Raw genomic sequence first — 111,525 nt, 5'->3', positions numbered from 1 at the left:
TTGAACATAGTGCAGCTCCAGTACTTGCTAAATGGGAGCCATCACTCTCGCTACCAAACGAAGGTGGTGGCCATACACAGGTTGGTAGACCGGAGTACTGGAACCGGCGCCCCCAAGGAGGCCCTGCGCATGACCACCATATATTTCAGCGACCTGAACCAGCGTCTGCCTGCTTTGGCGTTGCGCGCCGTACTAAGGGCTACCAAACCCGATCACTGTTTTATTCAGTGACCGGAAAACGATAGAGCCCAGTCCCAAAGCGCCCAAGCCGGCGGATACTGGCGTACCTGTAGGCAATGCCGCAAGCCGCTGTAGCTTTCACCAAGTAACACCTACAGCCGTTAAACACATCCCTCAAGCAGACGCATTTGTGGCGAGGGAGCTCGTCGGAACCCCGCACCGTCGCGCTGGGCTGCGAAGCGGCCCCCCATCCGGTCGATCAGCAATGCGCCCCGGCATGCTCCACGCGATGAAACAGGCGGTTGAAATACACCAGGCTGTCGCGTGGTTCCCGTACGCCCACCTTCGTCAGCTCAACGAACATCACCGAGTGCGAGCCCACTTCCTTGCACTCGCTGATTCGCCCTTCCAGCTGCACCAGGGCATCGCGCAGCACCGGCACATCGGCGGCGCCGTCGTCCCACAGGTCCCAGGCGAAACGCTCGGCCATGGGCACTTTGGTCATGCCGGCGAAGTGGCGGGCCAGCTCTTCCTGTTCACCGCACAGCACGTTGATGCACAAGTGGCCGTTGGTGCGGAACACATCGTGGGTGGCGCTGTTGCGGTTGACGCACACCAGCACGGTGGGTGGCGAATCCGTCACCGAGCACACGGCACTGGCGGTGATGCCGCAACGACCGCCGGGGCCATTGGTGGTGATGATGTTCACCGCCGCAGGCAACTGCGCCATGGCGTTGCGAAAGTCGATTTGCTGCTGGCTCAGGTCGGCCATGTCGATGCCCCTTCCTTCAGGAGGACCGCCATTGCGCGGCCCGTAGGTGATGGAACAAGACTAAGGCCCCGCTCGCGGCGCAACCATTCTGACGATCCCCATGCCGAGGTTGGCTTTCCGCTAGTCGACTAGGTGGTTTCTTTATCGTCATGGCCGGTGACAGTGGGTATTCTGCACACTGGCTCCAAAAAAGATGAGCCGATGTGCGCCGCGCGTGCTCGCGTGCGAAAACAATAATTAGAAATTCTCGTGGCAGCCCCTGATGGAAACCCGCAAACCGATTGTTTACATCGTTGACGACGACAAAGACCTGCGCACTTCGCTGGCCTGGTTGCTGGAGTCGGTCAGCGTGCAGGCGCAGTGCTTTGCCGGCGCCGACGAGTTCCTCAACCAGTACGATCCCAAGCAGCCGGCCTGCCTGGTGCTGGATGTGCGCATGCCGGAAACCAGCGGTTTTCAGCTGCAGGAAATCCTCAACCAGCGCGGCAGCACCCTGCCGACCATCTTCGTCTCGGCCCATGGTGACATTCCGATGTCGGTGACGGCGATGAAGAACGGCGCGCTGGACTTCGTCGAGAAGCCCTACAACCCGCAGCAGATGATCGACCGCATCCAGGCGGCGCTGAAGACCGCCGTGCACGCCCAGGCCGATCAGGAGCAGCGCCGGAACCTGCAAGGCAAGCTGGCGCTGCTGACCAGTCGCGAGCGTGAAGTGTTGATGTTGGTGATCGATGGCAAGGCCAGCAAGGTGATTGCCCGGGAGCTGAACATCAGCGTGAAAACCGTCGATGTGCACCGCACCAAGATCAAGGAAAAGATGGGCGTGACCAGCATCGCCATGCTGGTGCGCGAAGTGCTGCATTTGCCGGTGGATGAGCCGGTTCGGCACTGAGGTACAACTGCCAGGCCGCCATCGCTGCGATGCGGCGACCCGACAGGCCAGCTCCCACAGGGGATACACGGGATTCGTGAACGCCAAAAACTGTGGGAGCGTGGCTTGCCCGCGATGAGGCCGGCAGATCCAACTTTGATGCTGCCTGACACACCGCCATCGCTGGCAAGCCAGCTCCCACAGGGCATTTGTGACCACAAAGAAAATGTGGGAGCGAGCCTGCTCGCGATGGGGTCGGACCATCCAACATCAATGGCGGATGTCAGTTCTGGCTATACCGCTTGCGATAAGCCCCCGGCGACACGCCGAAGCGTGATTTGAAGGCCGAGGAAAAGTAGCTGGAGTCGGAGAAACCCCAGGCGTAACACAGTGCCGACAGTTTCTGATCGACATCACTGCGACGCAGGTTTTCCGCGCAGAAGTCCAGGCGTCGGTGCTTGATGTACTGCGCCACCACCAGGCCGCGCTTGGAGAACATGCGGTACAAGCCGCGCACCGAAACCCCCACCTCGCGGGCAATCAGTTCCGGACAGAGTTCTTCGTCGCTGATGTGCTGGTCGATAAAGGCGATGATCTTGCGAAACTGCCGCTCATGGGCATCGCTGCCGCTGTCACGGGCGCTGATCCCCGGCAGCAGCAGGCTGGCCAGGGCGTCGAGTACGGCTTCGCTTTCCTGCATGTCCAGCCCTTCCTGCTGGCGGGTCTCCAGTACCAGCTTGTTGGCCATCGCGGCCAGGGGATTGTTGGCGGCGATGCGCGTGGCGCAATTGACCGCCGTGAAGTGCGAGCCGCGCTCAACCACCTGACGCGGCAGGATCAGCGACAGCTGTCGGGAGTCCTCGTTGTAGGTCATGTCGCTCGGACGGCAGGCGTCGATCAGGGCGATGTCGCCGCAGCCCAGTTGCGCGCGGTTGTCGCCCTGCTCCAGCTGCGAGCTGCCACGCATCTGGAACACTGCGTAATAGTGCCCGTCGCTGCTGAGACTGACATCCTTGCTGGTGCGATACAGGTGCACGTGCGCCATGTCGACGACGCTGAGCTTGATCGCACCGCTACGAAACTCCGCCAGCTCGCCATAAAAATCGGTGTCCAGCGCGCGGGCATCGAAGCGCCCACAGGCCTGGTTCACCTGGCTCAACCAACTTTCGAACGCCCCATTTCGCACCGCCGATGCTGTAGTCATGTCCGCAAAGCCTCACGTTTTTGTTGTTATTGCCGGCCGCTTCGTCGAGCGGCTCGGTGAACCTGTTTCGTCTTCCTGCCCTCGCCTCCCTCGAAGGTCGCCGGACGCCATTCAACAGGCTCCGGCGTCTGCTTTCCAGTGAAGAAAGCGCTTAGATGTCCAATACCAGACGAGCGGAAAGTGCCCGGGAAACACAGGCGCAAATCTGCTTGTTGGAAGCCTTTTCCTTGTTCGACAGGCAGTTGTCACGGTGCTCCGGCACGCCGTCGAGCACGTCGACGATGCAGGTGCCGCAGAGGCCTTCGCGGCACTCGGTGTCGATGTCGCAACCATGGGCCTGCAACACATCGACCAGGCTGGTATTGGCCGGTACTTGCAGTACCACGCCGGAGCTGGCCAGTTCCACTTCGAAGCTGCCGGCCGGGGCGCTGTTGGCTGCCGGGTCCGCCGCGAAGTGCTCCAGGTGAATGGCGTCATCCGCACGGCTGCGCGCCGCCACTTCCACCACTTTGTTCATGAACGGCGCCGGGCCACAGGTGTAGACATGGGCGGCATTGCCGGCGCGGTCCAGGCACTCGCTCAGCGCGGCGTCCAGATCCGCTGGTTCGACGCCATAGTGGAATTCCACGTGGTCGGCAAAATTCGTCGCCAGCAATTCGCTGAACGCCGCGTACTGCGCCGAACGGGCGAAGTAATGCAGGCGGTATGGCTGGCCGCTTTCCGCCAGCCGATAAGCCATGCTCAGCAGCGGCGTGACGCCGATTCCGGCGGCGAACAACACATGCTCGGTGGCGCCCGGGTCGAGACGGAACAGGTTGCGCGGCGCGCCCATCTCCAGCTCCATGCCCTCTTCGACCTGTTCGTGCAGCGCCAGCGAACCCCCACGCGATTGCGGCTCTTTCTTCACCGCCACCAGGTAGGCACGGCGGTCCTGCGGCGGGCTGCACAGGGAATACTGGCGGGTCACTCCGGTCGGCCCGGTCAGGTCGACGTGGGCACCCGGCTCATAGGTGTCGAGCGGCTGGCCGTCACTGCGCACGAGGCGAAAGGAACGGATATCCAGCGCTTCGTCGACGATCCTTTCGATCTTCACCTTCATCATTGGGTCACCTGAATTCTGTTGTTTTGATTTAACACTGCGGCTTGGGCCGATCCCCCCTGTAGGAGCGAGCCTGCTCCGGGCGGCGTTCCGACGATGAACCTGAGGTCGCCACGGGGTGTCCGATTTCCAGCGTCATCGTTGACGACCACGCTCGCCCCTACAGGGAGGGATTTTCCTGCTGCTTAACGCATGAACAAGCCGCCGTTGATGTCCCAGCACGCGCCGGTTACGGAGGTTGCGTGATCGGCGATCAACAGCAGGACGCTGTCGGCGATGTACGCAGGGTCGCCGAGGGTGCCGGCCGGGATCATTTTCAGGATCTGTTCCAGGCGCTCCGGGGCCACGGTTTCGCGCACCACCGGCAAGTCCAGGGGACCGGGCGAGATGCTGTTGACCGTCACCCCTTGCGGTGCCAGTTCGCGGGCGAAGACCTTGGTCAACGTCGCCACGCCACCCTTGGCCGCCGCATAGTGCGCGCCGGTGGCCGTGCCGCCGTTCTGCCCGGCGAGGCTGGCGATGTTGACGATGCGGCCAAAGCCACGCTCGGCGAAATGCGCACCGAATACCTGGCAGGCCACAAAAGTGCCGCGCAGGTTGATCGCCATCGACTCGTCGAACTCATCCGGCGTGATGTCCATCAGCGCCGCGACTTTCGACACGCCAGCGTTGTTCACCAGAATGTCGGTGCCGCCCCAACGCTCGGCGAGCAGGTCACGGGCCCGCTGAAAATCCGCCTTGCTGCGCACGTCCAGTTCGATGGCTACGGCCGTGGCGCCGCTGCCGTCCAGCTCGGCGGCCAGTTGCTGCACGCCGTCGAGGCGCACATCGGCCAGCGCGACACGATACCCCGCCCCATGCAGACGGCGGGCGATGCATTCGCCCAGTCCGCGCGAGGCACCCGTTACAAGGGCTACTCGACTCATGCTGTTGCCCTCACAAAAGGAAGCCGAGCGCGCTCAGGCTGTCGGTGGAGTTGATCAGCCGCACCACTTTGCGCTCCAGGGTCGGCACGCCATCGGTGAAACGGATACGGTGGTTCAGGTCGGCCACGAACGGTGTGTGCACGCCGCGTTTGTAGGCGTACAGCAACTGCGCCGAGTTGACTTCGACGATGTCGCCGGCCGCTTCCACCAGACGGAAACGCGAGACCGTGCGGATGGTTTTTGCCGCGTCCACCGCTGACGGCGAGTAGCCGGCGGTCAGGCGTTCGATGCGCAAGTCACGCATGCGCGCATCGTCGTAGGCGTAGTTGAGGGTCGCTTCGAAGTCCTCGGTGTCAGGGTCGATCGGCACGATGTACTTGCCGCTTTTGCTCCACAAGGTCGCCCACTCGGCATAGTTTTTGTGGTCGAGCAGTTCGGCCTCGCGCCAGATGAATTCGATGGCCTGGGCCAGCGGGCCGGAAAAACCGTTCAGGGTGTCGTGATTGCTCATTGGCTCATCATCCTTTTCCACATGTCGTAGGCACCGCGCATCCCGCCTTCGTCGGTGGCGTGGCTGACCTTGTCGCCGTTTTCAGCGGTGATTTCGCGATTGAGGCCGCGGTTGACCAGGATCGGCGCGTCGACACCGGCATACGAGCCGCGCTGCACGCGGTCCCAGGCCTCGGCATCGTCGGGGCTGCCGAAACCGAACGGGCCCTGGAAGTGTTCATGAATACGCATGCGTTCGCGGTTGGCGATTTCCGGGCCGCCGTCCATGCCGAGGGCGACATGGCGGATCTCGGTTTCCGTCACCGACACCGGGCGCAGCACGCGGAAGAACGACATCGACATCGCCACGTTGGGGAACAGGTTCAGGTTGAACCCGGCGCCGTGCAGCGAGCGCACGATGCGACGTACCTGCTCGGGCGGCAGGGTTTTCGACAGCTCCTCGGTGACGTGGGCGAAACGCTCCTGCAATTGCTCGGTGCCGTCGTCGTGATCGAGGTCGACGTGCTCCGGCACCATCACCATCACGCTGTGACCGTTGCCCAGGGAGTGGGTGACGGCTTGCTCGTCGGTCATGAACGAGAGCATTTCCGAGGTTTCTTCATCCACCGAGGACATGAACGACTTGTGCACGATCGGGAAGTGGTAGCCGTCGGTGGTGTTTTCCAGCTGGATCTTCCAGTTGCCCTTGAAGCTGAACTTGTGTTCGCCCTGGGTCTTGATCGGGTAACCGGCGCCCTGCTTCATGAACAGGTCCATCCAGTGTTTGGCGCCGCCGAGGAAGTCTTCCAGCGGTTCGATCTCGTCGTTGTAGCTGGCGAAGATCATGCCGGCGTAGCTCTCGACGCGCAGGCGAGTCAGCGGCAGTTCGGATTTTTCCAGGATGCCTTCATAACCATCCGGATACGGCAGCGCACGCAGCTTGCCGTCCAGGCCGTAGGACCAGCTGTGGTACGGGCAGGTGAAACCGGTGGCGTTGCCCTTGTGCTTCTCGCACACGGTGGCGCCGCGATGCCGGCAACGGTTTTCCAGCACGTTGATGGTGTTTTTCTTGTCGCGCACGACAATCACCGGGCGACGGCCGATGGTGGCGGCCTTGAAGTCACCGGCGTTGCGCACTTCGCTTTCGTGGGCGACCCACACCCAGGTGCGGTAGAAAATCTTCTCCAGCTCGGCTTCGAACAGCGCCGGGTCGTTGTACAGCGAGACATCGACGCGGTCGTGCTGGACCAGGTCTTCCGGGCTTTTCGTCGATGCGATCAGCCGGTATTCATGAGTGCTCATGCGGTTCTCCTCATGGCTTCTTTTTATGATTGATTGGTAGAGGCTTGCAGTTGCGCACCGAAGGCGCAGACGAGTTCGTCCTGACCTTTGCGGCCAACGATTTGCAGGCCGACTTTCAGCCCGCCGCAATCGAGTTCCACCGGCACCGTCAGCGCCGGATGGCCACTGAGGTTGAAAGGCCGTACCAGCGGCGTCATGCCGGCCACGGCCTTGCTGCCGGCGCGGGCTTCGCCGAGGGTCGGCGGCAGGGTTGGCAGCGTTGGCAACAACAGCACTGCAAAGTCTTCCAGCGCGGCGTCCACCTGTTGCGTGAAGCGCGTGCGCACGGCTTCGGCATGGGCCAGTTCTTCGCGAGTGGTGCGGCTGGCGGCCAGCAAACGGGTTTCCACATCCGCGCCGATCAGACCCTTGCCGGTGAGATGACCGAACGCGGCCCAGTTTTCAAAATTGATCACGGTCAGGCCGGCCGCGAACGCGGCTTCGAATTCGCTCAGGCGCAGGTTGCCGCGACGCCATCCGGCGCGGTCGGCGGCGGCACCGAGGCTGGCTTGCAGGTGCGGATCGCAGCCCACTTCCAGGAAAGCGACCTTTGCACTGGCGTTTGGCAAGCTCTGCGCTTCAAAGCCCGGGCAGATCACCTGCATCGCCGCGATCAGGTCGTCCATGCGCCTGGCGAACGGCCCGATGCAATCGAGGCTCGATTCCAGCGGATGCGCACCGACACGGCTGACACGACCATAAGTCGGCTTGAGCCCGGCCACCCCGCAACACGCCGCCGGCACCCGCACCGAACCACCGGTGTCGGTGCCAATGGCGATGTCCGCCTGGCCCGCCGCGACCGCTGAAGCCGAACCGCTGGAAGATCCGCCCGGCACCCGGTCAGGGGCTTGCGGGTTGATCGGCGTACCGGTCCAGTCGTTGATGCCGGTGACGCCAAAGGCCAGTTCGTGCAGGTTGGTTTTGCCGACGATCTGCCAGCCGGCTGCGAGAATGGCGTCGACCACCTCGGCGTTTTTCGTCGCGGCGGGTGCATCGGCGAACGCACGGCTGCCCGAACGGGTCGGATGGCCGGCGATGTCGATGGAATCCTTGATGGCCACGCGTTTGCCGCTGCCGCCGAGGAGGAATTCGCTGATGAACGTACTCATGCACTCAGCTCCCTGTTGAACAGTCGTTGCGTACGGAAATGCGCGATCAGCCAAACACCGTCGACACAGCGGAAATCGATGTTCAGCCGGGTGCCGAACAACTCGCTGCGGCCATCGGCGTAGGTGGAAATCTGCTGCATGATCCACTGCCCTTGCGCCGTGCCGCCGTCGACCACAATCGACTCGCTGGTGAGGTAATGCAGGTTGAGCCGGAAGTGCGCCGACGGTGGCAGGTAACCGCCGACGAATGCGGCCACGGCTTCACGACCCTGGTGCTGGCCAAACATCTGCGCGGTGGCGCTGCCAACGCCTTCCCAGATCGCATCGACCGTGAACAACCGGGCCAACTCGCTGACCTGAGTCACCGCCCTCGGCACATCGCACAGGTCCATGTAGCGCGCCATCAAGCGACGCACCGCGCTTTCCCCTTCGAGCGTCGCCAGACGCTGCAGCAAGGCCTCGTCCATGGCTTACACCCTGGCCGCGTCGGGAATGGTCAGCGGACGACCGATGCGCGCTTCGACCTTGGCGTAGCGCCACAGGCTGTATTCGCCGACCGGTGTGGTGCGGAACAGGTTGCAGGCGTCGATCACCGACTGGTGGCAGTCGACGTCGGCCATGATGTACACGGTCCAGGGCGAGGTGGTGGACGGGCCGACCATCAGGCGATCGTCATCCATGGCGCCGAGCACGGTGATGCCCGGCATCGCGCCCAGGGAGCCCATCATCTGGCTGAAGCCTTTCCACACGCTCAGGCCTTCGCCGGTGGGCAGGTCGAAAAAGTTCTGGGTGATGCCAATGCAGAAGACGACGCGCAAGGGTTCTTGAGTGGTCTGGGTCATGGGGTTTGATCCTTGAAATGGAGAGCGCTGAAAAAAGGGTTCAGATGTAGCCCGGGAACGGCGGCACGCCGAGGAACACCGAGCCGGCGCCGTCGTACAGCCCTTCACTGAGGAAGGCGTGCTGTGTCACCACCATCGAGTCGCGCAGGTAGCGTTGCAGCGGATGGCGCAGGTAAATGGCGGTGGTGCCGGCCAGGCTGTAGGCGCTTTGCACTACGTCGGCCCCGGCCTGGGAAACATGGATCGCCGACAGGCGCAGCAGGCTGGTCTGCTCGGGCGTGACCGGGTTGCCGGCCAGGATCGATTGCCAAACCTGTTCGGTGGCACCGTAAAAGAAACCGCGCGCGGCGCTGAGTTTGGCTTCGGCCTTGGCGATCTCGATGCGTACATAAGCGCGGTCGGCCAGTTTCGGAGCGCCGGTAATGCCACCGCCGCCGGCCATGCGGCTGACTTCATCGAGGGCGGCACGGGCCAGGCCCAGGTTGACCACCGCCAGTACTTGCGCGGCATAGGCAATCGATGGGTAGCGGAACAACGGCTCGTCGATGGTCGCGGCACCGCCACGGATGAAGGTCCAGCGCTCATCAATGCGCTTGTCGGTCACCCGCAGGTCATGGCTGCCGGTGCCTTTGAGGCCGACCACGTCCCAGTTCTCGACGATGTCGACCTGGTCCGGACGGAATACGGCGGTGCGCGGCTTGCCGCCTGCCGCGCCGATACCCACACCGAGCAAGTCTGCGCCCTTGCAGCCGCTGGCGAATTTCCAGGTACCGTTGACCTGCCAACCGCCCTCTACCGCCTCGGCGGGTTGCAGCGGGAACAGGCCGCCGGCGAACACCAGGTCCGGGCTGTCGGCATAGATTTCAGCCAGGGTTTCTGGTGGCAATGCGGCGAGGTAGACGCCGGCACTGCCAAAGCTGGCGACCCAGCCGGCGGAGCCGTCGGCTTCGGAGATGCGTTCGATCATTTGCAGGAACAGTGCCGGCGCCAGGGCGTCGCCGCCGTAGCATTTCGGCGTGGCGGCGCGGTAGATGCCCACCTGCTTGAAGCGCTCGATCATGTCCCTTGGCACGTGGGAGAGGCTGTCGAATTCGCTGCGACGCTGACGCACTTCTTCCAGCACCTGCGCAAAGGCAGGGCTCTCGACGATATTCTGGTCAACGCCTGGCAGAGCGTCTTGTTGCGCGACCGCTGAACGCAGCATGGGCTTTCTCCGTTTTTGCTTATTGTTGGCAGGGCGACAGCTGCTCCGTAGGAGCGAGCCTGCTCGCGATGAACCCGAGAGCACCACGGGGTGTCAGGTTTCAAGCGTCATCGTTGACGGCCATCGCGAGCAGGCTCGCTCCTACAGGGGATCGGCGTGTTCACCCTTGCATTGCGGTCCAGTGTAAAAACCCCACCCCGGCGCAACTATTGGTGCGTGCAGCCCCCCGACTAAAGAAAACCCCTAGGCCGACACCGGTTACCTCTGAGCGCATCCATGGGCGCGAGACGGTATAAAAAGCCATACTGCTGACCTCACCGATCAGAACCCTCTGCCGCCAAGGGCTGTGTGATGTATTTGCCAAAACCGAACGACTTTTATGCGCTGATCGAAGCCATGCCGCTGTGCATCATTCTTCACGATGCGCACACCAAGGAGATTCTCTGGGCCAATGCGGCCGCCCTGGCGGCGCTGGGTTTTACCCTGGAGGAACTGACCCCGCTGAAGGCGCCGGACATGACCCGCGATGCACCGAAATACCGGCGCTCGGTGGGTTTGCGCTGGCTCGAAGGCGCCGCCCGCACCGGCCAGCGCGCCATCGAGTGGTGCTATCGCTCCAAGCAAGGGGTGGAGATTCTGTCCGAGGCGGTGGCGACCCTGGTGCACCTGGAAGGTCGCGATGTGCTGATGGTGCAGTTCCGCGACATCTCCAGGGAGGACAAAGTCAAGCGCGATCTCAAGCGCTTCGAAAGCCGACTCAAAGCCTTTATGCAGGACCTGGCCGAAGGCGTGGCGGTGCTCGGGCCCGAGGGGGACATCCGCTTTCTCAGCGACTCCGCCGCGCACTTGCTCAACAGCGACGTGCACAGCTTGCTCGGCAAGAATTTCCTGGCCTGGTGCGACGACCCTTCGCGTCAGCGACTGCTGCAGCAACTGGCCAACGTCACGCCGGACAACGCGCCCTTCAGCGTGCACTATCAAGTGCAACGGCGTGACGGCGAGTGGCGCTGGCACGATGCGACCTGCCGCTTTATCGAAATCGAAGACGATCTGGTCGGCCACCTGCTGTTGTTCCGCGATGTCACCGAGCAAGTGCAGGCCGAAGAAGCACGACGGGTCAGCGAGCAAAAACTCGAGTACCTGGCGCGCTACAACGCCATGGGTGAGATGGCCGTGGCGATCGCCCATGAGTTGAGCCAACCCCTGGCCGCCACCCGCAACTTCATCGAAGGCGCGGTGATTCGCCTGGGCAAAGCCGCCGACGCCGACGAAGGCGTCGCCTGGGGCTTGCAGAGCGCGGTGCGGCAGATCGAGCATGCCTCGGTGATCATCAAGAGCGTGCGCGATTACGTGGTCAAGCTGGAGCAGAGCGAAGAGCTGATCGACCTCAACGAACTGCTGCGCGAGACCCAATATTTCATCAGCCTGCGCGCCGACCCGAGCCTGGTACGCGTGGACGTCGTGACCTCGCCCGAGCCGCTACGGGTGAGTTGCGAGAAGGTGCTGATCGGTCAGGTGATCCTCAACCTGGCTTTCAATGCGATTGAAGAGATGGCCGATCTGCCGCTGGAGCGGCGTTTGCTGCGCATCCACGCCAGCGCCGACAAGGGCATGGCGCTGGTGCGCATCGAAGACTGCGGACGCGGGATTCAGGCCCAGGCGCAGGAAAAGCTGTTCGACGGTTTCTTCTCGTCCAAGGTCAGCGGCAATGGCATTGGCCTGGCGCTGTGCAAAAACATCATCGGCCGGCACCGGGGCGACATCTGGGCGCAGAACCAGGCGCCTTGTGGCGCGGTGTTTACCTTCTCCCTCCCCCTCGCCTGACGCACAAACCCTGTAGTGAAGGGGATCGCATACCCCGGTTTTGTGGCGCGTCCGTGACACTGGCACAGATACACAAACACTTGGCAGGCAGGGCAATTCCCGGGGTTGCCGGGCGAGGCACTATTCAATCGTCAGAATCTGCCCACTCACCCGCGATCCGCGTTACCAACAATTCAGGAAGTTCCCCTTATGCGAACAAACAGGATCTCCGTACAGTCAGCGCTAGGCCTGAGCCTGCTTGTACTCGGTTTGAACAGTGCCCGTGCGGACCTGCCCGCCGACACGATCGGTCAGACCGTTTTGCCGTTCCCCGCTGAAGCACACCGGGCGTTCGTCGTCGATGTCGAGTTCGACAGCTTCGTCGCCGGCCGCATCACCGTGGTCGACCCGGACCAGAAACGCATACTGGGCATGGTGCCGACCGGTTTCGCCGCACCTTCGGCCCTGAGCCATGACGGCAAACTGATCTACAGCGCCGACATCTGGTACTCCCGTGGCACCCGGGGCACCCGCACCGACGTGCTGACGGCGTGGGACAGCTCGACCCTGTCGCCTGCCTGGGAAGTGCTGATTCCGAACAAGCGGGCCGAGTCGCTGACCCAGCGCTACGGCCTGAAGACCAGCGGCGATGACCGTTTTGTCTACGTCTACAACTTCACCCCGTCGACGTCGGTGACCGTGGTCGACACCCAGACCAAGGCCGTCGCCACGGAAATCGCGATTCCGGGTTGCGTACTCAACTACCCGATCGGCAAGCGCCGCTTCGCCTCGCTGTGCGGCGACGGCAGCCTGCAGGTGGTGACCCTCAACGACCAGGGCCAGGAAACCGCGCGCAATCGCACGCCGTTCTTCGACCCCAACGCGGAAAAACTGGTGGAGCGCGCGGTCAACGTCGGCGACACCTACTACTTCACCACCACCACCGGCACCGTGCGCGCGGTGGATTTCTCCGGCGACACGCCGAAGATCCTGCCGAGCTGGTCGCTGGTCACCGATGCCGAGAAGAAGGCCGGTTGGGCGCCGGGCGGCTGGCAGTTGATGGCGGTCGCGCCGAAGCTGAACCGTTTGTACGTGCTGATGCATGACGCCCACGAACCGATGAAGTGGGAAGACCCGAGCACCTTCATCTGGGCCTACGACCTCAAGACCCAGAAGAAGATCGCGACCCTGGAAGCACCGGCACCGGTGTGGAGCATGCAAGCCACCGGCGACGACAAACCGTTGCTGCTGGGTGCCGACGTTGAAGGCGGCTTGCAGATTTTCGATCTCAAGACCAACCAGCACACCGGCAGCATGGCAAAAGTCGCAAAAACCGCGACTCAGGTCATGAGCTACTAAGAGGTTCGGCCATGCACTCAGATCCGATCTTCATCATTGCCAGCGCCGTCGCCATCGCGGTGTTGCTGGCCAGTGCCGCGACCCACAAGGTGCGAGCGCCGGCACGCTTCGCCAGACAGTTGGCGGACTACCAACTGCTGCCCGATTCGCTGGTGCGCCCGGTCGCCCGATTGATCCCGCTGCTGGAACTGGCCATCGCCTTCGCGCTGCTGGTGCCGGTCAGCCGTGGCTGGGCCGCGTTGAACGCGGCCGGTCTGTTGGCGCTGTATGCCGCAGCCATTGGCATCAACCTGTGGCGCGGTCGTCGCGACATCGACTGTGGCTGTGCCGGCCCGGATCAGGCGCAACCGCTGCGCCCGGTCCTGCTGCTGCGCAACAGCGTGCTGGTGGTGCTGGCGCTGCTGGCCAGCGTCGCGCCGATTGCCCGCGACATGACGCTATTCGATGGTTTTGTCACGGTTGCCGCGGCGGCTGTCGCGTTGCTCATCTACGCCGCAGCCGATGGCTTGCTGGCGAATTCCCCTCTTCTGCTCAAATTGATTGGTAGGTGATCCAATGGAAGGCTTGATTGTTTCCAACGTTCTGCTCTGGGTTCTGCTGGTGGCCGTGGCGTTCGTCGTCATGGGCCTGGTTCGTCAGATTGGCGTGCTGCACGGTCGTCTGGCCCCGGCCGGTGCACTGATGGTCGACAAAGGCGTGGCCGTCAACGAAGCCGCGCCGCAAGTGACCGCCACCGACCGCAAAGGCCGCCCGGTGAACTTCGGCTATGCCGGTGAAAAATCGCAACTGTTGTTCTTCCTCTCGCCGACCTGCCCGATCTGCAAGTCGCTGCTGCCGGCGATCAAATCCATCGCCAGGGAACAGGCCGGTACCCTCGACGTGGTGTTCATCAGCGATGGCGACATGGACGCCCAGCAAGCACTGATCCGCGAACACAAGCTCGAAGACGCCACCTACGTGGTCGGCCCGGAAGTCGGCATGACTTACCAGATCGGCAAGCTGCCCTACGCTGCACTGATCGACAAGGCAGGCACCCTGCGCGCCAAAGGCCTGGTCAACTCCCGCGAGCACCTGGACAGCCTGTTCGAAGTCGAGCACCTCAAGCACGCCACTTTGCAGCAGTACCTCAATGCCCAACCTCATACCCATGATCACGACCACAGCCACGGCCATAGCCACTGATAAGGCAGGGAGACGTTTATGAAACTGCTGGATCTGTTGTTCGAGCGCTCGACTCGCCGTGTCGCCGACACCACCTCACGCCGCAAATTGCTGTCGCGCATGGGCTCGCTGATGGTGGCCGGTGCCGCCCTGCCCCTGCTGCTGCCACTGGATCGCACCAGCAAGGCACTGGCCGCCACCGACCCGAAAGCCGGCGACCCCGGTGATCCGAACAGCTGCGACTACTGGCGCTACTGCTCCATCGACGGCTTTCTGTGCAGCTGCTGCGGTGGTTCGGTGACCTCCTGCCCACCGGGTACCGAAGCCTCGCAAGTGACCTGGATCGGCACCTGCCGCAACCCGGCCGACGGCAAGGACTACATCATTTCGTACAACGACTGCTGCGGTAAGCAAAGCTGCGCCCAGTGCGCCTGTACCCGTAACGACAGTGAAGAACCGGCCTACCGCCCGTTCAACAACAACGATGTGAACTGGTGCCTGGCCGCCAAATCGCACATCTACCACTGCACCGTTTCGATCATCCGCGGCGTGGCGGTCTGACACGCGCGTTACCGCCGGTTGCCTGGCAATCGGCGGTTTTTTTGTTTTTGTCTCTGCTGTTTTTTTTTGTTAAGACCTGCCACCCGCAAAAGGTACATGTCATGCGTATGTTGCTTTCCCTGGGCCTGGCCTGCCTACTGATCACCCCGCAGGTGTATGCCCGCGCCATTCCCAACCCGGCGCAGCGTCACGCACCGGGCAACGAAGAACCGCAAAAGCCCATCGCCGAGGCCGGTTACAGCGTCGGCGTCAATTACCAGTTGCAATGTGCCGGCTGTCACTTAGGCAACGGCATGGGTTCGGCGGCCAATGACACGCCGCGCATGGCGGGCTTTGTCGGTAACTTCCTGAAAGTCCCCGGTGGCCGCGAGTTTCTGGTGCGTGTGCCGGGCATGTCGCAGTCGGCGCTGAACAATGCGCAGCTGGCGGACTTGCTCAACTGGTTGATGCGCAAAGACGGCCTGGCGGGCAAAAGCACGCCGGATGATTACCAGCCCTACAGCGCCGAAGAAGTGGCGGCGTTGCGTGCCAAAACCATGCTCAACCTGCCCGGCACCCGTGCTGAACTGATCAAGCAAATGCGTGCGCAAGGCATCGCCATTGAAGACGGCATGAACGACTGAGAACGGCTTGCAAAAACGAAAATGTTACAACGGGGGCCATGGCCCCCGCCTCCGCCGGTCATTCGACGAACGGCACCGGGCGCTGATCGCCCCGACTCTCCCCGCAAAACCCCGTCAATCCCGAGCACACGCCTTGGCGGCGGCCGGCATCGTGACTGACCGATAAGCAACGTCGACCCGCCGCCTGAACAACACGTAAATGAGTGTTAGAAAACTGCGACGATTCCGTGAAGGATTCCAGCGTACTGCTAAAGTGATACCACGCGTTGTCACATTCTGCCCCAGGTCTGCAATCGGGATGGAAGGTGGCGTACCACGAGCGGGGGATGCTTGTGATGACGCGCACGCGAACGCTCTCTAACGAGAGCAGTTTTGGTCTGAGTCGCGTTATCAGTCAGCGCGATGGGGGGCAGCAATGAGGTCTAAATATGATATTTGAGCCTAACACTAGCCGTTCCGTACTCCAGCGAAGAAGCAGCACCAGTATCGTTATTCAGGCCGGTCTCGATGGTCTCGCCGTGACCGGCGTCGCGTGGTATTTGATCAACTATCACATCGGCTACATCTCGCAGGCCTATGTCATCATGGTCCTGCTACTGCTTGGGGCCCTGGCCGTCGTCTACGACCATTATGCGATTTACCGAAGCAACGTCGGATTCGCCGTCAAAGCTTTCAAGCTGCTCAAGGCATGGACCGCCGCTTTTTGTTTTCTGGTCGCCATGGCCTTTCTAACCAAAACCAGCGAACAATATTCGCGCCTGTTGGTGGGCGAGTTGTTCGTGATTGGCTACTTCGCTCAACTGCTGTTGCACCTGGCCACCCGCGAGCTACAGAAGAAATTCCTGGCTCACCCCGCTCAACGGGAAAACGCGCTGATCATCGGCACGGGCGAGCTGGCCAACTTCCTGCACCAGAAAATCAGCAACAACCCCTGGCTGGGTGAACGGGTGGTCGGCTCCGTGCTGATCGGCGGCAGCGATGACCAAGGCAAGGACGGCTCCAAGAGCGCGCAACGCTTGACGATCCTGGGCCATATCTCCGACCTGGATGAGTTGGTCGTGCAACATTCCATTCGTACCGTGTATTTCGTGACACCGCTGGATGGTTCGCACGTGATCAAGGACGTTTACCTGAAGCTGTTCGACAAGCACATCTCCGTTAACTGGGTGCCTGATATTTTCTCGCTGCGCCTGATCAATCACAGCGTTCGGGAAATTGCCGGGATTCCCGTGCTGACGTTGTCTGAAACGCCATTGATGGGCATGCGCCTGTTCATGAAGAACCTCGAGGACAAGGTCCTGGCCTTCCTCATCCTGTTAGTGGCGGCGCCGGTACTGGCGTTGGTCGCCATTGCGATCAAGCTCGACAGTCCGGGGCCTGTGTTCTTTCGCCAGGAACGCATGGGCTGGAGTGGCGATTCCTTCCGTATCTGGAAATTCAGGAGCATGGTTGTCCATCAGCCGGATGACGGTGTCGTCAAGCAGGCTGAAAAGAACGATCCACGCAAAACCAGGGTGGGCGCCTTTATCCGCAAAACCAGCCTGGATGAGCTGCCACAGTTGTTCAACGTCTTGATGGGGGAAATGTCGCTGGTGGGTCCGCGGCCGCACGCTATTGCGCACGACGCGCAGTACTCGCCCGACATCTCGGACTACTTTGCCCGTCACAACATCAAGCCCGGCATCACAGGCCTGGCTCAGGTACGGGGCTTTCGCGGTGAAACCAGGGATATCGAGCAGATGATCCGGCGGGTTGATTCGGACATCGAATACATCAACAACTGGTCGCTGTGGCTCGACTTCACCATTCTGGCGCGCACTGTGCTGGCCTTCTCTGGCAAACATGCCTATTAGCCGGATTTGAGGACCGGGGCGATCTCGGGTTTCGGGGGCTGTTATCGATGGGCGTGGCCAGCTTTGCTGGCCAGCCTCATTAAGCGGTTGCCGGGAACAGGTCCAGGGTTCGCTCGACCTCATCGGCGTCGATACTGAAACCGTTGCCCTCTTCGGTCCCCACCACAAAACCGAAGTTCTGCTGGTCGCGATCCGTCAGGTATTTGAAAAAGCAGAGGAACCGGTTAGGCGGCTGCAAAACCAGCAGCGAACCACCCGGCTGCAGGACGTTGACGCCATGGATCAGATGACTGCCCTCGATCCCCACCACGGTTCTGGCCCCGGCGCAGGCCGCGACAATGGTCGGTACATCGGATTTGGCCGGATCGATGATGCGAAAGCCCCGGCGGTCGCGCAGGCGTTCCGCCAGTTCCAGTTCATTGCGCAATAAGCGCAACTCGCCCTTGTCACCGCGCAGAATGAACACTCCGGGGTGAGAACTGGCGTTGACGTGGGACAGCAATTTATCGCCCATTTCCCGGAAGCGCAGGTGTTTGTGGCGGTTCTGGCTGAGGTCGTCAAAGATCACCAGTTCACGGAAAAACGCATTGCGTAAACGAACCGGCTTCATCCCCAGCCAGTCCTCATAACCGGGGGCATGCAGGATGCCGTGGCGGGAGGTAGAGACCAGTTTGTCCGAGGTGGCCGTGGTCACCGGCACGCCTTCCTCGCAGGCCAATGGGTAGGTGATGCAATCATCCATCAACCAGGAGCCGAACCATTTATTGCCACCCGCCGTGCAATACAGCGCTCCACGGTCAATTTCGTTTTCCACACGAATCCTGGGCAACCATCCCGATCGCGGCGACAACCAGGATTTGGCATTGCCCTTGTAGAGCGCGCCATCAATCAACCAGGCGTCCTTGAGCAGGTAGCCACGGGTAGGTCCGTGTTCAACACGGCCGATACCTTCCATTGTGCGGCGGGGATGTTCGAAGGGATAAAAGAGGTCCCCGGCCCAACCCGTCACGCGCTCCAGCTGGTTAGGCAGGTAAAAGGCGGGTGGAGCGATGGCCGTCTCGCCCGGGGCAATTTCCCAGGACTTGACGGCGACATTTTGCAGCAACAATGAAGGCTTTCGCGTCAGTCGCGTCTTCAACATGTGTTTATAGGCAGCCAGGCTCCACTTCGCGGGACCGCCACTCGCCACTGCTTCTATATCCGACATATGAACGTCCACTCTAATGTGCTTATACAGAATTAGTGCTTATATCCGACACTTGAAGCTGTACTCGTTTAAATCCGAAATCCATTCAGGCGGATATAACGCACTCCATGATTGGGGCAGTCTTCAGATGGCTGTAGCGGCCACGCAGGGTTTCGAGCACTGACTCTTGCGGTTTGCGCGCACAGTGGAGATATATTTTGGACAGTCCACCAAAACCCATTTCACGGTAGCGGCTCGCGATCTCGTCATCACTCGGCCCGTCGGGCAGCCCTAAATGAAGGGTCAGTTTTTTACCTTCCACAGCAAACAGCGGGGTCTCCCAGAGAAATTGCGCAGCACCGGTCTTGGGCAGTCTTACAAACATATATCCGTAGTTACCCAGGGTATCGACGTCCCCGCCGCGTCTTCTTTTCCACTCAAGAAGCCCATCGTCCGGGCGCGCCAGGCAAGTGCCGATGTCGTAATAGTCAAAACCGTTTTCCAGCGCCCATTCCAGCGCCATGAATGTGGTGATCGAGTTTATTTCGCGCAGTTTCTTGGCGTCTGAATACACGGTCTCAGGGTAGCCAAAACGGATGGTGCTCCAGTAGCGCTTGCCGGCGCGGGTAATCACGCACCCCAGATGGCAGGCGACCACTTCGTCTTCGAGCAGCACCAGATCAAGGCGCCCGGCGTTTTTCGCCACCCGTCGAACCTCATGGGTTTCGATCTGAGAGGCGGCTGCGCCATGCCTGGCCTTGGCGTAGGGCTGCAGCATCTGCAGATCGGCGCTCTCGATTTCGTCGTCGTTCAACGCCTGCTGCATGCGATAGCGCAGACGGTTCTTGCGCAGGTTTCGCCGTAGTTCGGTGTTGTATCGCGCGGTGATCTCGTCGATCGATCGGCTGAGCGGCACAACGGCACTCAAATATTGAGGCACACACAATGCGCCCGGGGTCGGCATTTCACTGACCAGCACCGCCTGGCTTGACGGGTCTGAATTCAGTGGGGTATCGGAGGCAGCGGAATCGGCTCCCATGAGCACTTTCGCGAATTCGCGCTGGGCTTTCCTGCCGACATAGATGACGTGGAAGGGGCTATTTTCCCGCAGCTTGAATCTGACGATTTCCCAGCGCCAGAAACAGGCCCGACTCAATATGTCTCGTAGCCAGGAAACCGCTTTTCTTATCTCGAATCGTAAAGAAGGAGAAATTAGCTTGCGTATCAGTGCCGCTATATTTTCTTTCATTGGCTCACTTGCACACGTCGAGAAGAGGTTGAATTAGTTTGCAAGTAACGATATCTGGACTCGATATGAGGGATTGATTGCCAGCCTCCCCTGCATGGAATCATGGGTTGTCCGACAATATTTCCGGCAACAGTCCTGAAGAAGACACCCCAAAAACAGGCCATCAATTCGATATTACCCCCACAGGAGTAAAGATGCTGCGCCTGGGTTTTGCAAGGTAGATGAGACGCCACTGCCGGGTTTATATCCGCGCATTTTTGCAGCGAAGCCGATCGTTCGCACGTCAGGTCGCCGCCGCGCGCTCCCGGAAAATCAACGTGCGCAGCAGAAACATCGGGTTGCCCACCACATAGCGCGTGAACAGTCGCTTCGGCTCACTGATCAACCTGAACACCCACTCGCAACCGAGACGGCGCATCCATTGCGGGGCGCGACTCACTTTGCCGCCGAGAAAATCCAGAATCGCCCCACCGCAGACGATCAGACACGGCACGCCACTGTTCGCGAGCCTTGCGGCGACGGCTTCTTGCTTCGGCATGCCCATGCCGAGGACCACCAGCTCCGGCTGAAACTCCCGGGCCAGCGCGATATAGGCGTCCACATCGGCAAAACCGTGGTGAGCTGAAACAACGTTCACTGAATACGTCGCTTCGCAGTGCCGCACGGCATTGAGCAGATACGTCTCTTCAGTGCCCCAGAACGCCACGCGCCGCCCCTTGTAAGCGGCCAGCAGTCTGGGGATGAAATCCGTACCGTTCATGTTCAGCCCCGGCGCCAGGCCGAGTCTGCGCAAGAGAATGGCCATGCCGGAACCGTCGCGCAGCAACACGTCAGCTGCCGACAGCGAGTCGTAGTAAGCGGTGTTGGCCGCCACCAGGTTCATGGCGTGGGCGTTGACGAACCCCAACACGGTCGCCGTCTCAGGGTGGGATAAAGCATCGATCAGCGCGTGTTCGTCATCACCCTCATTGACCACCCTGAGTTTGTGGATGATCGTCTGCCATTTGTGCAGCCAGGCCAAAGTGCGCATCAGTTGTCGTCTCGCTTGGAACGTACCCATTCAACCTGGCGCTTGAGCAGAAAGCCGATGTACAGGGGGATTTTTTTCACGGCATAGAACGGCGCGTACATCAGGGCTGAAAAGGCAATGATCTGCCGACCGAATCGGCTCCACGCCAGCAGGATCGTCACACCCAACAGTGCGACCCCGGCCGATGCAATCAACGCCGGCGCCAACATTCCGGCCAGTAGAAACACCAGCCATGAGAGGACGAATGCCGCCACCAGGACCAGGGTCAACAAGGCCAGCGGCGGCACCAGCAGATCCAGGGTCATGGCCAGCAGGCTGCCGTTTCGCTTGCCGATCGATTCCATAAACAACTTTGGCGTATCGCCCAGGATGACGCCCAGATGGCCATGCTCCCAGCGCGTGCGCTGGGTCGTCAGGCCCTCTTCACTGCGCGGAAAATAACTGGTCACCCGTGCGTCGGGGCAAAACAACGGCGGCTTGCCACTGCGACAGAAATCCAGGCCCATCTTCAAATCTTCGACGATGTGGCCGCTGGCCAATTCGATCAAAGGCAGGTCGCGCCAGGCGAATGCCATTCCCGTGCCCATCAACTGACAGGGCAACCCGATCCGCGCCCAGCCTCGTGGACGCACCAGATTCTTCACACACCAGGCGAACTCGGCGATTTGCACTTTCAACCCAGAGCCCGCCGGTGCAAGCATCAGGTTCAGCGATTGGGCGGGTCGCCCGGCGTCGATGCAACAGATGGCCAACCGCTCGATAAAGCCTTCGCTCACCTGGCAGTCGGCATCGACAATGATCAGGACATCCGGCGCGGCGCCGGCCAGGTGACGTACCCCGAAGTCCAGCGCATAGCCCTTGCCACGCTGCTGCAGATTGCTGCGCTCGACCACTTCGGCGCCCGCCGCGCGCGCCAGTGCGGTCGTGTCGTCGGAGCAATTGTCCGCGACCACCAACAGGCGGTCGCCTTGCGCCAATTGCGGCAGGATGCTGTTCAAGGTCGCGACGATCACCGAGGACTCATTGTGCGCCGGCACCAGCACCGCCACCCTGGGGCGCAATCCTCTCGCCGGCGGCAGCGACCGCGCCGGCAGGCACGCCAGCAGCACCTGGACAAACAGCACCAGCACCGGCAGGACGATGAGGATCAACAGTCCACTGAACAGCCCGTTAAACAAGGTCATCATGCGTGCGCCCTGAACAAGGCAGCCAGCTTGGCCGCTTCGGTATCGATATCGTGGCGCTCCAGTACCCGCTGATAAGCCGCCTCGCCCATGCGTTGCAAGACCTCGACCGGTTGCGCCAGGCAATCGGCCAGCGCCGCCGCCAACTCGTCCACGTCGCCGGCGGGAAACAGCCAGCCGTTCTCGCCCTGATGCACCAGCTCGGGAATGCCGGCGACATAGGTCGTCAGCACGGGCCGGCGCAAGGCCATGGCTTCCATGATGACCACCGGCAAGCCCTCGGCGAAGCTGGGCAGGACCATGGCCCGCGCCGCCAGGATTTCCGCGCGCACCTGCTCGCTGCTGATCCAGCCGGTAATTCGCACCTGGGCCTGCAAACCGTACTGGGTGATCAATGCCTCGATCTGCCCGCGCATTTCGCCATCGCCCGCCAGTACCAACTCGAACGCCATGCCTTGTGCCGCGAGGATGCGGGCCGCTTCCAGCAACAGCAGCTGGCCCTTCTGCTCACACAGGCGCCCCACGCACACCAGGCGCGGCGCGGACGGCACGGCCACCGCCGGGACATTGTGGAACGCCTGCTCCAGGCCACAATGCACCACTTTCACTTTCGGCCAATGGGCATGATCCACCCAGCGAAACAGTTGGCTGCGCCCATAGGCGCTGATCGCCGCAACAAAAGCCGAACGCCGGACTTTCTCGCCCAGATGAATGAACTGTGGTTTGTCGAACTCTTCCGGGCCATGCACGGTGAAACTGTACGACGGCCCGCCGAGTGCGTTGGCCAGCATCACCACCTCGGTTGAGTTAGTGCCGAAATGCGCGTGCACATGCCCGGCGTCGGAGTCCTGTAACCAGGTGTGCAGGCGGCACGCTTCGAACAGATAGACCAGGTGGTAAGGCCAGGCACGATCGGCACGCCGGCTCATGCGTAACGCCAGCCACAGCGCTGAAAAAAAGCGTCGCGGCTCGGCACGCAGCACCTGCAGCACTGGCGATAACAGGCCTTTGACACCGTCTTGCAGTACATAACGGGTTTTATCACGTTCCGACACATCCTCGGCATCCACCAACTCGTCGGCATCCCAGCCACGCAACGCAACGCGCTGCACGACAAAGCCCTGGCGTTCCAGTGCCAGAATCTCGCGACGAATAAAGCTGTGGCTGACCTTCGGGTATTGATTGATGAAGTAAGCGATACGCATAGGGACCAAGCTTAGTTGTCGTTTCGATGGGTGGTTACTGCAGTCACTTCCACAGTAGTACAGGCGCCTTGAGCGTCAATGCGCGGCATAGCAGCCTTTCAAGACGTTATCTATTTTTGTGAAAGTGCTGTCGAGCAGCTCGTAACGCCGACGGTACATGGCGCGTTTTTTTGAAGCGATGGCATCAAGCGGCTTCCTGGATGAGGCCAGGGGGATCTCGAAAAAATCTTCGCGCCGGGAGGGAATCGCTCCATGTTCCAGCCAGATCGAATCGTAATCAGCCAACAATTCTTGAGCTTTGTGAGCACCAAAATACGGATGGCGATGGTGACGGTATCCATCCCCTACGGCATAAATTTTTTCCGCACCGATGTTCGTTGCAATGTACTTGATGACTTCTATGAGAAAGCTTCTGGGGCGCAGACCTTCGAAGTCCTTGGTCAGGTCCCGGTAAATACCCAGGGACTTCTCACTTTCAATGCCTTTGTGTATCCCTTGCACCGCACCGATGAAGATGCACAGTTCACCCTCTGCAATGCACAACGTGAAGGCGATTGAGGCGATGCGCAAATCGTCCTGAAACAGGTTCAGCACCAGTTCTCCTTCGCGCATGAACCATACAGGGCGATCCAGAACCAGCGAGCAACCCGCAGAGAAATCCGATAGATCACTCAAGACCAGACTTTCGTCTCGCCCATACAGCAGTAATTGCGGGCAGCTTTTGGTCACCACTTCGTAGTGCGAGGCCAATACGCCAAGGCGATCCCGGGAGGTCCAGCTTTTGCTGATATAGGGCCAGTGAACGACACCGAGGCAATCGCCGCCCAACCGTTCCAGACCGGTTTTGCCCAGGGCATTGGACATGCGCGATAAAAACACCTTTAACTCGGCGCGGTTCTTGATCACCAGAACCAGCATCTTGAGCTTGTTCTTCATTGCCCTGAGGGAATACCCGGCATGTAAGGAAAACATGCTTTTCAGTGCCAGCCAGTTATTCATAAAAGTCTCACTTGTATTCGATCAAAGCCGACTTTCCGGCACCGAATCTGTTCAGTAGAAACTTGACTTGCCCGAGCATCTCGGGAAATTTTCCCAGCACAAGAAAGAAAGCCAGCACCCAATTATTGCCAGACGCTCCGTCCCCCCGACGCGCCAGACGCACGACCTGCAACGGATAGACCAGCAGCAGAAGCAGCCCGGACCATCCGATCAGCAGGCTGGTGATCAAGGTCAGCAGCGGGATCAACAACCCCCAGAACCAGGCACGTCGAGACTCGCGCCGCCAATGTCGCTCCGGCGGCGCCCCATGCAGAAACGCGCCCTCGGCAAAGGCATAGCCACCGCGCAAGGTGCGCCGCCACCACTGGCCAAAGCGGGTCATGGCGGCATCGTGCAAGGTCATCTCGTCTGCCAGGCGCCAGACCTTCCAGCCCCTGGCGCGCAGTCGTACGCACAGTTCAGGCTCTTCCCCGGCGATGAGATCCGGGCGAAAACCGGACACCGCGGCAAAGGCATCGGCGCGCATCAGGGCATCGCCCCCGCAAGCCTTGGCCTCACCCACCGGCGTATCCCATTCGAGATCACACATCAGGTTGTAAATCGAACGTTGCGGAAAACGTTCACGACGCCGTCCGCACACCACTGCCACCTCGGGCTGTGCCTCCAGAAAGGCCTGTGCCCGGCTCAGCCAGCCCGCGACGACCTCGCAATCACCATCGACGAATTGCACGTATCGCACGGTGGGCAACAGACGCTTCACGCAGGCGAACCCTTCATTGCGCGCACGCGCGGCGGTAAAGGGAATCGTCATGTCCAGCTCGACCACCTCGACGCCAAGCCTTTGTGCCAACTGCACGGAACCGTCGGTTGAGCCCGAATCGACATAGACAACCTGCTGTGCCATGCCGGCCAGCGACGCCAGGCAACGCTCCAGCCGCAGGCCTTCATTGCGCCCGATCACGACCACGCCTATGCCGTTAGCCATGGCGTTCAAGTGAATTCCCTGGCTTCTGCGCTCTGCCTGGTCTTGATCGTCGCAGGCACCCCCACTGCAATCGAGTTATCCGGCACATCGGTGAGGACCACCGCATTGGCACCAATCACCACATTGTTGCCAATGCGGATATTGCCCAGCACCTTGGCGCCCGTACCGATGTCCACGTTGTTGCCGAACACCGGGGCAATCGGGTCCTTCACATTCTTCAGCCCGACGACCACGCCGTTGCGGATGCGGCAGTCATCGCCGAACTGCGCGTATCCACTGATGACGATGCCGCCAAAGTGATCGATGACGAAGTTGCGGCCGACCACGACTTCACAGGGCAATTCGATGCCCGTGATGATCTGCACAAACTTGAAGAGTACTTTGTAGATAAAGGAGAACACTTTGCGTAATGGCGCTGGCCGCACGCCGTAGCGCCAGCGGCCAAACCGGTAGACCAACATCACCCAGAATCCCTGAGCGGCCCAATCACCCGCGTATGCACGCAAGTCCGCACGTATGTTTTCGAACATGAATTGATCTACCGTGTTGGTTGGCTAGCGAGTCGGGTATCACGCAGCAGCGCCCAGGTAGCACGGGCATGCTGCCAGCACGCCCCGATGGCCGCTCGACCTCGGCCCTTCAGCAGCGCCTTGAGCGCCAGGATCAGATCCCCCAGGCTCACCAGCAACATATGCCAGGCCAGCCCGAGCAAACCGTGATGTTTGCGGAAGTACAAAAGCTCGCTTTCGATTTGCAGCTTGGGTATCTGTCGACTGGCCGCGTTGAGTGCATCGACGGATTTGGCACTTTCGCCGCCAATGTGCACCACCGTGGTATGCGGGTAATACACCACTTTCCAGCCGGCCTGTTTGACGCGTTTGCAGTGGTCAACTTCTTCGTAGTAGAGAAAGTAGCGTGGATCGAACAGGCCAACCTGATCGATGACTTCTCGACGAATCAGGTAATAGCATCCGGGCACCCAGTCGCACTCACGTACCGAGTTATGGTCCCAGGTCATGTCATCGACTTTCTTCACCCCGGGAAAAAAACGCTCAAGCCCCGTACGCGCCATGAAGACATTCAATGGCGTTGGAAAATAGCGGCAGGAGGGTTGCAAATCCCCGTCCCGGCCCACAAGGCGAACACCCAGGATTCCGCAATCCGGGTGCGCCTCCATGTATTCGAGGGTCTTGTTCAGGGTATCCGCCGCAACGAAGGCGTCGGTATTGAGCAGTAACGCGTACTTGCCCTGAAGGTGTTCAACCAATTGATTATTGGCCCGGCCAAAACCGACATTACTGTCATTGGCCACTTGCAATGCCTCTGGACAAACATTGGCCAGACACTCCAGTGAATTATCGGCAGAGGCATTGTCCACCACCAAATAACGCGTGCGATCCGCGTTATTTGATTGGCGTAACGCATTGAACATCGGCTGCAATAAAGTGGCTGTATTGTAATTAACCACCAACACATCAAGTTCGGCACTAACCATTGTGTTGTTCTTCGCCAAAGAAATACTCGGCTCGCATGGCTTGCAGCTTCGGCTCCAGCTCAGGGTCGAACAACCCGTCACGATTCTCGATCAGGCTCATCCAGGGGTACTCGGCGCAACGCTCCTTGATATTTTTCACCAGGGTTTCCATCGTGCAGATAACCCTGGCTGGATTACCCCCGACCACCATCCCGGGCGGAACGTCTCTCAGTACCACCGCGCCAGCGGCCACCACTGAGTCCGGGCCAATCGTTACGCGCGGCATGACGATCGCGCCATGACCGACAAAGGAATTGGCACGGATATCGACACCGCCGACAGAATCGAGCTTGGTTCCGTCACGCGCATTGATGACATGGACGATGCCGTCGTGGCCGAATATCGTGCAATCGGACAATCCTACGTTGTCGCCGAGTCGAAGCATCGCGGGGTCGGTGATGTTGCACCCCAGGTTGATCCAGGCCCCCTTACCGACGGAGTGCAGCCCTCCCCAGCGCCCCATATGTTGAGCCCATTCATACCCGTCCGGTTTACAAAACTTTTTATAGAGTGAAGTTCCACGCCCTGTTGTCTTGGCGTAGTGAGCGATAGCGCGTTTTAGTAGACCAATCATCCTGTCAGCCTCAATATTCAGCGATATACATCCGTGCCAGAGTTCGACGACCCTGATCTTTATTACCACTACCCTAAGCGTAGACTCCTCTTTAAGTTTCAACTCGGAAAATCGACAAACTCTCCCGTTCCGGAATACCTTCCTATCGATGGGCCCATCTCCTGATTCAGATGGTCCGCCAGCCTCAACGCCAGTTGCAGAAGCGGCATCGTCGGGTTGCAGGCGCCTCCCGTCGCAAAGACGCTGCTGCCCGCCACGTAAAGATTCTCGACCCCGAACACCTTGCAGTTTTCATCGACCACACCAAATTCAGGCGAGGCCGCCATCCGTGTGGTGCCCATGTGGTGGGCATGGGGATTGACCTTCAGCGGCAATTCGACGTCATAAACGCACTCTTCCAGTTTGACAAAGCCCAGCCCCGTATCGGCAAAACACTTGGCCACTTCGAGCCCTATGGACTTGACGGTATTTCTGTCTGCCGGGGTCAGCTCCCAGTGAACGTTTATTTTTTTCATCCCTAACGCATCCCGCTCGTCGAGCATCGAGATGCGGCTGTTGGGGTTGGGGAATTGCTCGATCAATGTACCGAGCACTCCATCCCCGGGGCAATCGAACCGGGTAATGAACTCGATCTTGTGCTCCGCCCCGATGTCACAGATGAGATTCTCGAAAAAATCCTTGATCGCCGCCGTCCGCCCATAGGCTTTCACTTCGGATACCAGCGAGGCCGTCACGTTTCCTTTACCCGACTCGTGCTCCGTCACGAAGGCATCGGTCGTGAAGTACTGCCGGGCATCCGTACCCTGCCCGTCCTTGAGGATGAAGGTGCCCATGTCCACGTTCAGATGCTCCATGAAGCATCTGCCGACAAAACCGTCCTTGCTGACGATACCGCCAGTGGCCAGGGACTCACTGTTGAGCAACTGCCTGGCATTCTCGATCGCGCCAGTGGCCAGAATGAATTGTTTGGCCCTGACTTTTTCCCGATGCATTTCGTAATCGGAGACGACTATCGTCTCGATGCGGCCGGTCTTGCTATCGAACTCAAGATCGACGCAGTTGCAGTTGATGAATACATCGAGGCCCTCGGTTTCATTGAGTTCCTTGGCATATTTCTGTGCAAATCGCGTCGGTGGGCTGAGCAGGAAGCGATCGGCTACAAAGTCGTCGCCATCCAGATTGGCATTGATCGCCTTGAATCCGGAGTGCGGTGGAAGATCGACAATGTCCATGGCCGCCTCCAGATTGCGCTCGATCTCGGAAAACGCGATGGGCCAGCCGGGCAAGTGTATGGGAGGGGCTACGGCAAAGTCCGAGCGCTCGAATGGACGGCATCGTCCGGCCCAGTGATTGGAGGTTCCGCCCAGAAAGCGCAGGCGTGTTTCCGCTGCGTAGACATCGAGGCCTGTCGACGGGCACTGGTAGAGTTCCTGCGAAACCGGTGAATACTCGTGCCCACCGCCTTCGACAAGCACGATATGCCGTCCGTTACCGGCCAGACGCAACGCCAGCGTAATGCCGGCCGGCCCGCCACCGATGATGCAGACGTCATAGTGGTCACGCAGTTCTTTTTGCGTCCGGTAATCTTTTATCATGCTTGTGTTTGCCGAAAATGATGGGCAGGCAGCACCCATCCGTTGATGACAACAAACTCGGATTTAACAGGAGAAGGCCGGGCAACGGCTTCGGAGACGTCAAACACAAGCCCTCCGAGGCTCAACAGGGCACATGCCTGGAGGAAATCTCTGCGCCCCATCACAGAGGTTTTCAAATCAGTTTCTTTCACGATTCAAAGCTCCACGACAGCCAGGTTGCGTTGGAAATTTCAACTAAACGTCAACGTCACGATTTTTGTGAGCAACCCGCATTGACTCCCCCACGGAACCGGTAATAACAGAGATAGTTCAAATCAAAGCCACTTGGCAAGGCTCGTCAACAACTCTCCGCACAAGGCCCCCACGACCAGCATGGGCAGCACGATCAGTTCACGCTTGAGATCCAGCATCCCCAGACGATAGTTGACATAGAAAACCAGGATAAGCGTAGGGAATGTGTGCAGCGCGGCACCCCAGATCGCGTATTTGACCCCGCCGATGGCCAGCAGCAAAGGCAGCAGCACCCACAGCGAGACCACCCGAATGATGTTGTCCATGGCCTGGTACTTGGTGAACCCCAGGGCAATCCAGACCTGATGAGCCAACATATAGCGCATGGTGAAAAAAGACAGTGAAAGGATCGCCATCATGTCGCCAGCCTGGGCATAACGCTCATCGTACAAGACGTGGATGAGCAGTGGACTGCCGGTCCAGAACAAGCCACAGAAAAACAGACAGAGTAGATCGAACATCATCTTGAGGCGGTAATACAGCGTCTGCAGACGTGCAGTGTCATGGGTCCTGGTGGCCTCGCTGAAGGCCGGCAATGCCACGGCCCCGAAAATCTTCTGTATGCCCAGCTGCAATGCTCCCAAAATCAGTACGGCAATGGAGTAGACCCCCAGCTCGGCAGCCGTCATGCTGCCGCCGAACCAGACGCGGTCACCGTACAAGGCCAATACGCCCAGTGCCGACGACAGCAAAATCCAGCGGCCGAAGACGACCAGTTCCTTGAGCGCATCACGCTCCCACTTCAGACGATTGGGCGGCCCCTCGAACCAGAGGTGCCCCATCGCCGTGCTGACGATCGCCGAGACCAGGCCCGCCACCACCAGTGACCAGATGGACCGGGTGAAATAACCGACGGCCAGCATCGCCAAGAGCCCGGCGAACTGCGACACGAACTCGGCGATGACCACTTTTTTCTGCTGGAAAGCGCGCACGGCCAAATCGACTTTCGTCGACTGCAAGCCAAAGATGATTGCCAGCAGACCTGTCACGGCCAGTACCAGTGGCAACTCGGGTGCGGCGTAAGTGGAATTGTTCGCCCACAGATTGAGGGCTTGAGCAAACCAGGCGACACCCGCGATCAGCAGGGTCGAGGCAAACAGGATGAGCCCGCGAACGATCTGCACGGTCCACACGGTGTTGAGAAAAACCGGGTCGTCGCCACGTGGGCTCTGGATGATGTTCTGACGCAACCCCACATCGGAAAGCAGGTGCAGAACCACGGAGACCGTGGTGGCGATCATCATGACGCCGAACATTTCCGGCATGAGCAGGCGGGCCATGATCAGGTTGCCGCCGAGGCGAAACGCTTGGGACGTTACGAGCGCCCCGATATTCCATACCCCCGCAGATATCGCTTTCTTGCGAAGACCGACTGATGGCGATGAATCGGCTAACGGCATAACATCAACCCCGGACTCAATGGCACGAAAGGTACTATAGTCGCATTTTGCCATTCGACTAGCCGTCGCTCATCAATCAGATAAGAACGACCCACCATGCCTGAGCACTTTCGCGCGTTAATCGTCATTCTGGTCCTCGCCGGCGTCGTTTTTGCCATGGCTCGCCGACCCGCCGCAGACCTGATTCCCGACCGTGATTTCACGCGTCGGCGCAATCTGTGGTTTGCCTTGACGCTACTGGCGTTCTTTTCGCACAGCTTCTGGATTTACGCCGGCGTCGCCGCGATCGTGCTGACCGTTGCCCGTAAACGCGAGCGCAATCCGGTGGCGCTTTTTTTCTTTCTGCTGTTCCTCATGCCCCCCGCCACGGTGGAGATCCCCGGCTTCGGCGTGATCAATTATTTTTTCGGCCTGAACCATGTTCGCCTCCTGGCATTGTGCGTACTGCTTCCGGCTTTTTTCGCCCTGCGCAGACGAGCAGACACGGTACCTTTCGGACGCACCTGGCCGGACAGACTGTTGGCCGCCAACATCCTGTTGACGAGCCTGCTGTACCTGCGCGAAACCACCGTCACCGATACGTTGCGGCAAACGCTGTATCTGTTCATCGAAGTTTTTTTGCCTTACTACGTGGCCAGCCGGGCACTGCGCAACCTCAGCGACTTCAAGGACGCCCTGTTCGGTTTTGTTCTGGCGGCCATGCTGCTGTCACTGATCGGCCTCTTCGAATACACCCGCAACTGGCTGCTCTACAGCGCTCTGAACGGTGCCTTGGGCGTCCCCTGGGAGATGTCCGGCTACCTGACCCGCGGTGGCTCGTTACGCGCCAGTGTCACCACCGGCCAGGCCATCGCGCTGGGCTTCGTCATCAGTGTCGCCATCGGTTTTTATCTGTACTTGCAGGAGGAAGTCCGCAGCAAACTGCAACGCAGCCTCGGCGCGCTCCTGCTCGCTGGCGGCCTGTTCGCGCCACTGTCGCGTGGTCCCTGGATCGGCACCGCGGTGATGATCGTGGCGTTCATCAGCACCGGCCGCAAAGCGTTCAAGCGCCTGATGCTGCTGGGGGCGGCCGGCATGCTTGCCCTACCCCTGCTGGCCGTGGTGCCGGGCGGGCAGAAAGTGCTTGATCTGCTGCCGTTCATTGGCACGGTGGAAGTGGAAAACATCACCTACCGGCAGCAGCTGATCGACAACGCCGTGATCGTCATCCAGCGCAACCCCTGGCTGGGGTCCTTCGATTATCGCAGCACACCGGAAATGCAGTCCCTTATCCAGGGCCAGGGCATCATCGATATCGTGAACACCTATATCGGCGTGGCGCTGTCGGTCGGCCTGATCGGGTTGGCACTTTTCGTCATGTTCTTCGTCTGCGTTCTGCACGGCATCCGCAAGGGGATGCGTTCGTTCCCCAACAAGGAAAATGAGGCACGCCGACTCGGACGTGCGCTCCTGGCAACACTGGCCGGGATCCTGATCACCATCGTGACTGTCAGCAGTATCACGGTAATCCCCGTGGTGTATTGGTCGGTGGCCGGTCTGGGCGTCGCCTATGCTCAGATGGCACGCAGGCTCAGACAGACCTCCCCAGCCGTCACAGCGAGCGCCCACCTCCAACTCCGGTAGAACCCATGGCCCCATTGTTTCGTCGTCCCCAGATACTGCTCCTGCTCCTGCTGTTTTCTGCGTTTTGGCCGTTACGTATCTGGGCTTCGGACTGGGTCGCCAGCGTCGATGAACGAAGTGGTCTGCCGATGCTGGTGCGCGGTGGCAGCCCTGCCCTTGTCAGTGCGTTGACCTTCTGGGACAAAAACTGGGCCTGGACGTATCTGGCGGGTCAGTTCAAGGTCGACGGGCCCTATCGTTATTCCCTGGCCGGGCAGAACAAAGCGCTGGATTTCGATTTGAGCGCGCAGGTCCAGAAAGAAGACGGGCAGAAACTGACCTGGAACTTTGCCGTGGACGCACACAGCCTGAAGCAGGACGTGATCGGTGGCGGCATTGTCTTCCGGTTCGACCCGGCCCTGTTCCCGGGTGAGATGGGCGAGCCTGCCTTGCTGCCCGACAATCGCGGCTGGTCCTGGGGCAACGCACAAGGGCGGCGCATCGAAATGCGTTTCGAGCCTGCGCTGGAGAGTGTGTACTTTGAACCGGGTGATAAATCTCAGATACGCGCTTTTTTCTACAAGAACTCGATCAAACCCGGTCGCCAGAATTTCACCGCCACCTTGAGTGTCTCGGGCGATGTGACGCTCGGGCCTACCGCTTCCGAGCGCTTCGGAATGGACCAGCCAAAGAACTGGCCGACAGACAAGCTCGACTGGAAAACCTCACCGGTCGACCTGTCCTTTCTCAACGCTCAGGAAAAGCCCGCGGGCAAGCGTGGCTTCGTCAAAGCCGCTGGCGAGCAACTGCTGTTCGCGGACGGCACCCCGGCGCGATTTTGGGGCACCAACCTCTCCGCCTATGCGCTGTACCGCACGCCTGACGATGCCATCAAGCTGCAAGCCAAACGCTTGTCGGCACTGGGCTTCAATCTCGTGCGACTGCATCACCATGACTCACCCTGGGTCTTCCCGAACATCTTTGGCGACGGCAACGTCATACAGGACACCCAGCAACTCAGCCCGGAATCGCTGAAGAAAATCGATTGGTGGATCAAGTGCCTCAAGGACGAAGGCATTTACGTGTGGCTCGATATGCACGTCGAGCGAGCCGTTAGCGCCAAGGACAATATCTTCGGTTTCGAGGAAATGCCGAAAAACAGTAAAAACACAGCTGATCTCAAGGGCTATGCCTTTGTGAACAGCACTATCCAGCAAGCGATGAAGCGCTTTGCCGAAAGCTACCTGACCCACGTCAACACCTATACCGGCCTCGCTTACAAAGACGATCCGGCGATCGCCGCCATACTGATCACCAACGAAAACGATGTGACTCACCACTACGGCAATGCCCTGTTGCCCGACAAAAAGGTGCCAAAGCACAACAAGGTCTACATGGCCGAGGCCGAGGCCTTTGCCCGGCAGCACAACCTGTCTGCCAGCCAGACCTGGCGCTCATGGGAGCCCGGTCCCTCCAAGCTGTTCCTCAACGACCTGGAGCAGCGTTTCAACGTAGACATGATTCAGTACCTGCGCACCCTCGGCGTGAAGGTTCCCATTGCCACGACCAGCAGCTGGGGCGGTAACGGCCTGAACTCGCTACCGGCACTGACCGCCGGCGATGTGATTGACGTCCATAGCTATGGGGGGCTTGGCCAACTGGAAAAAAATCCGCTCACCAGCGAAGGCATCGTCAACTGGATCGCCGCCGGCCAGGTCGTCGGCAAACCACTGACGGTCACCGAGTGGAACAACGAACCCTTTCCGACCCCTGACCGCCATTCGTTGCCGCTGTACATGGCGGGCACTGCCAGTCACCAGGGCTGGGATGCGCTGATGCAATATGCCTACAGTCAGGAGCCGTTGACCGGCGGCTGGATGACGGCCGACAACTGGCATGCCTACAACGATCCGGCGCTGCTGGCCACCCTGCCCGCCGCTGCCTTGCTGTATCGCCGCGGCGACGTTGCACCAGCCAGGACAACCTACGTCTTCGCACCGACGCCGGACACCCTGTTCAACCAGTCGATCACCGCGGCCAACTCGGCACTGCTGCGCACCGCCATGGAGAAAGGCAAGCTGGAAATCGCGCTGCCATCGACACCGGAGTTGCCCTGGTTGCAGCAGAGTACGATTCCAGGCGATGCCCAGGTGTTTCACGACCCCAATCAGTCGCTGCTGGACGCCAACGCGAGCGAGGCCACGACAGACACCGGCGAGCTCAAGCGCAACTGGAAACAAGGTGTCTACACCATCAATACGCCGCGCACCCAGGCCGCTACCGGCTGGATCGGCGGTAAGTCGATCGCCCTTGGCAAGATCGAGGTGAACGTGAAGACCGCCAACGCCAGTGTGGTGGTACAAAGTCTGGACGACACGCCCGTGGGCCGTTCGCAGGATCTACTGATTTCACTGGGCGCGCGTGCAGTCCCCCAGGATGACGGCAAGACACCGTTTTATGTCGAGCCCCTCGAAGGCACGCTGACCATCCAGGCACCACAGGGCTTGACCCTGTTTTCTCAAGACGCCCCAGGGCAAATCAAGAAGCTGCCCGCCACCTACGCTGATGGCCGCTATACAATCAACTTCGACGGCGTGCAGGCGTCGAACTGGCTGTTTCTGAAAAAAGGCGCCACGCCAGGCAATGTCTCAAGCTCAATGGCTCAGTAACAGTTTCCAGGAGAATGGAGATCAGGATGAAATTTTTGGTGGTGGGGGGCGCGGGCTATATCGGCTCGCACATGGTCAAGCAGCTGCTGGGCGCCGGTCATGAACTGGTGGTGGCAGACAACTTTTCAACCGGCCATCGCAGCGCGTTGACGGGCGGGAGCCTGGTCGAACTGGACATCGCCGACGCACAGGCGCTGGACGCCCTGTTTGCCGGGCACCACTTCGATGCTGTGTTTCACTTCGCGTCATTCATACAAGTGGGAGAGTCTGTCGCCGAACCGGCCAAGTACTATCAAAACAACCTCGCCGCCACCCTGACGCTCCTGCAGGCCATGGTCCGTGCCGAGGTCAAGCACTTCATTTTCTCCTCGACCGCCGCCGTCTATGGCGACCCGTTGTACGTGCCGATCGACGAACAACACCCCAAGGCCGCAATCAACCCTTATGGGCGCAGCAAGTGGATGGTGGAGCAGATGCTTGAAGATTTCGACCGCGCATACGGGCTCAAATCGGTCTGCCTGCGTTACTTCAATGCCGCTGGAGCAGACCCCGAAGGCCAGTTGGGCGAACGCCATGAACCTGAAACCCACCTGCTGCCATTGATCCTGCAAGCGGCCTCGGGCCGGCGCCCATCGATCACTGTGTTTGGCCGTGATTACGACACACCCGATGGCACCTGCATTCGCGACTACGTACACGTTGCAGATCTCGTCGCCGCTCACGCACTCGCCGTGGACTATCTTCTGGAAGGGGGTGCCAGCACGGCGTTCAACCTTGGCAATGGTCAAGGTTTCTCGGTGCAGCAAGTCATAGACACCGTACGCCAGGTCACTGGCCAGGACATCTGCGTGAGCGACGCGCCACGTCGCGCCGGAGACCCGCCACGCCTGGTGGCCGACCCACGCCGGGCCCAGGCATTACTGGGATGGCAGCCGCGGTTTGCCTCGCTTGAGCAAATAGTGACGCACGCCTGGAAGTGGGAGCAGAAGCATCCCTGGCATTGACAGCAGGCGCTGGCGATAAACGCCGAGCGCCCGAGACTGACGTTCTAGTAGTAAGAGCGGTTTTGGGGTTCGGCCTTGTTCAGCACCGTACCAATGAGGTTGGCCGAGCCCAGGTGATGCAGGCTTTCCTCGATCTCTTTCTTGCTGTTCATTCCATTGGCGACCACGAGCAGGACGCAATCGAATTTAGGCAAGACCGTGATCACATCATCGGAGCTCAACACCGGTGGCAAGTCGAAAATCACGATACGCGAGTTGTAGCGATCGCGAAGGTCGGTAATCAAATGACTGACCGCGGGCGAAGACAGCACTTCGGTGGACAGAGGGATCGGTTCCCGTGTTGGCAAGACCACAAAACGCGGCAAGGTCGGATTGACCAGCACTTCTTGCAGTTCGGCTTCATCGGCCAGCAATTCATTGAGCGACTTTTCCATCGGCAGGCCCAGGCAGGCACCCACCCTCGGTCGACGCAAATCGAAGTCCACCAGCAACGCCGTCTTGGTGGTGTGATGCGCAATACTCATCGCCAGATTGATCGCCAATACCGTTTTACCGGAGTCCGGTGTCGGCGAGGTGATGGCCAGTGTACGCCAACCATTTTCCTCCATGGCTTTGAGAACCTGCGTACGCAGCAAATCGAACGCCCCGCCCATGGCGGAGTTCTTGTTGTAGGCCACGATGCGGTGACGCTCAAGGTGGTCGGCCCGCAGCGGAACGACCTTGGTTTGCACATAACTGAGGGCATTGAGCGTGGGGGCTGGGGCAGGCTGTCCGCTCGAGGTAGTCACCAGACTCGACGAAGCCTGTGGCTCCCCTTTATCGCTCGCTGGCTTGATTATTTCCATGGCTGTATTCCTTATTCAAACCGTGCCAGAGCCTTAAACACCAGTAGGTCCAGAGGCATGTAGAACAAGTGCACGAGCACCAGAAGGACGGCGATCAGCACGACTCCACCGAGGATCAGAAGCTGGCGCCAACGCTTGCGGCGTTCAAGTTCTGCCTTGGTGTGAATATAGGGGATGGTACCCAATACGCGTTTACCCAACACGCTTGTCAGCGCCTCCACACCGCGCACGCGCTGGTTCAACATTTCCAGCAGCATCACCAGTGCGCCAGTGCCGACCGGGGCAAGCACAAAGCCCATGGCAACGACTTTTTTACGGTTGGGCCTGACCGGTTTCTCGGGCATCAACGGCGCCTCGAGAAGCACAAAACGCTCGGCCTTGTTTTCCTGCTCCAGGCTCTCGGAGATTTTCGCCCCCATTTCCTTGGTGCGGATTTCCTCGTACTTCTTGCGCGCGTTGTCATGGTCGCGCATCAGCGTGACCAGCCCGCGCTCGACTTGCGGCGTCTCAAGAATCTGCGCCTCATAGGCATTGATTTTGGCGAGGATTTCCTTCTTCTGGTCGGCCAGAGAGCTGATCCGTGCTTCCGATGCCGCGACCCGCGCCTGAGCCTTGGCAACATCCATGCTGACCGACGTCATCGCACCGCTATTCCCGCCATTGGCAGACTCGAGCGCGGCAATTTTGCGTTTGACGGCGCGCACATCAGGGTGGGCTTCCGTATACAGCGACAACAACCGGGCGTACTCCGCCTTGAGGCTGGGCAAATCCTGCTGTTGATCAGCCGCCGTACCCGACGCTCCGGGTTTGCTCGCTACGCCGGCACTGGCTGCGGAAACTTCCAGCTCGTTGAAACGCAACTCCTCGCGGGCTGCCTTGTAGTCGCGATCGACCTCTTTAAGTTCGGTCTCGGCGCGCGACAACATGTTCATGCGCAATTCCTGGTGCTCGGGCAGCGCGTTGCTGTGGGCCTGCTTGAAGTCCGCCAGGCGGTTCTCCAGGGTTTCCAGTTCAACCCTGAGCTTGTCGGCCTCCTGGGTCAGGAACTCGGTCGTCTCACTGGCTCGCTCGGTACGCTGCTTGATGTTTTCATCCAGAAACAGCCTCACCAGTTCCTTGGCGACCTCGTTCGCGACCTCCGGCTGCTTGTGTTCAAAAGCCAGGCGAAACGCGATGGTGACCTCTCCCCGCCCCTTGACGGCAGCACTGACCAGGGAAACGGTAATCGAGTTACGCATCTCATCGATTTTCTCGGTAATGCTTAGCCGACGGCTCTCCGAAGCAAAGAGATTGTATTTGTCGATGATCGCTTCCAGGTGCTCACGGGTCATCACGCGCTGGCGAATGACCTCAATGCGCTCGTCGGCAAACGTGTTGTTGTTTGCCGCCACCAGGTCGGGCGAAATCTGCTGGGACTCGACCAGGATCGTGCCGGAGGACTGATAGACGGGGGGTATGGCCATCGCCACCATGACGCTTACCGCGAATATCACAGCGATACTCACCACCACCAATACGGCATGATGCTTGATTATCGCGATGTAATCGTTAACCGACATTTCGTATTCAGAGGCCATAGTTCTCACACAGCTGAATTTCAGAGTTCGGGGTAACTATAGGTCAGGGTTAACCCCACGACGTTGGCACTGGCATCGGCAAAACCGCTTTGCAGGCGTTGCTTGTAGGTGAAGGATAGGCGCGCAACCCAAAAAGGCGAGAGATCACGACTGACCCAGGTATTGAAATTTTTAAGGGTGCTGGCTGACACTCCTGTGGTTTTTTGCCATGAGGTATCGATACCGGTACGAATCAACTCGTCGACGGAATAACTCCATGTAGCCCGCAGATTGTCACTCTCGACGAAGCCGCCATCACCGTTGGCGATCGTGCTGCGACTGGCGTCGAATGTCGTGTCAAAGCGCTCGCCGGCATAGTGCAGGTTGAATCCGCCCTGCCCCGTCGGATTGCTGTTTGTACCCGAGACCTGGTTGACGCCCGCGTACGCCGACCCTTCGAGATTTTCGGAGATCTTGAAGTTGAAACCTGCGGTGGGCGTATAGCTGTTTGAAGAGGCAACACCGGAGCCGGACGTCGGTTCGTAGCGCCTGGCGCCAAAACGCGTGAACAGCTCGAGACGATCGCTCCAGGCATAGCTCAGGCTCACTCGGTTCGACAGCTCGTCATAGCTGGTCAGGGAATTAATGTCATATCTGACGTCCGTGTATTCGGCCTCGTTGGCCAACGTCGTCCGATCGCTCAGCGCGCTACGCCAGTTGCCCCCCACCGTGGATTGCCTCTGGGTGCCGTCGGGGGCGATCACGCCGGTTTCCTGAACGGTACTGGAGAGCGTCGAACTCTCGACATAGCTCGCTGTCAGCCCGTACGCACCGGTTTCGGTGTCACGCTGCCAGCCCAACCGCAGGTTGGGGTCTTCACGATCCCGAACGACGGAGGTGTCAGATGAATGCACGACGTTCACTCCCAGACCGATGTTCAACTGATCCCGGTCGGACGTTCCCACGATCGTCGCATCAGGAGCGATGATCGTACGGGTCACGGCCTTTTTGTTGTTCCCGACGAGCAGGGGATTACTATCGTGTTCGACAGTCGTCGGCACGGCTACCGTCGATTGCCAGGTGGCCGCACAGGCCACTCCCGAATACGGCAAAATCAATAATGCCGTCGCAGCTCCAGTTGTTCGCAGCATAAGCAGGCTAAGCCCCGATACCTCACGCAAAATCAAGGCACGACCAACGTATCGCCGGCCTGAAGTTCAAAGTTGGTGGACATGTCACGCCCGGAGATCAAGTCACTGTAGTGAACGGGCAATAACTTTTGGGTAGTTCCGTTGTTTCGAATAACCTTGATGCCATCCTTATCCGCAAACTTGTCCAACCCACCCGACATGCTCAAGGCTTGCAGCACGGTGGTTGGGCCGGTCATCTGCGCTGGCCCGGGCTTTAGTACCTTGCCCTGCAAGTAGAAGAGATAGCCTTTTGGATCCTTGATGCTGACGCTGACGTCGGGATCCGGAATGTATTTGACGAGTTTGGCGGCGATGGCCGACTCGGCGGCGGCGGTCTCAAGCCCCGCCACCTGGATGCATTTCACCAGTTTGATGCAGGCCCTGCCATCGGGAAGTACGGTGACGTCTTGATCCATGTTGGCCTCGCCCCACACCGAGACATGGATGACATCCCCAGGATTGAGCAGATAAGCCGCGTTTTTTTCGTTGGCACTGGAAATGCTGGGCCAAACAGCCAGCGCGCAGAGCGCAGGTAGCATTAAACGCAACATCGGGATCCCTCCGCCTAAGTAGCCTTGTCAGGAGTTTCACACAAAAGCGGAGCTAAATCACTATCTCCCCCTTCATGCCAAAAAAAACACGAGACTGTAATCGCTTCGGGCTTGTCGTTGGTCAATTTCATTCGGCACTACCTCAGCCAGAGAAATTTTTGTTATTTTACAGTAACTTGAATCCTTGCAATCGACCCTCTAGTTAACGCGTCAAATTAATTTCATTCAGGCCACCATCAAAATCCACTTGCCTGAACACCGCCCCCAGCGCATCTATTACAACTCAACTAATCGACGCCATCCCCCGATATAAAAACAAGGAAAAACACATATCGACCAGGAAAAATATTTGTTTAAAAATCAACTGGCGCCTAAACAAACCCCAAGCACTAGTTAAACTTTCCGACGGTTGGCAACCATAATGAAACCAAATAACGCCGAAGAGAACAGCCAGGCCACTGCAGAAAGCGGGACAGCTTTCGGCTGATTGGTTATTCCCGTCAACTCGGTAACCTGGTTTTTCAGATCAACCATTACCTGATCATTGGTGGTCCCCGCCATTAATCCGTCGCAAGCAGGAACATTGACACTTTCCATAGAGCCGGAGTGATGTACGACGCTGCTGAATTTCGCCGATTGAGCGCCATCGAAGTAGACATCGGTGACCAGTGAAGGCACACCCAGGCCGTTTCCAAGCGTAAGTAGCTCGTTACCGGAAGGCTCTTCCAGCGCATTACCCGCTTGCGACCTTAATGCATCGCATGAATTGTTCATGCGATTAAATTCATTGAAAAAAGTCGACGCCTGCGCATTAAAAGCAACCGCACCATTAGCGAGCATCAGAATCAAAACGGATTTAATGACAAGTGTTGGTCGCATAGCACAGCCTCCCTGCGCAGAGGTGAATTGTTTGTTGAGTAGAGGACTTTTCTATCAGCTTAAATTGAGCGTATAAGCACATAGCCAGCACGTCAATAGCTCGTCACGATAATAAAAAAAAATAAAAATCAGTGCAGAATGGCGTCAAAATACCGACAAACCAATCAACACTGACCTGCATCAAATGCACTGTTTTCCCATTCTCAGTGGTGACTTGGGTATTAGCTTGGAACAGGAAACGCTCTCAAATAACTTTATCGTTATCTTTTCGAAAGTTAGCGCTGGTTTTGAAAACAAACTTCAAGATTTTCGACAGTTACAGCTGTCGCCATGGATCCAACTTCGATTCAAATCAGCCACTTTTTTTCAAAACCGCTACGTCCAGACAGACCAAAATCCATGCAACGCGAGCCGGTTCATGCCGCGCCTGAACACTGACATTGAGGATGGCGGAAAACCGACGCACAGATTTTCATCGGTTTAACGTTTGCCCTCCGCCTCGATGGCGGACTCACCGCTAATCTTTGCCAGTGTCTCTCAACCCTGCCCCGCTGCTCACGGAACCGCCCACGCCTACGTCAATGCCAACGGACAACCCATCCCCCGAGCCTCAATCCATCTGCAAGCCAATTACCAGCAGCGCGATCTTCATCGTTGCAACATTGGTGCCGGGCATTGAGCGTACCAGCCAGGTGCTAGCCTGGTGCGCCGACATCGCCGCCCTCACGCGTTCCGTCGGCAAACGCGTGCCTGCCGGGAATCTGTCATGTGTGTGCGGTTTTGGCTCCGAGGCCTGGGACACTTTGTTCGGCGCCCCCCGGCCTGCCTCACTTCACGGGTTTCGCGAATTTGGTCCCGAAAGCCGTCTGGCGGTGGCAACGCCCGGCGATATCCTGCTGCACATTCGCGCCGAGCAGATGGACCTGTGTTTCGAATTGGCCACGCAATTGCTCGCAGCGCTGGGCGAGGCGGTCGTGGTGGTCGATGAAGTCCAGGGTTTTCGCTACTTCGACATGCGCAGCATCATCGGCTTTGTGGATGGCACCGAAAACCCGGTCGACCGCAAGGCCATCGAATTCACCATTGTCGGCAACGAAGATCCGGCGTTTGCCGGCGGAAGCTATGTGCTGGTGCAGAAATACCTGCACAACATGACCGCGTGGAATGCCCTGTCCGTCGAGGGGCAGGAGCGGATTATCGGGCGCACGAAATTGTCCGATATCGAGCTCGACGACTCGGTCAAGCCGACCTCTTCGCACAGTGCCCTGACCACCATTACCAAGGACGGCCAGGAAGTGAAGATTTTGCGCGACAACATGCCATTCGGCCGTCCAGGCGCCGGAGAATTCGGCACTTACTTCATCGGCTTCGCGCGCTCGCCCGACCCCCTCGAACAGATGCTCGAAAACATGTTTGTCGGCAGACCCGCGGGCAACTATGACCGCTTGCTGGATTTCAGCACGGCAGTCACTGGAGGCCTGTTCTTCGCGCCATCCTCCGACCTGCTGGAAGAACTGGCCGATCGTCAGCCCTAGAACGCCGAAACCCGGCCCACGCCGACTGCGTCATTGAGCTGGCGATACGCATCCACCAGTTGCTCAAGGGTGAATGCGCGATTGCGCCCACTGGGATTGGGCAGGACCCACACCGAAGCATTACCGAAGGTCCGGGGCTGGAGGCCCCACGCAACGTCCCGTTGGCCGGATAACGCGCAATACGCCGCCTTGCCGAGAAACGCGACAAAGCGCGGCGCGTAGCGGGTGATTTTCTCCTCGAAAGCCGCAGCGGCTGCGGTGAACTCATGCATCGACAACTGATCCGCTCGCGCCGTTGGCCGTTCGACCACGGCTGTCAATCCACACTGATACTGCAGGATCGTCCGGTCGTTTTGCGCACGCAACTCCTGCGGGGTGAAACCGGCGAGATGGAGGGTGCGCCAGAAGCGATTGCCACGACCCGCAAAATGATGCCCTTGGGCGGCGGCCATCACGCCTGGATTGATCCCGCAGAAAATCACCGCAAGCTGCTCGGCCAGAATATCTTCGAGTCGTTCAGCCACCGCAGATCACACCGACCGCATTGCGTGCGAGCGCCGTCAACTCTTCGCGGGATTTGCCCGCCCGGGCACGAATCGAAATGCTGTGCAGCAGCGATGAGGCCAGTACCGCCAGGGCCGCCACGTCGACATCGCTTTTCAATTCTCCGCAATCAATGGCCAGACGCAGACGCGTTTCCAGGTCGGCATCGAGCCTGTTGATTCGATCGGAAAGAACGTTGCGTATTTCCGCGTCCTCCACCGCTTCGGTTGTCGCCGTGCCGATGGCGAAGCAGCCACGGGGCTGGCCCTCGCCCGAAAAGTAAATCGACAACTGCCCCTCATAAAGCCGCGTCAGCGCCTCGCGCAAGGGCAGCGCTGGGTCCGTCAACGCCTCATGCATGGACGCCACGGCGAACTCCCAATACTGCTCGAGCGCCTTGAGGTATATCGCGTGTTTATCACCGAAAGCCGCATACAGGCTGGGGCGATTCATGCCCGCCGCCGTGGCGATGCTATCTAGAGAAGCGCCGGAATAGCCGGTACTCCAGAACACACCAAGCGCTTGCTGCAGCGCTGTCTGCGGATCGTAGGCGCGAGGCCGGCCCCGGCCTTTGCCCTCTAGAACTTTATTTTGTGCCATGTTGTACAAAATCCTTGATTGAAGGTGAGTGCAGGGATATTCTTACACCATCGCACAAAATTAAGGAACCAAAAGTTCCTCGGTGTCAGGTTTGTTGAAGCGAGGCTCGAACCGGGTATTGCGGCGACGAAACAGCGGCAGCGGAGCCACCCTCCCCACTGCCCACCGGTTGGCTTTCTAACGGCAATTATCAACGTCAGGGCCCCAGGCGCTTCTTGCTGCCGGCCGCCCGATTCCCGGTTAAAGGTGTATTCGATCATGACTAAACAGTTCGACATCCCGGCTTCGCAAGCCATTGAACACCCAGGACCGGCCAGGAAACCGCTCAAGGAAAAATTGCGCCCTTGGCTGATGATGGGCGTGCCTGCCCTATTCGCCGTGGTGGGCTACGCCCACTACATGGCGGGTCAACCCATCGTTTCGACCGACAACGCCTACGCCCGGGTAGCGAAGTCATCGATCAATGCTCGTGTTTCCGGGCAAGTGATCGAAATCGCGGTCGAGGACAACCAGCCGGTTCACAAGGGCCAGGTGCTGTTCCGGATCGACCCCAAGCCCTTCCAGATTGCCGTCAACCGTGCCGAAGCGCAGCTGAGCGTGGCACGGCTGCGCATCGACGGGCTCAAGGCCAGCTACCGGCAACAGCAGGCTGAATTGCAATCGGCCAAAGAATCGGCGGATTTCGATCAGCGAGAGTTTGTCCGCAAGAAGGCGCTGGTGGCCTCGGAGTTCGTCTCCCGTGCCATTTACGAACGCGCCGATACCGACGTCAAAGTCGCACGCCAGCGCATTGCCTCCATCGAACAACAGATCGCCAGCACGGTTGTCGCCTTGAACGGCAACCCCAACATCGATGCCGACAGCCACCCGACCGTTCGTGAGGCCAAGGCGCAGCTCGACGAGGCGCAGCTGTACCTCTCGTATGCCACGGTGTACGCGCCGGATGATGGCATCGTCGCCAAGGTCGACGATCTCCAGGTCGGCAACTTCGTCAACAACGGTGCCCCGGCGTTTGCGCTGATCTCCGCCCACGAGATCTGGGTTGAAGCCAACTTCCGCGAAACGGAAGTCACCCACATGCGCCCCGGCCAGGAAGCGACCATCCGCATCGATACCTACCCCGATCACCTGTTCAAGGCCCACGTCACCAGCATGAGCCCTGGCGCCGGATCGGACTTCGCCCTGCTGCCGCCGGAAAATGCCACCGGTAACTGGGTCAAGGTTGTCCAGCGGGTACCGGTTCGTCTCGAGCTGGACGAAGTGAACCCCGACCTGCCGCTGTATTCCGGCACCAGCGCCACGGTCAAGGTCGACACGGGTCACAGCACGCCATGGTGGCAACCGCTTAAAGCACTGTTGACCGCAGGTAACTCCTGATGAACGCCATCGCGATTGCTACCCCGCAGGACGGTGGTGCGCGCTCGCTCAGGTTCGCCGCGTTGCTGGCGACCTATATGCAGTCGGCGAACCTGCCGTTGCCGAACTCGGCACTGCGGTTTATCCAGGGCAGCGTGTCGATGACCGACGACCAGGCCGGGTGGATATTCACCGCCTACCTCGGTGCCAGCGCCATCACCCTGCCGCTTGCGCAGTGGCTTGCCGGGCGCTTTGGCTTGAAGCTCGTGTACCAGGCCGCGATCGTTCTGTTCATCGTGGGCCTGCTGCTCGCCACGGCCGCAACCACCCCGCTGGAATTCGTCGGTGCGCGGATTGTTCAGGGCATCGCCAGCGGCGTGTTGGGGCCGCTCTCCATGGGGATTTCCCTGGAGACGCTGCCACCGGCACGGCGGCCGAAATTTGGCGCGGTGTTCACCGCCGTTGTGCTCCTGGGCATTGCCACCGGCCCGACGGTCGGCGGTTGGCTCAGCGAATATCACGGCTGGCGCTCGATGTTCTACGCCAGTGTTCCGCTGTCGGTGTTCATTTTTCTGGTGGTGGCGCTACTGCTTGCCGAAAAAAAGGCCGAGACAAAACCGCCGTATGACTTCTTCGGCTTCGGCACCTTCACCCTGAGCATGATCGGCCTGCAAATGCTCCTCGACCGGGGTGAGCGACTGGACTGGTTTGCCTCGACCGAGATCTGGATCGAAGCGATCGCTTTTGTGCTGGGGATGTACCTGTTTGTCGTGCACGTCCTGACCACAAAGGTGCATTTCATCAACAAGAGCCTGCTCAGGGACCGCAACTTCGTGCTGTCGACGGTGATCTTTTTCGCCCTTGGCTTCGTGCTGTTGTCGACCATGGCGCTGACCTCGCCGATGCTGGACGAGATCCTGGGCTATCCGCCCGTCACCACAGGCTTGATGACGCTGCCGCGCGGTGCGGGTCTAGTCGGGTCATTCATCCTGATGAGCCGTTACTCCGATCGATACGACCAACGCCTGTTCGTTGCGGCGGGCGTTGCACTGGTGGCGTACGCCAACTGGATGATGCTCGGTTATTCGCCGCTGATGGACTGGACGCCGGTGGCGATTGCCGGGGCGATCCAGGGTATCGGCCTGGGCATCTTGATGCCGTCGATCAGCAAAGTGGCGTTCAACACCCTCGACCCCAAGGTGCGTCCGGAAGGCACCGGTTTCTTCAATCTGATGCGCGCTTATGGCAGCACCCTGGGCGTTGCGGTCGTGCAGTTGTACTTCTTCAACAATACCCAGGCGATGCACATGGCGCTGGCCAGCAACCTGACTCCGTTTCGCGCCGCCGCGCATTCGCTGGTGTCGGCCCCCTTGCCGGCGCTGGCGGGGCTCAACGAAATGATCACCGGCCAGGCCGCGTTCATCGCCGTGCTCGACCAGTTCAAGATTTTGATGGTGGTGATGCTGGTGGTGAGCCCACTGGTTGTCTTTCTTCGCAAACCCGTTTCGACCAACTAGTTTTCGTGGAGTGTGCCAAATGAAATCCCGTCATCTGTTCCCAACGAAAATCAGTGCGCTGTCGACCCTGATCTTCCTGTCCGCCTGCACCGTCGGCCCTGACTTCAAATCCCCTGACGCCAGCACCTCGCAGCATTATGACCAACAAGCCGAACAGCGTCTTGGCCAGGGCGGCAACAAGCCCGGTGAACAACGCATCGAACTGGGCAAAAAAGTTGGTGGTGAGTGGTGGTCAGCCTTTCGCTCGCCAAAACTCGATCAGGTGGTGCGCCGGGCCATCGACGGCAACCTTGAACTGGTCGCCGCCGACGCGACGATCCGCCAGGCCGCCTCCTCCGTCGCCGCAGCAGAGGGTGCACTGTATCCGCAAGTCGATTTCGGTGCCCAGGCTGGCCGCGCACGGACGCACAATGCCAAGGACCCTTCGATCTCCAACTTCTATGCGATTGGCCCGCGAGTGGGCTTCGACCTCGACGTATTCGGCGGTAACAAACGCCAGGTCGAAGAACAGCAAGCCTTCACCGATCTGCAGAAGCATCGCTACGAAGCGGCCTACCTGACCCTGACCGGCGATGTCGCCAGCCAGGCGTTGCTGGTGGCCTCGGCCAACGCGCAGATGCGTGCGGTCGAGAAGCTGCTGGCCAATGACGCCAAGAACCTCGAACTGGTACGCATGGCCCACGCCAATGGCAGCACCACACAAATCGATGTGTCGCTGGCCGAAACCCGGCTCGCTCAGGACCGTACGCTGTTGCCCCCCCTCGCCCAGCAGCGCGATTCGGCGCGCCACGCACTGTCGGTCCTGACCGGCAAAGGTCCGGCTGACTGGATCGCGCCGGACTTCGATCTTGCCGAGTTCGCCTTGCCGTCCAACGTGCCCGTCAGTTTGCCTTCGGAAATGGCCCACGACCGGCCGGACATCCTGCAAGCCGAAGCCGAGCTGCACATGGCCAATGCCGCCGTTGGCGTCGCAACCGCCAACCTCTATCCCCATGTCACGCTGTCGGCAACGCTTGCTCAGGCCGCTTCCGGCAATGGCGGCGCAGCGCTCTGGGGCTTCGCCGCAGGCATCGCCGGCCCGATCTTTGATGGCGGCACGCTCAAGGCTGAACGTCAGGCGGCCATCGACGGCTACAAGGCAACGCTCGCCGGCTACCAACAGACCGTCATCACCTCGTTCGGCCAGGTCGCGGACACCTTGCAGGCCATCAACCACGACGCCGAGGAAAACCTCGCGCAGGACGACGCGCTGCGGGCAGCCGAGACCAGTTTCCGCCTGAACCAGCAAGCCTACGCACAAGGCGAGAACAGCATCCTCCAGGTGCTGGAGGCCGAGCGTGCCTATGAACAGGCGCTACTGGGCCAGATCCGGGTGAAAACCGCGCAATACCTCGACACCGTGCGTTTGTTTGTCGCGCTCGGTGGTAATTCCGTCGGCGTGTTCGATCAACGAGTGGCCTCTCGCGACGAACAGAAACCTTCGTACCAGTAGTGCAAAAGCGCACTCATGAACATTTACACGAGCGGGCTCTGGAGTAGAAACATGTCTTACGAACCCATTTTCGATGCGCTTCGCGAAACCCGATTTCCCCTGGTAAACGGTTGCGGCGACATGCCGGCCGTTGGCTTCGGTACGTTGTTCAAGGATCTGAGCGTAACCACCCAAGCGATCAAACACGCGCTGGAAACAGGCTTTCGCCATTTCGATTGCGCAGAACGCTATCGCAATGAAGAAATGGTCGGCGCGGCGTTCAAGGCGTTCCTGGAGACAGGCAAGGCCCAGCGCGAAGACCTGTTCATCACCACCAAACTGTGGAACACCAACCACCGTCCGGAGCGGGTGCTGCCGGCGTTCGAGGCGAGCTGCCGACGCCTGCAAGTCGACTACATCGACTGCTACCTCATCCATACACCCTTTGCCTTTCAACCCGGCGACGACCAGGACCCGCGAGATCCATTCGGGCATATCATTTACGACGGGGGCGTGACGCTGATAGAGACCTGGCGGGCAATGGAGCGTCTGGTGGATGAAGGCCGGTGCAAGTCCATCGGTTTGTCCGATATCACCCTGCAAGCCTTAAAAGAGATCGTGGCCCAGGCGCGGATCAAGCCCGCCGTGGTGCAAGTCGAGTCCCACCCTTATCTGCCCGAATGGGAACTGCTCGAATTCTGTCAGGCCCACGGAATTATCGTCCTGGCGTTTGCGCCATTGGGCCATGGCATGGAGCCGAACGTGCTGGAAGACGAGGTCATTACCGGCATCGCCCGGCGCTTGCAAAAGAGCCCGGCGCAAGTGGCACTGGCCTGGTCGGTGCAGCGCGGCGTCGCTTTTCTGACCACCTCTGCAACACTGAGCCATATTCGCGAGAACTTTGATATTGCGACCCTGCCCCACCGGGCCATGCATGAAATCCGTCAGGATATTACGACGCGGATACGCTTCAATTCGGTGGTGGAAACCGGCGTACCCGGATTCATCCCGCGCAAGAAGTAACACGCGACAAGGGGCGGCCTTGTGTTGGGCCGCCCCTTTTTACGATCCTGTGAGGTGAAAACGATGGATGTTTTCCAGACCATGCGCTTCTTTACCGCTGTCGCCCAGAGCGGCAGCTTTACGGCAGCGGCGCAGTTGTTGGACACCACCACGACGAACGTTTCCAAAGCGATTTCCAGCCTGGAGGCCAGGCTGCACACCCGCCTGATCAACCGCACGACCCGCCGCCTGGCGTTGACCGAAGCCGGGGTGCGCTATTTGCAGCGCTGCGAAAAAATCCTCGAAGAGATCCGTGAAGCCGAAGAGGAAGCCGGCACCGCGCAAATCGATCCCAAGGGCAGGCTGAAAATTCATGCGGTGTCAGCCATCGGCAATCACTACGTGATCGACGCCATCGCCCGGTACAGGGAAATACATCCCTCGGTCATGTTCGATCTGACCCTGACCAATCGGCTGCCGGATTTGCTCGAAGAAGGCTATGACATGTCGATTGTGTTGGCGCGCGACCTGCCCGATTCGGGATTTGTCGCTCAGCGGCTTGGCACGACCTACAGCATTCTCTGCGCATCGCCGGCCTATCTGAAGAAACGCGGAACGCCCGACTCGCCGGGTGCGCTGCATGCCCATGACTGCCTGAGAATCGTCAACACGGTGATGCCGGTTGAACACTGGGTGTTCGAGGGGCCCGAAGGCATGGAGACGATCAATACGCCGGAGTCGTCCTTTCACGTCAATACTGCGGATGCCATGACCGTCGCACTTACCGCCGGAATGGGTATCGGGGTTCAACCCATCGCCTCCGCGGTCGCCGGCCTCAGGGCGGGCACCCTGGTGCGTGTTCTGCCGGACTATCATTTTGAAGAATTGAGCCTGTTTGCCATCTACCCGTCACGAAAATTCGTGGACGCGAAAATAAAGACCTGGCTGGAGTTTCTGAAAAACCACATCCCCAACTTGTTGGCAGCCGATGAGAAGATCGCCAGCCAATCAGAGCATCGGGTTCGCTAGTGCCGTCGCAATGGAGTGTCGACCCTCCACCGTCTGCAGCCCACTCAACCGTTCGAACATCCAGTGCCCATCACTTGATACTGCAGCACGTGGCGTTGACCGCTGGAGTCCTCGTAGATCATTTGCGCCGATACCGGTCCACACTCATTGGGAATATCGGCCACGGTAATGACCTTGTGGATGTCCAGTTCCGTTGAGTAGGTGTAGCGTTCGACAGGTGTGGTCGTTGTCGGGGCTTCCCCCGCAAAGGCCGGCGCGCCAAGGCCGCCAAGAGCAAGAAAAATCGCTACTTTTGCCAGGTTCATGATGTTCACCGTCTCGTTCAAGGTTTGCTTGCTTGTACCTGGCGAACCAAGGGCTACCGACGCCGTTGGTTCACCGGGTAGAGACGATGCTAAGCGTTTACCACGCCCCTAAATAGCGGGTTTGCGGACATACACTGTTGTCGGATTGCACAGGAATGACGCCGCCGCACAGGGATAATGGCGCCTCTCAAACTCAACCTTCGAGCGTCGCCACCACCGGCAACCAGACGCACACTTCAAAACCATCCGGCCGGCCCGTCGCAGGCGAGACCAGCAGCATTCTGGCGTTGACCCCTTCGACAATGGTCCTGGCAATTGCCAGCCCCAACCCTGAGCCGCTGGCCTCGCTGTTGCCCCGCACAAATCGCTCGGTCAGGCGCTGCAACACCGGTTCCGGCACAGCCGGGCCACCATTGATCACCCGCAAGAGCGCCGATTCGGACAAGCTCACTTCGACCGGCAGATCCGCCGCGCCGTACTTCAATGCGTTCTCGATCAGGTTGCGCAACAGGACGCCGAAGGCATCCGGGTCGATGGCCGAATACATACTGGCCTGTGCCGGGAGCCGCAACTCGACCCGGCCCCCGCTGCTGTGGTTCCACTCATCGACCACATGGGCCAGCAGCGGAATCAGATCCTGCGGTGTTTCAGACAACAGCCCGCCCCCCTCGGCCTTGGCCAGTTGCATGAGTTTTTCGGAAAGCCGCACCAACTCGCGCAATGATTTTTCGATCTTCGCCGCCCTCACCCGCAGCGGGCCTTCTGGCGCTTCGTGGCGCAAGCGCTGAATCTGCGCGAGCGTCGCCGCCAGTGGCGTGCGCAGTTCATGGGCACTGTTGGCGGTAAAGCTGCGCTCGGCCTCCAGGGCCTTGCGAAAGCGCTCCAGCAAATGATTGACCGCTTCGGCCAGCGGATCGATTTCCGCTGGCAGGCGTGCCACCTTGATCGGCGACAGATCGCCGACCCCGCGAGCCTCCACGGCCCGCCGATAGGCTATTACGCTGCGCAGGCTGATACGCACAAACAACCAGATGCCCAACAGGCTGACCGGGATCAATGCCGACAGCGGCAGCAGCAGGGCAAACAAGGCTTCCCGCGCCGCTTCACGGCGATGGCCCAGGGGCTCGGCGATCTCGATGAACACCGTTTCTCGCAACGCACTGGCCCCGTACAAACGGTACTTTTCCGTGGTCGTGAAACCTTCCGCCGGGTGCTTGCTGAAGATGTCCGGGTTGGCGTCATGGGACTGCATCAGAATCTGCCCCTCACCATTGCGTACCAGGTACGTCAGGTACTCCTTGTGGGTTTTGAGCGGGGCGACATGCTGGGCATCGCGGGGCTCTTCGCGGTTGCTGATTTCCAGCACGGCCAGCGGCAGGATGCGTTGCGCGGTTTCTTCCAGGGCGCTGTCGAACGCCTCGTTCAACTCGTGCTGCACCACCAGCCATGTACCCACCGTCGCCCCCAGCCAGAGCAGGGTCATGCCCAGCGTCAGGCCGATGCCCAGACGTTTCTGCAGACTGGAAGACTTCATGCGGACATCAGCCGATAACCCATGCCGCGCACGGTTTCAATCAGGTCACGGCCGAGCTTCTTGCGCAGTCGACTGATGTAGACCTCGATGGTGTTGCTCTCGATTTCAGCGCCAAAGGCATAGAGCCGCTCTTCGAGTTGCGACTTGGACAACAGCGCACTGGGGCGCTGGACGAAGGCCTCGAACAATGCCCATTCACGCGCCGTCAGGTCCACGGTCACGCCTGCTCGCTGCACCGTGCGCGCACTGACGTCGACCTGCAGGTCGCCCAGTCTGATTTGCGGATTGGGGTTGCCGCTGTAACGCCGGGCCACCGCTGCCACACGGGCAGACAGCTCGAACAGATCGAATGGCTTGACCAGGTAGTCGTCGGCCCCGGCATTGAGACCGGCGATGCGGTCGGAGATCTGATCCTGGGCCGTCAGGATGATCACCGGGGTCACATCCCCGGCTGCGCGCTGCTGGCGCAAAAAATCCAGCCCGCGACCGTCGGGCAGCATCAGGTCGAGCAGGATCAAGTCATAAGGCGTGCTGCGCACACTGTTGCGCGCATGCTCAAGGCGCTGCACCCAGTCCACGGCGTGGCCATCGTCGGCGATCTGCTCGCGCACCGCATCCCCCAGCCCCGGCGCATCCTCGACCAATAAAACCCGCATCTGGCACCTCCTGTGATGGTTGACGTGTAGCACCTTAGTCGCCGTACCTGACGTGAATCTGAAGATTCAGCTGGTTGTCAGGATTGCACCTTAGGGTATGCCACAGACGCCGACCATGGCAGGAGACAGATCATGAAATCAGGTTTTATGGCCAGTGCCGCGCTGCTGAGTCTGTTGCTCAGTGGTTATGTGCTGGCCGACGAAGATTGCAGCGACCCGGTGTCCGACTGGCAGCCGCGCGAAACGCTGCGCCAGCAGGTTCAACAGCAATATGGCTGGAGCGTGCAGCGGATCAAGGTCGACGACGGCTGTTACGAAATCAGGGGCCTGGATCGCAAGGGCAACGCGATCGAAGCCAGTTACGCGCCGGCCTCCCTGCATTTGCGCAAGCTGGAGATCCGCTTCAAGGACGACGGCGATGCCGGAGACTACCTCGCTCGGCCCATCACCGAATGACGAGCTGCCGAGGATTAATTCCCGGGTTTCAGGTTGCTGTCAGCAATCAGGTTCAGGCTCTCGACCAGACGATCAACAGGACATTCCCATGAAAAAGATCATTGCAGCCACCTGCCTCGCCGGCGCCATTGCCCTGCCGGGCCTCGCCCAGGCCCGGGAAGTCACGCTGACTACGCAACTCAAGGACTACGGCGGCAACGACGCCTACCTGGCGATCTATGTCACCGATGCCAATGGCCAGTACCAGAAAACCCTCTGGGTCGCCGGCAAGAAGGCCAAGTACTACAAGCACCTGGGCGATTGGGCCCGCGGCAGTGGCATGAACCCGAGCGAGTTTGACGGCGTCAGCGGTGCCAGCGTCGGTAGCGGACGCACGCTCAAAGTCAGCGTTGAGCTGGCGGATAACTTGATCGATGCCGGTTACCAGATCCGGATTGACGGCGCCGTCGAAGACAAGCGTGAGTCTCGCGCCGATGTCAGTGTCCCGCTGACCTCCAAAGGCGCCGGCAAGCCGGCAGCCGGCAGTACCTACGTCCAGTCCTTTACTTACGATCTGTAGTACCCGACCCATCCGGAGGCTGAACATGCTTCGCCAGCTCCATTCGATACCCGGCCTGATCGCCGCCCTGTTGGTCATGATGCTGGCCATCAGCGGCGCCATGCTGTCGGTCGACCCGGCCCTGGAGCGACTGCATCAGGCGCCGATCGCCAGCGGTCAGCTCAACGTCGGACAACTGGCCGGGCGCGTCGCCAGCCATTTCTCCGGCGTGGAGCAGATCCAACGCAGCGCGTCCGGGACCGTGATCGTCTACTACAACCAGAACGGCCAGGCCGGCGCCGAAACGGTCGATCCCCTGACCGGCCAGGGCCTTGCGCCCTACCAGCCCTCGGCCTTTTCACGCTGGATGAAAGACCTGCACCGCTCGCTGTTCCTCGGCACGCCGGGGCACGGTGTGGCCGGTGCAGGTGCCTTGTTCATGCTGATGCTGTCGGTGTCCGGGGCACTGTTGCTGGCCCGTCGCCTGGGCGGCTGGCGTAACCTGTTGCGGCCCATACGTGGCAACTTCAGTCAGCGCTGGCATGCCGAAGTCGGGCGTCTGGTACTCGTTGGCCTGATGCTCTCGGCGCTGAGCGGTACGTTCCTGTGCGCCACCACCTTCGGTCTGATTCCGGACGGCAGCACGGTTGAACCGGCCTTCCCGGCCCATGTCAGCGCCGGTCCGGCCATGCCGGTGGCCAACTTGCCGGCCTTGCGCAACGTCGACCTCAACGACCTGCGCGAACTGGTCTACCCCAGCCCTGGCAACCCGAAGGATGTGTTTTCCCTGCGCACGGCCCAGGGGGACGGTTACGTCGATCAAGGCAACGGCGCCCTGCTGTCCTATCAAGCCCATGACTCGATGCGCGCGCTCTACGAACTGATCTACCAATGGCACACCGGGCAGGGTCTCTGGTGGCTGGGCCTGATACTCGGGGTCTGTGCCCTGAGCGTACCCCTGATGAGCGTTACCGGGATTGTGTTGTGGTGGCGCCGCCGCAAGGCTGGCCCGAACATCCGCCACAACAGCCCCGCCCATTCGGCCGACAGCGTGATTCTGGTCGGCACTGAAACCAACAGCACCTGGGGCTTTGCCAAGACCCTGCACGACACCTTGCACGCCGCCGGACACAAAGTGCACAGCGCGCCAATGAACAGTTATTCGAACAACCTGGGGCATGCCCGCCAGTTGTTCATCCTGACCGCCACCCAAGGCGACGGCGACGCACCGGCTGCAGCCTCGCAGTTTCTGACACGCCTGGCCAAGGGCGGCCTCAAGCCGGGCCTGCCGTTTGCCGTACTGGGCTTTGGTGATCGCCAATTTGCCCGGTTCTGTCAGTTCGCTCATCAGGTTGACGCGGCGATGCAGCAGGCCGGCGGCACACCGTTGCTGGCGCTGGAGACCATCAACCGCCAGTCCTCCCAGGAATTCAGCCGTTGGGGCCAGAAACTGGGCGCTGTCATGGGCCAGGAGTTGGCGCTGAATCACACCCCCGACCGGCCGCGCACCCATCAACTGGAACTGGTGGAACGCATTGCCTACGGGCAACAGGTCAACGCACCGACCCACGTTCTGCGCTTCAAGGCCGTGGGCGACCTGCCATGCTTCGAGGCCGGCGACCTGGTGGGCATCGTGCCGCCGGGAAGTGCCGAGCCACGGTTCTACTCCCTGGCCAGCAACTCGGACGACGGCGCACTGGAAATCTGTGTACGCAAACATGAAGGCGGTGTGTGTTCCGGCTTCCTCCATGAGCTGCCCGAGGGCGCTCCGATCGAAGCCTTCATCCAGCCCAATCCGCATTTTCGCCCGGCCTCGGGCAAACAGCCGGTGATCCTGATCGGCGCCGGCACCGGTATCGGGCCGTTGGCCGGTTTTATCCGCAACAACAAGGCCCGCCATCCAATGCACCTGTACTGGGGTGGACGCCACCCGGCGTCGGACTTTCTCTACGAGCCGGAGCTCAACAGCTACCTGGCGGACCGTCGCCTCACCCGCTTGCGGGCAGCGTTCTCTCAGGTTCAGGATCGCAGCTACGTGCAAGACCGGTTGATCAGCGATGCGCTGGCCTTGCGCCGCCTGATTGAAAAAGGCGCCCAGGTCCTGGTGTGTGGCAGTCGCGAGATGGCCAAAGGCGTGATGCACGCCCTGGATGAAGTATTGGCCCCCCTCAACCTGAGCGTGCTGACGCTCAAGGCACAAGGACGCTACCTTGAAGATGTCTACTGAGCTGCAACGCTACAGCCTCAACGGCGAAACCATGGGCAGCCGTTACACCGCGCTTTTCTATGCGGAGCCAGATTTGTCGACCGAGGCCATCAATCACAGCCTGGCGCGCGCCGTGAGCCGGGTGGACCAGCAAATGTCCACCTGGAAGCCAGACTCCGACCTCAATCGCCTCAATGCCGCGCCCGAACAGCAATGGGTCGCTGTCCCCAAGGAGCTGGCCACGGTGCTGTCCACGGCACTTCGCGTTGCTCAGCAATCGGGGGGAGCCTTTGATATCGCCGTCGGTGACTTGGTGCAAGCCTGGGGATTCGGCCCCGGCGAGCCGGTCGTCACGCCGCCAGCCCTCGATGCGCCGTTGCCACCGGTGCGCACCTCGGCCAGTGCCGCGCTGGAGGTGGATCCGCAACGCAATCAAGTCCGCAAACGCGCACCGCTGACCCTCGACCTGAACGGCATCGCCAAAGGCTTCGGCGTCGATGAACTGGCGCGTTGCCTCGAAGGCTGGGGCATCACCCATTACCTGGTAGGCATCGATGGCGAGATGCGCGCCCGGGGCGTCAAACCCGGGGGCCAGTCATGGGTCGTGGCGCTTGAAAAACCCAACCGGGGCGTGCGCGAAGTGATGGGCGTGATGGAGCTTGGTGACGCGGCCATCGCCACTTCGGGGGACTATCGGCACTGGGTCGATGTGGCGGGCAGGTCCTATGCTCATACCATGAATCCGGCGACCGGAGCCCCGCTAAGCAACCCGCTCGCCGCCGTCACCGTGGTTGCCAACAGCTGCATGCTCGCCGACGCCTGGGCCACGGCCCTGATGGTGCTGGGTGAAATCGAAGGCCCGCGACTAGCCCAAGAACGCGGGATGGACGCCTTGTTTGTGTTGCGCGACGGTGAGCAGTTCAAGGAAATATCGATTGTCGGCGGCAAACGGCAGGCGCAGATTGAAACGCGGTGAAGCGACGGGTCGAAGCCCTGCCCTGTGTATTGATCCCTCTCCTGACAGTGAGTCCTCCCAACGATGAAATTCATGCACCGGCATACCGAGTCCCACCGAAGTGATCGAATTGGCTGGCTTCGCGCCGCCGTGCTGGGGGCCAACGACGGGATTGTCTCCACCGCCAGCCTGCTGATCGGCGTCGCGGCCGCCAGCGCCAGCCATTCCACCCTGCTGGTGACCGGGATGGCGGGCTTGATGGCCGGTGCCATGTCGATGGCCGCCGGTGAATACATCTCCGTGCACTCCCAGGCCGATACCGAACAGGCGGACTTGTCGCGCGAACGGGCAGAACTGGCCAGCGACCCGAAGGCCGAGCACATCGAGCTCGCCAACATTTACATGCACCGTGGCGTTTCGCCGGAATTGGCCCACCAAGTGGCCGACCAGTTGATGGCCCATGATGCGTTGGGCTCTCACGCCCGAGACGAACTGGGCATCAGCGAGACCCTGACCGCCAAACCCGTGCAGGCAGCCCTGGCCTCGGCCGCCAGCTTTGTGTCGGGTGCCGCCTTGCCGCTGGCCGTGACCTTTGTCGCGCCGGAGCACAGCGTGGTCTTCTGGATAGCGCTCATGTCCCTGGTGTTTCTCGCTGCCTTGGGGGCCATTGCCGCCAGGGCTGGCGGTGCCAGGGTCTTGATCGGCGCCTGGCGTGTGACCTTTTGGGGCGCTCTGGCCATGGGGGTGACCGCACTGGTGGGGCGTTTATTCGGAGCGGTGGTCTAGTTCGTGACGCTTCATGAAAAAACGGCGCCCCCGGTCAAAGGAGGCGCCGTTTTTTTTTGGCCTTGCACTCGCCAAGGCTCTTTTTCAATTCAGACCAGCTTGAGCGTGACGTTGATGTTATTGCGCGTGGCTTTTGAATACGGGCAGTACTTGTGGCCGGTGTCCACGAGTTTCTGCGCGGTCTCGCGATCCAGTCCCGGCAGGCTGACGTTCAGCCGCGCCTGCAGAAGGTAGCCACCTTCATTGGTGCCCAGGTCGACTTCGGCATCGACGGCCACGTCCTTGGGCAGGGCAACCTTCAGTTCCTTGGCCGCGACGCCCATCGCGCCGATGAAACAGGCTGACCAGCCGGCAGCAAACAGTTGCTCCGGGTTGGTGCCACCGCCACCGGCGCCGGGAGACGAGAGCTTGATATCAAGAATGCCGTCAGCACTGCGGGAGGCGCCGTCGCGGCCACCCGTCGTGTGGGTTTTGGCGGTGTACAGCACTTTGTCGAGCTGGGTCATGATGATCTCCTGATTGAAATGTGGTTTATGCACTTTCAGTTGAATCAGAAAACGGCCGTCAGGCCTGATGCCAGGCATTCAATATAGACGGCACTGGAAAACGAGACATCCGATCCGACAGAAGCCACCTCCCTCTCATTTACGTGCCAGCTTGTACTTCACGCAGTCGTTGTAAAAACTCTGGCGCACCGCCTCGGGTTTGATCCGGGTGGGACTGTCGTAGGTTTGCTCGGTGATGCCCATGGCCATCATGCGCATCCACGACTTGGAAAACTTGTACGTATGGATCTTTTGCCGCGCGGCATACAGCGAAACACCTGCCAATTTGAGTTCCTGGGCTCTTGCCGCCGTACCCGCGCCCCAACTGCACATGTAACGATCATTGGGCATCAGCTCCCTGGCCTGGGCAGTCACTGCAAGACCTGCAACGCCGAACGAAATCAGCGCGATCCGAATATTGCGCATTTACACTCCACCTAACCGCCTGAAAATAAAGCGATTCTGGCGACCGGCGTAACACTTGGGGGCCAGCATAATGCCTTTTCTGCAACGCACCGCGCTGACGCCCTGACGGGCCGGGCGTCGCCGGTGACATTGATCGACTGTGTTCGAGCTGACGCGCCTATCGCCAACGCGAACGCGCCCCCCTGCAACCGTTCAGAACCCTATGGGCAAACCCGATCCGGTCGCTCTATGATTGAGCCCCATGACCACCTCTGCTCCGATCCGCCAACCCTGCCCGCCCGGCGTCTGCGACTGCGGGCGCGACCCGTTGCTGGAAACACCGGGAGCGGACGTGCGCATCCTCTTTCTGACCCGCACGGAAGAGAAACGCCTGATCGACCGCCTGGAAAACCTGCAGAGCCTGACTGACCTGGAGCACATGAAACGACGGATGTTCGAGCAATTGGGCATTCGCGTGGACATCGCCCCGGGTTTCAACGAAGTGCGCACCATGCGCGGTATCGGCATCCAGGTTGGCGAACTGCCGGGACTGTGCCGCAAGACCCGCGCCTCGATCCCGACGGCGATTCGCCGCGCCATGGAAAAACGCCCGGAAATCGCCTACGAGCTGCTCAACGCCAATGACCTGTTGCGGGACACATGATGAACCCCGTTCTCGAATTCCCCCTCACCGACGAGATACTCACCGAGTTCGCGCTGGCGATTGGCACCGACCTGCAGGGCTATCGCAATCACGTCTATCGGGTACTGAATTTCTATTGCGCGATCAGCGACCTTCAAGGCCTGCCGTGCGACGCGGTGCAGATCGCGGCAGCGTTTCATGACCTGGGTATCTGGACCGATAACACCCTCGATTACCTGCCGCCCTCGATTCGCCTTGCCAGTGAATACCTGGACACCAAACAACGGCCAGACCTGAAAGAACACGTGAGTGCGCTGATTCTCGAACACCACAAGGTGCGCCCCTATCGGTGGGCGCATGCGACAACGGTCGAGCCTTTCCGCCAGGCCGACCTGATTGATGTATCCCTCGGCCGGGTCCGTTTCGGCCTGCCACGAGCGCTCATCAAAACCGTGCAATCGACCTTTCCCGATCACGGGTTTCACGCGATGCTGATCAAGCGCTCTGCCCGCCAGTTCCTCCGCTCTCCGTGGCGTCCGCTGCCCATGTTTCGTTGGTGAAACAGGCGTTCAGCCCTGCCCTTGAACAGTCCCCCGAAACAGGATCGACGGTCGTACGCGAAACGCTGCCCACTGCTATGCCTTCACATGGGAGTTCTCGTTGCAAACCAGCCAGGACGGAACTGGAAACCCCCAGTGCGACCCTGGTCCCCGGCGCCAACCAGGTCCACCCCGGCAAACCGGTGCCAATCCGCAACAGGAGGTGGCCGATGTTATTCATAGTCAGTTGGTCGATCAGCCCCGACAACCGCAATGCCGCAATCGAGCGTTTTCTCAAGACCGGCGGCGCTCCACCCGCGGGCGTCACCATGAAGGGACGCTGGCATGCGGTGGGTGGTTCGGCCGGCTTTGGCATTGCCGAAGCCAGTGATGGGGTGCCGATTCAGCAATGGGTGCTGGAGTGGAATGACCTCATGAGCATGGAAGTCCACGCCGCGTTGACCGACGAACAGATGGCGCCGCTGCTGGCCGCTACTGTCGGTAAATAAAAGCGCCATCCAGGCGGCGGGCCCTGCTCGCCGCCACGCCCCCCCATCAAGCGGGGGGCGTGATCGGGACTTTGAATCGAAGATGCCCTCATTGGCGCTACCCGGAAACTCGTCGACGAAGCCCTCTCAAAGCGGTGTAAGCCTCCTGAAACACCACAATTTATTTCTGGATATTTCACAGTTCATACCTACGCTCATCCGCGGGGGATCCCAATTCAGGGTGGTCGGGGGACTGCTCAAAGGTACTCACGTCAGTACACAGGATCTCGACATGAACCGGACACCATTATCCTCACTGTTCGCTTTACCGATACTGCTGTCTGCAATGGCTCTACCCGTCATTGCACAAGCCGCCGACAAAACGGCGCCCAACATCGTGGTCATCATGGGTGACGATATTGGCTGGTCCAATATCGGTGTCTACAACCAGGGCATGATGGCCGGCCGAACCCCCCATCTCGATCAGCTCGCCAATGAGGGCATGCGCTTCACCGACTATTACGCCGAGGCCAGTTGCACCGCCGGGCGTGCCAACTTCATCACCGGTGAACTGCCGATCCGCACCGGCATGACCACGGTCGGCCAGGCCGGGTCGCCCATCGGCATTCCCGCCGAAGCCGTGACCATCGCCACCACCCTCAAGGCCATGGGTTACTCCACCGGCCAGTTTGGCAAGAACCACCTGGGGGACTTGAACGAGTTCCTGCCCACGGTGCATGGCTTCGATGAGTTTTTCGGCTACCTCTATCACCTCGACGCCATGGAAGATCCGGCGCACCCCAACTATCCGCAAGACCTGCTTGCCACTGTGGGCCCGCGAAACATGGTCCACAGCTGGGCCAGCACCACCGACGATACGACCGTCATGCCGCGCTGGGGCAAGGTCGGCAAACAGAAAATCGAAGACGCCGGCACGCTCTATCCGGAACGCATGAAAACCATCGACGAGGAGATTCGCGACAAGGCCTTTTCCTTCATCGACAAGGCGAAACAGGACAACAAACCGTTTTTCGTCTGGCTTAACCCGACCCGCATGCACATCGTCACGCACCTGTCCGACAAATACGAAGCCATGCGTAATGCGCAAAACGGCTGGTCAGAACAGGAAGCCGGCATGGCGCAGCTCGACGATATCGTCGGTGACGTCATGGACAAGCTGAAAAAAGACGGCATGGATGACAACACCATCGTGATTTTCACCACGGACAACGGCGCGGAAAACTTCACCTGGCCAGACGGCGGCACAACACCCTTTGCCATGGGCAAGGGCACCGTCATGGAAGGCGGTTTCCGGGTGCCGGCCATCATTCGCTGGCCGGGCAAGGTGCCGGCCAATCAGGTTGCCAACGGCATCATCTCCGGCCTGGACTGGTTCCCGACCCTCGTCGCGGCGGCAGGCAACCCGAACATCACGGCCGAACTGTTGAAAGGCAAGCAGCTGGGCGATACCACCTACAAAGTGCACCTGGACGGCTATGATCAAACACCGATGATCACCGGCAAGGGTCCGTCGAACCGCCATGAAATCTTCTACTTTGGTGAAAGCTCGCTCGGTGCGGTGCGCATTGATGACTACAAATATCGCTTCATTGACCAGCCAGGTGGCTGGTTAGGAGCTAAAGTTCCCGTGGATGTACCGTTCCTGACCAACCTGCGACTGGACCCTTTCGAGCGTATGGGTTGGCCGCAGGATCAATCGGCAGAGGGTTCGCAACAGTACTTCGACTGGTTCAAGTACCAGTTCTGGCGTTTCGTGTTCGTGCAGCAACAGGTAGCCAAACTGGCTGAAACCGCGATCGAGTTCCCGCCCATGCAAAAAGGCGCGAGCTTCAACCTTGATTCGGTCAAGGCCAAGATCGCCGCGGCTCGGGCGGAGATGGCCAAGTAAGGAGTCGAATTCACGGGTGACCGAAGCTGGTCATCCGTGCCTCTGACGGATGTTTATCGACGCTAAAAGGGATTCGTATGCAGATAAAGACCTCCGCCCTGCCTGCCGCCACGCTACTCGCCCTGTGCTGCCAGCAAGCGTGGGCCGGCGGCATCTTGCTCTACGAAACCGGCACCGATAACACCGGCCTGGCCAATGCCGGTGCCGCCGCCAGGGCCCAGGGGCCCTCGACGATCGCCAGTAACCCGGCGGGCATGAGCTACCTGCCGGGTACGCAAATCACCGCTGGCCTGCAGGTGCTCTACGGCGACATGAGCTTCGATCGCGACTCGGGCACCAATGTCCAGGGCAGCGGCAGTGGCAATGCTTTCGATCCGATCCCCGGCGGCAGCTTCTTCGTCACCCATCAACTCGACGATCACTGGAGCGTCGGCTTCGGCCAGTACGGCGACTTCGGTCTTGCGCTCAATTACGACAACGACTGGTCCGGGCGCTACTTCGCGCAGAACGTCAGCCTGCTGGGCGTGTCGATGGTGCCGAGTGTGGCCTACCGCTTCAATGACCAATGGTCAGTCGGCATCGGCGTGAAAGCCATGTACGGCATGCTCAAAGCCGACACCGCCATTGACCGCTCGCCTTTCGGCCTGACCGACCGCAGCGACGGCCAGTTCAAGTACAGAGACAACGATTGGGGCTTTGGCGCCAACGTCGGGGTGATCTATGCCCCGCAACCCGGCACCCGCCTCGGCCTGACCTACACCAGCAAGGTTGATCTGAATTTCGAAGACAAGCTGGACGTCAAGGGCGACGGCCCGGTACTTCGACGCCTGGACAACACCAATACCCAACTCGACACAACGGTGCCACAAACCGTCACCCTCAGCCTGTTCCAGCAACTGGACCGGCAGTGGGCCTTGCTGGCATCGGTCAACTGGCAGGACTGGTCGGAGTTCGGCCAGGTCGGGATACAGGTCGACACCACGGCTGACAATGCCCGATCAACCACAATCGACGCCAACTACAAGGACACCTGGCATCTCTCCCTCGGCGCGCAATACCAGGCCACTCAACAGCTGTTATGGAACGTCGGCGTGGCTTACGACAGCAGTGCCGTGTCGGACAGCAATCGCACGGTCACCGTGCCGATGGCCGAAACCTGGCGCATTGCGACAGGAGCCACCTATGCTCTTAACAAGGACACCGACGTTAACGTGAGTTGGGCGATGGTCTGGCTGGGTGACATGCCGGTGGATCAGACCAAAACCGTGTCAGGCAGTCGAATTTCCGGTCAATTCGACAGCGCCTGGATTCAAGCGGTGACCGGCAACATGACCTGGCGTTTCTGATTTCTGTTGACGACGAAAAACGACTTTATCCAAGGAGCACACAGCATTATGAACTTGTCCCGAAACTTGCTTATCGGCGCCGCGCTGACCGGCCTCCTGCTCGGCGGTTGCACCTCGAAAGTCACCGAAAAGACGCAGTACTCCGGCTACCTGTCCAGTTACAACAACCTGCAAGAAGTCGAAACGCCCAGCGGTGGTACGGCGATGCGTTGGATAAGCCCGTCGTGGAACCCCAATGCCTACGACACGGTAGCGTTCAACAAGCTGGAGCTCTATCCGGCGCCCAAACCCAATGAGCGGGTCAACCAGCAGACGCTCAGCGATATCCAGAACTACATGACCACCAAGGCCAAGGGCACGCTGGGTCAGAAATACCGCGTGGTGACCACGCCGGCCTCCGCACCCATGGGCTCGAAATTGTTGATCATGCGCGCGGCAATCACCGGAGTGACCGCCGAAAACGAAGGCATGAAGTGGTATGAAGTCGTTCCGGTGGCCGCCGTCGTCGGGGGTGTCAGCGCCGCGACCGGCCATCGGGATCAGGACACCACCCTGTTTATCGAAGCCGAGTTTATCGACGCGAAAAGCAACCAGACCGTGGCCCGCGTTGTGCGCAAAGTGTTCGGCAGCACCCTGGAAAATGAGAGCCAGAAGATCACCGCCAAGGATTTCAAAGCGGCCATCGACAAGCTGGGCACCGACTTCCAGGCCTTCATCAGCAAACCTCCAGCAAACTGATTACTGCTTCATGCCGACCCGCCGACGCATGTCGGCGGTGATCGACTGCCTGGTTTTCTTCAGATCTGCCCAAGGCGCATTGCCGACCTCGGCCAGGCGTTCATGCAGATTATGAATGTTCCACTGGTTGCCGCCCTTGAGCGACTCGACCTCTTCACGAAAGATCGGCACAGACACCGGCAAGCCTTCGCGGGTACGCGCGGCATAGGCGCAGATGGTGGTCGCACCCAGACCGTTGCGCAGGTAATCGATGAAAATCCGCCCGACCCGATTCTTCGGCCCCGACACCGCGGAAAACCGCTCCGGCAGCAATTTCGCCATGTGGCTGACAATCGCGTGGCTGAAATCCTTGACCTCATCCCAGCCCAGCTTGCGGGTCAGCGGCACCACCAGGTGAATGCCCTTGCCTCCGCTGGTCTTGAGAAACGCCTTGAGTCCCAGTTCATCGAGTACCGAAAGGGTCAACTGGGTCGCCTCCACCATGCGTTTCCACGGTAATGCCGGGTCCGGGTCGAGGTCGAGCACGAAGCGGTCGGGCTTGCCGAGGTTGTCCGACGTGGCGTTCCAGGTGTGCAGTTCCACCATGCTCATCTGCACCGCACCGATCAGCGCTTCGGCGCTATTGATGACCATCATCGGCTGGCCGGTGAGTGTCGGGTCCAGGGTGGTGATGCCGGGAATGGCCAGGCGTTCGGCGTTTTTCTGGAAAAACAATTCGCCGGCAATTCCGTCCGGTGCCCGCACCAGCGCCACGGGGCGGTCCTTGAGCTCGGGCAAAATCCACTCGGCAACGCTGGCGTAATATTGCGCCAGCTGCATCTTGGTGGTGCCACTGCTGGCGTCGATGACCCGATCCGGGTGGGTGATACGGACCTTGCCCTTGTCCAGGCCGATCTGGGAGGGCGCAGGGTCGGTGTTCTTTGTCGCGGCAGCAGGTTTGACCACGCTGCTTTTTTTCTCGGGGGCAGTTTTCACGGTCGTCGCACGCTCCTCGGTAATGTCTTTGGCAGGCTTGTCGTCGCGCAGGCCATGGAACACGGCATGGCGCACCGAGCCGTCCTTGGTGATTTCGGCAAAGGCCACTTCCGCGAGCAACCGGGGTTTGAGCCAGTGCACCGTCTTGAACTCGCCACCCTCGGGTGGATTGACCACGGCCGGTTTTTTCGTCTTCAAGGGTTTGAGTTGATCGTGGATACTGGCGAGGGTCGCCTCGGTAAACCCGGTGCCGACTTTGCCGGCGTAGCGCAACTCACCGCTGTCACGGTCATGCAAGCCCAGCAGCAACGCGCCAAATGCACTGCGCGAACCTTTGGGATCAGTAAAGCCTACGATGACGAACTCCTGCCGATGCTTGCACTTGAGCTTGATCCAGTCGCTGCTGCGCCGGGACACATAAGGCGACCCCAGGCGCTTGCCGATCAAGCCCTCCATGCGCATCTGGCAGGCGCTGTTGAGCAGCGCCTGAGGCTCTTCGTCAAAGCTGTCGGAAAAGCGCAGCAAGGGGTCATCACTGGCCTTGAGCACTGTTGCCAGCGCGGCCCGGCGTTCTTCCACGGGCACTTCACGCAGGTCCACGCCGTTGAGGTACGGCAGGTCGAACAGGTAGTAGACGATGTTGCCGCTGCGACCGGCCTCGAAGGCATTTTGCAGGGCCTGGAAGTCGGGTACGCCCTCCTCGTCCACGACCACCATTTCGCCGTCGAGCCATGCCGATTCGAGGTGCAGGGCGGCCAATGCCTCGGCTTGGCCGGGCAGCTTGTGGGTCCAGTCGTGGCCATTGCGCGTGAAGAGCCTGACCTCGCCGTGGTCGATGCGGGCCATAATCCGGTAACCGTCGAACTTGACCTCATAACGCCACTGGCCATCCGGGGCCTTCTCCACCAACGTCGCCAGTTCCGGCTTGATCAGCTCGGGCAATCCGGCTTTGCGCGCGCCGGTCAGTTGTCCGGACTTTTCCTTGCGTGCCGGGCTGGCCGGTTTCCTGATTGTTTTGGTTTTGGCGGGTTTGCCGGCGTTGGACGCCCTGGCCACGATGCTGCGTTCGCTGAGTACGCTGTCGGGCTCGGCGGCCACCACGTCATAGTCGCTCTGCGGTCTGGCCGCTCCGTCCTGATGCTTGATCAGAAACCATTGCTCCTGCTTGCCCGGCATGTGCGTGCGCACCAGATTCCACAGGCCGGCCAGTTTCTCGCCTTGCAGTTCGAATTTGAGTCGGCCCTTGGCGTAAGCCTGGGCCGGATCGTCCTGGGGTATCCACACGCCGCGGTCCCAGACAATCACTTCCCCCGCGCCGTAATGCCCCTCGGGAATGCTGCCTTCAAAGGTGGCGTAATCGATGGGATGGTCTTCGACGTGCACCGCCAGGCGCTTGACCTTGGGGTCCAGCGACGGGCCCTTGGGCACCGCCCAGCTCTTGAGCACGCCGTCGAGTTCCAGGCGGAAGTCGTAATGCAGGTGCGAAGCGTCGTGCTTCTGAATGCAGAACTGCAAGGCATGGCCCTTGGCGTTTTTTCTGCCCGAACGTTTGATTGCGACCGGCTCCGTCGTCGCCGAAAAATCGCGCATGCGGTTGTAGTCATCCAGGTCCTTGTTCATGGCTCACCTGCTGCTCGCTACAGGACGCGAATGACTCGTCCCTCCCTCAGCAGAGCGGGCCGCGCGTACGAAAATTCCATCGACATTGGATTTGCCCGGACAGACGGCCCGGGCAGCCAGGCCGGGGGGTGCCCTCCAGTGCTTATACTCAAGCGGTGTTGTCTCACTCCTGGAGAACAATCATGCGCACGGTTCATGTCATCGACGCCGGGAATGTACCTGCGCCGGTCAATGTCGTTGGCGAGACGATCACCATTCTCGCTGGCGGCGACCTGAGTAAACCCTTTGAGGTGCATATCCAGGAAGGTGTGCAAGGTGGCGGCCCGCCCCCGCACTTTCATCCTTGGGATGAAGCGTTCCTGGTCATCGATGGCCAGGTCGAAGTGACGGTGGAGGGCAAGGCCACGACTATCTCGGCCGGAGGCTATGTGCATATCCCCGGCGGCTCGATCCATGCGTACAAGAACATCAGCCCTACCGCGAAAATGATCGGCGTGGTGTCCGACCCGCGTGGCGGACAGTTCTTTGCCGCGATGGACCAGTTCAAGGTGCCCGAGGACCTGCCACGGATCTTTGAAATCGCCGAGCGCTATGACGTTACCTTTCTGCTGCCCAAGCCGGATGCCCCTTCAGCGGGCTGACCACATTATCGTTCTTCGCGGGCAAGCCTCGCTCCCCCAGGGATCTCGGGACGGCCACGGATCTGTGTCATCAAAGATCAACGGTGGGAGCGTGCTTGTTCGTGATGGCGTCAGACCGGTCAGACACCTGTCTCTGAAACAATGAAAAACAGGCTTTTTCCGTCTACCGTGTAGGATTCTGCGACAGCTTGGCGTTTGGTGATCCGGGAGCTGGCACGTATGATGCTTCACAAACTTCCGCAGATTAGAAGCCTATGTCCCTGATAGTTCTACTGCTTCTGCCTTTCATAGGCAGCTGTCTGGCGGCCGTGCTGCCACACAACGCGCGTAACACCGAATCCCTGTTGGCTGGCCTGGTGGCCTTGATCGGCACCCTTCAGGTCGCGCTCCTGTACCCCCAAATCGCCCATGGCGGCGTGATCCGTGAAGAGTTCTTCTGGCTGCCCAGCCTGGGCCTGAACTTCGTCCTGCGCATGGACGGTTTCGCCTGGCTGTTCTCGTTGCTGGTAATGGGCATCGGCACACTGGTGTCCTTGTATGCCCGTTATTACATGTCGCCGGACGATCCGGTGCCGCGCTTCTTTGCGTTTTTCCTGGCGTTCATGGGCGCCATGCTCGGGCTGGTGATCTCCGGCAACCTGATCCAGATCGTGTTTTTCTGGGAACTGACCAGCCTCTTCTCGTTCCTGCTCATCGGCTACTGGCACCACCGGGCCGATGCCCGGCGCGGTGCCTACATGGCGCTGATGGTCACCGGCGCTGGCGGCCTGTGCCTGCTGGCGGGGGTCATGCTGCTTGGCCATGTGGTCGGCAGCTATGACCTGGACAAGGTCCTGGCCGCCGGCGATCTGATTCGCGCACATGCCCTCTACCCCATTCTGTTACCCCTGATCCTGATCGGCGCACTGAGCAAAAGCGCGCAATTCCCTTTCCACTTCTGGCTGCCCCACGCCATGGCCGCACCGACACCGGTGTCGGCCTATCTGCACTCGGCGACCATGGTCAAGGCCGGGGTGTTTCTGCTGGCACGGCTGTGGCCGTCGCTGTCGGGCAGCGAACAATGGTTCTACATCGTCAGCGGAGCCGGGGCCTGCACCCTGTTGCTCGGCGCCTATTGCGCGATGTTCCAGAACGACCTCAAGGGTCTGCTGGCCTACTCGACCATCAGCCACCTGGGCCTGATCACCCTGCTGCTGGGCCTGAACAGTCCGCTGGCGGCCGTGGCCGCGGTGTTTCACATCCTCAACCACGCCACCTTCAAGGCCTCGCTGTTCATGGCCGCCGGGATCATCGACCACGAAAGCGGCACCCGCGACATCCGCAAACTCAACGGCCTGTTCAAACTGATTCCGTTCACCGCCACCCTGGCCATGGTCGCCAGCGCCTCGATGGCCGGCGTGCCGTTGCTCAACGGCTTCCTTTCGAAAGAGATGTTCTTCGCCGAAACCGTGTTCATCAACGCGACCGCCTGGGTCGAATTGACCCTGCCGATTGTGGCGACCATCGCCGGGACCTTCAGCGTCGCCTACTCCTTGCGCTTCACCGTAGACGTGTTTTTCGGCCCGACCGCCACCGACTTGCCCCACACCCCGCACGAACCGCCACGCTGGATGCGTGCGCCGGTCGAGTTGCTGGTGTTCACCTGCCTGGTGGTGGGCATTTTCCCGGCCCAGGTGGTGGGCCCGCTGCTCGCTGCCGCCGCGTTGCCGGTGGTGGGCGGCACCCTGCCGGAATACAGCCTGGCGATCTGGCACGGCTGGAACGCGCCGATGATCATGAGCCTGATCGCCATGTCCGGCGGCATCGTGGTGTACCTGCTGCTGCGTAATCAGCTCAAGCGCGGGCGTTTCCGCTACCCGCCGCTGGTTGGCCGGTTCAACGGCAAGCGCCTGTTCGAACGCATCCTGGTGATCAAAATGCGCCTGGCCCGGCGCCTGGAGCGACGGATCAGTACCAGGCGCCTGCAGGCCCAATTGTTCCTGATGGTGCTCGCCGCGGTGCTGGCCGGCCTGATCCCGATGCTGCACAGCAGCCTGCACTGGGGCGACCGGCCGAAGATTCCCGGCTCGATCGTGTTCGTCATCCTCTGGCTGCTGGCGATTGCCTGTGCCCTGGGCGCCGCCTGGCAGGCCAAGTACCACCGTCTCGCCGCCCTGACCATGGTCAGCGTCTGCGGCCTGATGACCTGCGTGACTTTTGTCTGGTTCTCGGCGCCGGACCTGGCCCTGACCCAACTGGTGGTCGAAGTGGTGACCACGGTGCTGATCCTGCTGGGCCTGCGCTGGTTGCCTCGACGGATCGAAGAAGTGTCGCCCCTGCCGAGCAGCCTGCGCAAAGCGCGTATCCGCCGTATCCGCGACTTGCTGCTGTCGACCGTGGTCGGCGGCGGCATGGCGTTGCTGGCCTACGCGATGCTGACCCGGCAAACGCCGAACGACATTTCCTCGTTCTACCTCAGTCGCGCCCTGCCCGAAGGCGGCGGCAGCAATGTGGTCAACGTGATGCTGGTGGACTTCCGCGGCTTCGACACTCTCGGCGAAATCACCGTGCTGGTGGCCGTCGCCCTGACCGTGTACGCGCTGCTGCGGCGTTTCCGCCCACCGAAAGAGAGCCTGCAACTGCCGGCGCAACAACGCCTGCTGGCGCCCGACGTGGTCACCGACCTGGTCAACCCGCGCCACGCCAGCGACACCGCCCTGGGTTTCATGATGGTGCCGGCGGTGCTGGTGCGCTTGCTGCTGCCGATTGCCGTGGTGGTGTCCTTCTACCTGTTCATGCGCGGGCACAACCAGCCCGGTGGCGGTTTCGTCGCGGGCCTGGTGATGTCGGTGGCGTTCATCCTGCAATACATGGTCGCCGGTACCCAGTGGGTCGAGGCGCAAATGAGCCTGCGACCGCTGCGCTGGATGAGCACCGGCCTGCTGTTCGCCACCGTCACGGGCCTGGGCGCCATGGCGGTCGGGTATCCATTCCTCACCACTCACACCTGGCATCTGGACCTGCCCGTGCTGGGCGACATTCATGTGGCCAGCGCGCTGTTCTTTGACATCGGCGTGTACGGCGTGGTGGTGGGCTCGACGCTGCTGATCCTCACGGCCCTCGCCCACCAATCGGTTCGGGGTCACAAAACGGCTGCGCAACCCAAACCCGTCGCCATGAAGGAGACCGTCTGATGGAAGAAGTCATTGCCATCGCCATTGGCGTACTGGCCGCGTCCGGCGTCTGGCTGATCCTGCGGCCACGGACATTCCAGGTGGTCATGGGCCTGTGCCTGCTGTCCTATGGCGTCAACCTGTTCATCTTCAGCATGGGCAGCCTGTTCATCGGCAAGGAGCCGATCATCAAGGACGGCGTGCCCCAGGACTTGCTGCATTACACCGACCCGCTGCCGCAGGCGCTGGTCCTCACGGCAATCGTGATCAGCTTCGCCATGACCGCGCTGTTCCTGGTGGTTTTGCTGGCCTCCCGGGGCCTGACGGGCACCGACCATGTGGATGGCCGGGAGACTAAAGAATGAATGCAATGACGCACCTGATCGCGGCCCCGATTCTGCTGCCGCTGCTGACCGCCGCCATCATGCTGATGCTCGGCGAGAAACATCGTCCGCTCAAAGCCAAAATCAATTTGTTCTCCAGCCTGCTGGGCCTGGGCATTTCCGTCCTGCTGCTGCAATGGACGCAAACCACGGGCGTGCCCGGCTCCATCGGCGTCTACCTGCCGGGCAACTGGCAGTCGCCGTTCGGCCTGGTGCTGGTGGTCGATCGCCTGTCGGCGCTGATGCTGGTGCTGACCGGGATCATCGGCGTCAGCGCGCTGCTGTTCGCCATGGCGCGCTGGGACAGTGCCGGTTCGAGTTTCCATGCGCTGTTCCAGATTCAGCTGATGGGCCTGTATGGCGCCTTCCTCACGGCGGACCTGTTCAACCTGTTCGTGTTCTTTGAAGTGCTGCTGGCCGCCTCCTATGGCCTGATGCTGCACGGCTCGGGCCGCGCGCGGGTGTCGGCGGGGCTGCATTACATCTCGATCAACCTGCTGGCCTCGACCCTGTTCCTGATTGGCGCGGCGCTGATCTACGGCGTCACTGGCACCCTGAACATGGCCGACCTGGCATTGAAAATCCCGCTGGTGTCGCAGGCCGATCGCGGCCTGCTGCATGCCGGCGCGGGCATTCTGGCGGTGGCGTTCCTGGCCAAGGCCGGTATGTGGCCGCTGAACTTCTGGCTGGTGCCGGCCTATTCTTCGGCCAGCGCACCCGTGGCCGCGATGTTCGCGATCATGACCAAGGTCGGCGTCTACACCCTGCTGCGCCTGTGGACCCTGCTGTTCTCCGGCCAGGCCGGGGCGTCGGCGTACTTCGGTGGCGACTGGCTGATCTACGGCGGCATGGCGACCATCATTGGCGCAGCCATCGCGATCCTCGCCGCGCAACGGCTGGAGCGGATGGCCAGCCTGAGCATCCTGGTGTCGGCGGGCATTCTGTTGTCGGCTATCGGTTTCGCCCAGCCCAACCTGATCGGCGCGGCGCTGTTCTATCTGGTCAGCTCGACCCTGGCACTGAGCGCGCTGTTCCTGCTGGCCGAGTTGATCGAGCGTTCGCGCTCGGCCATCGAGATCCCGCTGGAAGATGAAAACGAAATGCTGCCGCGACCGATGCAAGCTTCGGCGCCGGTCAAGGGCATCAACCTCGACGACGATCTCAAAGCCGTGGTCGGCCAGGTGATTCCCTGGACCATGGCCTTCCTTGGCTTGAGCTTCATTGCCTGCGCGCTGTTGATCATCGGCATGCCGCCACTCTCCGGCTTCATTGGCAAACTCGGCCTGCTCAGCGCCCTGCTCAACCCGCTGGGCCTGGGCAATGCCGGTGACGAGCCGGTGTCAAACGCGGCGTGGGGATTGCTGGCGTTGCTGATTCTTTCCGGGCTGGCATCGCTGGTGGCCTTTTCCCGCCTGGGCATACAGCGTTTCTGGACGCCTCAAGAACGGCCGTCACCGGTCCTGCGGCGCCTGGAGTGCGCGCCGATCTTCGCGCTGTTGGGTTTGAGCATTGTGTTGACCTTCAAGGCTGAGCCGCTGCTGCGCTACACCCAGGCGGCGGCCGATGCCTTGAACAATCCGCAGCAATATGTGATGGCCGTGCTCGGCACCCGGGCAGTGCCGAGTCCGGAAGCCAAGGCAGCGCTCCTGGAGGTGCAACCATGAAGCGCCTGTTTCCTGCACCGTGGCTGTCGCTGGCGCTGTGGCTGTTGTGGCTGGTGCTGAACCTGTCGACGAGTCCCGGCAACTTGTTGCTGGGTGCAATGCTGGGGTTCTGCGCACCGTTGATGATGCGCAAACTGCGCCCGCTGCCGATCCGCATTCGCCGGCCGGGGGTGATTGCGCGCCTGTTCCTGATGGTCGGTCGTGATGTGGTGGTGTCCAACCTCGCGGTGGCCTGGAGCGTGCTGAACGCCGGTCGCAAGCCACCGCGCTCGCGCTTCATCAAGGTGCCGCTGGACCTGCGCGACGCCAACGGCTTGGCGACGTTGTCGATGATCTGCACCGTGGTTCCCGGTACGGTCTGGTCGGAACTGGCGCTGGACCGCAGCATTCTGTTGCTGCATGTCTTCGACCTGGAGGACGAAGCGCTGTTCATTGAGCACTTCAAGGCGACCTACGAGCGCCCGTTGATGGAGATTTTCGAATGAGCACCCTGCTATCGAACGCGATTGTGCTGAGCCTGTTGCTGTTTTCCGTGGCGATGATTCTGACCCTTGTCCGCCTGTTCAAGGGCCCGTCAGCCCAGGACCGGGTCCTGGCACTGGACTACCTGTACATCGTCGCGATGCTGATGATGCTGGCATTGGGCATTCGTTATGCCAGTGACACCTACTTCGAGGCCGCGCTGCTGATCGCGCTGTTCGGCTTCGTCGGCTCGTTTGCCCTGGCGAAATTCCTGCTGCGTGGCGAGGTGATCGAATGAGCGCGCCACTGTCTGTGTGGGTGGAAATCCTGGTGGCTATCCTGCTGGTGCTCAGCAGCCTGTTTGCGCTGATCGGCGCCATCGGCCTGGTACGAATGAAGGATTACTTCCAGCGCATGCACCCGCCGGCGCTGGCCTCGACCCTGGGCGCCTGGTGCGTGGCACTGGCCTCGATCCTCTACTTTTCGGCACTCAAGTCCGCGCCGGTGCTGCACGCCTGGCTGATTCCGATTCTGCTGGCGATTACCGTGCCGGTGACCACTCTGCTTTTGGCCAGGGCGGCGCTGTTTCGCAAGCGCATGGCGGGGGACGATGTGCCGGCGGAGGTCTCCAGCCGGCGTAGCGAAAGCGGTCGCTAGTTCAGCGTTTTGTGTTGGCTGGGCTGGCGTTGGATTCAGACCCAGGCCACCGCCAACAACCCCGCCCCCAGCACCACACACAACGGCGAGTAGACCCAGGTATCCAGCCGGGCAAACTTCGAGCCCTTGACCTCTTTGAAAAAACCCACCAGTTCCGAATCACCGATGGCCCTGGCGAACATCAAGATCGCGATGGCACTGATCAGCCATTGCAGCGACCAATGGGACACCGCCGGCAACCACCACCCCACGCGCAAACACACCAGCAACGAAATCAACAACAACGCCCAGGCCACCAACAGCGTGATCCAGCCCCGCGGTTTGAAGGCGGGACGCAACTTCGGCTCGCCCTCCACCGGCACTTGCGGCACCGCCGCCACAGCGGCCCACTCGCCACCCAATGCCCAGTAGACATGCATCAGGCTGATCGCGGCGAAAGTCGTCACCAGCCATTGAGCCAACACCAGAGTCATGGTCAGAAATCCTTGAAAGGGATTCGAACAATCATCCTAGTTGGCATTTCCTGAACTGCACGGCCCTGTCGGCGCGACCCGACCAACGCCACTGCCAGCTATCGCCGGAGCGGCCTTAGAGCCCGGCGGAAACCTTGTCCGCCACCTCCTTGGGCAGCCAGGCTTTCCACACATCCGGGTGCGCCTTCATGAACGCCTCGGCGGCCTGGCGCGGCGCCGTGTGTTTCTCGCTCATCTCGGCCAGGGCCTTGTTCAGCGGATCGATGGGCAGATCGACCCTGGTGAAGAACTCGGCTATCTGCGGGTACTGTTTCTGGAACGGCGTGGACACGCCAATGGACAGTTTCGAGGGCAGTGAACGGGTGGGCTGCGGATTGGGGTTGTCAGCGTCGGTCAGGGTTTTCCAGGCTTCGGCGTCGAACGGCGGCTCTTGCAGTTGAACCAACTTGAATCGGCCGAGCAACGGCGTAGGCGACCAGTAATAGAACAACACCGGTTTGCCGCGACGGATCGACGAACTGATCTCCGCGTCCAGCGCCGCTCCGGAACCACTGCGGAAGTTCACATAACTGTCTTCCAGCCCATACGCCTTGAGCTTCTGTTTATTGACCACTTCCGAAGTCCAGCCGATCGGGCTGTTGAGGAAGCGTCCCTTGGTGGGGGCTTCCGGGTCTTTGAACACATCCTTGTAGCGCGGCAGGTCGCTGACACTGCGCAGGTCCGGCGCCAGCGGCTTGATGCCCTTGGCCGGGTCACCCTTGATCACATACTCCGGCACCCACCAGCCTTCGGTGGCGCCCTTGACCGTATCGCCCAGGCTCGCGACCTTGCCTTCGGCCTCCGCCTTGACCCAGACGGGGCTGCGCCCGGCCCACTCTTCGCCAATGACCTGGATGTCATTGTTGGCCAGGGCGGTTTCCAGGGTGATGGTGGTGCCCGGCAATGTATCGGTCGGCAGCCCGTAGCCCTTCTCGACAATGATGCGCAGGATATCGGTGATCAGGCTGCCACTTTCCCAATTCAGGTCGGCGAAGTGGATCGGTGCCTGGGCAGCCGATACGGGCACCGATGACGCCAACAATCCGAAAGTGGCCAGGGTAGCGGCCAGCAAGCGTCGAAAACCTTTCATGCTCTTTGCACCTCGTGCTGTTCACAGCAATGGCAGGATGGCCTGGCAGAAGACCGCGAAGCCTCTGAATAGTCAGTCAACTGACTTTAGTAGAGGTTCCTGCTTTCGAGGGAGCATGCCCTGGTTTTAGGAAGTTTCCTGCAAGCGCGCCAATTCTCTTCTGACCATGCTGGCATACGCTGCCGGGCGCAACGCGTAGATCTGTGAGGCCACCCAATTCAGCCAGGCTCCCTGCAGCACAGCCTTCTGCCCGAACAGCCGTTGGGCCTCGGCTTGAGCGCTGGCGAGGTTTTGCTCGTGGAAGTCGGCGCGGGTCAGGCTCATTACTCGCTGGCCTTGAACATCACCAGTTCGCCCTTGCGCCACTTGGCGGCCTTGGCGGTCACGGCCTTGAGGGTCTTGGTCAGGCCTTCCTGCAACTGCTCGTGGGCGGCGAACACGGTCACTACGCTGTGGCCTTCCTTGAACACGATGGCATGACCGTCGGCGGTGGTGACAAAGGCGTAGTCGCCCAGGCCGTAGACCGTCAGTTTGATATCGCGGAATTTGATTTCCAGTTTGCCGCCTTCGCGACTGGGCAATACCGAGGCGCTGAAATGATCGCCTACCTTGAGTTTGAGCCCAGGCTTATCGTCCACCACCAGTGCTGACTCGGTGTCGATTTCGGCAATGTAAATGCCTTCAGCGTTCTGTTCGGTGATGTAAACGAAACGTGACTGAAACTGTTTAACAAGCTTTGCGCGCAAATCACCCAGCACGAACAAAGCATGCATATCGAGATTACTTACTGCCAAGGAAACATCCCCACATCTGAAAATGACGCCGCACGCGAAAAAGGCGCACGGCCAAAAAAAGCGGCAATGCCGAAGGTGAAACCAGATACCCGGGTTGAAGTCCTGAAATGAGCAGAGGGCTCATCCATCACGAGGCTTGAGCAGACTACTGGATGTCGCTCGTATCGTCTTGCCTGGCGTTCGTCAAAGGTTGAAGGAAAACGCCCTTCGTACGGCCAGAGAAATACGGACTATCAACTTCGGGGAAAATTCTCTCAAAAAAAAGCACTTTTCTGACATATCGCCAGCCAGAAATTGCTTTAGATAAACATCGATCCCCCCAGTGAGGGTGATTCTAGAGCAGCGATGCTCGTTGAGACCACCCATACCGACGTACATACGTCGGCAAAACAATGAAAAGGACTTCATATGTGCACACTGACCCACTTCGCTCATCCCCAAACATCGCACCTGATGCTGTCGCAACACCCCGAACTTGCCACCCAAGCCCTGCATCAGCCCAGGTTTCAGGTGATATTGGCCGGCAATGCCTTCTTCCATATCAAGGAAATTTCCACCGGACACGTCAGAGGTTTCCGCGGCGATCACAACGAAGCCTGTGCCCTCGCCCGCTCACTTGAATCACGTGTTTGACAGTTTGGTTTCCTTTCTTGCGATAGACGTTTCGTCACACCGGCGACTTATCTCAGCCGCCGGCCCGCAACAACTGCCATACTGCCCGGCCAATCAAACGCCGCCTCTCCAGGTGGACGGCGTTAAACATAACAATATATTTCCAAGGGAAGGCAGCAACGTGACGGAATTTGATATCGGCGAGTTTTTTATTTGGGGCGAAGCCAGAGAAGTCGACGGTGAGTTCCAGGCTGTCATAGTCATGCGCGCCAAACCGCCACTGAGAACCGTGACTTACCATCAGGTTGAAAAGGATCGCTGGTTCAAAACTTCGGACGTCGCTGCCAACGCGGCCCAGGAATCGGCAAAAGAACTGAAGGCTGCCGTCGATGCCGGTGCCTTGAAAGCCTGATCATCGCGTTTGCGGTCTATGCTCACTCCTGCATTTGTACATCGCTTTCGAACTCCTGACGCGCGGCTCCCTCAGATGCAATGTAGCCGCACCTCAGATCTCGTCCTCGACGCGACCGCCCACTGCAAGGAGAAGAAGATGGAATCACCGACACACGACTTGAAAGGTTTGTTCGACCAGCTCGGCCTGGACTCCACTCAAAAAGCCATCGACGATTTCATTGCCAGCCATTCACCGTTGCCCGACGACAAGAAACTCATCGATGCCGAGTTCTGGACCCCGCAACAGGCCGGTTTCCTGAAAGAACAACTGCGTGAAGATGCCGACTGGGCGCGGGTGGTCGACGACCTGAACCTGCGCATGCATCAGATTCACTAGCGCCAGGCTCAATGCAGGCTGTCTGGTGTTTCTTTATTCAATTGCGCCAGCCAGGCAGCCCTGCACTCCTCCGCTTCATCGCGACTGGAGAATGCCGTCCCCCGGCGTTCACCGTTGAGCAGCACCACCCAACAGACGCTCTGCCCCAACGCCCGCAAACTGGCGGGCACACCGCTGCCGATCATCACCGCCACATCAACTTTACTGAGCATGCTGACCTCTCTAAATCCGTTAGCAACCTAACTATGTAGGCATGTTAATCAGTCGATTCGAGGGGAAACAGCAGAGACGCTGCATATCAGCGTTTCCAAAAACGTAACAATAAGGCACGCCATGCAGACCGTGCAGGAGCTGGCTTGCCAGCGAAGGCACCCTCAAGGACACCATCGCCGGCAAGCAGCCCCCAAGAAAATCCAATCGCGCTAGCGAGGTTTTTCCGGCTTGTAGCCCAGACGCAAACCACCCCAATGCCGTCCCTTTATCAGGATCGGCACCGATAGGTCGTGCATCAATTCTCCCGTGTCTCGGGTGTACGTTTGCAGCAGTACCGGCTGTTGATGGCTGCCACAACGGATGCCGGTACGGTCGGCAAACTTGCGCTTGGTGCGGTTTTGCGCGGTATCGACCTGGACATCGCCGATCAGCGGCTGGCTGAAGGCTTTGTTGTGGGTCGGCACGTAGCCTTGCTGGGTGCAGGCAATCGCGAACACCAAGCCTTCATGGCGCGGCAGCAGCGGTTCCTGGATCGCCGGCAAGACTTGATCGGTGTAGCGATCGAAGCGGGTCTGATACTTGGGCGGGCTGGTGTCGGGAATCGCCTGGTAATGACGGTCGAACAAGTCATCGAGGCTGATTCGGCCGGCGTCGATGTCGGCTTCGAAGCGCGCGGCAATCTGGCTCGCCCCTTCGCGGGCCAGGTCGTAGATCCGCTGGTGATAGTCATCCAGTCCGACTTCCGCCAGGCGTTCGCTGATGGTTTCGGCCTGACCTTCCATTTGAATGGCGGCCTGGGCCAGCCGCTGGGTTTGCTGGTCGCTGATGGCCAGGTCGCTGCGCATCTGTTCGATGGCATGGAACAGGCTATCGAGTTGTTCGCGGTTGGTCTCGGCGCCTCGGGCAATTTCACCGACCTGGCTTTCGACGCTGGCCGCCAGGCGCGCGATGTTTTCCAGATGTTGTCCCGTGTGCTCGACCTGCCGCACGCCGGTGTCGAGGTCGCTGGACAGTTGCCGGATCTGCTCCACCACTTGCGTGGTGCGTTGCTGGATATCGGCCACCATCTCCCCGACTTCACCGGTCGCCGTGGCGGTACGCGCGGCGAGGCCACGAACCTCGTCGGCCACCACCGCAAAGCCGCGCCCGTGCTCGCCGGCGCGCGCCGCCTCGATGGCCGCGTTCAACGCCAGCAGGTTGGTCTGGCTGGCGATGGACTGGATCACCAGGGTGACGCGCTGGATGTCATCGCTACGCAGACTCAGGGCTTCGATCAGTTCACGGCTGCTATTGGCCCGCTGACTGAGCTGATGCATGCGCGCAATCGATTCGATCAACTCGCCACGCCCCGCCGCGCCGCTTTGATGCGCCTCGCTGGCAGCACTCAGGGCCGCACGACTGAGCGTCGACGTGGCTTGTTCGGTGACAATCATGACTTCGGCGTTGCTGACGATCTGCGCCGCCGCACCGAGCTGCGATTGCAGCTTGTCCGCCAGTTGCTTGACCGAAAAGGCCACGCCCGCCGCTGACAGGGCGTTATGACTGGTGGTGTAGGAAAGATCGCGAGTCAACGCGGAGAGGGCGCTGGACGTATCGGCAGGAGCCACTTCAGGCGTCGCACGCGAACGCAGACGAGGCAGCCAGACAATCAGCACCGCCAGCGGCAGGCCCAGGTAAAGCGACCAGCCACCCAGCGTCATGCCACACAACAACAGCATCAGGGCGATGCTCTGCAGTGTCGGCGTCAACCAGCGGTTTTTCGGTAAAAGTTCTGGTGCAGGCACTGCCGCAACCAGAGATCCATCTCTCGTCATCGTTATCACCCCGCCATCTTCTAATTGTTGTCATCGCATTAAACGCCGGCACAAAGCCATTATCCATGGGCCTTTAGTCGTGGTCGTTGCAGCAGATCAATAGAAGTGCGGGGATTTCCGTAGACGTCGAAAAGCAAAGATCGCAGCCGTCGACAACGGCTGCCGAATCGGAGGCAGACGCTGGCGAAGGCTGCGATCTTTTCACAGACAGCCCGGGCTGAGCGGGCTGCCTGGCAGAATCACGCCTGACGCTGGTGCTTGTCGATTTGCTCGTGACGCTCTTGAGCTTCGATGCAGTACTTAGTCGTCGGGCTGATCAACAGGCGTTTCAGGCCGATTGGCTCGCCGCTGTCGTCGCACCAGCCGAAGCTGTCTTCCTTGATGCGTTCCAGGGCTTGTTCTAACTGAGGCAGCATGCGCTGGTCGCGATCGATCGCATTCACCAGCCAGGTGCGCTCTTCTTCGACGGAAGCCGCGTCAGCCGGATCGGCCGGGGTGTCCAGGCTCTCGATGGCGATGCGGTTCTGTTCGATGCGCTCATGGGTTTCGACTTTCATGTTTTGCAACAGCTCGGCGAAAAAAGCATGTTGCTCGGCATTCATGTAGTCATCCGCCGGCATGGCCAGCAACTTGTCCTTTGTCATTGATATCTCTATAAAAAAACGTGCATTAAGGCGAATAAGGGAGCGTTCCGGCAGACCTGGTCAGGCCATCGGAAAGGCGCCGTTTGTTCCAAGCGCCACCCGGCACTCAATTTACGAGGGGCGGCAGTCTAAGGCCGACTTGAGGCCTCAGCAACTGAAAAGACAGCGAATTTGTCCGGCAAAGCCTCGAAAATGCTCTATGGCAGGCATTCAGGCGGTCATCGGAGTGCGTTTATAGCAAGAAATTCCATGCAGCGGAGGTATATAGAAGACAAACGGCTATCCAATACCGCCTCATTTGCACAGCCGCCAGGCTCAGCTAAGGTTGTCCCTCCCGAAATGGCTACTTCAAGGAGCAGTTAAATGAAGCTGATCGGCATGCTGGATTCGCCTTACGTACGACGCGTCGCCATTTCTGCCAAACGCCTGGGCATTGCGCTGGAGCACGAATCGGTGTCGGTGTTCAGGCACTTCGAGCAGTTCCGGCAAATCAACCCGGTGGTCAAGGCGCCCACGCTGGTGCTCGATGACGGCGAGGTGTTGATGGATTCGACGCTGATCATCGACTACCTGGAGGCCCTGGCCGCACCGGGCCGCAGCCTGATGCCCGCTGGCATTAAACAGCGCGCGCATTCATTGCGCCTGACAGGACTGGCGTTGGCGGCTTGCGAAAAGTCAGTGCAGCTCTATTACGAGCGCAACCTGCGCCCCGCGGACATCCAATACCAACCCTGGGTTGAACGGGTCGAAGGGCAACTGGCGGCGGCCTATGTCGCGCTGGAGCGCGAGCTGGACAAGCAACCGCTGAACACCGACGGTTCGATCGACCAGGCTGGCATCACTCTCGCCGTGGCCTGGAGCTTCACCCGTCTGGTGGTGCCGGATCAGGTCGCTGCGGACCAGTTTCCTCGCATCGCGGCATTTACTGCCTATGCCGAAGGGCTTGAGGCGTTTGTGAGCACTCCGATCGACTGACACATTCAGGATCAAAACAGCGCAGCCTGCGACAGTTCCTGCACAGATTCGTACAGGGCCGTCACAGGCTGCGCTGTTTTCCTTTAATGGATCAGTGCATGAACAGCGCGATCAGGATGATGATCGGGATCGGTACGCCAAGAAAGAACAACAGTAATGAGCGCATGGTGTTTCTCCTGAGTTAGCGAAGGGTGGTGGTAGTGACGTAAGTGTCGGTTTCCAGATACACCACGGCGTCCCGACGACGACCGCCAAAAGTCGCGGCAAGACTGGCGAAAAATGCACCGGCCAACAGCGCAACGAACATCCATAACGTGGTCCAGGCAGCGACTTTGGCGGCCGTATCCGCCGCTTGTTGTGCCTTCAGTTTGGCGTCAGCCACCGCTTTTTGAGTACGCCCATACACTTCATCGACCCGGCGTTCAGCATCTGCCTGGGTGAGGTTGGTCCGTTGCGCCACCAATTGCGCCAGGTAGGTGCGATCCTCGGCAGCCAGTTGCCCATCATTCAAGGAACGGACAAAGATGCGCGTCACGGTGCCCCGAGCGGCGTCATCGCTGACGGCGGCCGGACGATCATCGCGAAACAGGCTGTCGACGAAGTAACCGTATTGATCGCTGTCGGTATTGGCCGCTGCGGTGCCGGCCGCTTGAGTCACGGCACTGGCGGCGCCACCCACGACCTGCGCCCCGGCCTGCACCCCGCCGCTGACCAGGCTGCTGACCGATCCAGCCACCAGTGTGGCCGTGACCAGCGTCGCCACGCACCAGGCCAGGAAGCCATGGGCGGTGTCGCGGAAGTAGACTTCATCGCCGTGCATGTACGCCCACTTCACCCGCAGCCGGCCGGCGATGTAGCCACCGGCCCCGGAAGCGATGATTTGGGTGACGGCCAGCCAGACGATCGTGGAAATGCCCAGGCCCTTGGCGCTCACGCCCTCATTGGCCCACGGCGACACCGCCGAAAACCCAAGGCCAAAACCCAGCAGCACCAGAATCAGCGATAACGCCGCTGCCGCTGCCGCCCCGGCGAATATCGCCCCCCAAGACACGCCCGAGAGCGTGCTCGATTCATCTACGGCAGGATAGAAACCATCAGAGGATCTATTCATCGTTGTATCGCTCCAGGCAGGAAAGATGGTGTTACAACTCTTCAAATGAACAATTGCAGTGACCGTGCCAGTCGCGAGATTTAGATAAGTTGTTAAACTTCAGCGGGTTACAAAGATGGAACTTCCAAAGGTCATGCAATATGCAATAAACGGCCAGGCCCGGCGGGTTTTCTGCATTGCCAAAACTATTTGCGCCTGTAGCTTTTATTGCCCGCAGGCGTGAGGCAGTAGACGCCGCCTCTGGGGCCCGTACAGAACGAACCGGTTCCGCAGGCGCAACCCTCGGCGTCCTGCACAAATGCTTGTGGCCGGGCCTGGCTTTTGCTGCCATATATAGATGAACAACTTTTTTTCGAAGCACTGATGGAGCCGTCGTTACACAGGAACAGCTCACCGTCACAACGAGCAATACCGCCCTTCTTTCCCGAACAGGGTGTATTGGCAGCCCACGACGATGAGCAGACAACGCACAGCAACAACAGGCATATCGGCATCCAGCCAGGTTTCAAAGTACGCACGTTGCAGCTTCCCGCTGAAATTATGGCCCAATGATATCAATGCTCCCTTGTCGCACCGTAAGCACATGAAAGTTAATTTATTAAGTCACGGGCAATTCTTGGCAAAATGCTTCGAACTCAGAATTGAACCGATTGATCAGGCCAGCCTATGACCCGTATTTTGACCATCGAAGACGACGCCGTGACCGCCCGGGAAATTGTCGCCGAACTGAGCAGCCACGGCCTCGAAGTCGACTGGGTCGACAATGGCCGCGAAGGGCTGGAGCGCGCAGTCAGCGGCAACTATGACCTGATCACCCTTGACCGCATGCTGCCCGAGCTGGATGGCCTGGCCATCGTCACCACGCTGCGGACCATGGGTGTGGCGACCCCGATCCTGATGATCAGCGCCCTCTCCGACGTCGACGAACGCGTGCGCGGCCTGCGCGCCGGCGGCGACGATTACCTGACCAAGCCCTTCGCCACCGATGAAATGGCCGCCCGCGTCGAAGTCCTGTTGCGCCGCCAGAACAACGTGACGGCACACGTCACCACGTTGCGGGTGGCGGATCTGGAACTGAACCTGATCAGCCACGAAGCCAGCCGCAATGGCGAGTTGCTGACGCTGCTACCTACTGAATACAAGCTGCTCGAATTCCTGATGCGCAACACCGGGCAGATCCTGTCGCGAATGATGATTTTCGAAGAGGTCTGGGGCTATCACTTCGATCCGGGCACCAACCTGATCGACGTGCACATTGGCCGCCTGCGCAAAAAAATCGACCCACCGGGCAATGTTCCACTGATTCGAACCGTGCGAGGCTCGGGTTATGTCATTGCCGAACCCGTCTAAAGGCTGGCGTTCTTCCAGCAGTCGTCTGCTGGCGCTCTACAGTGCGTTGTTCGTGACCTGGAGCGCGATACTCATGGGGGTCATGTACTACGAGGTGTCGGCCTACCTGGACAACCTGGCCAAACATTCGCTGATGCAACGTCAGCACCTGTTCTCGCGCTTTCAGGGCGAACAGCTGGTGGATGCCCTCGCCGTCAGCATGACCTTCGACATTCGCGGCCTCGACGCCTATGGCCTGTTCGACAGCCATGGGCGTTACCTCAGCGGCGCCCTGCGCGCGATCCCGCTCGACTTGCCGCTGGACGGCAAGATCCACATGCTCAGCGACTGCACCGACTCCGACGACCCGACCCTGCCCGCGGACAGCTGTGACGCGGTAGCGACCCAGACCCCCGACGGTCGCTGGCTGGTGCTGGTGCGGGACAACGGTTCGTTGTTTGCCGTCACCCGCATCATTCTCCATGCATTGTTCTGGGGCGTGACCTTGACCATTCTGCCGGGCATTGTCGGCTGGCACTTGTTGCGCCGCCGCCCGCTGCGGCGAATTCGCGCGATTCAGGCCAGTGCCGAGGCGATCGTCGCCGGTGACCTGACCAAGCGCCTGCCGCTGTCCAATCGTCGCGATGAACTGGACATGCTCGCCGCCATCGTCAACGCCATGCTCGAACGCATCGAACGCTTGATGAACGAGGTCAAGGGCGTGTGCGACAACATCGCCCACGACCTGCGCACGCCGCTGACCCGCTTGCGCGCGCAGCTCTATCGCATGCAGCAACAGGCTGGTGAAGGCTCTGCCGAAGCGGCGCAACTGGATTCGGTACTGAGCGAAGCGGACACCCTGATGGCGCGTTTTCGCGGCCTGCTGCGGATTTCCGAACTGGAAGACCGCCAGCGCCGTTCCGGTTTCGTGCAGCTCGATCCGGTGTCGTTGCTGCAGGAACTGCATGAGTTTTATCTGCCACTGGCCGAAGACGATGGCCTGGTTTTTCAATTGCACGTGCCTGGGTCATTGCCGCCGCTGATGGGTGACCGGGCGCTGCTGTTCGAGGCGATTGCGAACCTGTTGAGCAACTCGATCAAATTCACTCCGCCCGGCGGCGCGGTCATTTTGCGAGGGATCAATCAGGGTGGGCATACCCGCATCGAAGTGCTTGATTCCGGTCCCGGAATCCCGGAGGCCGAACGCGAGGCGGTATTCCAGCGCTTCTATCGCGCCGAAGCCGGTAATCAGAAAAGCGGTTTCGGCCTGGGGCTGTCGATCGTCGCGGCGATTGTCAGCCTGCACGGCTTTACGCTCGAGGTGGGACGCAGTGAACTTGGGGGCGCGCGGCTGGTGATCGATTGCCGCCAGAGCTTGATTGCCCCGACCTGACTCAAATCTCCTGAATCGACACGGAACCTGTGGGAGCTGGCTCCCACAGGCTTCTGCGTTGACTCAAGCCGGGTAATTGGCCCGCAACGCCTGCAGGCCACCCTGGTAAATCCCGGCGAATAACGCCACCACCTCCTCATCACTGACCCCCACCGGTTCAAACCGGCCGGACCAGGTCACCCGGGCGCCCTCGCCCTGGCTCTCGACCTTGATCATCGCCAGGTACTCAGTGGTCGGAAACGGCGCCTGCACAATCGAGTAGCTGTAGGTCTTGCCGGCATTGTCGAACGCTTGCAGGCGCTCGATCACCACCGCGCCGTCCGCGGTTTGCAGACTGCGCACACGCCCGCCTTCACTGAGTTCGCTCTTGGGAATGAACGGCAGCCAGTCCGGCAGCGAGTTGAAACCCCCGATCAATTGCCAGACCTGATCGGCGGTGGCCGGGATGTCGATGAAGGCTGATGCAGATGCCATGGAATGTTCTCTCTTGATCAGTAAGGGTCAGATGGCCAGGCTGTCGACGACACCGCCGTCGACCCGCAGGGCGGCACCCGTGGTGGCCGAGGATAACGGTGAAGCGATGTAGGCCACCAGATTCGCGACTTCCTCGACATGGGCCACGCGCTGGATGATCGAAGTGGGCCGGGCCTTGCGCACGAAGTCGTCGGCTTCCTCCTGCAGGCTGCGACCGGATTGCGCAATCGCATCCTTGAGCATCTTCTCCACACCATCGGTCAAGGTCGGGCCCGGCAGGATCGCGTTGACCGTCACCCCGGTGCCCGCCAGCCGCTTGGCCAGTCCATGGGACACCGCCAGGTTGGCGCTTTTGGTCACGCCATAGTTGAGCATGTCGGCCGGGATCGCGATCCCGGATTCCGAAGACAGGAAAATCACCCGCCCCCAGCCCTGCTTGACCATGTCCGGCACGTAATGCCGCGACAGGCGCACCCCTGAGATCACGTTGACCTCATAAAAGCGCGTCCACTCGCTGTCGGGGGTGTCAAAGAAATCCACCGCTTCGTAGATCCCCAGGTTGTTCACCAGGATGTCGGCCCGTGGTTCGGCGGCGAACAGTTTTTCCGCGCCTTCTGCCGTCCCGAGATCGGCAGCCAGCCCGCGCAATTGAGCGCCCGGCACCTGCTGGCGAATGCTCGCCAAGGCCTGTTCGACCTTGGCCGTATCGCGACCGATCACCACCACCGTGGCGCCGGACTCGGCCAACGCCTTGCTGATGCCCAGGCCGATGCCGGCCGTGCTGCCGCTGACAATCGCCAGTTTTCCACTCAGATCGATTTTCATGCTCAAGCTCCAATGATCGGCAAGGTGCGCGCCCGGACACCCATTTCGCCTCACGCAGCGCCTGCCAGAAGGTTGTGGGAATCACGCAGTCATGAACGGAAAGAGTGTAGCGACCCGTCAGAAAATTACCCTCTGGCTGCGCTTCACTCGGATCAAGGGTCAATTCGTCCGGCCCGAGCTTGGCCATAGGCCCCGGATCACGCGGGCTTTGGGTCTGCACAAGAAATAAGCGAGAGCGGCTCGCGATGGCCACCGCCGTTGGCATTTGTTTAATGGCTGTCGGCGTTACTTCGTGAAAGCTACAGCGCCTTGCGTCGTTGCCTACGGGTACGCCAGAATCCGCCGGCTTGTGCGCCTTGGGGTCGGGTTTTATCGTTTGTCGGTCGCTGAAAAGAACAGTGATCGGGTTTGGTAGCCCGACCCTACACAAGGCGCATAGCGTCACCTTTTGCAGGTTTTTCACGCCTGCATTAATGGTGGCCATGCGCAGGGCACCTTCGGGTGCGCCGGTTTTTCCTTGTGTGCCGGTCTACCAACCTCCGTATGGCCACCACCCTTCGTTTGGTAGCGAGGGTGATGGTTCCTTCAGTTCACGAGGAGCTGCATCCATGTTGAAAACTACGCCCAACCCACCAGACACCGCCCCCACTTTTCACTTCGAAACCCCCGGTCCAGAAAACCACCCGGAACCCACCGACCGCATCCCCTCCGCCGCCGACATCCGCGCCACCCCGCGTAAACCCTGCCGCATGTTCATCGTCGACCCCGAGCTCGACACCGAATCCCTGTTGGCCCACGCCTGCGAATCCCTGGCGTCGGCCAACGTCATGACCCTGGACCTGGCGGACCGTACGGAAGGAACGGGTCGCAACACCCTGCTGGGCATCGCGCAAGTGATCATGCTCGGCGAACTGGCAGTCAACCGCGCACTGGACCGCCTCGACCCACCCGAATAAACACCCCCCCCTGTGGCGAGCTTGCTCCCTCGCCACAGGTTTGGTGCTTTACTGAAAAAATTCTTCAACCTGCGAGCACCGCCGTCATGAACCGCAACGACCTGCGCCGCGTGGACATGAACCTGTTGGTGATTTTCGAAACCCTGATGTTCGAGAAAAACCTGACCCGTGCCGGAGAGAAACTGTTTCTCGGCCAGCCAGCGGTCAGTGCGGCCTTGGCGAGGTTGCGGGATTTGTTCGACGATCCGTTGCTGGTACGCAACGGCCGTAGCCTGGAGCCGACGCCGCGCGCCCTGGTGATTCTCAAGGAATTGCAGCCGGCGATGGACACCATTTCCGGTGCGGTCAGCCGGGCCAAGGATTTCGACCCGTCCACCAGCCGTGACGTGTTTCGCATCGGCCTGTCCGATGACGCTGAATTCGGTCTGTTTCCGCCGTTGCTCAAGCAGATCCGTGAAGAGGCACAGAACGTCGTCGTTGTCGTGCGGCGGGTGAATTTCCTGCTGATGTCGTCGATGCTCGCCACCGGCGAGATTACCGTCGGGATCAGCTACACCACAGAATTGCCGGCCAATGCCAAACGCAAGAAACTGCGGGACTTGAGCGTCAAGATCCTGCGTGGCGATAACCGGCCCGGCCCCCTGACCCTGGATGAATTCTGCGAACGTCCCCATGCGCTGGTGTCGTTTTCCGGAGATTTGACCGGGGCGATCGATACCGACCTTGCACGCATCGGCCGTTCGCGCCGGGTGGTGCTGGCGGTGCCGCAGTTTGCCGGCTTGCGCGCGTTGCTGGCGGGCACCGACATGCTGGCGACGGTGCCGGATTACGCGGCGAGCGCGCTGATCGAAGGCAGCAGCCAGCTGCGTGCCGACGATGCGCCGTTCGACATCAAGCTGTCCGAACTGTCCATGGTCTGGAACGGTGTCAACGATAACGATCCGGCAGAACGTTGGTTGCGCTCGAAAATTGTGGAGCACATGTCGGCTCCACTACCGGGGCATTGAGCGAATTGAAGTGCGGATCGGTCTCGCGCAAGTAGATCGGCAGGTCCGTCATCGGCGGCATGGCCGGGATCTCGAAATACATCTGGATCACCCAGCCACGGTGATAACTGCCGTGATTGACCACGTGCATCAGTATCGCCCCGGCGCTCATGGTGCCGCTTTCACCGGAAACGAACGTAAACCTGACGGGTTTATCCAGGGAGGCATCGGTTTGCCGGGCGGTCCAGTCGCTGTACCAGTGATCGATGTCCTGCTGCGCCAGACGCAGGTCGATCAGGGCCGGATGCACCAATTCGTGGGAGGTCTTGAAGCCGTGTCCTCGGCCTTCGAGGTGAGCCTGCCAGATGCAGTCCACCACATAGATGTGGTTCAGCGTGCCGATCATGGTTTTGAACACTGAAGCGCGCTCTTTTTCGACTTCGCCCGGCGGCAGTTGCGCCAGATTATCGAAGAGGCGCTGATTGGCCCATTGTTTGTAATCGGCAAGCATGCGGGCAGTGCGTACGTTGATCATCAGACTTCTCCGATGGCGAAGAGCACATCTTCCAAGGATAGCGCTATCCGAGGGAGGCGGCGCAAACGCTGATTACCGGTCATCAAACCGACCTGATCCTGATCCTGTAGGAGTGAGCTTGCTCCTACAGGGCGTCAGGCAAGCTGCTTCAGTACGTGCCCCGCCAGCGCCAGGCAACTGGTCAGGCCTGGCGATTCGATGCCGAACAGGTTCACCAATCCCGGCACCCCATGCTCGGTCGGGCCGCTGATGCGGAAGTCGGCGGCGGGGTCATTCGGCCCGCTGATTTTCGGGCGAATGCCGCTGTAGGCCGGTTGCAGGCTGTGATCGGGCAACCCTGGCCAGTAACGCCGGATCGCCTGGTAAAAAACATCGGCGCGATGGGGGGCCACGCGGTAGTCGACTTCGTCGACCCATTCCACGTCCGGCCCGAAACGCGCCTGACCGCCGAGGTCGAGGGTCATGTGCACGCCCAAGCCGGCACTCTCCGGCGCCGGATAAACCAGATGCCGGAACGGCGCCCGGCCGCTGAAACTGAAATAACTGCCCTTGCACAAATGCGCCACGGGAACGTGCTGCGAGGACAGCCCTTCAATCTGACTGGCCACCTGCGGCGCGGACAACCCGGCGCAATTGATCAGCTCACGGCAACTCAACGTCATGGGCTCGGCGCCGCCCATGTGCAGTTCGAAGCCCTGTTCGATGCAGCGCGCAGACAGCAACGGCGTTTGAAACGCCAGGGACGCGCCCCGGGCTTCGGCATCGGCCTGCAACGCCAGCATCAGCCCATGGGCGTCGACAATGCCGGTGGACGGCGACCACAGCGCAGCGACGCAGGACAACGCCGGTTCCAGCTCCCGCGCCTGATCGGCGTCCAGCCATTGCAGGTCATCGACACCATTGCGCCGACCCTGCCCAAGCAGTGCCTGCAAGGCCAGCCGTTGCGCATCATCGCTGGCCACGATCAGCTTGCCCAGACGCTGATAGCGCACGCCGCGCTCTTCGCAGAAGGCATACAAACGTTGCTTGCCCTCCACACACAACTGCGCCTTGAGGCTGCCGCCGGGGTAGTAAATGCCGGCGTGGATCACTTCGGAATTGCGCGAACTGATACCCACACCGATGCCTGCGCCGGCCTCGACCAGGACCACTTCGCGCCCGCTCATGGCCAGCGCCCTGGCCACCGCCAGGCCAACCACTCCGGCGCCAACCACCACGCTGTCCACATCGACATCCACCTGCCCTGCCCTCATGCCAACCCAGCCTCCGCTCCGGTCATCGATCAGGCTAGAGAATAGCGCCAGCAGGAACTTGCCGGCTATGACGCCTCTGGATATTGTGCCGCGCTCAGGGCCGCCATCGCTGGCAAGCCAGCTCCCACAGGATGCAGGTGATTGGTCGACCGTGAGGCCGCCTGCGCCGGCCGCTCAGGGGTAATACGTTCGTTGCTTGCGTGAAGATTCAAAAAAAACCCGCTGACCGTCACCGGTTCAGCGGGCTTTCTCTATCGCGGATCAGCTTATCCAGGCGCCCCATTCATAGCGATGGGACTCGCGGATCACAACGCCATATCAGCCGAGGCGTTCTCTTTCGGCGCCTTCGGCTTTTCAGCCTCGACAGCCGGAGCAGCAGCCTGACCGATCACCGGCGGAGGAGTCAGTTCCAACACCTTGGCGGTGTAGGCCCACTCTTGCGCCACTTTCTCAGGGCTGCCATTGAGTTGGGTGCCGTAGCTCGGCACGATCTGATGCAGCTTCTCTTGCCAGGCCGGCGTCGCGACCTTGTCCTTGAAGACTTTCTGCAGTACCGACAGCATGATCGGTGCAGCGGTCGAGGCACCTGGCGATGCGCCCAGCAGGCCGGCAATGGTGCCGTCCTGGGAAGCGACGATCTCGGTGCCCAGCTTCAGCACGCCACCGGCGGCTTCATCACGCTTGATGATCTGCACGCGCTGGCCCGCTTGCCACAGGCGCCAGTCTTCGGCTTTGGCGTTCGGGAAGTATTCCTTCAGGGCATTGAGGCGATCTTCATCCGACAGCATCAGTTGACCGGCCAGGTACTCGACCAGCGGGTATTCCTTGATGCCGACCTTGGTCATTGGCCACACGTTGTGCGTGGTGGTGGTGGTCAGCAGGTCCAGGTACGAGCCTTCCTTGAGGAACTTGGTCGAGAAGGTCGCGAACGGGCCAAACAGGATCACGCGCTTGCCGTCCAGCACGCGGGTGTCCAGGTGTGGAACCGACATCGGCGGTGCGCCAACGGACGCTTTGCCGTAGGCCTTGGCCAGGTGTTGCTCGGCGATGGCCGGGTTTTCGGTCACCAGGAACGAGCCGCCTACCGGGAAGCCCGCGTACTCCTTGGCTTCGGGAATGCCCGATTTCTGCAGCAGGTGCAGGGCACCGCCGCCGGCGCCGATGAACACGAACTTGGCATCGGTTTCGGTCTTGCTGCCGTCTTTCAGGTTTTTGTAGCTGACACGCCAGCTGCCGTCGGCGTTCTTGGTGATGTCCTGCACTTCGCTGGACAGCTTCAAGTCGAATTTCGGCGTGGTTTGCAGGTGAGCAACGAACTGGCGCGTGATTTCGCCGAAGTTCACGTCAGTACCGATGGGTGTCCAGGTGGCCGCGACTTTCTGGTTCGGGTCACGCCCTTCCATCATCAGCGGAACCCACTTCTTGATCACGGCCGGGTCTTCGGAGTACTGCATGCCGGCGAACAGCGGGCTCGCTTGCAGGGCTTCGTAGCGCTTCTTCAGGAACTTGATGTTGTCATCGCCCCACACAAAGCTCATGTGTGGCGTGGAATTGATGAACGAGCGCGGGTTTTTCAGCACGCCTTGCTGAACCTGCCAGGCCCAGAACTGACGGGAGATCTGGAAAGCTTCGTTGATTTCAACGGCTTTCGGGATCTGGACCTTGCCATTCTCGTCTTCGGGGGTGTAGTTCAACTCAGCCAGGGCGGAGTGACCGGTACCGGCGTTGTTCCAGCCGTTGGAGCTTTCCTGGGCGACGCCATCGAGGCGCTCGACCATCTCCATCGACAGGCCTGGTTCCAGCTCATTGAGCCAGACGCCGAGGGTTGCGCTCATGATGCCGCCGCCAATCAGCAGCACATCGACTTTCTTGGCTTCTTCGGCCTGGGCCGTCGTCATCCCCAACGACAAAGCCAGCCCCAGCAGGGCCGTGTTCACTTTCTTAAACATCTGTAGCACCTAATGATAAAACGTCATCCGCCCTTCCATCCTCACGCACGCAGCCCCGCGTTTAACGGCAGGTCAAGGGTTGCGGCACATCTGGATTGGAGGGTGGGCACACAAGGCCGACGAACTGCATCGACCCCAGTTATATGTCCCTTCTGAACTGACTTCTTATCTTTTTTGGCTTCAGCTACTTGAGCGACAGTGATTCCGTTCGCCTGTTTCGAGAACAGGAAAACTGAATAGGTCAAACCAAGTTGGCGCGAAGAATATCACGACACGGCAAACCCGCGCGTCTGTTGCCGACTGGATAGTCCGGATACACGCGGTGGGACTTCTATACTGATGCTGTTTGTCTCAACGGGTGCATGGTCATGAGCGATAAAGACGATTTGCGCAAATACTCCTCTCAAGTCATCGACGGCGTGGAGGCCGCACCTGCCCGCGCCATGCTCCGGGCGGTAGGCTTCACCGACGAAGATTTCAAGAAACCGCAAATCGGCATTGCTTCCACCTGGGCGATGGTCACGCCCTGCAACATGCACATCGACAAACTGGCGATCGAAGCCGAAAAAGGCGCGAATGCCGCCGGTGCCAAGGGCGTGATTTTCAACACCATTACCATTTCCGACGGCATCGCCAACGGCACCGAAGGCATGAAATATTCGCTGGTGTCCCGCGAGGTGATTGCCGATTCCATCGAGGTGGTGGTCGGTTGCGAAGGCTTCGACGGACTGGTGACCGTGGGTGGATGCGACAAGAACATGCCGGGCTGCCTGATCGGCATGGCGCGGCTGAACCGGCCGTCGATCTTCGTCTACGGCGGCACCATCCGTCCCGGTGCCGGGCACACCGACATCATCTCCGTGTTCGAGGCCGTGGGTCAGCATGCGCGCGGGGACATCAGCGAAATCCAGGTCAAACAGATCGAGGAAGTGGCCATTCCCGGCCCTGGCTCCTGCGGCGGCATGTACACCGCCAACACCATGGCCTCGGCCATCGAGGCACTGGGCATGAGCCTGCCCGGTTCCAGTTCCCAGGACGCCATCGGCAGCGACAAGGCTTCGGACAGTTTCCGTGCCGGCCAGCAGGTCATGGAACTGCTCAAGCTCGACCTCAAACCCCGCGACATCATGACCCGCAAGGCTTTCGAAAATGCCATTCGCGTGGTGATCGCCCTCGCCGGCTCGACCAATGCAGTGCTGCATCTGTTGGCCATGGCCCACGCGGTCGACGTCGAACTGACCCTCGATGACTTCGTCGAACTGGGCAAGATTTCTCCCGTGGTCGCCGACCTGCGCCCCAGTGGCAAGTACATGATGAGCGAACTGGTGGCCATCGGCGGTATTCAACCCTTGATGAAACGCATGCTGGCAGCCGGCATGCTGCACGGCGATGTGCTGACCGTCACCGGCAAGACCCTGGCGCAAAACCTCGAGAACGTCCCCGACTACCCCGCCGGGCAAGACGTGATCCTGCCCTTCGACCAACCGATCAAAAAGGACTCGCACCTGGTGGTGCTGCGCGGCAACCTCTCGCCCGGCGGCGCGGTGGCCAAGATCACCGGCAAGGAAGGCCTGCGCTTTGCAGGCTCGGCACGGGTCTACCACGGCGAAGAAGACGCACTGGCCGGCATCCTCAACGGTGACGTGCAACCCGGCGAAGTGATCGTGATCCGCTACGAAGGCCCCAAGGGCGGACCGGGCATGCGCGAAATGCTCTCGCCGACGTCGGCGGTGATGGGCAAGGGATTGGGCAAGGACGTGGCGCTGATCACCGATGGCCGCTTCTCCGGCGGCTCCCACGGCTTCGTGGTGGGGCATATCACGCCCGAGGCCTATGACGGCGGGCCGATTGCGCTGATCGAAAACGGCGACAGGATCACCATTGATGCCGAAACCCGGCAGATCACGGTCGATGTCTCCGATGCCGAACTGGCCGAGCGCAAGCGCCGTTGGGTACGTCCGGAATCGAAGTACAAACGCGGGGTACTGGCCAAGTACGCGAAGACCGTGTCCAGCGCCTCTGAAGGCGCTGTCACGGACAAATACCTCTAAAGCCGCGCCGCCGACCCTGTTGGAGCTGGCAAGCCAGCTCCGGTTTCAATGCCCGCGGATATAGTGTTCGAACTGACGAATCAAGTTGGCCTGCTCGACAATCGCTTCCTTGACCAGATCGCCAATCGACAGCAAACCAATCAGCTCGCCATTCTCGACCACGGGCAAGTGACGCAAATGGCTGTCCGTCATGACCGCCATGCAATGCTCGATGCTTTGTTGGCTGTCGGCCGTGATCACCGGCGAACTCATGATCGCCCTGACCGGCGTGCCGACTGACGAGCGCCCCAGCAAAACGACTTTTCTTGCATAGTCGCGCTCGCTGATCACCCCGACGACTTCACCCCTTTCGATCACCGGCAGAGCACCGACGTTCTTTTCGGCCATTTTCTTCACGGCCTCGAGCACCATCGCATCCGGTGCGATGCTGTGCACTTGCTGGTTCTCCACGACTTTGAGCTTGAGCAACTGTGCGGCTGTCTTCATATCCGACTCCTGATGTGAATGGCCTGAACCGTCAGGCCACCCCGACCTCCACGACCCCATCGTTCAACCGCACCGGCCAGACCCGCAATCGCTGTTGCGGGTACTCCAGGCAGGAGCCGTCTTCCAGGCGGAAATGCTGCTTGTAGATCGGCGACGCCACCACCAGATCGCCCTTGATGCTGCCCACCAGGCCGCGACCGATGACATTGGCCCCCGATTGCGGATCGTGGTTATCGATGGCGTAGAGCGTCTTGCCCTCGATGCCCGGCAGGTAGAACAACGCCACCTGCGCGCCGTCCAGCCACACCACCACACCGGAGTCGTCCACCAGATCCTGCTGGCTGCACACCGATTGCCAGATTGCGCACTGTTCTTCGCGGTTGATGCGTTGGGTATTGGACGGGTTCATCAGACACGCTCCTCGGTGACAGGGATAAGGTTTAGTTCGGCGGCCATGATCGGGCGGCGTTGACCGCGCTCCTGGACGAAATGGATGTCCGGGTCCGGGCGCTTGTCGTTGACGAAGGTGCGGAAGCGCTTGAGTTTTTCCGGGTCCTTGAGGGCGTTGGCCCATTCGCATTCATAGCGGTTGACCACCAGTTGCATCTGCGACTCCAGTTCGGCGCCCAGGCCCAGGCTGTCGTGGATGATCACGTCCTTGAGGTAATCCAGACCACCCTCCAGGCTTTCGCGCCAGACCGAGGTGCGCTGCAGCTTGTCGGCGGTACGGATGTAGAACATCAGGAAGCGGTCGATGTAGCGGATCAGGGTGGCGTCGTCCAGGTCGGTGGCGAACAGCTCGGCGTGACGCGGACGCATGCCACCGTTGCCGGCAATGTAAAGGTTCCAGCCTTTCTCGGTGGCGATCACGCCGACGTCCTTGCTTTGCGCCTCGGCGCACTCGCGGGTGCAACCGGACACCGCGAACTTGAGCTTGTGCGGCGAACGCAGGCCCTTGTAGCGGTCCTCGATCGTCAGGGCCATCTGCACGCTGTCCTGCACGCCGTAGCGGCACCAGGTGCTGCCGACGCAAGACTTCACCGTGCGGGTCGATTTGCCGTAGGCGTGGCCGGTTTCGAAGCCGGCTTCGATCAGTTCGCCCCAGATGTCCGGCAACTGATGCAACTGGGCGCCGAACAGGTCGATCCGCTGGCCGCCGGTGATTTTGGTGTAGAGGTCGTATTTCTTCGCGACGACGCCTATGGCGATCAATTTATCGGCAGTGATCTCGCCACCGGGAATGCGCGGCACTACCGAGTACGTGCCGTTCTTCTGCATGTTGGCCATGAAGGTGTCATTGGTGTCCTGCAACGGCACCAGCGACGGGTCCATGATCGGCTGGTTCCAGCACGACGCGAGGATCGAGCCCACGGCCGGCTTGCACACGTCGCAACCGGTGTGACCCCGGCCATGTTTGGCCAGCAGTTCCTCGAAGGTGATGATTCCTTCTACCCGCACTAGGGCATACAGCTCCTGGCGGGTGAAGGCGAAGTGTTCGCACAGGCTCTTGTCGACACTGACGCCACGGGCGATCAACTCATGCTCGAAGACTTGCTTGAGCAGACCGGCACAACCGCCGCAACCGGTGCAGGCCTTGGTCTGCGCCTTGAGCAGGCCCAGGTCGGTGCAGCCGCCGTCGATGGCCGAGCAGATGGCGCCCTTGGTCACGTTGTGGCAGGAGCAGACCGTCGCCGCTTCCGGCAAGGCGCCCGGCCCGAGGGTGGGTGCCCCTTCCGACGACGGCAGGATCAGCGCGGCCGGTTCGGACGGCAGGGCAATCGCGTTCTGCATGTATTGCAGCAGGGTGTCGTAATAGCTGTTGTCACCGATCAGCACCGCACCAAGCACGCGTTTGCCGGTGGCATCCACCACCAGGCGCCGGTAGCTGGCGCTCGTCTCGTCGATGAATTGGTAGCTGCGGGCACCGGGCGTATGGGCGTGGGCATCGCCGATGGAGCCGACGTCGACGCCCAGCAGCTTGAGCTTGGTCGACATGTCCGCCCCCTGGAACGGCTCGGCGACGTCATCGCACAGCCGCGCGGCGACGCTGCGTGCCATCTGGTAGCCGGGCGCGACCAGGCCGAACAGGCTGCCATTCCACGATGCGCACTCGCCGATGGCATAGATGTTCGGGTCACAGCTCAAGCACGTATCGTCGATCACCACGCCACCGCGCGGACCGATCTCCAGCGCACATTGGCGAGCCAGCGCGTCTTGCGCACGGATACCGGCGGAGAACACCACCAGGTCGGTTTCGAGGAATTCGTCGTTGGCAAAATTCATCCGATAGCGATAGTCCTCACCGGCGCTGATCGATTGCGTAGCGCGGGACAGATGCACCCCGACACCCAGGCGTTCGATTTGCGCCTTGAGCGCCAGGCCACCCAGATCGTCCAGCTGCACCGGCATCAGCCGCGGGGCGAACTCCACGACATGGGCTTCAAGGCCCAGGCTCTTGAGCGCATTGGCCGCTTCCAGACCGAGCAGACCACCGCCGACCACCACGCCGCGCCGGGCATTGGCCGCCGCCGCTCGAATGGCATCGAGGTCTTCGAGGGTGCGATAGACCAGCCGCGAATCGCCTTCGGCGCCTTCAATCGGTGGCACAAAGGGGTACGAACCGGTGGCCAGGACCAGTTTGTCGTAGCTGACACACCCTTGCGCGGTGATGACCTGACGCCCTGCGCGGTCGATTTCCAGCACCGGCACGCCCAGGTGCAAGGTGACGCCGGGCGTCTGGTACAACGACGCATCGCTCAGCGCCAACGACTCCGCATCGCGGCCGGAGAAGTATTCGGAAAGGTGCACACGGTCGTAAGCGCGCATCGGCTCTTCGCTGAAGACATGCAGGCGATAGCGGTCAAGGGCGCCGCGTTCGATCAACTGCTCCACACAATGATGTCCGACCATGCCGTTGCCGATCACGACCAGCGTTTGCGGCTTGTTCAACGTGGCTACATTGGAATTCATAAACGACACCTGCCCAAAGCCAATCACGGAAAAAAAAGCAAAAAAAAACGCCTGAAACCTTACGGTTCCAGGCGTCTTTGCCTGTTCTTTTGCGGTGTTGAAACCAGACGGCTATGCCTGATCCACCGATGTAGCCCACGACCTGTGCGGCCAGTCGATCGTCGTTGACCGAGAGGGCTGCCCCTCTTGTTCAGAGGGACTTGAGGGGACTAATGCAGCCTTTGTGCCAGTCGAGTGAAGGCGCCTGTTTATGGCGGTGAAAACAGGAGCGCCACCCCCTTGCGAGCAAGGTTTCTGGCGAAAAAGCAGGCTTGTCGGTGGTGGATGTCTCAGGCGGGGAGACTTCAGGAAACCGCTTCGCACTGGTGCACGGTGCCCGACATCGCGCTCTAAAAGTGCAGAGGAGGCGTCTGCAGGCGCGAGCTGGCTCGCGATGGGCGCTAACGATAACGCTGGCCACCTGACACCCCGCGGCGCTCTCGGGTCCATCGCGAGCCGGCTCGCTCCTGCACCGGATCAGCGGCGAAAGCGCCATTTATCGGGTTGTGTACGGCTGGGCCGCGACCATTTGGCGCATGACCGGCGGGCGATCGATTAAGCGCCATGGGGCAACAGTTTGTTAACATCCACGCGCTTTTTTTCGTCTGATGCGTCAGGCACTGTGGTTTTTCAGTTGTGACACAGGAAGCTTTTTTCCATGAGTACGTTGTATACCCGTCGCACGGTCCTGCAAGGCATGGGCCTGCTGAGCCTTGGCCTGCTCGCCGGCTGCGATGACAGCAGCAAGCTGTCGTTCAAGTACGGCAAGGATCTGAGCGACAAGATCATGGGGCGTAATTTCAAGCTCAAGGACGCCCAGGGCGAGACCCGGATGCTCGGCAGCTACCGTGGCCTGATGCCGATGATCTTCTTCGGCTTCACCCAATGCCCGGCGGTCTGCCCGACGACCCTGGCCCGCGCCGCCCAGGCCAAGAAGCTGATGGGCCGCGACGGCGAACGCCTGCAAGTGATCTTCATCACCCTCGACCCCGAGCGCGATACCCCGCAAATGCTCGACAAATACGTCAAGGCCTTCGACCCGAGTTTCGAGGCGTTGTACGGCACCCTGGAAGAAACCGCCGCCACCGCCAAGGAGTTCGGCGTGTTCTATGAAAAGGTCCCGAGCGGCGACACCTACACCCTCTCCCACACCGCGACCAGCTACGTCTTCGATTCCAGGGGCAACTTGCGCCTGGGGCTGTCCGCGTCCCTTACCGCAAAAGAGTGCGCAGAAGACCTGCTCACCGTCATGGAGGTCTGCTGATGACTTCGTTCTGCGCAAAGCGTGTTAAACAACTGGCCCTGGGCCTGTCCCTGATCGGCATGGCCTGGCAGGTATCGGCGCAAACCCAGGTCAGCGACGCCTGGGTCCGCGCGACCGTGGCCGGCCAGCCTTCGACTGGGGCCTTCATGACCCTGCAGGCGGACACTGACAGCCAACTGCTGAGCGTGCAGTCGCCCGTCGCCAAGACCGTGCAGATTCACCAGATGAGCATGAAAGACGACGTGATGAAGATGGGTCAGGTCGAATCCGTCGCATTGCCGGCCGGCAAGCCGGTGAGCCTCGACCCCAGCGGCTACCACATCATGTTGATGGACCTGACGGCCCAAGTGAAGGAAGGCAGCAAAGTGCCCCTGACCCTGATCGTGGAAAACGCCAAGGGCGAGAAAGAGACGATCAACATCGAAGCTGAAGCCAAGGCGCTGGGCACCATGGATCACGGCAGCATGATGGACCACAGCAAGATGCATTGATGTGCTGGCCGCCTCGTCCCGCGAGGCGGCTTATTGACAGGCAAGGGTCACTCAGCCAACGCCGCTCCCACTCACGCCCCTTTCGACGTATTAAGCGCCACAGCCGCTCGTATGAGCGCCTTCAGCGCGGTTTCATTGATCTCGTCGCCTTCATGAATATCAATGGCACGCCGGGTATTGCCATCAAGGCTGGCATTGAACAGCCCAGAAGGGTCGTCCAGTGATGCCCCCTTGGCGAAGGTCATCTTCACCGCGTTCTTGTAGGTTTCACCGGTGCAGATAATCCCGGCATGGGACCACACCGGAACCCCTCTCCATTTCAATTCCTCGACCACGTCAGGGTCGGCCTCCTTGACCAGCGCCCGGACCCGCGCAAGCGTCTTGCCTCGCCAGTCGTCCAGTTCCTTGATCTTGGTGTCTATCTGCTCGGACGCAGTGCCGCCCTCTTCTGGTGGTGCAGCGGTTTTACCCTTTTGCATGATGATGACCGTCCTCCTGGCGCCGAATGGAGAGATTAGTAGATCGAGTCGTCCACGCAATACGCCACGCCTTGCGAGCGGCGTGCCCACGTTCAAAAAAAGAACCGAACTCCTGCCATCGCACCCCCTCCAATATGCAGACACTGGAGGAAAGCACCATGAACGACGATGACCTGTTCAACCCTGCCGAGTCGGATGACGCCAAGCATCGGGACGAAGCCAATCCGCCGACGCAACCGCTGACCGAGGAGCAAAAGCTTGAGGAGCAGCGGCGCAAGGTGGCCGAAATCGAGCGCACGGTGGCCGATGGCAATTGAGCGCCAGGTTCAGCGTGCATTTGGCGGGTCGTGAGATTGGTAATGAAATACTCTTCCTCGATGCCAAACCGGGGCGCCAGGTTCATGGTCACGCCTCGCGTCTGCGGGTAACAGTCAGCGCCACGGCCGCAATGCGTTCGGCCCGTTCATAACCGGGCTTGAGCAACTCTTCACCGAACACGTCAGGGTCCAGCTCCCGATAGGTCCAGGCAAAGGCGTCGCCGGACAGCATGGGCAGCACGGCCTCCAGAAATGGATCGCGCCCGGCCACCATCGCTACCCCGGTGTACAGCACCAGGCTGCCGCCCCTGTGCAGGCGCGGCAAGGCTTCGCGAACGATGCGCAGTGACAGGGCTTCGCCGAGGGCGCCGCCGCCATCGCGATAGGCGCGGTGCTGGCTGTCATTCATGTAGGGCGGGTTGGCGATGATCAGATCGAATGCACCTTCGACGCTGCCCAGCACATCGCTGTGATAGACCGTGACGTTGTTGGCCCCGGCCAACTCGGCGTTGACCGCCGACAGTCGCAGCGCTCGCGGGTTGATGTCCACGGCCAGCACCTGAGCGTCACGTCGGGCGCGGGCAACGATCAACGCGCCGACGCCGGCACCACAACCGATGTCCACCGCGCGCCGCACAGGCTCGAAGCACTGCTGAAAATGCGCTTCGATCAAACGGGCAAAGCGGTAGCTGTCGGGACCGAAAAACACCGAGTCGGCCTGGGTCGTCGGGTACGCCGAATGGGCGAACAGCAATCCTTCCAGGGTCGACCAGCGCACAGTGCTACGCCACAGCGAGCCATCCCTTTCGACGATGCCCGCCTGCTCCAACGCCGTCAGTTCGGCGGTTGAAAACAGCGTGTGATCGAACGGCATCGACCAACCGAAAGCATCGCGCAGGTCCTGGGCCAGCGGTGTCGCCAGGCGCTGGAGGATGCGTTCGTGAGTCAACGGGGTCGGGGTGACGAAATGATAACCCTCGGCGAGCAATCGCTTGCCCAACGCCAGCAAGCCTCGATCGGCGATCTGTTGTACTGACATGTGGCGCTCCTTGAGTCAGTGCAAAGGGGTCAGCGCAAACGGGTACGCAATTCAATGAATCGTCGGGTCGCGTAGAGTCCGGCCGGACGGCAATGACGCTGTGCCGAGAGCCAGGGGATCAACGACTCCAGCTGTTGCCGTGGCGATTGCCCGCTCAGGGTGTCCTGTAATGCCTTGAGTTCCGGATCATCCGCCCACCCGGCGTCGGCGATGCTGTCGTTGTGCTGGCGACGCGGTAACGGCTGACGTTTCGGGTCTTGCCAGTCACCGGCCATCCAGTCGCGAAGCAGTTGCTTCTCGTACCCACTGAACACGCCGAACATGGCGGCAGCGCCACCTTCGATCAAATTCCAGAAGCGACTTTCCTGTGGTGGACAATGGCGCTTGATCCAACCCTTGCGCTCCAGCGCGCCGAGAAAGTCCTCGACCTGGCCGGGCGCCGATAGCCACTCATTCACGGTCCTGCCCTCGATCCGGCAGTAATCGGAATGCATGTGCTGACCGAAGCTGCGTTTGCGCTCGAGCATGGCGAGCACTTCGCGATGCAAATCGAAGCCCTGTATCACCGCTGTCGAGCCTGTTCCCAGATCATTCAGGCGATAACCCAAGGCGACGCGGCGATAGAATTCGTCACGCCCTTCTTCAACTGGCATCAGGTCCAGAAGCGCCTGGACAGCCTTGCGTGCATGGCCGCTGCTGACGTTGTCGATCGTCACGTGCAGGGTGAAATAGTAGGGGTCGATACCCAGCTCACGCAGTTCATACGCGGTGATCAACAGGTGCAATGGCAGTTGCTCGTAACCGAGGTTGTAGCCGATCACCTCCGGCATGAACGCCGCGCCGCAGCGTCCCAGCGCCAGTTGAATCGCGCCCTGCAGATAGTTTTCATCATCCAGGCCTTGCTGATCCTGCGCGTCATGTTCGGCCAGTAACTGGCGGTAAATCACCACATGGTTCTGCCGGGGATCGCCACTGCCGAGTTCCTCAAGGTAGGTGGTCAGCAGACCGTCGAACCGGTGATCCTGCCAGCGATCCACCACCCTCTCCAGCCAGGCGCCATCGACCTCTTTTGTCGGCGCTACCCGTTGCAGGAAATACAGCGCGTGAGCCTTGTTCTGAAAATAATGGCGCGCGGCCCCCTGCTGGCGCTCCTCGATGTACCGGGCATAGTCGCGTGCCACCTCGGCGCAATGCTGTTCGGCCCATGCCGACAATTGCTCCGGCGCTTCGGGCAGGTCACACGGCCGCTCGGCGGCGCGGGCCAGTTGTTGGCCCAGGAAGGTTTGCGCCCGAAGTCCGGCATCGGGCCCATGGCTGTAGAGCACGGCATAGAGGTCGCGAAACGATTCCTGGCTTGAATCAGCCAGTGTCGAAGAGGTGCCGGACAAGGGTTTGAACACGGTCATGAGGTCATTCTCCTGGGCAGTGCATGTCGTCTGCCCCTGACATCAGGTGGCGATCAAACGAAACGCTGCTCGTTGAACAGGAGATTTGACCGGCCACGGAAAATTCCATCAGTTTTCCCGGGCCATGGACCGGTGGCAGTGCCGGGTGCTGGGCCACCCCCTTCGCGCCTGTGCCGCTGCCCGCGATTTGCAATGCCGGCACGACAGCGCTCGGGCAAGCTGCATGAGGCTTTGCGCCACTGCCCCCGCCAAGTCATTGATATCAGAGGCCGTTGCGGCGCGAGCAAATTGGCACAGCTGATGCTCCTGTCCTGGGGCAACCACAGAGATTGCCGGCAACGACCGGTCCTGACTTCCCGTGACAGCAGAGGCTGAACCATGAACGCCATCGACATTCTGAAAGCCGACCATGAACGAGTAAAAGCCATCCTGACCCAGCTGAACGACTCAACCGAGCGCGCGGTAAAAAAACGCGCCGAGTTGATTGGCAAACTGGAAATGGAGATCACCCTCCACACCAAGCTTGAAGAAGAAATTCTCTACCCGGCCTACAAAAAAGCCGGCGGTAAAGAACAGGAAAAAATGTACTACGAGGCCAAGGAAGAGCACCGCACGGTCGACTCCCTGGTGCTGCCTGACCTGAAGGCCACCGACCCGGCCAGTGTGGAATTTTCCGGGCGCGCCAAGGTGGTCAAGGAGTTGCTTGAGCATCACATCGAAGAGGAAGAAACGGAGATGTTTCCTCAGGCCAAAAAGCTGTTGGGCAAAGCGCAACTGGACGAACTGGGGGCACAAATGGAGGCGATGAAGGCTTCTTACAAGAAGTCACTGGGCGACGGCATGGCGGCCTGATTCCTGACCGGCACGACCTTGAAGCCTGAGCGCGGGCTCATTCGACGCCGCGCTCAGGCTTCGCCGTGTAAAGACGCCGCCAGCGTCAAGGCATTGCCCAGCGCAGCGCCGCTGGCGGTATTGTCAAACATGCACCAGGTGGCTTGCCCCTCGGCGGTGGCCTTAAACGTGTGAGCGAGGTTTTCAAGCCAATGTTGCTCATAGGCGCTGTAGTAAATGCGTGGCGAACCATGCAACCGCCAGTACTTGACCCCCTGCCACCCTCGCGGCGTTGAATCGGTGCTGATACGCGACGGATCCACCACCGCCTGGGCAATGCGATGGCGCACCAGCAGTGGCTCGGCATCGGTCCAGGATTCATGACGCGGTTCCAATACCACCTCCCCGAAAAACCGCTGCCTCAAAGCGACAAAAAATGCATCGGCAAGCGGCTCTGCAAACGCCAGTGACGGCGGCAGTTGCAGCAACAGGCAACCCAGACGATCGCCCAGCCCCAAGCATTGGCCCAGAAAGTCATCGAGCTCCTGCTCGCAGTGTTGCAAACGCCGGACGTGGGAAATCAGCTTCGGCATCTTCACGCAAAAGCGAAAGTCGGCTGGCACCGAATCAGCCCAGCGAGCATAGGTTTGCCGACGATGAGGGCGATAAAACGAGCTGTTGATTTCAACGCTGCCCAGAATCGCTGCATAGCGTTGCAAGTGCGTGCCCTGGGTGGGAAACGCCAAAAGATGCTCGCGGCCCAGACTCCAGCCGGCGCAGCCCACGTAAAACCGCTGAGCGTTCAATTGCGCACCTTGCCTGTATGCCTTGTCGAGCCCGATTGGCTGGATCCCTACGGTAAAGGCATGTCCGGCGCTCGGCAGTTCCCCTTTTCAACTATTCAACACCGCCATCCGATCAATGGCTCGCGGGTTTGCGCACCTTCCGACCAGAAACTCGATTCAGGGTCTTGCACTAACGGTATTATGGTATACCATCAGACGCACAGACACTTTTTCACTCTGAAATGGAGCCGCTCATGAGTTTCGAAATCCGCAAGATCGTCAGCTACATCGAAGAAACCTTTATCGAAGGCGGCAAGGCCAGCGATACGCCTGTGACCATGGTCGGGCTGGCCGTGGTGATGAAAAACCCTTGGGTGGGCAACGGCTTTGTCGAAGACCTGAAACCACAGATCCGCGCCAACTGCTCCGACCTCGGCGCCATGATGGTTGAACGCCTGGTGGGCCTGATCGGCGGTGCCGAGAAGATCGAAGCCTACGGCAAGGCGGCCGTGGTCGGCGCCGACGGCGAAATCGAGCACGCCTCGGCCGTGATCCACACCCTGCGCTTCGGCAACCATTACCGCGAAGCCGTGAAAGCCAAGAGCTACCTGAGCTTCACCAACAAACGCGGCGGCCCGGGCACCTCGATCCAGATCCCGATGATGCACAAGGACGATGAAGGCCTGCGTTCGCACTACATCACCCTGGAAATGAAGATCGAAGACGCACCGCGTGCCGACGAAATAGTCGTGGTCCTGGGTTGCGCCGATGGCGGCCGCCTGCACCCACGCATCGGCAACCGCTACATCGATCTTGAAGAACTGGCGGCCGAGAAAGCCCAGTAAGACGGCCGGCATAACGACAACAAGAAGGTATGCAGGAGCGCTCCATGATTCGGCTCACCGCTGAAACCACCCCGGCTGGAACCAGTTACCTGGCGACCGGCCAAGGCCAGCCCGTGGTCTTGATCCACGGCGTGGGCCTGAATAAAGAAATGTGGGGCGGCCAGATCGTTGGCCTGGCCTCCCAGTACCGGGTTATCGCCTACGACATGCTCGGTCATGGCGCCAGTCCGCGCCCGGAAAGCGGCACGCCCCTGCTCGGCTATGCCGACCAGTTGCTGGAGCTGCTCGATCACCTGCAACTGCCCAAGGCGGCGGTGATCGGTTTCTCCATGGGCGGGCTGGTGGCGCGGGCCTTCGCCCTGCATTACCCGCAACGCTTGCAAAGCCTGGTGGTGCTCAACAGCGTGTTCAACCGCAGCGCCGAACAGCGCGCCGGTGTGATCGCCCGCACCAGCCAGGCCGCCGAGCATGGACCGGACGCCAACGCCGAAGCGGCGTTGTCGCGCTGGTTCAGCCGCGAATACCAGGCGGCCAATCCGGCGCAGATCGCCGCGATTCGCCAGACACTGGCAGGCAACGACCCCCAGGGTTACCTGACCACCTATGAATTGTTCGCGACCCAGGACATGTACCGCGCCGATGATCTGCCCGGCATCCAGGTGCCGACCCTGATCGCCACCGGCGAACTGGACCCCGGCTCGACCCCGGAGATGGCCCGGCAACTGGCCGAACGCATTCCCGGCGCGACCGTTGCCGTCCTCGCCGAACAGCGGCATATGATGCCCGTAGAATCGCCGCGCCTGGTCAACCAGCTGTTGCTGGAATTTCTCGATAAAGCGCACTCCCGACAAAACCATATAAAGGGGATCGTTGCATGACACTCGCACGCTTCCAGATGTGCATCGGCGGTGAATGGGTCGATGCCCTGTCCGGCAAGACCTTCGAAAGCCTGAACCCGGCCCTGGCCGAACCCTGGGCCGAACTGCCCGATGCCGACGAAGCCGATGTCGAGCGCGCCGTGCAGGCTGCGCAGACGGCTTTCGACAGCCCGGCCTGGCGTGGCCTGACCGCCACCGCGCGCGGCAAACTGCTGCGGCGCCTGGGCGACTTGATCGCCGAAAACAAGGAACAACTGGCGCAGCTGGAAAGCCGCGACAACGGCAAGCTGATTCGCGAAACCCGGGGTCAGGTCGGCTATCTGCCGGAGTTTTTCCACTACACCGCAGGCCTGGCCGACAAGCTCGAAGGCGGCACCCTGCCGCTGGACAAGCCAGACCTGTTTGCCTACACCGTGCACGAAGCCATGGGCGTGGTCGCCGCGATCATTCCGTGGAACAGCCCGCTGTACCTGACCGCGATCAAGCTCGCCCCGGCGCTGGCGGCGGGCAACACCATCGTGATCAAGCCGTCCGAACACGCGTCGGCGACCATTCTCGAACTGGCCCGTTTGGCCCTGGAAGCCGGGATTCCGCCGGGCGTGGTCAACGTCGTCACCGGTTACGGCCCAAGCACCGGTGCCGCCCTCACCCGCCATCCGCTGGTCCGCAAAATCGCCTTCACCGGCGGTGCGGCCACGGCGCGACATGTGGTGCGCAGCAGCGCCGAGAACTTCGCCAAGCTGTCTCTGGAATTGGGCGGCAAATCACCGAACATCATTTTCGCCGACGCCGACCTCGACAGCGCGATCAACGGCGCCATCGCCGGGATCTATGCCGCCTCCGGGCAGAGCTGCGTATCGGGTTCGCGCCTGTTGGTGCAGGACGAAATCTACGACGAATTCGTCGGTCGCCTGGTGGAACGCGCCCAGCGCATCCGCATCGGCAACCCACAGGAAGACAGCAGCGAAATGGGCCCGATGGCCACCGCCCAGCAACTGGCGGTGGTTGAAGGCCTGGTCGCCGATGCGATTGCCGAAGGCGCGCGCCTGCGCCTGGGCGGCAAGCGTCCGCAGCATCTGGGCGAGGGCTGGTTCTATGAGCCGACCTTGTTCGAATGCGACCGCAACTCGATGAAGATCATGCAGGAAGAAGTCTTTGGCCCGGTGGCCTCCGTCATCCGTTTCAAGGACGAAGCCGAAGCCCTGGCGATCGCCAACGACTCGCAGTTCGGCCTCGCCGCCGGCATCTGGACCCGCGACCTGGGCCGTGCCCATCGCCTGGCCCGTGACGTGCGTTCGGGGATCATCTGGGTCAACACCTACCGCGCGGTTTCGGCCATGGCGCCGATCGGCGGGTTCAAGAACAGTGGCTATGGACGCGAGAGCGGCATCGATTCGGTGCTGGCCTACACCGAGCTGAAAACGGTGTGGATCAACCTTTCCCAGGCGCCAATGCCTGATCCATTCGTGATGCGCTAGGAGTCCAGAGAAATGATCGAGCCCGGCATTTACAAAGACGTCATGAGTTCGTTTCCGTCCGGCGTCACGGTGGTCACCACCCTGGACCCCGACGGCGGCATCGTCGGCATCACCGCCAGCGCCTTCAGTGCGTTGTCGATTGATCCGGCCCTGGTGCTGTTCTGCCCCAACTATGCTTCGGACACCTACCCGGTGCTGCGCGACAGCAAGCAATTCGCGATTCACCTGCTGTCCGCCGACCAGACCGCCGAAGCCTATGCCTTTGCCGGCAAAGGCAAGGACAAGGCCAAAGGCATCGACTGGCACCTGAGCGAACTCGGCAACCCGCTGCTGGCCAAGGCCACGGCGATCATCGAGTGCGAACTGTGGCGCGAATACGACGGCGGCGATCACGCCATCATCGTCGGCGCGGTGAAGAACCTGATTCTGCCCGAGCAACCGGTGACGCCGATGATCTACCACAAAGGCAAACTGGGCCCACTGCCCACCCTGGCCTGACACAGTCCCTGTAGGAGCGAGCCTGCTCCGGGCGGCGCTCGACGATGGTCGTGAACGATAACGCGTGCTGCCTGACAGCCCTTGGCGTTCTCGGTTTTTTCGCGAGCTGGCTTGCTCCCACAGGGTCCACCACTTTACTCAGGAGCCGGCATGAGCCCAGCAGCCTCATCACTGTTCCGCCAGCAGGCGTACATCAACGGCCAATGGCTGGATGCACCCGACGGCACGCAACAGGACATCTTCAACCCGGCCACCGGTGAACTCATCGGCCAGGTGCCGAACCTTGGCGCCGAGCATGCGCGCCTGGCCATCGAGGCCGCCAATAAAGCCTGGCCGGCCTGGCGCGGGTTGACCGCCAAGGAGCGCAGCAACACGCTCAAGCGCTGGCACGCGCTGATGCTGGAGAACGCCGACGCCCTGGCCGAGATCCTCACCCTCGAACAAGGCAAGCCATTGGCCGAAGCCAAGGGTGAAATCCTCTACGCCGCCAGTTTTATCGAGTGGTTCGCCGAAGAGGCCAAGCGCATCTATGGCGACACCATTCCCAGCCACAAGGGCGATGCACGCATCGTCGTCAGCAAAGAACCGATTGGCGTGGTCGCGGCCATCACGCCGTGGAACTTCCCGGCGGCGATGATCACCCGCAAGGCCGGCCCGGCACTGGCCGCTGGCTGCCCGTGCATCGTCAAGCCGGCGCCGGAAACGCCGTTCTCGGCCCTGGCCATGGCCGCGCTGGCCGAACAGGCGGGCATTCCTGCGGGCATCTTCAACGTGATCACCGGCGACGCCATCGCCATCGGTGGCGAACTGACCGCCAGCCCGCTGGTGCGCAAACTGTCGTTCACCGGCTCCACGGCGATCGGCAAATTGCTCATGGCGCAATGCGCGCCGACGCTGAAGAAGGTTTCGCTGGAACTGGGCGGCAACGCGCCGTTCATCGTCTTCGACGATGCCGACCTGGAGCGTGCCGTGGAAGGCGCGCTGATTGCCAAGTTCCGCAACGCCGGGCAGACCTGCGTCTGCGTCAACCGTTTCCTGGTGCAGGACGGCATTCATGACGCCTTTGTCGCGCGGCTGGCCGAGCGGGTATCGCAGCTCAAGGTCGGCAGCGGTTTCGAGGCGGGCATCACTCAAGGTCCGTTGATCAATGAACGCGCCGTGGCCAAGGTCGAAGACCATGTGCAGGACGCACTCGCCCAGGGCGCCCGCCTGCTGTGCGGCGGCGAGCGTCATGCGCTGGGCAACGGTTTCTTCCAGCCAACGGTGCTGGCCGGCGTCACCCCGCAGATGAAAGTCGCCAGGGAGGAAACCTTCGGCCCGCTGGCGGCGGTGTTCCGCTTCGACAGCGAAGCCGAGGCCGTGCACATGGCCAACGACACCGAATTCGGCCTCGCCGCCTACTGCTACACCCGCGATCTGGGGCGCGCCTGGCGCATGAGCGAAGCGCTGGAGTACGGCATGGTCGGGATCAACGAAGGGCTGATTTCCACCGAAGTCGCGCCCTTTGGCGGAATAAAATCCTCAGGCCTGGGCCGCGAAGGCTCCAGGTACGGCATCGAGGACTACCTTGAACTCAAGTACACCCTGATGGGCGGGCTCTGAATGAATACCTGCAGGAGCCCGGCCTGCTGGCGATAGCGTTCTTGAGGGCGCTTCGCCGGCAAACCGGCTCCTGCAGGGGCAACTGATCCATGGAGATCATCGCAATGAACAACGAGAAGTACGAGAAGTACGAGAAAGGCTTGCAGATCCGCACTAAGGTGCTGGGCGAAGCCTATGTCAATCGCTCCATCGAGAACGCCGACGACTTCACCCGCCCCCTGCAGGAAATGGTCACCGAATACTGCTGGGGTCACGTCTGGGGTCGCGAGGGTCTGTCGCTCAAGGAGCGCAGCATGATCAACCTGGCGATGATCTCGGCCCTCAACCGGCCGCACGAACTCAAGCTGCATGTGCGCGGCGCCTTGCGTAACGGCTTGAGTCGTGAGCAAATACGCGAAATTCTGCTTCAGGTCGGCATATATTGCGGTGTTCCCGCTGCCGTCGACAGTTTCCGGCTCGCCCGTGAAGCCTTCGCCGAAGCCGATGCCGAGGCCTCCAGTTAACCCCTTGGCTGTTTGATCCGACCGAGCACGGAGATTGCTGCAATCGAAGTGCTTTTTTTGCATGGACAGCCACAATCAGAGCGGACCCCATGAAACGCCTGCCACTCGACGACAGCTTCAAGGTCAATCGCAATCCCGTTACCCTGCGCGAAATCGTGCTGGATAAATTGCGAAGCGCCATCATGAACTTCCAGCTTCTGCCGGGAGACCGTCTGGTCGAACGCGATCTGTGCGATCGCCTGGGCGTCAGTCGTACTTCCGTGCGCGAAGCCCTGCGCCACCTGGAATCCGAAGGTCTGGTGGAATTCGCCGACGCCAAGGGCCCACGCGTGGCGATCATCACCCTGGCCGACGCGGTCGATATCTACGAGCTGCGTTGCGTACTCGAAGGCCTGATCGTCCAGCTGTTCACCCTGCGCGCCAAGGCCAAGGACATCAAGGCCCTGGAAAAAGCCCTGGAAGAAAACCGCCAGGCCTTGAAGGAAGGTGAACTGCAACAGGTCATCGACTCCGTGCAGGGCTTCTATGACGTGTTGCTCGAAGGCTCCGGCAACCATGTCGCGGCTACCCAGTTGCGCCAGTTGCAGGCGCGCATCAGTTACTTGCGCGCGACCTCGGTGTCCCAGGAAAACCGTCGTGGCGCCAGTAACCAGGAAATGGAACGCATGGTCGAGGCGATCAAGAGCGGTGATCCGCTGGCCGCTCACCAGGCCTGTGTCGACCACGTCCGCGCCGCCGCCACCGTGGCCCTCGACTACCTCAAGCGCAAGCAGGAAGAGACCGGGGCAATCCCCGAGATCACCCAGCCCATCGCACTCAAAGAACCCCGCATAGGTCGTTGATCATGTTCAGCCCGAGCTTTTGTCCGAAGTGTGGCAGTCCTGACCTGGGTCAACAGCTGCCGCCGGGCGATACGCACGAGCGCCTGATGTGCCGCGGCTGCGGCTACATCCACTACGTCAATCCGAAAATCATCGCCGGCTGCATCATCGAGCAGGACGGCAAGTACTTGCTGTGCCAGCGCGCCATCCCGCCGCGTCCGGGCACCTGGACGCTACCGGCAGGCTTCATGGAAGCCGGCGAAACCACCGAGCAGGCGGCATTGCGCGAGGTCTGGGAAGAAAGCGGCGTACGCGCGGAAATCCTTTCGCCGTACTCGATCTTCAGCGTGCCGAAGATCAGCGAGGTGTACATCATCTTCCGCGCCATCGCCCTGGAAATCACCGGCCAGTACGGGCCGGAAACCCTCGACTATAAATTCTTCGCGCCCGAGGACATTCCCTGGGACAGCATCTATTACCCGGCGATCCGGCAGATTCTCGAACGCTACATCGAAGAGCGGCAGGCTGGGGTCTACGGCATCTACATCGGCAACGACGATACCGGCAAGATTCACTTCATTCGCTAGCGCCCCCGTAGGAGCGAGCCTGCTCCGGGCGGCGTTCCGACGATGGACGTCAACGATGACGCGGGCTGCCTGAATGCCCGCGTTGCCCGGACGTTCATCGCGAGCAGGCTCGCTCCTACAGAAAAGCAAGTCGGCGTACACCCATCCGCTCTTCACCACTCATCAGGCCGAGCGTTAGCTCGCCTGCAGCTCTTGATCTTGATCCACCCGCCCCTTCGGGAGGCTGAGTGGAGGTGTGCATCCGGGGAGTGGCGCGCAGCGCCGTTCGACGCAGTCGAACACGCTGCATGTAGGTCGTCGCGAAGCCAACCGGAGGGCA

At 60.6% G+C, this 111,525-nt stretch carries 115 protein-coding genes (1 of these 115 only partly in view); 57 read left to right on the top strand and 58 right to left on the bottom strand.

Annotation, left to right across the window (positions count from 1 at the left end; translation table 11 throughout):
- Together F7R06_RS14995 and hpaC are read right to left on the bottom strand one after the other, a co-directional pair.
- Nucleotides 1–8 carry the 5' portion of a DUF6124 family protein gene (locus F7R06_RS14995; RefSeq protein WP_090319892.1) on the bottom strand. It extends 334 nt beyond the left edge of the window, so 8 of the gene's 342 nt are visible here — the first part of the coding sequence; the start codon lies at nt 6–8; its stop codon lies beyond the left edge, outside the window.
- A gap of 431 nt (nt 9–439) precedes the next feature.
- A complete protein-coding gene (gene hpaC, locus F7R06_RS14990; protein WP_090319887.1) occupies nt 440–952 on the bottom strand; it encodes a 4-hydroxyphenylacetate 3-monooxygenase, reductase component in 513 nt (170 codons plus the stop codon).
- 262 nt (nt 953–1,214) lie between these two features.
- Between hpaC and F7R06_RS14985 the strand changes: the two genes are divergently transcribed.
- Nucleotides 1,215–1,844 carry a response regulator transcription factor gene (locus F7R06_RS14985; RefSeq protein ID WP_090319885.1) on the top strand — a complete coding sequence of 210 codons (630 nt, stop codon included), beginning with the start codon at nt 1,215–1,217 and terminating at the stop codon, nt 1,842–1,844.
- A gap of 262 nt (nt 1,845–2,106) precedes the next feature.
- Here the strand turns inward: F7R06_RS14985 and feaR are convergent, their stop codons facing one another.
- The 9 genes from feaR to F7R06_RS14940 all read right to left on the bottom strand — a co-directional run bounded on the left by feaR (nt 2,107) and on the right by F7R06_RS14940 (nt 10,037).
- Nucleotides 2,107–3,027, bottom strand: coding sequence for a transcriptional regulator FeaR (gene feaR, locus F7R06_RS14980; protein WP_090319882.1), 921 nt, complete (start codon nt 3,025–3,027; stop codon nt 2,107–2,109).
- A 151-nt stretch (nt 3,028–3,178) separates the two neighbouring features.
- Nucleotides 3,179–4,129: a PDR/VanB family oxidoreductase gene (locus F7R06_RS14975; RefSeq protein ID WP_090319879.1), complete on the bottom strand. Its 951-nt coding sequence runs from the start codon at nt 4,127–4,129 to the stop codon at nt 3,179–3,181.
- 182 nt (nt 4,130–4,311) lie between these two features.
- Complete coding sequence (locus F7R06_RS14970) at nt 4,312–5,052, bottom strand: SDR family NAD(P)-dependent oxidoreductase (RefSeq protein WP_090319876.1); 741 nt, start codon at nt 5,050–5,052, stop codon at nt 4,312–4,314.
- A gap of 10 nt (nt 5,053–5,062) precedes the next feature.
- Nucleotides 5,063–5,563, bottom strand: coding sequence for an aromatic-ring-hydroxylating dioxygenase subunit beta (locus F7R06_RS14965; protein WP_090319871.1), 501 nt, complete (start codon nt 5,561–5,563; stop codon nt 5,063–5,065).
- Nucleotides 5,560–6,843, bottom strand: a complete 1,284-nt coding sequence (locus F7R06_RS14960) for an aromatic ring-hydroxylating oxygenase subunit alpha (protein WP_090319868.1) — start codon at nt 6,841–6,843, stop codon at nt 5,560–5,562. Before F7R06_RS14960 ends, F7R06_RS14965 begins: the two co-directional genes overlap by 4 nt.
- Nucleotides 6,844–6,866: 23 nt before the next feature.
- Nucleotides 6,867–7,991 (bottom strand): amidase, encoded by a 1,125-nt coding sequence (locus F7R06_RS14955; RefSeq protein ID WP_090319865.1) that lies wholly within the window; start codon nt 7,989–7,991, stop codon nt 6,867–6,869.
- Nucleotides 7,988–8,458: a nuclear transport factor 2 family protein gene (locus F7R06_RS14950; RefSeq protein WP_090319862.1), complete on the bottom strand. Its 471-nt coding sequence runs from the start codon at nt 8,456–8,458 to the stop codon at nt 7,988–7,990. The genes F7R06_RS14955 and F7R06_RS14950 overlap by 4 nt, the downstream gene beginning before the upstream one ends.
- A 3-nt stretch (nt 8,459–8,461) precedes the next feature.
- Nucleotides 8,462–8,833 (bottom strand): hypothetical protein, encoded by a 372-nt coding sequence (locus tag F7R06_RS14945; RefSeq protein ID WP_090319860.1) that lies wholly within the window; start codon nt 8,831–8,833, stop codon nt 8,462–8,464.
- Between the two features lie 40 nt (nt 8,834–8,873).
- Nucleotides 8,874–10,037: an acyl-CoA dehydrogenase family protein gene (locus F7R06_RS14940; protein ID WP_090319857.1), complete on the bottom strand. Its 1,164-nt coding sequence runs from the start codon at nt 10,035–10,037 to the stop codon at nt 8,874–8,876.
- A 351-nt stretch (nt 10,038–10,388) separates the two neighbouring features.
- Here F7R06_RS14940 and F7R06_RS14930 point away from each other — a divergent pair, with 351 nt between their 5' ends.
- From F7R06_RS14930 to F7R06_RS14900, 7 genes are all read left to right on the top strand, one after another.
- Nucleotides 10,389–11,861 (top strand): sensor histidine kinase, encoded by a 1,473-nt coding sequence (locus F7R06_RS14930; protein ID WP_090319854.1) that lies wholly within the window; start codon nt 10,389–10,391, stop codon nt 11,859–11,861.
- Nucleotides 11,862–12,050: 189 nt separating this feature from the next.
- On the top strand, nt 12,051–13,199 hold the full coding sequence (locus F7R06_RS14925; protein ID WP_090319851.1) for an amine dehydrogenase large subunit: 1,149 nt from the start codon (nt 12,051–12,053) through the stop codon (nt 13,197–13,199).
- A gap of 11 nt (nt 13,200–13,210) precedes the next feature.
- Nucleotides 13,211–13,750, top strand: coding sequence for a MauE/DoxX family redox-associated membrane protein (locus F7R06_RS14920; RefSeq protein ID WP_090319847.1), 540 nt, complete (start codon nt 13,211–13,213; stop codon nt 13,748–13,750).
- Nucleotides 13,751–13,754: 4 nt separating this feature from the next.
- Nucleotides 13,755–14,381, top strand: coding sequence for a methylamine dehydrogenase accessory protein MauD (mauD, locus tag F7R06_RS14915; RefSeq protein WP_090319844.1), 627 nt, complete (start codon nt 13,755–13,757; stop codon nt 14,379–14,381).
- A gap of 18 nt (nt 14,382–14,399) precedes the next feature.
- Nucleotides 14,400–14,921 (top strand): methylamine dehydrogenase light chain, encoded by a 522-nt coding sequence (locus tag F7R06_RS14910; RefSeq protein ID WP_027620621.1) that lies wholly within the window; start codon nt 14,400–14,402, stop codon nt 14,919–14,921.
- Between the two features lie 101 nt (nt 14,922–15,022).
- The gene (locus F7R06_RS14905) at nt 15,023–15,544 is read left to right on the top strand and encodes a cytochrome C (RefSeq protein WP_090319841.1); all 522 of its coding nucleotides are present in this window, start codon (nt 15,023–15,025) and stop codon (nt 15,542–15,544) included.
- 428 nt (nt 15,545–15,972) lie between these two features.
- A complete protein-coding gene (locus F7R06_RS14900) occupies nt 15,973–17,397 on the top strand; it encodes an undecaprenyl-phosphate glucose phosphotransferase (RefSeq protein WP_090319839.1) in 1,425 nt (474 codons plus the stop codon).
- A gap of 79 nt (nt 17,398–17,476) precedes the next feature.
- Here F7R06_RS14900 and F7R06_RS14895 read toward each other — a convergent pair whose 3' ends face one another.
- The 13 genes from F7R06_RS14895 to F7R06_RS14835 all read right to left on the bottom strand — a co-directional run bounded on the left by F7R06_RS14895 (nt 17,477) and on the right by F7R06_RS14835 (nt 30,629).
- Entirely contained in the window at nt 17,477–18,604 is a 1,128-nt protein-coding gene (locus tag F7R06_RS14895) for a glycosyltransferase 61 family protein (RefSeq protein WP_090319836.1), read from the bottom strand.
- 85 nt (nt 18,605–18,689) lie between these two features.
- Nucleotides 18,690–19,832: a hypothetical protein gene (locus F7R06_RS14890; protein WP_090319833.1), complete on the bottom strand. Its 1,143-nt coding sequence runs from the start codon at nt 19,830–19,832 to the stop codon at nt 18,690–18,692.
- Between the two features lie 283 nt (nt 19,833–20,115).
- Nucleotides 20,116–20,862 (bottom strand): WecB/TagA/CpsF family glycosyltransferase, encoded by a 747-nt coding sequence (locus F7R06_RS14885; protein WP_090319829.1) that lies wholly within the window; start codon nt 20,860–20,862, stop codon nt 20,116–20,118.
- On the bottom strand, nt 20,862–22,049 hold the full coding sequence (locus F7R06_RS14880) for a glycosyltransferase family 2 protein (RefSeq protein WP_090319826.1): 1,188 nt from the start codon (nt 22,047–22,049) through the stop codon (nt 20,862–20,864). Before F7R06_RS14880 ends, F7R06_RS14885 begins: the two co-directional genes overlap by 1 nt.
- Nucleotides 22,046–23,251, bottom strand: a complete 1,206-nt coding sequence (locus tag F7R06_RS14875) for a glycosyltransferase (protein WP_090319823.1) — start codon at nt 23,249–23,251, stop codon at nt 22,046–22,048. The genes F7R06_RS14880 and F7R06_RS14875 overlap by 4 nt, the downstream gene beginning before the upstream one ends.
- 75 nt (nt 23,252–23,326) lie before the next feature.
- Entirely contained in the window at nt 23,327–24,250 is a 924-nt protein-coding gene (locus F7R06_RS14870; protein WP_090319820.1) for a DUF535 family protein, read from the bottom strand.
- A 7-nt stretch (nt 24,251–24,257) separates the two neighbouring features.
- The gene (locus tag F7R06_RS14865) at nt 24,258–25,235 is read right to left on the bottom strand and encodes a glycosyltransferase family 2 protein (RefSeq protein WP_090327266.1); all 978 of its coding nucleotides are present in this window, start codon (nt 25,233–25,235) and stop codon (nt 24,258–24,260) included.
- Nucleotides 25,236–25,240: 5 nt separating this feature from the next.
- Nucleotides 25,241–25,765: a serine O-acetyltransferase gene (locus F7R06_RS14860; protein WP_090319817.1), complete on the bottom strand. Its 525-nt coding sequence runs from the start codon at nt 25,763–25,765 to the stop codon at nt 25,241–25,243.
- Nucleotides 25,766–25,773: 8 nt separating this feature from the next.
- A complete protein-coding gene (locus tag F7R06_RS14855) occupies nt 25,774–26,730 on the bottom strand; it encodes a glycosyltransferase family 2 protein (RefSeq protein WP_090319815.1) in 957 nt (318 codons plus the stop codon).
- Complete coding sequence (locus F7R06_RS14850) at nt 26,723–27,343, bottom strand: acyltransferase (RefSeq protein ID WP_090327263.1); 621 nt, start codon at nt 27,341–27,343, stop codon at nt 26,723–26,725. The genes F7R06_RS14855 and F7R06_RS14850 overlap by 8 nt, the downstream gene beginning before the upstream one ends.
- Nucleotides 27,344–27,441: 98 nt before the next feature.
- Nucleotides 27,442–28,938 (bottom strand): FAD-dependent oxidoreductase, encoded by a 1,497-nt coding sequence (locus tag F7R06_RS14845; protein WP_090319812.1) that lies wholly within the window; start codon nt 28,936–28,938, stop codon nt 27,442–27,444.
- Nucleotides 28,935–29,129, bottom strand: a complete 195-nt coding sequence (locus F7R06_RS14840) for a hypothetical protein (RefSeq protein ID WP_090319809.1) — start codon at nt 29,127–29,129, stop codon at nt 28,935–28,937. Before F7R06_RS14840 ends, F7R06_RS14845 begins: the two co-directional genes overlap by 4 nt.
- 123 nt (nt 29,130–29,252) lie before the next feature.
- Nucleotides 29,253–30,629 (bottom strand): oligosaccharide flippase family protein, encoded by a 1,377-nt coding sequence (locus F7R06_RS14835; RefSeq protein ID WP_090319806.1) that lies wholly within the window; start codon nt 30,627–30,629, stop codon nt 29,253–29,255.
- A gap of 96 nt (nt 30,630–30,725) precedes the next feature.
- Between F7R06_RS14835 and F7R06_RS14830 the strand changes: the two genes are divergently transcribed.
- The 3 genes from F7R06_RS14830 to galE are packed head-to-tail and all read left to right on the top strand — an operon-like array spanning nt 30,726 to nt 35,904.
- A complete protein-coding gene (locus tag F7R06_RS14830) occupies nt 30,726–32,252 on the top strand; it encodes an O-antigen ligase family protein (protein ID WP_090319802.1) in 1,527 nt (508 codons plus the stop codon).
- 5 nt (nt 32,253–32,257) lie between these two features.
- Entirely contained in the window at nt 32,258–34,900 is a 2,643-nt protein-coding gene (locus F7R06_RS14825; RefSeq protein ID WP_090319799.1) for a cellulase family glycosylhydrolase, read from the top strand.
- 26 nt (nt 34,901–34,926) lie between these two features.
- Nucleotides 34,927–35,904, top strand: coding sequence for a UDP-glucose 4-epimerase GalE (galE, locus tag F7R06_RS14820; protein WP_090319796.1), 978 nt, complete (start codon nt 34,927–34,929; stop codon nt 35,902–35,904).
- A gap of 44 nt (nt 35,905–35,948) precedes the next feature.
- Here the strand turns inward: galE and F7R06_RS14815 are convergent, their stop codons facing one another.
- The 5 genes from F7R06_RS14815 to F7R06_RS14795 form a co-directional block, all read right to left on the bottom strand.
- Complete coding sequence (locus tag F7R06_RS14815) at nt 35,949–36,749, bottom strand: CpsD/CapB family tyrosine-protein kinase (protein WP_090319793.1); 801 nt, start codon at nt 36,747–36,749, stop codon at nt 35,949–35,951.
- An 11-nt stretch (nt 36,750–36,760) separates the two neighbouring features.
- The gene (locus F7R06_RS14810) at nt 36,761–38,326 is read right to left on the bottom strand and encodes a GumC family protein (RefSeq protein ID WP_090319789.1); all 1,566 of its coding nucleotides are present in this window, start codon (nt 38,324–38,326) and stop codon (nt 36,761–36,763) included.
- 20 nt (nt 38,327–38,346) lie between these two features.
- Complete coding sequence (locus F7R06_RS14805; RefSeq protein ID WP_090327260.1) at nt 38,347–39,462, bottom strand: porin family protein; 1,116 nt, start codon at nt 39,460–39,462, stop codon at nt 38,347–38,349.
- Between the two features lie 26 nt (nt 39,463–39,488).
- Nucleotides 39,489–40,046, bottom strand: coding sequence for a polysaccharide biosynthesis/export family protein (locus F7R06_RS14800; RefSeq protein ID WP_090319786.1), 558 nt, complete (start codon nt 40,044–40,046; stop codon nt 39,489–39,491).
- Nucleotides 40,047–40,439: 393 nt separating this feature from the next.
- A complete protein-coding gene (locus F7R06_RS14795) occupies nt 40,440–40,925 on the bottom strand; it encodes a hypothetical protein (RefSeq protein WP_090319783.1) in 486 nt (161 codons plus the stop codon).
- A gap of 581 nt (nt 40,926–41,506) precedes the next feature.
- Here F7R06_RS14795 and F7R06_RS14790 point away from each other — a divergent pair.
- Nucleotides 41,507–42,460, top strand: coding sequence for a Dyp-type peroxidase (locus F7R06_RS14790; RefSeq protein ID WP_090319780.1), 954 nt, complete (start codon nt 41,507–41,509; stop codon nt 42,458–42,460).
- Here F7R06_RS14790 and mug read toward each other — a convergent pair.
- Both mug and F7R06_RS14780 read right to left on the bottom strand, forming a co-directional pair.
- Nucleotides 42,457–42,984, bottom strand: coding sequence for a G/U mismatch-specific DNA glycosylase (mug, locus tag F7R06_RS14785; RefSeq protein WP_090319777.1), 528 nt, complete (start codon nt 42,982–42,984; stop codon nt 42,457–42,459). The two genes, F7R06_RS14790 and mug, sit on opposite strands and share 4 nt — an antisense overlap.
- Entirely contained in the window at nt 42,977–43,603 is a 627-nt protein-coding gene (locus tag F7R06_RS14780; protein WP_090319774.1) for a TetR/AcrR family transcriptional regulator, read from the bottom strand. The genes mug and F7R06_RS14780 overlap by 8 nt, the downstream gene beginning before the upstream one ends.
- A 258-nt stretch (nt 43,604–43,861) precedes the next feature.
- Between F7R06_RS14780 and F7R06_RS14775 the strand changes: the two genes are divergently transcribed.
- The 5 genes from F7R06_RS14775 (at nt 43,862) to F7R06_RS14755 (ending at nt 49,978) form a co-directional block, all read left to right on the top strand.
- Nucleotides 43,862–44,980, top strand: a complete 1,119-nt coding sequence (locus F7R06_RS14775; RefSeq protein WP_090319771.1) for an HlyD family secretion protein — start codon at nt 43,862–43,864, stop codon at nt 44,978–44,980.
- Nucleotides 44,980–46,476 carry a DHA2 family efflux MFS transporter permease subunit gene (locus F7R06_RS14770; protein WP_090319767.1) on the top strand — a complete coding sequence of 499 codons (1,497 nt, stop codon included), beginning with the start codon at nt 44,980–44,982 and terminating at the stop codon, nt 46,474–46,476. Before F7R06_RS14775 ends, F7R06_RS14770 begins: the two co-directional genes overlap by 1 nt.
- A 19-nt stretch (nt 46,477–46,495) precedes the next feature.
- Nucleotides 46,496–47,968 (top strand): efflux transporter outer membrane subunit, encoded by a 1,473-nt coding sequence (locus F7R06_RS14765; protein ID WP_090319763.1) that lies wholly within the window; start codon nt 46,496–46,498, stop codon nt 47,966–47,968.
- A 51-nt stretch (nt 47,969–48,019) separates the two neighbouring features.
- Nucleotides 48,020–48,970, top strand: a complete 951-nt coding sequence (locus F7R06_RS14760) for an aldo/keto reductase (protein WP_090319759.1) — start codon at nt 48,020–48,022, stop codon at nt 48,968–48,970.
- Nucleotides 48,971–49,033: 63 nt separating this feature from the next.
- Nucleotides 49,034–49,978, top strand: coding sequence for a LysR family transcriptional regulator (locus tag F7R06_RS14755; RefSeq protein WP_090319756.1), 945 nt, complete (start codon nt 49,034–49,036; stop codon nt 49,976–49,978).
- Nucleotides 49,979–50,022: 44 nt separating this feature from the next.
- Here F7R06_RS14755 and F7R06_RS14750 read toward each other — a convergent pair whose 3' ends face one another.
- The 3 genes from F7R06_RS14750 to F7R06_RS14740 form a co-directional block, all read right to left on the bottom strand.
- Nucleotides 50,023–50,283, bottom strand: coding sequence for a DUF2790 domain-containing protein (locus F7R06_RS14750; RefSeq protein ID WP_090319753.1), 261 nt, complete (start codon nt 50,281–50,283; stop codon nt 50,023–50,025).
- Nucleotides 50,284–50,476: 193 nt separating this feature from the next.
- Nucleotides 50,477–51,817: an ATP-binding protein gene (locus F7R06_RS14745; protein WP_090319750.1), complete on the bottom strand. Its 1,341-nt coding sequence runs from the start codon at nt 51,815–51,817 to the stop codon at nt 50,477–50,479.
- Nucleotides 51,814–52,473, bottom strand: coding sequence for a response regulator transcription factor (locus tag F7R06_RS14740; RefSeq protein WP_090319747.1), 660 nt, complete (start codon nt 52,471–52,473; stop codon nt 51,814–51,816). The genes F7R06_RS14745 and F7R06_RS14740 overlap by 4 nt, the downstream gene beginning before the upstream one ends.
- Nucleotides 52,474–52,605: 132 nt before the next feature.
- Between F7R06_RS14740 and F7R06_RS14735 the strand changes: the two genes are divergently transcribed.
- From F7R06_RS14735 to F7R06_RS14715, 5 genes are all read left to right on the top strand, one after another.
- Nucleotides 52,606–52,929, top strand: a complete 324-nt coding sequence (locus F7R06_RS14735; RefSeq protein ID WP_090319742.1) for a PepSY domain-containing protein — start codon at nt 52,606–52,608, stop codon at nt 52,927–52,929.
- Nucleotides 52,930–53,017: 88 nt separating this feature from the next.
- Nucleotides 53,018–53,488 (top strand): DUF2271 domain-containing protein, encoded by a 471-nt coding sequence (locus tag F7R06_RS14730; RefSeq protein WP_090319739.1) that lies wholly within the window; start codon nt 53,018–53,020, stop codon nt 53,486–53,488.
- Between the two features lie 25 nt (nt 53,489–53,513).
- Nucleotides 53,514–55,694, top strand: a complete 2,181-nt coding sequence (locus tag F7R06_RS14725) for a PepSY domain-containing protein (protein ID WP_090319737.1) — start codon at nt 53,514–53,516, stop codon at nt 55,692–55,694.
- On the top strand, nt 55,684–56,649 hold the full coding sequence (locus F7R06_RS14720; protein ID WP_090319734.1) for an FAD:protein FMN transferase: 966 nt from the start codon (nt 55,684–55,686) through the stop codon (nt 56,647–56,649). Before F7R06_RS14725 ends, F7R06_RS14720 begins: the two co-directional genes overlap by 11 nt.
- 63 nt (nt 56,650–56,712) lie before the next feature.
- The gene (locus F7R06_RS14715; RefSeq protein WP_090319731.1) at nt 56,713–57,414 is read left to right on the top strand and encodes a VIT1/CCC1 transporter family protein; all 702 of its coding nucleotides are present in this window, start codon (nt 56,713–56,715) and stop codon (nt 57,412–57,414) included.
- An 89-nt stretch (nt 57,415–57,503) separates the two neighbouring features.
- Here F7R06_RS14715 and F7R06_RS14710 read toward each other — a convergent pair whose 3' ends face one another.
- A complete protein-coding gene (locus F7R06_RS14710) occupies nt 57,504–57,920 on the bottom strand; it encodes an organic hydroperoxide resistance protein (RefSeq protein WP_090327258.1) in 417 nt (138 codons plus the stop codon).
- A gap of 135 nt (nt 57,921–58,055) precedes the next feature.
- On the bottom strand, nt 58,056–58,385 hold the full coding sequence (locus tag F7R06_RS14705) for a hypothetical protein (protein WP_090319728.1): 330 nt from the start codon (nt 58,383–58,385) through the stop codon (nt 58,056–58,058).
- 241 nt (nt 58,386–58,626) lie between these two features.
- Here F7R06_RS14705 and F7R06_RS14700 point away from each other — a divergent pair, with 241 nt between their 5' ends.
- The 6 genes from F7R06_RS14700 (at nt 58,627) to F7R06_RS14675 (ending at nt 64,027) form a co-directional block, all read left to right on the top strand.
- Nucleotides 58,627–59,028, top strand: coding sequence for a hypothetical protein (locus tag F7R06_RS14700; protein WP_090319725.1), 402 nt, complete (start codon nt 58,627–58,629; stop codon nt 59,026–59,028).
- Nucleotides 59,028–59,567: a phosphohydrolase gene (locus tag F7R06_RS14695; RefSeq protein ID WP_090319719.1), complete on the top strand. Its 540-nt coding sequence runs from the start codon at nt 59,028–59,030 to the stop codon at nt 59,565–59,567. The genes F7R06_RS14700 and F7R06_RS14695 overlap by 1 nt, the downstream gene beginning before the upstream one ends.
- Before the next feature lie 209 nt (nt 59,568–59,776).
- Nucleotides 59,777–60,055, top strand: a complete 279-nt coding sequence (locus tag F7R06_RS14690) for a DUF3303 domain-containing protein (protein WP_090319716.1) — start codon at nt 59,777–59,779, stop codon at nt 60,053–60,055.
- 271 nt (nt 60,056–60,326) lie between these two features.
- A complete protein-coding gene (locus F7R06_RS14685; protein WP_090319713.1) occupies nt 60,327–61,943 on the top strand; it encodes an arylsulfatase in 1,617 nt (538 codons plus the stop codon).
- Between the two features lie 77 nt (nt 61,944–62,020).
- Entirely contained in the window at nt 62,021–63,289 is a 1,269-nt protein-coding gene (locus F7R06_RS14680) for an OmpP1/FadL family transporter (RefSeq protein WP_090319710.1), read from the top strand.
- A 48-nt stretch (nt 63,290–63,337) separates the two neighbouring features.
- A complete protein-coding gene (locus tag F7R06_RS14675) occupies nt 63,338–64,027 on the top strand; it encodes a DUF3313 domain-containing protein (protein ID WP_090319707.1) in 690 nt (229 codons plus the stop codon).
- Here the strand turns inward: F7R06_RS14675 and ligD are convergent, their stop codons facing one another.
- Nucleotides 64,028–66,622 carry a DNA ligase D gene (ligD, locus tag F7R06_RS14670; RefSeq protein WP_090319704.1) on the bottom strand — a complete coding sequence of 865 codons (2,595 nt, stop codon included), beginning with the start codon at nt 66,620–66,622 and terminating at the stop codon, nt 64,028–64,030.
- 182 nt (nt 66,623–66,804) lie between these two features.
- Between ligD and F7R06_RS14665 the strand changes: the two genes are divergently transcribed.
- The 7 genes from F7R06_RS14665 (at nt 66,805) to F7R06_RS14635 (ending at nt 73,581) form a co-directional block, all read left to right on the top strand.
- Nucleotides 66,805–67,263, top strand: coding sequence for a cupin domain-containing protein (locus tag F7R06_RS14665; RefSeq protein ID WP_090319701.1), 459 nt, complete (start codon nt 66,805–66,807; stop codon nt 67,261–67,263).
- Nucleotides 67,264–67,517: 254 nt separating this feature from the next.
- Entirely contained in the window at nt 67,518–70,436 is a 2,919-nt protein-coding gene (locus F7R06_RS14660; protein WP_090319698.1) for a monovalent cation/H+ antiporter subunit A, read from the top strand.
- Nucleotides 70,436–70,780, top strand: coding sequence for a Na+/H+ antiporter subunit C (locus F7R06_RS14655; protein ID WP_090319694.1), 345 nt, complete (start codon nt 70,436–70,438; stop codon nt 70,778–70,780). Before F7R06_RS14660 ends, F7R06_RS14655 begins: the two co-directional genes overlap by 1 nt.
- Nucleotides 70,777–72,462, top strand: coding sequence for a monovalent cation/H+ antiporter subunit D (locus tag F7R06_RS14650; protein ID WP_090319691.1), 1,686 nt, complete (start codon nt 70,777–70,779; stop codon nt 72,460–72,462). The genes F7R06_RS14655 and F7R06_RS14650 overlap by 4 nt, the downstream gene beginning before the upstream one ends.
- Nucleotides 72,459–72,947: a Na+/H+ antiporter subunit E gene (locus F7R06_RS14645; RefSeq protein WP_090319688.1), complete on the top strand. Its 489-nt coding sequence runs from the start codon at nt 72,459–72,461 to the stop codon at nt 72,945–72,947. The genes F7R06_RS14650 and F7R06_RS14645 overlap by 4 nt, the downstream gene beginning before the upstream one ends.
- A complete protein-coding gene (locus F7R06_RS14640) occupies nt 72,944–73,222 on the top strand; it encodes a K+/H+ antiporter subunit F (protein ID WP_090319685.1) in 279 nt (92 codons plus the stop codon). The genes F7R06_RS14645 and F7R06_RS14640 overlap by 4 nt, the downstream gene beginning before the upstream one ends.
- The gene (locus F7R06_RS14635) at nt 73,219–73,581 is read left to right on the top strand and encodes a Na+/H+ antiporter subunit G (protein ID WP_090319682.1); all 363 of its coding nucleotides are present in this window, start codon (nt 73,219–73,221) and stop codon (nt 73,579–73,581) included. Before F7R06_RS14640 ends, F7R06_RS14635 begins: the two co-directional genes overlap by 4 nt.
- Nucleotides 73,582–73,616: 35 nt before the next feature.
- On the opposite strand, the gene F7R06_RS14630 is transcribed toward F7R06_RS14635, so the two are convergent.
- From F7R06_RS14630 to F7R06_RS14615, 4 genes are all read right to left on the bottom strand, one after another.
- Entirely contained in the window at nt 73,617–74,054 is a 438-nt protein-coding gene (locus F7R06_RS14630) for a DUF3995 domain-containing protein (protein WP_090319679.1), read from the bottom strand.
- Between the two features lie 115 nt (nt 74,055–74,169).
- On the bottom strand, nt 74,170–75,183 hold the full coding sequence (locus tag F7R06_RS14625) for an ABC transporter substrate-binding protein (protein WP_090319676.1): 1,014 nt from the start codon (nt 75,181–75,183) through the stop codon (nt 74,170–74,172).
- A gap of 126 nt (nt 75,184–75,309) precedes the next feature.
- On the bottom strand, nt 75,310–75,507 hold the full coding sequence (locus tag F7R06_RS14620) for a hypothetical protein (RefSeq protein ID WP_090319673.1): 198 nt from the start codon (nt 75,505–75,507) through the stop codon (nt 75,310–75,312).
- Nucleotides 75,507–75,977, bottom strand: a complete 471-nt coding sequence (locus F7R06_RS14615) for a hypothetical protein (RefSeq protein WP_090319671.1) — start codon at nt 75,975–75,977, stop codon at nt 75,507–75,509. The genes F7R06_RS14620 and F7R06_RS14615 overlap by 1 nt, the downstream gene beginning before the upstream one ends.
- Here F7R06_RS14615 and F7R06_RS30770 point away from each other — a divergent pair.
- The 4 genes from F7R06_RS30770 (at nt 75,951) to F7R06_RS14600 (ending at nt 77,379) form a co-directional block, all read left to right on the top strand.
- Nucleotides 75,951–76,088 (top strand): hypothetical protein, encoded by a 138-nt coding sequence (locus F7R06_RS30770; protein WP_162493929.1) that lies wholly within the window; start codon nt 75,951–75,953, stop codon nt 76,086–76,088. The two genes, F7R06_RS14615 and F7R06_RS30770, sit on opposite strands and share 27 nt — an antisense overlap.
- Before the next feature lie 297 nt (nt 76,089–76,385).
- On the top strand, nt 76,386–76,610 hold the full coding sequence (locus tag F7R06_RS14610; protein WP_090319668.1) for a hypothetical protein: 225 nt from the start codon (nt 76,386–76,388) through the stop codon (nt 76,608–76,610).
- A gap of 160 nt (nt 76,611–76,770) precedes the next feature.
- Entirely contained in the window at nt 76,771–77,001 is a 231-nt protein-coding gene (locus tag F7R06_RS14605; protein ID WP_090319665.1) for a hypothetical protein, read from the top strand.
- Nucleotides 77,002–77,139: 138 nt separating this feature from the next.
- Nucleotides 77,140–77,379 (top strand): DUF2789 domain-containing protein, encoded by a 240-nt coding sequence (locus tag F7R06_RS14600; protein WP_047530030.1) that lies wholly within the window; start codon nt 77,140–77,142, stop codon nt 77,377–77,379.
- Between the two features lie 8 nt (nt 77,380–77,387).
- Here the strand turns inward: F7R06_RS14600 and F7R06_RS14595 are convergent, their stop codons facing one another.
- The 3 genes from F7R06_RS14595 to F7R06_RS14585 all read right to left on the bottom strand — a co-directional run bounded on the left by F7R06_RS14595 (nt 77,388) and on the right by F7R06_RS14585 (nt 80,050).
- Nucleotides 77,388–77,591, bottom strand: coding sequence for a hypothetical protein (locus F7R06_RS14595; protein ID WP_090319662.1), 204 nt, complete (start codon nt 77,589–77,591; stop codon nt 77,388–77,390).
- Nucleotides 77,592–77,801: 210 nt separating this feature from the next.
- Complete coding sequence (locus F7R06_RS14590) at nt 77,802–79,025, bottom strand: methyl-accepting chemotaxis protein (RefSeq protein WP_425415219.1); 1,224 nt, start codon at nt 79,023–79,025, stop codon at nt 77,802–77,804.
- Between the two features lie 620 nt (nt 79,026–79,645).
- Nucleotides 79,646–80,050: a TraR/DksA family transcriptional regulator gene (locus F7R06_RS14585; protein ID WP_047530036.1), complete on the bottom strand. Its 405-nt coding sequence runs from the start codon at nt 80,048–80,050 to the stop codon at nt 79,646–79,648.
- Between the two features lie 363 nt (nt 80,051–80,413).
- Here F7R06_RS14585 and F7R06_RS14580 point away from each other — a divergent pair, with 363 nt between their 5' ends.
- The gene (locus F7R06_RS14580) at nt 80,414–81,025 is read left to right on the top strand and encodes a glutathione S-transferase (RefSeq protein WP_090319657.1); all 612 of its coding nucleotides are present in this window, start codon (nt 80,414–80,416) and stop codon (nt 81,023–81,025) included.
- 181 nt (nt 81,026–81,206) lie between these two features.
- On the opposite strand, the gene F7R06_RS14575 is transcribed toward F7R06_RS14580, so the two are convergent.
- Together F7R06_RS14575 and F7R06_RS31075 are read right to left on the bottom strand one after the other, a co-directional pair.
- On the bottom strand, nt 81,207–82,136 hold the full coding sequence (locus tag F7R06_RS14575; protein WP_090319654.1) for a hypothetical protein: 930 nt from the start codon (nt 82,134–82,136) through the stop codon (nt 81,207–81,209).
- A gap of 185 nt (nt 82,137–82,321) precedes the next feature.
- Nucleotides 82,322–82,630, bottom strand: coding sequence for a YdcA family protein (locus F7R06_RS31075; RefSeq protein ID WP_090319651.1), 309 nt, complete (start codon nt 82,628–82,630; stop codon nt 82,322–82,324).
- Nucleotides 82,631–82,802: 172 nt separating this feature from the next.
- Here F7R06_RS31075 and F7R06_RS14565 point away from each other — a divergent pair, with 172 nt between their 5' ends.
- Nucleotides 82,803–83,486, top strand: a complete 684-nt coding sequence (locus F7R06_RS14565; protein WP_090319648.1) for a response regulator transcription factor — start codon at nt 82,803–82,805, stop codon at nt 83,484–83,486.
- On the top strand, nt 83,464–84,858 hold the full coding sequence (locus tag F7R06_RS14560; protein ID WP_090319645.1) for a sensor histidine kinase: 1,395 nt from the start codon (nt 83,464–83,466) through the stop codon (nt 84,856–84,858). The genes F7R06_RS14565 and F7R06_RS14560 overlap by 23 nt, the downstream gene beginning before the upstream one ends.
- A 63-nt stretch (nt 84,859–84,921) precedes the next feature.
- Here the strand turns inward: F7R06_RS14560 and F7R06_RS14555 are convergent, their stop codons facing one another.
- Both F7R06_RS14555 and F7R06_RS14550 read right to left on the bottom strand, forming a co-directional pair.
- On the bottom strand, nt 84,922–85,332 hold the full coding sequence (locus F7R06_RS14555) for an SRPBCC family protein (RefSeq protein ID WP_090319642.1): 411 nt from the start codon (nt 85,330–85,332) through the stop codon (nt 84,922–84,924).
- Nucleotides 85,333–85,359: 27 nt separating this feature from the next.
- A complete protein-coding gene (locus F7R06_RS14550; protein ID WP_090319639.1) occupies nt 85,360–86,157 on the bottom strand; it encodes an SDR family NAD(P)-dependent oxidoreductase in 798 nt (265 codons plus the stop codon).
- 608 nt (nt 86,158–86,765) lie between these two features.
- Between F7R06_RS14550 and F7R06_RS14545 the strand changes: the two genes are divergently transcribed.
- Nucleotides 86,766–87,113 (top strand): DUF6124 family protein, encoded by a 348-nt coding sequence (locus F7R06_RS14545; protein ID WP_090319637.1) that lies wholly within the window; start codon nt 86,766–86,768, stop codon nt 87,111–87,113.
- 86 nt (nt 87,114–87,199) lie between these two features.
- Nucleotides 87,200–88,120: a LysR substrate-binding domain-containing protein gene (locus F7R06_RS14540; RefSeq protein ID WP_090319635.1), complete on the top strand. Its 921-nt coding sequence runs from the start codon at nt 87,200–87,202 to the stop codon at nt 88,118–88,120.
- Here the strand turns inward: F7R06_RS14540 and F7R06_RS14535 are convergent.
- The 3 genes from F7R06_RS14535 to mqo all read right to left on the bottom strand — a co-directional run bounded on the left by F7R06_RS14535 (nt 88,041) and on the right by mqo (nt 91,836).
- On the bottom strand, nt 88,041–88,634 hold the full coding sequence (locus F7R06_RS14535) for a DinB family protein (RefSeq protein WP_090319632.1): 594 nt from the start codon (nt 88,632–88,634) through the stop codon (nt 88,041–88,043). The genes F7R06_RS14540 and F7R06_RS14535 overlap by 80 nt on opposite strands.
- Nucleotides 88,635–88,768: 134 nt before the next feature.
- Nucleotides 88,769–89,887, bottom strand: a complete 1,119-nt coding sequence (locus F7R06_RS14530) for an NAD(P)/FAD-dependent oxidoreductase (protein WP_425415196.1) — start codon at nt 89,885–89,887, stop codon at nt 88,769–88,771.
- A 305-nt stretch (nt 89,888–90,192) separates the two neighbouring features.
- A complete protein-coding gene (gene mqo / locus F7R06_RS14525; RefSeq protein ID WP_090319625.1) occupies nt 90,193–91,836 on the bottom strand; it encodes a malate dehydrogenase (quinone) in 1,644 nt (547 codons plus the stop codon).
- 368 nt (nt 91,837–92,204) lie between these two features.
- On the opposite strand from mqo, the gene ilvD reads away from it, so the two are divergent.
- Nucleotides 92,205–93,887, top strand: a complete 1,683-nt coding sequence (gene ilvD / locus F7R06_RS14520; protein ID WP_090319621.1) for a dihydroxy-acid dehydratase — start codon at nt 92,205–92,207, stop codon at nt 93,885–93,887.
- Between the two features lie 45 nt (nt 93,888–93,932).
- Here ilvD and F7R06_RS14515 read toward each other — a convergent pair whose 3' ends face one another.
- The 3 genes from F7R06_RS14515 to nirB are packed head-to-tail and all read right to left on the bottom strand — an operon-like array spanning nt 93,933 to nt 97,343.
- On the bottom strand, nt 93,933–94,373 hold the full coding sequence (locus F7R06_RS14515) for a CBS domain-containing protein (RefSeq protein ID WP_090319618.1): 441 nt from the start codon (nt 94,371–94,373) through the stop codon (nt 93,933–93,935).
- Between the two features lie 31 nt (nt 94,374–94,404).
- Nucleotides 94,405–94,782: a nitrite reductase small subunit NirD gene (gene nirD / locus F7R06_RS14510; protein ID WP_090319615.1), complete on the bottom strand. Its 378-nt coding sequence runs from the start codon at nt 94,780–94,782 to the stop codon at nt 94,405–94,407.
- Complete coding sequence (nirB, locus tag F7R06_RS14505; RefSeq protein ID WP_090319612.1) at nt 94,782–97,343, bottom strand: nitrite reductase large subunit NirB; 2,562 nt, start codon at nt 97,341–97,343, stop codon at nt 94,782–94,784. The genes nirD and nirB overlap by 1 nt, the downstream gene beginning before the upstream one ends.
- Nucleotides 97,344–98,040: 697 nt before the next feature.
- On the opposite strand from nirB, the gene F7R06_RS14495 reads away from it, so the two are divergent.
- Both F7R06_RS14495 and F7R06_RS14490 read left to right on the top strand, forming a co-directional pair.
- Nucleotides 98,041–98,646 (top strand): SCO family protein, encoded by a 606-nt coding sequence (locus F7R06_RS14495; RefSeq protein WP_090319609.1) that lies wholly within the window; start codon nt 98,041–98,043, stop codon nt 98,644–98,646.
- The gene (locus tag F7R06_RS14490; RefSeq protein ID WP_090319606.1) at nt 98,646–99,137 is read left to right on the top strand and encodes a copper chaperone PCu(A)C; all 492 of its coding nucleotides are present in this window, start codon (nt 98,646–98,648) and stop codon (nt 99,135–99,137) included. The genes F7R06_RS14495 and F7R06_RS14490 overlap by 1 nt, the downstream gene beginning before the upstream one ends.
- 71 nt (nt 99,138–99,208) lie before the next feature.
- Here F7R06_RS14490 and F7R06_RS14485 read toward each other — a convergent pair whose 3' ends face one another.
- Nucleotides 99,209–99,616, bottom strand: a complete 408-nt coding sequence (locus tag F7R06_RS14485; RefSeq protein WP_090319604.1) for a DUF1801 domain-containing protein — start codon at nt 99,614–99,616, stop codon at nt 99,209–99,211.
- 158 nt (nt 99,617–99,774) lie between these two features.
- Here F7R06_RS14485 and F7R06_RS30765 point away from each other — a divergent pair, with 158 nt between their 5' ends.
- Complete coding sequence (locus F7R06_RS30765; RefSeq protein WP_162842368.1) at nt 99,775–99,933, top strand: hypothetical protein; 159 nt, start codon at nt 99,775–99,777, stop codon at nt 99,931–99,933.
- An 88-nt stretch (nt 99,934–100,021) separates the two neighbouring features.
- Here F7R06_RS30765 and F7R06_RS14480 read toward each other — a convergent pair whose 3' ends face one another.
- Entirely contained in the window at nt 100,022–100,972 is a 951-nt protein-coding gene (locus F7R06_RS14480; RefSeq protein ID WP_090319599.1) for a methyltransferase, read from the bottom strand.
- 29 nt (nt 100,973–101,001) lie between these two features.
- Nucleotides 101,002–102,378, bottom strand: a complete 1,377-nt coding sequence (locus F7R06_RS14475; RefSeq protein WP_090319597.1) for an iron-containing redox enzyme family protein — start codon at nt 102,376–102,378, stop codon at nt 101,002–101,004.
- A gap of 378 nt (nt 102,379–102,756) precedes the next feature.
- Here F7R06_RS14475 and F7R06_RS14470 point away from each other — a divergent pair, with 378 nt between their 5' ends.
- Entirely contained in the window at nt 102,757–103,230 is a 474-nt protein-coding gene (locus F7R06_RS14470; protein ID WP_090319594.1) for a PA2171 family ribosome-binding persister protein, read from the top strand.
- Nucleotides 103,231–103,283: 53 nt separating this feature from the next.
- On the opposite strand, the gene F7R06_RS14465 is transcribed toward F7R06_RS14470, so the two are convergent.
- Entirely contained in the window at nt 103,284–104,015 is a 732-nt protein-coding gene (locus tag F7R06_RS14465; protein WP_090319590.1) for a DUF72 domain-containing protein, read from the bottom strand.
- Nucleotides 104,016–104,248: 233 nt separating this feature from the next.
- On the opposite strand from F7R06_RS14465, the gene F7R06_RS14460 reads away from it, so the two are divergent.
- The 8 genes from F7R06_RS14460 (at nt 104,249) to F7R06_RS14425 (ending at nt 111,206) form a co-directional block, all read left to right on the top strand.
- A complete protein-coding gene (locus tag F7R06_RS14460) occupies nt 104,249–104,839 on the top strand; it encodes an amino acid synthesis family protein (protein WP_090319586.1) in 591 nt (196 codons plus the stop codon).
- Nucleotides 104,840–104,883: 44 nt separating this feature from the next.
- A complete protein-coding gene (locus F7R06_RS14455; RefSeq protein ID WP_090319583.1) occupies nt 104,884–105,717 on the top strand; it encodes an alpha/beta fold hydrolase in 834 nt (277 codons plus the stop codon).
- Nucleotides 105,714–107,195 carry an aldehyde dehydrogenase gene (locus F7R06_RS14450; RefSeq protein WP_090319580.1) on the top strand — a complete coding sequence of 494 codons (1,482 nt, stop codon included), beginning with the start codon at nt 105,714–105,716 and terminating at the stop codon, nt 107,193–107,195. The genes F7R06_RS14455 and F7R06_RS14450 overlap by 4 nt, the downstream gene beginning before the upstream one ends.
- Nucleotides 107,196–107,207: 12 nt before the next feature.
- Nucleotides 107,208–107,693, top strand: a complete 486-nt coding sequence (locus tag F7R06_RS14445; RefSeq protein WP_090319577.1) for a flavin reductase family protein — start codon at nt 107,208–107,210, stop codon at nt 107,691–107,693.
- Nucleotides 107,694–107,843: 150 nt separating this feature from the next.
- On the top strand, nt 107,844–109,295 hold the full coding sequence (locus F7R06_RS14440; RefSeq protein WP_090319573.1) for an NAD-dependent succinate-semialdehyde dehydrogenase: 1,452 nt from the start codon (nt 107,844–107,846) through the stop codon (nt 109,293–109,295).
- Nucleotides 109,296–109,399: 104 nt separating this feature from the next.
- Entirely contained in the window at nt 109,400–109,798 is a 399-nt protein-coding gene (locus tag F7R06_RS14435) for a carboxymuconolactone decarboxylase family protein (protein ID WP_090319570.1), read from the top strand.
- Between the two features lie 89 nt (nt 109,799–109,887).
- Complete coding sequence (locus tag F7R06_RS14430) at nt 109,888–110,640, top strand: GntR family transcriptional regulator (RefSeq protein ID WP_020800935.1); 753 nt, start codon at nt 109,888–109,890, stop codon at nt 110,638–110,640.
- 2 nt (nt 110,641–110,642) lie between these two features.
- Nucleotides 110,643–111,206 (top strand): NUDIX hydrolase, encoded by a 564-nt coding sequence (locus F7R06_RS14425; protein ID WP_090319567.1) that lies wholly within the window; start codon nt 110,643–110,645, stop codon nt 111,204–111,206.
- The last annotated feature ends 319 nt before the right edge of the window (nt 111,207–111,525 follow it).

Source organism: Pseudomonas moorei (assembly GCF_008801475.1).
GTDB lineage: Bacteria > Pseudomonadota > Gammaproteobacteria > Pseudomonadales > Pseudomonadaceae > Aquipseudomonas > Aquipseudomonas moorei.
Note: the sequence above shows the minus strand (reverse complement) of the source record. Positions and strands in the feature narration are given on the sequence as shown.

Bases quoted from the DNA above. Each gene is read 5' to 3' on its own strand.
- hpaC (WP_090319887.1), bottom strand. From the start codon at position 952: ATGGCCGACCTGAGCCAGCAGCAAATCGACTTTCGCAACGCCATGGCG.
- F7R06_RS14985 (WP_090319885.1), top strand. From the start codon at position 1,215: ATGGAAACCCGCAAACCGATTGTTTACATCGTTGACGACGACAAAGAC.
- feaR (WP_090319882.1), bottom strand. From the start codon at position 3,027: ATGACTACAGCATCGGCGGTGCGAAATGGGGCGTTCGAAAGTTGGTTG.
- F7R06_RS14975 (WP_090319879.1), bottom strand. From the start codon at position 4,129: ATGATGAAGGTGAAGATCGAAAGGATCGTCGACGAAGCGCTGGATATC.
- F7R06_RS14970 (WP_090319876.1), bottom strand. From the start codon at position 5,052: ATGAGTCGAGTAGCCCTTGTAACGGGTGCCTCGCGCGGACTGGGCGAA.
- F7R06_RS14965 (WP_090319871.1), bottom strand. From the start codon at position 5,563: ATGAGCAATCACGACACCCTGAACGGTTTTTCCGGCCCGCTGGCCCAG.
- F7R06_RS14960 (WP_090319868.1), bottom strand. From the start codon at position 6,843: ATGAGCACTCATGAATACCGGCTGATCGCATCGACGAAAAGCCCGGAA.
- F7R06_RS14955 (WP_090319865.1), bottom strand. From the start codon at position 7,991: ATGAGTACGTTCATCAGCGAATTCCTCCTCGGCGGCAGCGGCAAACGC.
- F7R06_RS14950 (WP_090319862.1), bottom strand. From the start codon at position 8,458: ATGGACGAGGCCTTGCTGCAGCGTCTGGCGACGCTCGAAGGGGAAAGC.
- F7R06_RS14945 (WP_090319860.1), bottom strand. From the start codon at position 8,833: ATGACCCAGACCACTCAAGAACCCTTGCGCGTCGTCTTCTGCATTGGC.
- F7R06_RS14940 (WP_090319857.1), bottom strand. From the start codon at position 10,037: ATGCTGCGTTCAGCGGTCGCGCAACAAGACGCTCTGCCAGGCGTTGAC.
- F7R06_RS14930 (WP_090319854.1), top strand. From the start codon at position 10,389: ATGTATTTGCCAAAACCGAACGACTTTTATGCGCTGATCGAAGCCATG.
- F7R06_RS14925 (WP_090319851.1), top strand. From the start codon at position 12,051: ATGCGAACAAACAGGATCTCCGTACAGTCAGCGCTAGGCCTGAGCCTG.
- F7R06_RS14920 (WP_090319847.1), top strand. From the start codon at position 13,211: ATGCACTCAGATCCGATCTTCATCATTGCCAGCGCCGTCGCCATCGCG.
- mauD (WP_090319844.1), top strand. From the start codon at position 13,755: ATGGAAGGCTTGATTGTTTCCAACGTTCTGCTCTGGGTTCTGCTGGTG.
- F7R06_RS14910 (WP_027620621.1), top strand. From the start codon at position 14,400: ATGAAACTGCTGGATCTGTTGTTCGAGCGCTCGACTCGCCGTGTCGCC.
- F7R06_RS14905 (WP_090319841.1), top strand. From the start codon at position 15,023: ATGCGTATGTTGCTTTCCCTGGGCCTGGCCTGCCTACTGATCACCCCG.
- F7R06_RS14900 (WP_090319839.1), top strand. From the start codon at position 15,973: ATGATATTTGAGCCTAACACTAGCCGTTCCGTACTCCAGCGAAGAAGC.
- F7R06_RS14895 (WP_090319836.1), bottom strand. From the start codon at position 18,604: ATGTCGGATATAGAAGCAGTGGCGAGTGGCGGTCCCGCGAAGTGGAGC.
- F7R06_RS14890 (WP_090319833.1), bottom strand. From the start codon at position 19,832: ATGAAAGAAAATATAGCGGCACTGATACGCAAGCTAATTTCTCCTTCT.
- F7R06_RS14885 (WP_090319829.1), bottom strand. From the start codon at position 20,862: ATGCGCACTTTGGCCTGGCTGCACAAATGGCAGACGATCATCCACAAA.
- F7R06_RS14880 (WP_090319826.1), bottom strand. From the start codon at position 22,049: ATGATGACCTTGTTTAACGGGCTGTTCAGTGGACTGTTGATCCTCATC.
- F7R06_RS14875 (WP_090319823.1), bottom strand. From the start codon at position 23,251: ATGCGTATCGCTTACTTCATCAATCAATACCCGAAGGTCAGCCACAGC.
- F7R06_RS14870 (WP_090319820.1), bottom strand. From the start codon at position 24,250: ATGAATAACTGGCTGGCACTGAAAAGCATGTTTTCCTTACATGCCGGG.
- F7R06_RS14865 (WP_090327266.1), bottom strand. From the start codon at position 25,235: ATGGCTAACGGCATAGGCGTGGTCGTGATCGGGCGCAATGAAGGCCTG.
- F7R06_RS14860 (WP_090319817.1), bottom strand. From the start codon at position 25,765: ATGTTCGAAAACATACGTGCGGACTTGCGTGCATACGCGGGTGATTGG.
- F7R06_RS14855 (WP_090319815.1), bottom strand. From the start codon at position 26,730: ATGGTTAGTGCCGAACTTGATGTGTTGGTGGTTAATTACAATACAGCC.
- F7R06_RS14850 (WP_090327263.1), bottom strand. From the start codon at position 27,343: ATGATTGGTCTACTAAAACGCGCTATCGCTCACTACGCCAAGACAACA.
- F7R06_RS14845 (WP_090319812.1), bottom strand. From the start codon at position 28,938: ATGATAAAAGATTACCGGACGCAAAAAGAACTGCGTGACCACTATGAC.
- F7R06_RS14835 (WP_090319806.1), bottom strand. From the start codon at position 30,629: ATGCCGTTAGCCGATTCATCGCCATCAGTCGGTCTTCGCAAGAAAGCG.
- F7R06_RS14830 (WP_090319802.1), top strand. From the start codon at position 30,726: ATGCCTGAGCACTTTCGCGCGTTAATCGTCATTCTGGTCCTCGCCGGC.
- F7R06_RS14825 (WP_090319799.1), top strand. From the start codon at position 32,258: ATGGCCCCATTGTTTCGTCGTCCCCAGATACTGCTCCTGCTCCTGCTG.
- galE (WP_090319796.1), top strand. From the start codon at position 34,927: ATGAAATTTTTGGTGGTGGGGGGCGCGGGCTATATCGGCTCGCACATG.
- F7R06_RS14815 (WP_090319793.1), bottom strand. From the start codon at position 36,749: ATGGAAATAATCAAGCCAGCGAGCGATAAAGGGGAGCCACAGGCTTCG.
- F7R06_RS14810 (WP_090319789.1), bottom strand. From the start codon at position 38,326: ATGGCCTCTGAATACGAAATGTCGGTTAACGATTACATCGCGATAATC.
- F7R06_RS14800 (WP_090319786.1), bottom strand. From the start codon at position 40,046: ATGTTGCGTTTAATGCTACCTGCGCTCTGCGCGCTGGCTGTTTGGCCC.
- F7R06_RS14795 (WP_090319783.1), bottom strand. From the start codon at position 40,925: ATGCGACCAACACTTGTCATTAAATCCGTTTTGATTCTGATGCTCGCT.
- F7R06_RS14790 (WP_090319780.1), top strand. From the start codon at position 41,507: ATGCCAACGGACAACCCATCCCCCGAGCCTCAATCCATCTGCAAGCCA.
- F7R06_RS14780 (WP_090319774.1), bottom strand. From the start codon at position 43,603: ATGGCACAAAATAAAGTTCTAGAGGGCAAAGGCCGGGGCCGGCCTCGC.
- F7R06_RS14775 (WP_090319771.1), top strand. From the start codon at position 43,862: ATGACTAAACAGTTCGACATCCCGGCTTCGCAAGCCATTGAACACCCA.
- F7R06_RS14770 (WP_090319767.1), top strand. From the start codon at position 44,980: ATGAACGCCATCGCGATTGCTACCCCGCAGGACGGTGGTGCGCGCTCG.
- F7R06_RS14765 (WP_090319763.1), top strand. From the start codon at position 46,496: ATGAAATCCCGTCATCTGTTCCCAACGAAAATCAGTGCGCTGTCGACC.
- F7R06_RS14760 (WP_090319759.1), top strand. From the start codon at position 48,020: ATGTCTTACGAACCCATTTTCGATGCGCTTCGCGAAACCCGATTTCCC.
- F7R06_RS14755 (WP_090319756.1), top strand. From the start codon at position 49,034: ATGGATGTTTTCCAGACCATGCGCTTCTTTACCGCTGTCGCCCAGAGC.
- F7R06_RS14750 (WP_090319753.1), bottom strand. From the start codon at position 50,283: ATGAACCTGGCAAAAGTAGCGATTTTTCTTGCTCTTGGCGGCCTTGGC.
- F7R06_RS14745 (WP_090319750.1), bottom strand. From the start codon at position 51,817: ATGAAGTCTTCCAGTCTGCAGAAACGTCTGGGCATCGGCCTGACGCTG.
- F7R06_RS14740 (WP_090319747.1), bottom strand. From the start codon at position 52,473: ATGCGGGTTTTATTGGTCGAGGATGCGCCGGGGCTGGGGGATGCGGTG.
- F7R06_RS14735 (WP_090319742.1), top strand. From the start codon at position 52,606: ATGAAATCAGGTTTTATGGCCAGTGCCGCGCTGCTGAGTCTGTTGCTC.
- F7R06_RS14730 (WP_090319739.1), top strand. From the start codon at position 53,018: ATGAAAAAGATCATTGCAGCCACCTGCCTCGCCGGCGCCATTGCCCTG.
- F7R06_RS14725 (WP_090319737.1), top strand. From the start codon at position 53,514: ATGCTTCGCCAGCTCCATTCGATACCCGGCCTGATCGCCGCCCTGTTG.
- F7R06_RS14720 (WP_090319734.1), top strand. From the start codon at position 55,684: ATGTCTACTGAGCTGCAACGCTACAGCCTCAACGGCGAAACCATGGGC.
- F7R06_RS14715 (WP_090319731.1), top strand. From the start codon at position 56,713: ATGAAATTCATGCACCGGCATACCGAGTCCCACCGAAGTGATCGAATT.
- F7R06_RS14710 (WP_090327258.1), bottom strand. From the start codon at position 57,920: ATGACCCAGCTCGACAAAGTGCTGTACACCGCCAAAACCCACACGACG.
- F7R06_RS14705 (WP_090319728.1), bottom strand. From the start codon at position 58,385: ATGCGCAATATTCGGATCGCGCTGATTTCGTTCGGCGTTGCAGGTCTT.
- F7R06_RS14700 (WP_090319725.1), top strand. From the start codon at position 58,627: ATGACCACCTCTGCTCCGATCCGCCAACCCTGCCCGCCCGGCGTCTGC.
- F7R06_RS14695 (WP_090319719.1), top strand. From the start codon at position 59,028: ATGAACCCCGTTCTCGAATTCCCCCTCACCGACGAGATACTCACCGAG.
- F7R06_RS14690 (WP_090319716.1), top strand. From the start codon at position 59,777: ATGTTATTCATAGTCAGTTGGTCGATCAGCCCCGACAACCGCAATGCC.
- F7R06_RS14685 (WP_090319713.1), top strand. From the start codon at position 60,327: ATGAACCGGACACCATTATCCTCACTGTTCGCTTTACCGATACTGCTG.
- F7R06_RS14680 (WP_090319710.1), top strand. From the start codon at position 62,021: ATGCAGATAAAGACCTCCGCCCTGCCTGCCGCCACGCTACTCGCCCTG.
- F7R06_RS14675 (WP_090319707.1), top strand. From the start codon at position 63,338: ATGAACTTGTCCCGAAACTTGCTTATCGGCGCCGCGCTGACCGGCCTC.
- ligD (WP_090319704.1), bottom strand. From the start codon at position 66,622: ATGAACAAGGACCTGGATGACTACAACCGCATGCGCGATTTTTCGGCG.
- F7R06_RS14665 (WP_090319701.1), top strand. From the start codon at position 66,805: ATGCGCACGGTTCATGTCATCGACGCCGGGAATGTACCTGCGCCGGTC.
- F7R06_RS14660 (WP_090319698.1), top strand. From the start codon at position 67,518: ATGTCCCTGATAGTTCTACTGCTTCTGCCTTTCATAGGCAGCTGTCTG.
- F7R06_RS14655 (WP_090319694.1), top strand. From the start codon at position 70,436: ATGGAAGAAGTCATTGCCATCGCCATTGGCGTACTGGCCGCGTCCGGC.
- F7R06_RS14650 (WP_090319691.1), top strand. From the start codon at position 70,777: ATGAATGCAATGACGCACCTGATCGCGGCCCCGATTCTGCTGCCGCTG.
- F7R06_RS14645 (WP_090319688.1), top strand. From the start codon at position 72,459: ATGAAGCGCCTGTTTCCTGCACCGTGGCTGTCGCTGGCGCTGTGGCTG.
- F7R06_RS14640 (WP_090319685.1), top strand. From the start codon at position 72,944: ATGAGCACCCTGCTATCGAACGCGATTGTGCTGAGCCTGTTGCTGTTT.
- F7R06_RS14635 (WP_090319682.1), top strand. From the start codon at position 73,219: ATGAGCGCGCCACTGTCTGTGTGGGTGGAAATCCTGGTGGCTATCCTG.
- F7R06_RS14630 (WP_090319679.1), bottom strand. From the start codon at position 74,054: ATGACTCTGGTGTTGGCTCAATGGCTGGTGACGACTTTCGCCGCGATC.
- F7R06_RS14625 (WP_090319676.1), bottom strand. From the start codon at position 75,183: ATGAAAGGTTTTCGACGCTTGCTGGCCGCTACCCTGGCCACTTTCGGA.
- F7R06_RS14620 (WP_090319673.1), bottom strand. From the start codon at position 75,507: ATGAGCCTGACCCGCGCCGACTTCCACGAGCAAAACCTCGCCAGCGCT.
- F7R06_RS30770 (WP_162493929.1), top strand. From the start codon at position 75,951: ATGCATATCGAGATTACTTACTGCCAAGGAAACATCCCCACATCTGAA.
- F7R06_RS14610 (WP_090319668.1), top strand. From the start codon at position 76,386: ATGTGCACACTGACCCACTTCGCTCATCCCCAAACATCGCACCTGATG.
- F7R06_RS14600 (WP_047530030.1), top strand. From the start codon at position 77,140: ATGGAATCACCGACACACGACTTGAAAGGTTTGTTCGACCAGCTCGGC.
- F7R06_RS14595 (WP_090319662.1), bottom strand. From the start codon at position 77,591: ATGCTCAGTAAAGTTGATGTGGCGGTGATGATCGGCAGCGGTGTGCCC.
- F7R06_RS14590 (WP_425415219.1), bottom strand. From the start codon at position 79,025: ATGATTGTCACCGAACAAGCCACGTCGACGCTCAGTCGTGCGGCCCTG.
- F7R06_RS14585 (WP_047530036.1), bottom strand. From the start codon at position 80,050: ATGACAAAGGACAAGTTGCTGGCCATGCCGGCGGATGACTACATGAAT.
- F7R06_RS14580 (WP_090319657.1), top strand. From the start codon at position 80,414: ATGAAGCTGATCGGCATGCTGGATTCGCCTTACGTACGACGCGTCGCC.
- F7R06_RS14575 (WP_090319654.1), bottom strand. From the start codon at position 82,136: ATGAATAGATCCTCTGATGGTTTCTATCCTGCCGTAGATGAATCGAGC.
- F7R06_RS31075 (WP_090319651.1), bottom strand. From the start codon at position 82,630: ATGCCGATATGCCTGTTGTTGCTGTGCGTTGTCTGCTCATCGTCGTGG.
- F7R06_RS14565 (WP_090319648.1), top strand. From the start codon at position 82,803: ATGACCCGTATTTTGACCATCGAAGACGACGCCGTGACCGCCCGGGAA.
- F7R06_RS14560 (WP_090319645.1), top strand. From the start codon at position 83,464: ATGTCATTGCCGAACCCGTCTAAAGGCTGGCGTTCTTCCAGCAGTCGT.
- F7R06_RS14555 (WP_090319642.1), bottom strand. From the start codon at position 85,332: ATGGCATCTGCATCAGCCTTCATCGACATCCCGGCCACCGCCGATCAG.
- F7R06_RS14550 (WP_090319639.1), bottom strand. From the start codon at position 86,157: ATGAAAATCGATCTGAGTGGAAAACTGGCGATTGTCAGCGGCAGCACG.
- F7R06_RS14545 (WP_090319637.1), top strand. From the start codon at position 86,766: ATGTTGAAAACTACGCCCAACCCACCAGACACCGCCCCCACTTTTCAC.
- F7R06_RS14540 (WP_090319635.1), top strand. From the start codon at position 87,200: ATGAACCGCAACGACCTGCGCCGCGTGGACATGAACCTGTTGGTGATT.
- F7R06_RS14535 (WP_090319632.1), bottom strand. From the start codon at position 88,634: ATGATCAACGTACGCACTGCCCGCATGCTTGCCGATTACAAACAATGG.
- F7R06_RS14530 (WP_425415196.1), bottom strand. From the start codon at position 89,887: ATGAGGGCAGGGCAGGTGGATGTCGATGTGGACAGCGTGGTGGTTGGC.
- mqo (WP_090319625.1), bottom strand. From the start codon at position 91,836: ATGTTTAAGAAAGTGAACACGGCCCTGCTGGGGCTGGCTTTGTCGTTG.
- ilvD (WP_090319621.1), top strand. From the start codon at position 92,205: ATGAGCGATAAAGACGATTTGCGCAAATACTCCTCTCAAGTCATCGAC.
- F7R06_RS14515 (WP_090319618.1), bottom strand. From the start codon at position 94,373: ATGAAGACAGCCGCACAGTTGCTCAAGCTCAAAGTCGTGGAGAACCAG.
- nirD (WP_090319615.1), bottom strand. From the start codon at position 94,782: ATGAACCCGTCCAATACCCAACGCATCAACCGCGAAGAACAGTGCGCA.
- nirB (WP_090319612.1), bottom strand. From the start codon at position 97,343: ATGAATTCCAATGTAGCCACGTTGAACAAGCCGCAAACGCTGGTCGTG.
- F7R06_RS14495 (WP_090319609.1), top strand. From the start codon at position 98,041: ATGAGTACGTTGTATACCCGTCGCACGGTCCTGCAAGGCATGGGCCTG.
- F7R06_RS14490 (WP_090319606.1), top strand. From the start codon at position 98,646: ATGACTTCGTTCTGCGCAAAGCGTGTTAAACAACTGGCCCTGGGCCTG.
- F7R06_RS14485 (WP_090319604.1), bottom strand. From the start codon at position 99,616: ATGCAAAAGGGTAAAACCGCTGCACCACCAGAAGAGGGCGGCACTGCG.
- F7R06_RS30765 (WP_162842368.1), top strand. From the start codon at position 99,775: ATGAACGACGATGACCTGTTCAACCCTGCCGAGTCGGATGACGCCAAG.
- F7R06_RS14480 (WP_090319599.1), bottom strand. From the start codon at position 100,972: ATGTCAGTACAACAGATCGCCGATCGAGGCTTGCTGGCGTTGGGCAAG.
- F7R06_RS14475 (WP_090319597.1), bottom strand. From the start codon at position 102,378: ATGACCGTGTTCAAACCCTTGTCCGGCACCTCTTCGACACTGGCTGAT.
- F7R06_RS14470 (WP_090319594.1), top strand. From the start codon at position 102,757: ATGAACGCCATCGACATTCTGAAAGCCGACCATGAACGAGTAAAAGCC.
- F7R06_RS14460 (WP_090319586.1), top strand. From the start codon at position 104,249: ATGAGTTTCGAAATCCGCAAGATCGTCAGCTACATCGAAGAAACCTTT.
- F7R06_RS14455 (WP_090319583.1), top strand. From the start codon at position 104,884: ATGATTCGGCTCACCGCTGAAACCACCCCGGCTGGAACCAGTTACCTG.
- F7R06_RS14450 (WP_090319580.1), top strand. From the start codon at position 105,714: ATGACACTCGCACGCTTCCAGATGTGCATCGGCGGTGAATGGGTCGAT.
- F7R06_RS14445 (WP_090319577.1), top strand. From the start codon at position 107,208: ATGATCGAGCCCGGCATTTACAAAGACGTCATGAGTTCGTTTCCGTCC.
- F7R06_RS14440 (WP_090319573.1), top strand. From the start codon at position 107,844: ATGAGCCCAGCAGCCTCATCACTGTTCCGCCAGCAGGCGTACATCAAC.
- F7R06_RS14435 (WP_090319570.1), top strand. From the start codon at position 109,400: ATGAACAACGAGAAGTACGAGAAGTACGAGAAAGGCTTGCAGATCCGC.
- F7R06_RS14430 (WP_020800935.1), top strand. From the start codon at position 109,888: ATGAAACGCCTGCCACTCGACGACAGCTTCAAGGTCAATCGCAATCCC.
- F7R06_RS14425 (WP_090319567.1), top strand. From the start codon at position 110,643: ATGTTCAGCCCGAGCTTTTGTCCGAAGTGTGGCAGTCCTGACCTGGGT.